Origin of the sequence: Uliginosibacterium sediminicola, from assembly GCF_039631295.1 — a bacterium.
Classification (GTDB): Bacteria; Pseudomonadota; Gammaproteobacteria; order Burkholderiales; family Rhodocyclaceae; genus Viridibacterium; species Viridibacterium sediminicola.
The window spans coordinates 185,116-297,297 of sequence record NZ_JBDIVE010000005.1; the positions used below are offsets into that span (position 1 = coordinate 185,116).

Sequence of the window (112,182 nt, forward strand, 5' to 3'; positions counted from 1 at the left end):
ATTCCGCTGTTCGACTGGGGTGGCCGCCAGGCCGCTTCGGCCGCCAGTCAGGCCGCGCTGCAAAGCGCCCTGCTCGGCTACCGCCAGACCTTGGTCAATGCCGTCGCGCAAACCGAAGTCGCACTCGCCGAACTGGACTTCCAGCGCTTGCAGCTGGCCCAGCAGGAAGCCGAGCAAAACACGCTGCAACAACAGGCGCAGCGACAGGCTGCGCTGCTCAAGCTGGGCTTGGCCAGCCAATACGATGCGCTGCGCTTGCGCAGTGAGCAGCAACAGAGCGCTCAGGCCTTGATCGCCGCACGCGCCAGCCATGCCCTGGCCCTGGTCAGCCTGTTCAAATCGCTCGGCGGCGCCCCGCAGCCGGAAAGCGAGGCGCCGTGATTTCCCTGGCCCGCAAATCGCTGCGTCATGAATGGCGCAAGTTCCTGCCGGCGATCCTGGCGCTGAGCTTTTCCGGACTGCTGCTGATCGCCCAGGCCGCCCTGGTGCTCGGCATCTTCGGCAGCGCCGCCGTGTATGTGACCGCCTCGTCCGCCGATCTGTGGGTCGGCTATCCGGGCACCAAGAGCGTGAGCTTTGGCCGCACGCTATCGCCCGATCTGGCGATGCGCCTGCGCATGGACCCGGACATCCGCGCGGTCGAATCCTATATCTGGGTCGATGGCGACTGGCGCGGCAAGGCGCGCCAGCAGGGCGCCGTTTCAGTCTATGTCTCCGGCATCGACACGCGGGCCGAGGCGATGATGTTCTCGCGCGTGCTGCCGGCAGCGCTGCGCGCACGCCTGCGCGAACCCGGCGCCGTGGTGGTCGATCCGGCCGATCTGGACCAACTCGGCGCCCATGTCGGCGGCAGCGCCTGGATCAACGGCCAGCCGGTACAGGTGGTCGGTGTGATCAGCGGCTTGCGGGCGCTCGGCGGCGTCAATGTGCTGACTTCGCTGGACAACGCCCGCCTGCTCGACAGCACGACCAGCCCCGCCGACAGCGCCACCTACTTCGTCGCCCAGCTGCGCACGCCGGGCAGTCTGGCCAAGGTACGGGCGCGCATCCAGGCCAATCCGGCCTTCGGCGCCTTCGAGCTGTGGTCGGCCAAGGAATTTGCCAGCCGCTCGCAGCACTACTGGCTGTTCGATACCGGCGCCGGGGTGGCGGTGTTCTTCATGGCGATCATCGTCTGCCTGGTCGGCGCCGTGATCACCAGCCAATCCCTGCTCGCGCTGGTGGTCGCCTCGGCGCGCGAATACGCCACGCTCAATGCGCTGGGGGTGAGCTTCCAATCGCTGGCGCGGGTGCTGGTCGAGCAATCGATGTGGGTCGGCGCCATCGGCTTGCTGATCGGCGGCCTGCTCAGCGCCGCCCTGCTCTCGCTGGCGGCGCTGCATGGCGTGCCGGTGAGCATGAGCGTGCCGGTGGCCCTGCTCTGCGCGGTCCTGGTGCTGGCGCTGGCCTTCGTCTCCGGCCTGCTCGCCACCCGTGGTTTGTGGCGCGCCGATCCGGCCATGCTTCTGCGATGAGTTCAATCATGCATCCACCGACACAGCGCAGTGCAGGCCCCAGCATCGTCGCCCAGGGCTTGCGCAAATCCTTTGTCTCCGGCGAAGTGCCGATCAAGGTGCTCGACGGCGTGTCGATCAGCATCGCCGCCGGCGAGCTGACCCTGATCTCCGGCCCCTCGGGTTGCGGCAAGAGTACCCTCTTGTCATTGCTGAGCGGCTTGCAGAAGCCCGATGCCGGCAGCGTCGAAGTGTGGGGCAGCGACATCACGCGCCTGAGCCAGAAAGCGCTGCAGCGCTTCCGCCTCGAACACACCGGCTTCCTGTTCCAGGGCTTCAATCTGTTCGGCGCGCTCAGCTCGCTGGAGCAGGTGCAGCTGCCGCTGGGCTACCTCGGCTTGTCGGACCGCGAAGCGCGCGCACGCGCCGAACAGGCGCTCGAAGAAGTGGCCATGGCACATCGCGCGCATTCGCGGCCGGCGCAGCTCTCCGGTGGCGAGAAGCAGCGCGTGGCCATCGCCCGCGCACTGGCCAAGCGGCCGCAGCTCTTGTTTGCCGACGAGCCAACCAGCGCGCTCGATGGCGAGAACGGCCAGAACATCGTCAATATCCTCCACCGCGTCGCACGCGAGCACGGCACCACGGTGCTCTGCGTCAGCCACGACCCGCGCCTGATCCGCAATGCCGATCGGGTACTGGCCATGGAAGACGGCCAGATTGGCCGCGAATGGCGCCCGGCACATGATATGCAATCGGCTCGCGCAGCCGACTCACAAGGAATCCAGCATGAAGCTTGAAGCCCGCTCTCCCGGCCTGCTCAGTTGCCTAGTCTTTTGCCTGCTCGCCGCCAGCGTGCTGACCGCCTGCCCGGCCAATGACCCAGCGCCCGCCGTCGAAGCGCCGGCCACAGGTGCCCTGGCCGTGGCACGCGGCAAGATCGACACGCAAAAAGGCATCCTCGATCTGCATGCGGCGCTGCCCGGTGAAGTCGCCAGCGTCTTGGTCAACGAGGGCGACGAGGTCAAACGCGGACAGGAACTGGTGCGCCTGCAAGCGACCGCCGCCGAGCTGGATCTCGGCCTGCTGGAGGCCGAGATCAAGCAGGCCGAGACCAGCCGCCAGAGCCAGCAGGACGCGCTGGACACGCTGACGCGGCAGAGCCGTCGCCTGCTCGAAGCGGTCAAGCTCGGCGCCATCGAGATGCAGAAGGCCGACGATGCGCTGGCCGCCCAGCAACAGGCAGCGGCTGCCCTGGCCAGCACGCGCGCCAGCATCGAGGTACTGCAAAAGCGCCGCGCCATTCTGCGCTGGCAGCTGCAGCGCCTGAGCATCAAGGCGCCTGCCAGTGGCCGCATTCTCAAGCTTGAGGCGCAGCCGGGCAGCCTCGCCGGGCCGGACAAGAACTTGCTGAGCCTGTTGCCGGCAAGCCCGCTGATCGTGCGCGCCGAGGTCAATGAGAGCTTTGTCGGCGCGCTCAAGATCGGCATGCAGGCGCAAATCCTGCTCGAATCACAGGCCGGCAGCACGCCGCTGACTGCACGGCTGACGCGCATCGCCCCGGTCTATCGTGCCGCCCGACTCGACGACGAAGCCCAGCTGCGCAGCAATGTCCGCGTGCTCGAATGCGTGCTCGAATTCGCACAGCAGCCCGATCTGCGCGTCGGCCAGAATGTGCGCGTGGAGTTCCGTCCCTGAGCGCCCCCGTTTTGATCGACAAGGAGCACGACATGCCGGCACTTCGCATCCTCACGCCGCAGACCCGCGACATCGGCTTTCCGGTGCGCCGCCTGCTGCCGGCCGCCGCACAGCGCAGCGTCGGGCCCTTCGTGTTCCTTGATCACATGGGGCCAGCGACATTCGCGCCAGACAGCACCGAAGGGGATGTACGCCCGCATCCGCACATCGGCCTGGCCACCATTACCTATCTGTTCAGCGGCGCCATCGTGCATCGCGACAGCCTGGGCGTCGTGCAGCGCATCGAGCCCGGCGCGGTGAACTGGATGTGCGCCGGCCGTGGCGTGGTGCATTCCGAACGCATGCCGGAAGATGTGCGCCGCAATGGCGACCTGGTCGAAGGCATCCAGATGTGGGTCGCCCTGCCCGCCGCGCTGGAAGCCTGCGAACCGCAATTCCTGCACTACCCGGCCGAAAGCTTGCCGCAGTGGGAAGAGGCCGGCGCGCAGTGGCATCTGCTGATCGGTCACTGGGGCAGGCACAGCTCGCCAGTCGAACAGCCTTCGGAAACCTTCTATGCCAGCGGCAAGCTGGCGGCGCAGGCGTGCTTCCGCTTTCCCAGTGAAGTCGCCGAGCGCGCGCTCTACGTCGTCCACGGTGCGCTGCAGATCGGCGATCAGCAGGTGCAGGCCGGCAGCCTGGCCATTCTCGATGCCGACTTCGACGCCGAGATCCTCGCCACAGAAGCCAGCTGCCTCATGCTGCTTGGCGGCGCACCGCTCGATGCACCACGCCAGATGTGGTGGAACTTCGTCTCCACCTCGCGCGAGCGGATTGAAGAAGCCAATGCCGATTGGGTGGCCGAGCGTTTCCCCGTTGTGCCTGGCGAGCATGAGCGCATTCCCGCGCCGCCCTTGTTGAAATCGCACTGAATGACTGCATCCTCCGACTCTTTCGCCACACCCGGTTTCGATCTTCATCGCCCCGCGCCGCGCGCCGCGCGCAAGCCCAAGCGCCTGGTGGCCCATGGTCACCAGCGCGAAGACCCGTATTACTGGCTCAATCGCCGCCAGGACCCGGCCGTGCTCGCCCATCTGCAGGCCGAGAACGCTTATGCCGAAGCCGCCCTGCAGCCGCTGGCCGCGCTGCGCCAGACGCTCTACGAAGAAATGCTCGCCCGCATCGAGGAAGACGATCTCTCGGTGCCGGTGCGCCTCGGCGCCTGGATGTATTACAGCCGCACCGAGAGCGGCAAGGCCTATGCGATCCATGCCCGCAAGCGTATCGACCCGCAGGCACCGGAAACCTGGCAGGACTCGCCCGAAGAGCTGCTGCTCGACGAGAACATCGAAGCGGCGGGCAAGCCTTTCTACGAGGTCGGCGATTTCGAAGTGAGCCAGAGCGGGCGCTTTCTCGCCTGGGCCGAAGACACACGCGGCAATCGTCAGTACCGCCTGAAAATCCGCGACCTGTTCAGCGGCAAGACCCTGCGCCTGCGCAAAACGCCCGAGCGCTGCCGTATCACCAGCCTGGTGTGGGCCAACGACGATCAGACCCTGTTCTACACGGTGGAAGATGCGCAAACGCAGCGCTCCTTCCAGCTGTGGCGCCATCAGCTCGGCGATGCCGAGGATGTGCTGCTGCGCACGGAACATGACGAGCGCTTTTCGCTGTCGCTGATGCGCACGCGCAGCAATGGCTTTCTGGTGCTCAGCGCAGGCAGCCACACCACCAATGAACTGCGCCTGCTGCCGGCCGACCAGCCGCGCGCGCGCTGGCAGCTGTTCGCGCGCCGCCGCGCCGGCATCGAATACGAGATCGACCACCACGGCGAGCGCCTGCTGGTGCGCGTCAATGACACCGGGCCTAACTTCCGCCTCGTCGAGACAGCGCTCGACAACTGGCAGCGCGCAGCCTGGCGCGAGCTGCTGCCGCACGACGAAGAAGTAGTCATCGAAGGCGTGGATCTGTGGCAGCGCTGGCAAGTGCTGTCGCTGCGCGTGCGCGGCCAGCAACGCCTGCGCGTCACGCCGCTGCGCGCCGACGGCAGCGCGGCCGGCGAGAGTCATGACATCGGCTTTGATGAGCCGGCCTGCAGCGTCGAACTCGAAGACCTGCCGGAATGGGATTCCGCCATCCTGCGCTATGAATACGAATCGCTGAGCACGCCCGACTCGGTATTCGACTACGAACCGCTGACGCGCCGCTCGACCCTGCGCAAGCAGAGCAAGGTGCTCGGCGGCTTCGATGCCAGCCACTACCGCAGCGCACGCATCGAGGCGCGTGCCGCCGATAGCACGGCGATTCCGGTCTCCATCGTCTGGCGGCGTGACACCGCGCTCGATGGCAGCGCGCCGCTGTGGCTGGAGGGCTATGGCGCCTACGGCATCGCCACCGACCCCTGGTTTTCCAGCACCCGCTTGTCCCTGCTCGACCGTGGCTGGGTGTTTGCGCTGGCCCATGTGCGCGGCGGTGGCGAACTCGGCCAGCGCTGGCACGACGGCGGCCGCCTCGCCAACAAGGCCAACAGCTTCAGCGACTTCATCGCCTGCGCCGAAGCGCTGGCCGATGCCGGCTACAGCGCACGCGGGCGCATCCTCGCCAGTGGCGGCAGCGCCGGCGGCCTGCTGCTCGGCGCGGTGCTCAATCAGCGGCCCGAACTGTTTGGCGCAGCGATTCTCGAAGTGCCCTTCGTGGACGTCGTCACCACCATGCTCGACCCCGATCTGCCGCTGACCGTAGGGGAATACGAGGAATGGGGAAATCCCCAGCGTCGCCGCGACTACCAGCGCATGCTGGCTTACTCGCCGTATGACCAGATCCGCGCACAAGCCTATCCGCCCATGCTGGTCGAAGCCGGCCTGCACGACAGCCAGGTGATGTACTGGGAACCGGCCAAATATGTCGCCCGCCTGCGCGAGCACAAGACCGACCAGCATCCCCTGCTGTTCATCACCAGCCTCGAAGCCGGCCACGCCGGCGCCTCCGGGCGCTACGAGCAACTGCGCGAACGCGCGCGCCAGCTGGCATTTGCCATCGCCGCCCTGGCCGGCTGAGGCCTGCCTATCATGCAGCCGGGCGGCGGGCGCCGCAGCGGCATAAATACAATCCGCCCCTAAAGAAATCGCCTGCCTCTGCCGTTGCCTGAGTCAGCAGAACATTGAAGAGGCCCTGTCAGCGGCCTCGCATCCGAATCTGTATCCATAATCAGCAGAGAACATGCCACAGGCTTTAGACGAAATTTCCGTGATGATCGTCGATTCGCAACCGAGCATGCGTTCGCAATTGCGCGCCATGCTGGGCATCTGCGGCATCACCAACATCGCGCTCTCGGTGTCGGCGGGGGCCGCCATCCGCAAGCTGCGTGAATCAACCTACGACATCATTCTCTGTGAATACCATTTGGGTGAAGGCCAGGACGGCCAGCACCTGCTGGAGGATTTGCGCAATCACCAGGTGATTCCGCTGTCCACGATCTTCATCATGATCACTGGCGAGAGCGCCTATGAACGCGTGGTCAGCGCCGTCGAGCTGGCGCCCAACGACTACGTGCTCAAACCCTTCTCGGCAGACATCCTGCTCGACCGCCTGGCCAAGGCACTGACCAAGCGCGACGTCTTCCTGCCCACCTACAAGCGTATCGAGGCGGGCAACCTGCTCGATGCGATCGAGGTCTGCAAGCGCGATGAAGTCGAGAACCCGGCTTATCTGATCGACTTCCTGCGCCTGCGCGCCGAGCTCTATCTGGCCACCAGCCAGACCGATCTGTCGCAGGAAATCTACCAGCGCGTGGTCGAAATGCGTGCCGTGCCCTGGGCCAAGCTGGGCCTGGCCAAGACGCAATACCTGCAGAAGCGCTACGACGAGGCACAGGAAGGCTTCAATGGCCTGATTGCCGAAAACGCCAATTACATGGACGCCTACGACTGGCTGGCGCGCACGCGCGAAGCGATGGGCGAGCTCGAAAGCGCGCAGGAAACCCTGCAGGCAGCGATCCGCGTCTCGCCGCACACCACGCGGCGCCTGCGCAAGCTGGGTGAAGTCTCCAACGAGCTGGGCGACCACACCACCGCCGCCAAAACCATGGCTGAAGTGGTGCGCAAGGGCAAATATTCCGACTTCCGCGACCCGGAAGACCACGTCCAGCTGATCAAGGCCCACCTCGGGCAAGGCGATACCAAGTCAGCCAGCGCCGCCATCCACGACCTTGAACGCAGCATGAACGGCCTGCCCAAGACGCCGCTGTGCAAAGCGCTCTCCTCGGCCCTGGTCGCCACCAAGAATGGTGATACGGCAGCCGCTGCGGCGGCACTGGACGAAGCGGCCAAGCACAGCCCCTCGGATCTGGGCACCAGCACCGGACTGAAAAAGGATCTGGCGCGCGTCTGCATCGAACACAAGCGTGACGATCAAGCCGCTGGCGTGATCATGGATATCATGCGCCACGCCGCCGACGACTCGGCGGTCGAAGACATCAAGAACCTGCTGGTCGACCTCGGCCGCCCCGAATTGGGCGAAGAACTCGCCACGCAGATCCGCGGCGAGGTCAAGAACCTGATGTCCGAGGGCGCCCAGCTGGCGGCCAAGGGCGACTACACCGGCGCCGTGATGCAGATGCGCCAGGCCGCCACGCGCCTGCCCGGCAACACCAATGTGCTGTTCAATGCTGCCCTGGCCTTGCTCAAGTACATTGAAAACGTCGAGTGGGAAGCCTCCTACGCCCAGGAGGCGCGCAACTACATCGAACGCGTACGCAAGCAAGACCCCGGCAACGAGCGCCTCAAGCTGCTCACCAACTACTTCCACGCCCTGCTCAAGAAGAACGGCGTGCGCCCCGGCGACCTCTAAAGCCGACAGTCCACCATCGCTGCAAGCCTGCTGTCAGGCAGGCCCGGCATACTGCTGCCTGCCCTGCGGGCGATGCATTGCCCGCGCGGCGCCCTATCCAGCTTGATATACTTGCTGCTTCAACTGCGGCGCGAGTCCGCCTTCCCTGTCTGCCCCGAAAGAAAGCCATGAGCGAAGCAAAAATCATCTACACCCTGACTGACGAAGCACCGGCGCTGGCCACCTACTCTTTCCTGCCCATCGTTCAGGCTTTCACCAAGCCGGCTGGAATCGCTGTCGAAACGCGTGACATCTCGGTCGCCGCACGCATCCTGGCGAACTTCCCCGATGCCCTCAAGCCCGAGCAACAAGTGCCCGACACCCTCGGCGAACTCGGCGAGCTGGCCAAGACGCCGGAAGCCAACATTATCAAGCTGCCCAATGTGAGCGCTTCGGTGCCGCAGCTCAAGGCCGCCATCAAGGAACTGCAGTCGCAAGGCTACGCCGTGCCCGACTTCCCCGAAGTGCCCGCCAATGATGAAGAAAAAGCCATCAAGGCACGCTATGCCAAAGTGCTCGGCAGCGCGGTGAATCCGGTTCTGCGCGAAGGCAATTCCGACCGCCGCGTCGCCAATGCCGTCAAGCAATACGCCAAGAAGCATCCGCACTCGATGGGCGCCTGGAGCGCAGCCTCCAAGTCGCATGTCGCCCACATGAGCGCTGGCGACTTCTACGGCAACGAGCAATCGGCCGTGATCGCCAAGGCCAACACGCTGAAGATTGAATTCACCGATACCACCGGTGCCAGCAAGACGCTCAAGGAAGTCAAGGTCAAGGACGGCGAACTGATTGCCGCCACCTTCATGAGCGCCAAGAGCCTCAAGGCTTTCTACGAAGCGCAGATTGCGGATGCCAAGGCACAGGGCGTGCTGTTCTCGCTGCACCTCAAGGCCACCATGATGAAGATCTCCGATCCCATCCTCTTCGGCCACGCCGTCAACGCCTACTACAAGGATGTCTTCGCCAAGCACGCCGACACCTTCGCCAAGCTCGGCGTCAATGTGCGCAACGGCATCGGCGACGCTTACGCCAAGATCCAGTCCCTGCCGGAAGCCGAAAAGGCCGCTATCGAAGCCGACCTGCGCGCAGCCGAAGCCGCCGTGCCGGTGGCCATGGTCGATTCCGACAAGGGCATCACCAACCTGCACGTGCCCAGCGACGTGATCGTCGACGCCTCGATGCCCGCCGCCATCCGCAGCTCGGGCCAGATGTGGAATCGTGAGGGCAAGCTGCAAGACACCAAGTTCACGATTCCCGACCGCTGCTACGCCGGCGTCTATCAAGCCGTCATCGAAGACTGCAAGGCCCACGGCACCTACGACGTGAAGACCATGGGCACCGTGCCCAATGTCGGCCTGATGGCACAAGCCGCTGAAGAATACGGCTCACACGACAAGACCTTCGAAATCCCCGCCGACGGCGTGGTCAAGGTCATCGCCGAAGACGGCACGGTGCTCACCGAGCACAAGGTCGAAGCCGGCGACATCTGGCGCGCCTGCCAGACCAAGGACATCGCCGTGCGCGACTGGGTCAAGCTCGCCGTCACCCGCGCCCGCGCCAGCAACACGCCGGCCATCTTCTGGCTCGACGACGCCCGCGCCTACGACCGCAACCTGATCAAGCTGGTCAATACCTACCTCAAGGATCACGACACCAGCGGTCTGGACATCCGCGTGCTCTCGCCGGTCGAAGCCACCAAGGAGTCGGTCAAGCGCATCCGCGCCGGCCTCGACACCATCTCGGTCACCGGCAACGTGCTGCGCGACTACAACACCGACCTGTTCCCGATCCTGGAACTGGGCACCAGCGCCAAGATGCTCTCCATCGTCCCGCTGCTGGCCGGTGGCGGCATGTACGAAACCGGCGCCGGCGGCTCGGCACCGAAGCACGTGCAACAGTTCCTCGAAGAGAACTACCTGCGCTGGGACTCGCTCGGCGAATTCCTCGCCCTGCAGGTCTCCATCGAAGAACTCGCCGCCAAGACCGGCAACAAGGCTGGCGCCGTGCTCGCCGAAACCCTGGACGCGGCCAATGCCAAGTTCCTCGACGAAGACAAGTCGCCCGCCCGCAAGGTCGGCCAGATCGACAACCGCGGCAGCCACTTCTACCTCGCCCTGTACTGGGCCCAAGCCCTGGCCGCACAAAGCAAGGACGCCGCACTCGCCGCCGTCTTCAAGCCGGTCGCTGAAAAGCTCACCGCCGCAGAAGCCACCATCGTCGGCGAACTGATCGGCGCCCAAGGCAAGCCGGTGGACATCGGTGGCTACTACCACCCCTCGCCCGCCAAGGCCTCCGAAGCCATGCGCCCCAGCGCCACGCTCAACGCAGCGCTGGCCAGCATCCAGTAAGCGCAACACCCGCCGCAAAAACAAACGCCCCGCTTAGGGCGTTTGTTTTTTAAGGACTGACAACGCACATGACATGATCCGCAGCATGCCAAAGAGTTTGATAGCTCTGGAGGCGATAAAAATTTGACGCTTCCAACGAGCGTACTGCGACGACAAGCTCGTAGGGTAATGACCCTCAGCCATCTTGGAAAAATGGCTTGTAGGCGATTATGAGAGGTTGTCATATTTTCAGGTGACGTGAATTTGGTTTTGCATCAGCCTGCTAGGTGTCAATAAAATACGCGTAGCCTTACAGATCAATAGACACCCGGGCTCATGCCGTCGGGTACGCCTGCTTTTCGCTTGTCTTAGAAGGAGAGTTTGATGATCTTGCGCCACATGCTGGCCGCTTTGCTGTGCATCAGCCTCGTTGGCTGTTCAAGTGTCCCCAGCTATCAGGAACCCAGCTCATCCAGTGAAAACGCCAAAATCAAAGCAACGGGGTCTGGCCGCGGCTTTTGCGGATTACACCCCAACCCTGTGTGTGACGCGAGGGTGCTTTTGGTGGATGGTCTGAGGGCCAGCCTTTTGTCTTCGGCGATTGATGTCACACCTGGAGAACACACTCTACGCTTGTTCTGCACTTCAAAAACCGGCCCATTAGCCAATCAATCAGCCAGTTTTGCCGACAGAACCGTCCGACTGGAACCCGGTGGCACCTACCGTGTTGAAGGCTCAATGGAGGATGAGATCTGTTACTTGAGTCTCCTCGACGACCGGACAAATACACCGGTTAAAGTCAAACCATTGGTCGTCAAAGCTTCTCCGCCGGGAACCTACCCGAATGCAGAGATGATTGCATTGCACGCCTCAGGCGATACGGTCTCAACCTTCACCGAAGTCCCAGCCGGAACCTATTTAGTACCCAATAGCCAGGTTTTTGTACAAGGCAATGCAAGCGGCGGTACGAACACCGGTGCAATGATGGGGGGAGCGTTGGGAGCCCTGATTGGCGCCAGCGTTGATCGTAGCGGAAATGCCAAGGCGGTCAGCGATGTTGCACAGGACCTGACAATCAGCTTCCAGAAGCAGATGGCCGACGCCTTGAGCACATCAATGGGCACACGGCAAAAACCAGCAAGCTATAAACGCGTAGACATTGAAAAAGAGGCGCAGCTCGTGCTGTTGCCCTCAGCATTGCTGGTCGCGATACCCGACGGAAAGTATGCTTTGTCTTTCCGCATGACGGTGCGTATCCAGAAGGACGACAAGAGCCCGGTCGTCACCAAGAATTTTTGGTACGCCGTCAGCAAAATGCGCCCTTTGACCGGGCCAGAAAGCTGGACTGAAAATCATGCTCAGCCAATCAAGGACATCGCCGCCATCGCTTTCACGAAGTTGTCAGCTGCATTGCTGGATGATATTGAGGGCATCGATAAAGTGTGGGAACAGGGCGCCCCAACACCCAACGACGTAACACGCGTGAATTGATACACGATGGGCGCATGGGCGACGTCTCACCGCCACCTATGCGCCACAATCAGTTTCACTCAAGAAAGGAGTTGGCCATGAAAACCCCAGCTCGTAGGGCCCGATAACCTCAGCGCCTTGCACCGAATCACCTTGCGCCATGTCTGGCCGTTGCAGCAAATTCACGGTGAATGAAAACCTGCGGCCGAGGCATCAAGCACGCAGGCAGTTTGGTGTCGGGTAACGAGCCAGATTGCGAAACAGCCGGTGCAATGCCCTTCGGTTATATGCATACATGGACGCCCCCGTTTGCAAAGCCAATCTTTTCATTGACGACGACACACGGAGTCGATAGCAGCCATACATTCGGTCTTTAGTGCAGTTCATCCATAACGCACGCACACGGTGCAGGGCCTGCATCTGTTGGCCCTCAATGCTGCGAATGGCCACCGACGGCACTGAGTGACGGTTCGCCGCTTCGGCAATCGCAGCTACATCGCGTGCATCGGTCTTGTTGCCTTGCACGAACGGCTTCACATGCTGCGGTGCCATCATCTTCACCTGGTGGCCCAGACTGGAAATCCGCCGCGCCCACTCATGAGCACCCCCGCACGCTTCCATTCCGACCAACACGGGGGGCAACTTGGCGAAGTGCTCCATTACCTCGGATCGCTTGAGTTTCTTGCCGTACAGCTTACGTCCCTGACTGTTTATCCCGTGCACCTGAAACACAGTCTTTGCCAGATCCAGCCCGACTACCTTAAGCTCCTCCATGACGCCCCTCCGCTCAGTGGTTTCTAGACAACTCCACTTTGGCACTTCGATGCCGTTGCAGGTAGGGGCGTCCATGTCATTACCCTACGGACCTGCAGAGTCTGGCTGAATCTGCCACACCTTGACGCCTCAAGCTGACAAACTCGCGTGGCTGCGCAGAGCAAGGCGCTCGGCGCCAAAGTTTGAACCCTGATTTTAAGCGGAGAACGTCATGACAACACCCCTGGGCATTGCCTCCGACCATGCCGGCCTGGAACTCAAGCGCGTCCTGATCGCCGAGCTGGAAAAGCGCGGCATCGCGCTACGCGACTTCGGCACGACCACGGGCGAAGCCTGTGATTACCCAGACTTCGCACATGCCGTGGGCGGCGCGATTGCGACGGGTGAGATCGAGCGTGCGATCCTGGTCTGCGGCACCGGCGTAGGCATGTCCATCGCGGCCAACCGGCACGCAGCGGTGCGCGCCGTGGTGTGCAGCGAGGCCTTGAGTGCGCGCATGTCGCGCCAGCACAACGACGCCAATGTGCTGTGCATCGGCGCCCGCATCGTCGACGCGGGGACGGCGCTTGATATCGTGGGTGCCTTTCTGGGCACCGCCTTCGAAGGCGGACGGCACGCCGGGCGCGTGGCGAAGATCAATCTGCGCTGAGAAGCCAGCTGCGGTCTCCTGATCCGCGACCGCAAACTATTGGACGGCCCTCTTTGACGCGAAGTACGCCAAGAAAGGCGAAGGCTCGCAAAGGAAAACCAGTCAAAAAATAGCCTTGTATTCCTTTGCGGGCCTCGGCTCTTCTCTGCGCCCTTCGCGTCAAAATTCAGACCTGAAAATAATCCGCGACCGCAAGGTATTGAACGGCTGTCTTTGACGCGAAGTACGCCAAGAAAAGCGAAGGCTCGCCAAGGAAAGCCAGTCAAAAAATAGCCTTGTATTCCTTTGCGGACCTCGGCTCTTCTCTGCGCCCTTCGCGTCAAAATTCAGACCTGAAAATAATCCGCGACCGCAAGCTATTGGACAGCTGTCTTTGACGCGAAGTACGCCAAGAAAAGCAAAGGCTCGCAAAGGACAGCCAGTCAAAAAAATAGCCTTGTATTCCTTTGCGGGCCTCGGCTCTTCTCTGCGCCCTTCGCGTCAAAATTCAGACCTGAAAATAATCCGCGACCGCAAGGTATTGAACGGCTGTCTTTGACGCGAAGTACGCCAAGAAAAGCGAAGGCTCGCCAAGGAAAGCCAGTCAAAAAATAGCCTTGTATTCCTTTGCGGACCTTGGCTTTTCTCTGCGCCCTTCGCGTCAAAATTCAGACCCGCAAATCATGTACAGCCAGCCGCACCTACTCAAACGCATCCGCTGCCAAAGTATTCGCCGCCGGATCGAGACACACGCGGTAGTGGGCGAAGAAGTCGTAGCCGAGCAGGCCGTCCAGTGTGGGGATGGGGAGTTCCATCACCAGCAAGGGGCCGGGCGCGGTGCGCTGGCCGGCCAGGCTGGCGCCGTCTAGCGAGCGCGTTTTGTCACTCAGCACCGCGCCCGGCCGGCCGGGTTTGATGAGGTTCTGATTCGCGCCGGTGTCCAGGCCCATCAGCAGCGTCTGGCCGCTGTAATCGAACTGCACATAAGGCAAGGAACCGAGGCGGCTGAGCGCTACGGGCGTGGCGCGGCACTCGCCGTGGGCCGCACCACGCGGGTAGAGCCGCGCCTGGCGTTTGGCGTAGTCGAAGACCAGGTTGAAGCGCTGCAGGTAGGCAAAGCCCAGGTAGCCGTCGATCCCCGGCGGAATAGTGGTTTTCTTCCAGACAGTCGCCGGCAGGGTTTCCAGCTCGCCGCCGGGCAAGCGTACGCGCTTGCTGCGGGCATCTGTCTTCGCCTCGTCCGCAGGCCAGTCGGGGCGCAGCGCCAAGGGGGCTGCGCCGCCTAGATCGAGGATCAGTGTGGCCGGGCGATCATCGACCTGCACACTGAGCAGGGGTAATTGCTGGCGTAGTTCGAAGGGGAGTACCCGCTCCGGCTCCAGCGCCCGAGCACCTGCGCTAGCTAACAGGGCGAACAAGGCAACAACAGCAGCTTTCAAAGTGATCTCCTTCACACAGATTTGCGCGCCAAGGCACTACTTTACGCGCGGCCTGCGGCACCGGGATTGCAGCGCGGGCAAAAGCCGGAAAAACGCTGCACAAGCATCATCAAAGCGCTCTCCAGACACCGGAAGACGCGCACCAAACGGAGTCACAAAAGCTGTTTGAAACGCGCTTGAAGCGCTCTTTTGGTGCGCGCAAACGATTGCGCAAACGATTGCTCAAGACCTCAGCGCCTTCAAACCAAGGCTTTTTCCCAGCGCTCCAGGGCCTCCATCGCTGCGCTGCGGGCATCCGCCGGCAGGAAGGAAGCACGCATGGCGTGGCGCATCAGCTGTGCGGCCTCGCTGGCGGACAAGCCTTGCGCGGCGTACAGGCGACGCATTTCCTCACTCAGGGTGACGCCCGACATCAGGCGGTTATCGGTCGACACCGACACCGACAAACCCGCTTGCAGCATGCGCCGCACCGGGTGTTCAGCCAGGCTGGGCACGGCACCTGTATGCACATTGCTGCTCGGGCAGACCTCGAAATGCAGGCCCAGGGTGCGCGCCTGCTGCAGCCAGGGCTCGGCCAGTGCTTCGTCCGGCGGGGTCATGATGCGCACGCCATGGCCGATGCGCGTGGCGCCAATGCCGGCGGCTTCAAACACGCGGCTGCCTTCATCGGCCTCGCCGGCGTGGCAGGTCAGGCCGAGTCCAGCCTTGCGCGCCTGGGCATAGGCGGCGGCCAGCAGCTCAGGCGGGAAGCCGAATTCCGGGCCGGCCTGGTCGAAACCGATGACGCCCTGGTCCTGGTAGCGCACCGCCAGTTCGGCCGAGCGCAGCGCCGCTTGTGGCGTGTCGTTGCGCATGGCGCAGATGATCAGGCCGCAGTTGAGCGTGCTGCGCGCAAAGCCGGCCAGGGTCGCTTCGATCACCGCCTCGGGGCGCATGCCAAAGGGCTCCAGCAGCAAGGGCGCCATGCGGAATTCGGCCAGCACGCAGCCATCCAGGCGGGCGTCTTCAGCGGCCTCGAAAGCCACACGCTCGCAGGCTTCGGGCGTCGCCATGGCTTGCACGGTGAGCGCAAAGCCTTGCAGGTAGCGCACCAGATCGCCGGAATCGGCATTGGCCTGCATCCACGCGGCGAGCGCGTCAGCGTCCTGCACCGGCAGGGCGACGCCGGCCTGCTCGCAGAGTTCGAGCAGGGTTGCCGGGCGCAAGCCACCATCGAGGTGCTCGTGCAAAAGGGCCTTGGGCAGGCGGCGCCAGAAGGCCAGATCGTTCGGTGTGTTCATAGGGGGTTTCCTTTTACTCATCAGTTTTCGCTGTCGTGCGAAAGATCCAGCGTGCCAGCAGGTTTCAGGCCAGGCCTCACACGCTCACATCACAAATCTGTCACCCACACATGGCACACAGCATGCTTAAATAATCGCAGTCAGCAAACGTTTGCACCACTAACAGGCAAAGCAAAAAGGTTCCTATAGCATGTTCACACTGCATTCTCTCCTGCGCACCCTCGCCCTGCTGGGTTTCGGCCTCGGCTGTGGCCTCGCCAGCGCCGATCCGGGCATCGTCTATGAGCTCGGTGGCAAGTTCGACAAATCCTTCAACGAGGCAGCCTACCGCGGCATCGAACGCTGGAAGAAGGAGACCGGCAAGAACGTGCTGGAGTTCGAAATTTCCAACGAAACCCAGCGCGAGCAAGCCATGCGCCGCATGGCCGAGCGTGGCGCCGATCCGATCCTGGCCATCGGCTTCTCGCAGCAGACCGCGCTGACCAAGGTCGCCAAGGAGTTCCCCAAGCTGCGCTTCGTGCTGGTCGATGAAAACGTGCAGCTGCCCAATGTGCAGTCGATCCTGTTCAAGGAGCAGGAAGGCGGCTTCCTGGTCGGCATCCTCGCGGCGATGGCCAGCAAGAGCGGCAAGGTCGGTTTCGTCGGCGGCATGGATGTGCCGCTGATCCGCAAGTTTCAGTGCGGCTATGAACACGGTGCGCGCTACGCCAATCCGAAAATTGAACTGTTCGGCAACATGACCGGCACCACCGGCGCGGCCTGGAATGACCCGGCACGCGGCGGCGAACTGGCCCGTGCGCAGTTCTCGCGTGGTGTCGATGTGGTGTTTGCCGCTGCTGGCGGCACCGGCGTGGGCGTTTATCAAGCCGCCAAGGATGCCGGCAAGCTCGCCATCGGCGTCGATAGCAATCAGAACCATCTGCAGCCGGGCACCATGCTCACATCGATGCTCAAGCGCGTCGATGTGGCGGTGTACGAAGCCCTCAAGAGCAAGCAAACCGGCCTGACCGTGCTGGGCCTGCGTGAATCGGGCGTCGATTACGCGCTCGACCAGTACAACGACAAGCTGGTCACGCCGGCGATGCGCGCCAAGGTCGAAGAAGCGCGCAAGGCGATCATCGACGGCAAACTCAAGGTCGCCGATTACACCGGCGGCAGCTGCAAATAAGCGATGAGTACGATCAAGGACGTCGCCGCACGGGCGGGCGTGTCATTCACGACCGTCTCGCACGTGCTCAACGGCACCCGGCGGGTCAGCGAGGAGGCGCGTGCGCGCGTCGAGCAGGCTGTCGCCGAGATGGGCTATTCGCCCAGCGCCGTGGCACGCGCTCTGAAGACCAGCGAGACCTTCATCTTCGGTGTGCTGGTGCCGGACATCACCAACCCCTTTTTCGCCGAACTGACGCGTGGCATCGAGGACCGCTGCTGGCAGACCGATTACTCGGTCTTCCTCTGCAATTGTGACGATGACGGCGGCCGCCAGGACCGCTATCTGCAAACCCTGATCGAACGCCGTGTCGATGGCCTGGTGCTGGCCGCCGCCGCCGGTGAAGCAGCAGAAGTCGCCAAGCGTCTGGCGCGTAGCAATAACGTGCCGACCGTGGTGGTCGAACGCCGCATTCCGGGGCTGGATGCCGACCTAGTGCGCATCGACCACGATGCCGGCGCACGCCTGGCTGCCGGCCACTTGCTGGAAAAAGGCCATCGCGCGATTGCCTGCCTGTCCGGCCCCAGCGATTTCGACATCAGCCGCGAGCGCACGGCCGGCTGGTTGGCGGCGCTGCGCGAAGCCGGCGTCGAGCCGCGCCCGGAATGGATGCTGACCGGCGACTTCTCGGCGTCAGCCGGTTACGAGATGGCGCGCAGCCTGCTCGCTCGCGGCGAAGTGACGGCCATCCTCGCCGGTAATGACGTGATGGCCATCGGTGTGCTGCGCGCAGCCGCCGAGCTGGGCATCAGCGTGCCCGAGCAACTCTCGGTGATCGGCTTCGACGGCATCGATCTGGGCGGCTATGTGCATCCGGGGCTGACCTCGGTCGGCTGCCCGATTCATGAAATGGGCGGCACCACCGCCTCCCTGCTGCTCGAACGCCTGACCAATCGCGAAGGCTCGCGCCGCGAAGTGATCATCAAGCCGCGCATCATCGAACGCCAGAGCGTTGCTGCGCCTCCACGAACCTGAACCCTGAACATGAACCAGCCTCCCCTGGCCGTACGCATGCGCGGCATCCACAAACAATTCGGCAGCGTCCGCGCCAATGACGGCGTGGACCTGGCGGTGCGCGCCGGCAGCATCCATGCCCTGGTCGGCGAGAACGGCGCCGGCAAGAGCACCCTGATGTCGGTGCTCTACGGCTTCTACCAGGCCGAAGCCGGCGATATCGAGATCGACGGCAAGGCGGTCAGCATCCGCAATGCCCAGGACGCCATCGCCCTCGGCCTGGGCATGGTGCACCAGCACTTCATGCTGATCGACACCCTGAGCGCGCTCGACAATCTGATGCTCGGCTGCGAGCAAGGCCTGCTGCTGCGCGGCGCACGCGCCAAAGCGCGCGAGCGTCTGGCAGCGCTGATGACCCGCAGCGGCCTGCAAGTGCGCCTCGATGCGCTGGTCGGCGATCTGTCGGTCGGCGACCGCCAGCGCCTGGAAATCCTCAAGGCGCTGTATCGCGGCGCGCGCATCCTGATCCTCGACGAGCCGACCGCCGTGCTCACGCCGCAGGAAACCGAACAGCTCTTCGGCGTACTCGAACGCCTGCGCGCACAAGGCAGCACGATCCTGCTGATCACCCACAAGCTCAAGGAAGTGATGCGCATCTGTGACCAGGTGACGGTGATGCGTGCCGGTCGCGTGGTACATGAATGCGCGATTGCCGAAACCTCGATCAATGCGCTGGCCGAGGCCATGGTTGGCCGCAAGGTGCAGCTCGGTCGTCAGGGCATGGCAGCAAGCGCGGCACAGGAAGTGCGCCTTGAGGCCCGCCAGCTCAGCTGCGCCGATGCCATGGGCGTGCCGCGCCTGCGCGAGGTGAGCCTCAGCCTGCGCGCGGGCGAGATCGTCGGCATCGCAGGCGTGGCCGGCAATGGCCAGAGCGAACTGCTGGATCTGCTCTCCGGCCTCGCACGGCCCAGCGCCGGCGTTTTGCGGATCGGCGAGCAAACGTTTGGCTCCAACCGTGGCGAACACTGGCTGGACCCGCTGACGGCGCGCAAGCTGGGGCTCGCCCACGTGCCGGAAGACCGCCACGCACGCGCCATGGTGATGGCTTTCCCGGCCTGGGAGTCCGCCGTGCTGGGCTACGAAGGTTTGCCGGCGAACAGCCAGCGCGGCTTTCTGCGCGGGACGGCAATCCGTGCTGCAACGGCCGCGATGATGGCGCAATTCGATGTGCGCCCGCCGCTGCCCGAACTGGGCAGCGCCAAGTTCTCCGGCGGCAATCAGCAAAAGATCGTGCTCGCCCGCGAGATCGGCCAGGCGCCGCGCGTGCTGCTGGTCGGCCAGCCGACGCGTGGCGTCGATATCGGCGCCATCGAATTCATCCACGCCCAGCTGCGTGCGCTGCGCGATGCCGGCTGCGCGATCCTGCTGGTCTCCAGCGAGCTGGACGAGATCCTCGCGCTGGCTGATCGCGTGCTGGTCATGAACGAAGGCCGCATCACCGGCGAGCTGCCGATCGAAGACTGTGACGAGACCCGTCTGGGCCTCTTGATGTGCGCCACGAGCGCCATGGAAACAAAGGAAACACTGCAATGAGCGCCTCCCCAGGCTCGGCCACCCGCTTACCACGCTGGGCCGATATCTTCCTGCTGCCACTGGTCAATCTGTGCATTGCCCTGGCCGTGGCCGCCGTCGTGGTGGCCCTGGTCGGCCAGCAGCCGCTGACGGTGATGCACAGCCTCATCGAGGGCGCCTTTGGCAGCGCGCGCGGCCTCTCCTACACCCTCTACTACACCACCAGCTTCATCTTCACCGGCCTGGCCGTGGCGGTGGCCGCGCATGCCGGGCTGTTCAACATCGGCGCCGAAGGCCAGGCCACCATCGGTGGTCTGGGCACGGGTTTGCTGGCGCTGTGGCTGGCCCCGCATCTACCCAGCGTGCTGCTGTGGCCGCTGATGCTCCTCGCCGGGATGTGCGGCGGCGCGCTGTGGGCGGCGGTGCCGGGTTATCTGCAGGCGCGGCGCGGCAGCCATGTGGTGATCACCACGATCATGTTCAACTTTCTCTCCAGCGCGCTGATGAGTTATCTGCTGGTGCACCCGCTCAAAGTCAATGACGGCATGGCGGTCGAAAGCGCGCCCTTTGCGCCCAGCGCCCACCTCACCGGCATTCACGAGCTGCTGGGCGCGCTCGGCATCGACTGGCCCAGCTCGCCGCTCAACCTCAGCTTCCTGCTCGCCTTGCTGGCCGCAGCCGGCGTGCAGCTGCTGCTCTGGCATACGCGTCTGGGCTACCGCCTGCGCGCCGCCGGCTCCTCGCCCGGCGCGGCCGAATACGCCGGCATCGAACCGGGGCGGCAGATCATCATCGCCATGGCCATCTCCGGCGCGCTGGCGGGCATGCTCGGCATGAACGAGATCGCCGGCGTCAATGACAAGCTGCTGCTGGACTTCGTCGCCGGCGCCGGCTTCACCGGCATCGCGGTAGCCGTGATGGGGCGCAATCACCCCTTTGGCGTGATCATGGCCAGCCTGCTGTTCGGCGCGCTGTTCCAGGGTGGTGCTGAAGTTGCTTTTGAAATCCCCGGCTTCAGCCGCGACATGGTGGTCATGCTGCAAGGCTTGATCGTCCTCGTCTCGGGCGCCATGGCCCAGGCCGTCGCCCAGCCGCTGTCGCGCCTTGTCCATGCTCTCAGCGGACTGAGCGGCCACCGCAAGGAGCTGCAACATGGATGAAATCCTCATCGGCACCCTGCTCGCCTCCACCCTGCGCGTGGCCACGCCACTGATCTTCTGCGCATTGGCTGGCGTCATCTCGGAGCGCTCGGGCGTGATCGACATCGGCCTCGAAGGCAAGATGCTCGCCGCCGCCTTTGCGGCCGGCGCAGTCGGCGCGCTGTCCGGTTCAACAGCGCTGGCACTCACTGCCGCACTCGGCGCCAGCGTGTTGCTGTCGATGCTGCATGGCTATGCCTGCGTCAGCCATCGCGGCGATCAGGTGGTGGCCGGCATGGCGATCAATATCTTCATCGCCGGCATCACCGTGGTGCTGGGCATCGCCTGGTTCTCGCAAGGCGGCCAGACACCGGCGCTGCCCGACAGCGTGCGCCTGCACCCGCTGATCGAGCATGCCGGCGAGCGCTTCGGCCCCCTGCTGGGCAGTGCCGTGCTCGGCCACAACATCCTGGTCTATCTGAGCCTGGCGCTGGTCGTCGCGGTGTGGTGGTTCCTGCAGCACAGCACGCCGGGCCTGCGCCTGCGCGCGGTCGGCGAGAATCCGCACATGATCGATGCCGCCGGCATCTCGGTCAAAGCTCTGCGCTATCAGGCGCTGGCCCTCAACGGCATCCTTTGCGGTCTGGCCGGCAGCTATCTGGTGCTGGCCATGAACGCCGCCTTCTCGCCGCACATGACCGCCGGGCGCGGTTACATGGCGCTGGCCGCAATGATTTTCGGCAAGTGGCGGCCGCTGCCGGCACTGGCCGCCTGCCTGCTGTTCGGCTTTCTCGATGCGATCGCCATCCGCCTGCAAGGCGTCGTGCTGCCCGGTATCGGTGAAGTGCCGGTGCAGCTGATCCAGGCCCTGCCCTATCTGCTGACGGTAATCCTGCTGGCCGGCTTCATGGGCCGCGCGATTGCACCGCGTGCGCTCGGCACCCCTTACGTCAAGGAACGTTGAAATGAGTTTGATTCTGCCCGCGCCGGACATCATCGCCGCCCTGCATCAGGCGGCGCGTGAGGCGCAGCTCAAGGCCTATGCCCCGTATTCGAAGTTTCTCGTCGGCGCCGCGCTGCTCGACGAGCAAGGCCGCATCCACGCCGGCTGCAATGTCGAAAACGCTGCCTATCCGCAAGGCGCCTGCGCCGAAGCTGGCGCGTTGAGCGCCATGGTGCTGGCCGGCGGTCTTGCCCTGCGCGCCGTGCTGGTGCTCGGCGATGGCGAAGGCCTGGTGACGCCCTGTGGTGGCTGCCGCCAGCGCATCCGTGAATTCGCCGCCGCCGACACCCCCATCCTGATTGCTGATCGTCATGCAGTGCGTGCGCATTTTTCGCTCGCGCAACTCCTCCCTGAAAGTTTCGGACCCCAACACCTGAAGTCATGAGCCTAAATAATCTTGCCGCCCAACAGGTACTCCAGCACGCACCGGCCGCCAAGCCGCGCGTGGCCATCGTTCTCGGTTCCGGCTGGGGAGGCCTGACCGGCCTCATCAGCGAGCCGGTACGCATTCCCTACCATGCCCTCAACGGCTTCCCGCACGCCACCGTGCAAGGTCACAGCGGCGAGCTGTGGCTGGGACGCATCGGTGAGCATGAAGTCGCCGTGATGAGCGGGCGCAAGCACGCTTACGAGACCGGCGACGTCACCGGCATGAAGCTGCCGCTGGAAACCCTGCAGGCCCTCGGCTGCACCACCCTGATCCTCACCAATGCCGCCGGCAGCCTGCGTCGCGACATGCCGCCGGGCAGCCTGATGGTGCTCAACGATCACATCAACCTCGCGCAACGCACGCCGCTGATCGGCGCGGCCGCCAGCACCCGCTTCGTGAACATGACCAATGCCTACGACGCGGAGCTGCGTGACAAGGCGCTGCAAGCGGCACGCACCGTCGGCTGCACGCTGCACGAGGGCGTGTACATGTGGTACTTCGGCCCGCAATTCGAGACGCCGGCCGAGATCCGCATGTTCCGCATCCTCGGCGCGGATGCCGTGGGCATGAGCACGGTGCCGGAGACGATCATCGCGCGTCACATCGGCATGAAGGTGCTGGCCTTCTCGCTGATCACCAATATGGGCGCCGGCATGTCCAGCGAAGCGCTGAGCCACGCCCATACCCTCGAACAAGCCAATGCGGTGAGCGACACCGCCAACCGCTTGCTGGCCAGCGTCATCGCCAGCCTGTAACAACATGGAGTCCCGCATGTCATCACCCTCCCTGCAGGACAGTGCCCGCCTGGCGCTGGCCTGTCTCGATCTGACCAGCCTCAACGACACCGATGGCGAAGCCGAAGTGGCACGCCTCTGCGCCCGTGCGCAAGGCCCCTTCGGCGCGGTGGCCGCGGTCTGCGTGTGGCCGCGCCTGGCCGCCTTTGCGCGCCGCGAGCTACCGGCGAATATCCGCGTCGCGGCCGTCGCCAATTTCCCCGATGGCAGCACCGATGTCGAACGTGCGGTGCGCGACACGCACGCCATCCTTGATGCCGGCGCACAGGAAGTCGATCTGGTGCTGCCCTGGCAAGCCCTGCAGGCGGGCGACGAGAAAAGCGTGGCGCAGCTGCTCGGTGCCGTGCGGCGCGCCAGCAAAGGCCTCAGCCTGAAGGTGATCCTCGAGAGTGGCATGCTCGGCAGCGCTGCGCTGATCAGCCGTGCCGCCCAGCTAAGCCTCGCAGCAGGCGCTGACTTCCTCAAGACCAGCACCGGCAAGACGCCGGTGAGCGCTACCCACGAGGCAGCACAGCTGATGCTTGCCGCCATCGCGGCGGACGCCGGTGCACGGCAAAGCGTGGGCTTCAAGCCTTCCGGCGGTATCCGCACGGTGGGTGACGCGGCCGAATACATTGCGCTGACGCGCAGCCAGCTCGGTGACGAGGCGATCACTCCGATCCGCTTTCGCATCGGTGCCAGCAGCGTGCTCGACGACATCGAGCGCGTCCTCGCCGGCCAGGCCTCGCAGAGCACGGCCGCAGCGGGGACCTACTGAGATGAGCCTGCTGCCGCAAGAAATCATCCGCCACAAGCGCGACGGCCAAACCCTCAGCGCAGAAGAAATCCAGCACTTCGTGCGCGGTCTGGTCGATCAGTCCTGGAGCGATGCGCAGGCTGCGGCGATGGCCATGGCCTGCTTCCTGCGCGGCCTCGCGCAAGACGAAAAGGTGGCGCTGACGCGTGCCATGATGCATTCGGGCGAAGTGTTGTCGTGGGCGCAAAGTGCGCTGCCCGGCCCGATCCTCGACAAGCATTCAACCGGCGGCGTCGGTGACAAGGTCAGCTTGCCGCTGGCGCCCATCCTCGCCGCCTGTGGTGCCTTCGTGCCGATGATTTCGGGACGCGGCCTCGGCCACACCGGCGGCACCCTCGACAAGTTCGACAGCATTCCCGGCTACCAGACCGCGCCTTCGCTCGACACCTTGCGCCAGGCCTTGCGCACCGCCGGCTGCGCGATCATCGGCCAGACCGCCGAGCTGGCGCCGGCCGACCGCCGCCTGTATGCCATTCGCGATGTCACCGCCTGTGTCGAATCGATCCCGCTGATCACCGCCAGCATTCTCTCCAAGAAGCTGGCCGCCGGCCTGCAAGGCCTGGTGATGGACGTCAAGACCGGCAACGGCGCGTTTGCCGCCGATCTGGGCATGGCCCAGGAACTGGCCCGTTCTTTGGTTGAAGTGGCTGAAGGCGCGGGCCTGCCGACGCGCGCCTGGATCACCGACATGAACCAGGTGCTCGGTCGCAGCTGCGGCAACGCACTCGAAATGCATGAAGCGCTGGCCCTGCTCAAGAACGAGGCGGCGGAACCGCGCCTGCTCGAAGTGACGCGCACGCTCAGCGCCGAGCTGCTGTGCATCGGCGGTCTGGCGGATGATCTGGCCGACGGCCTGTTGCAGGTCGACCGCGTGCTTGCCAATGGCAGCGCGCTGGAACACTTCGCACGCATGATCGCCGCCCTCGGCGGCCCGCACGACTTCGTCGAAAAGCCGGATCACTACCTCGCCGCCGCGCCCGTGCGCAAGGTGCTGCGCGCCGAACAAAGCGGCTGGATCAGCGAGATGGCGACCCGCGACATCGGCCTGCTGCTGATCGAGATGGGCGGTGGCCGTCGCCAGGTCACTGATCGCATCGATCACCGCGTCGGCCTCAGCGATCTGCATGCCATTGGCACGCGTGTCGAGGCTGGCGAAGCGCTGGCGGTCATTCACGCCGCCGACGAGGCCTCAGCCGAGCTGGCAGCCAAACGTTTGCAGCAACTCATCCGCCTGAGCCCAAGCCTGGTCAGCGCGCAAGCCGTGCTCCTGCAGCGTCTGGGCGGGGAGCGCTGAGATGCCGCGCGCGATTCTCGTCGTCCTCGACTCCTTCGGCCTCGGTGCCACGCCGGACGCCGAGCACTACGGCGATGCCGGCGCCAACACGCTGGGCAGCATCGCCCGCTGGTGCGCCCAAAATGGCCAGCCCTTGCAGCTGCCCAATCTGGCGCGTCTGGGTCTGAGCCAGGCCGCGCAGGCTGCCAGTGGTAGCTGGCCGCTGGGTTTGAATCAGGACCCGGCGCCGATTGGCGCCTGGGGCGCGGCGCGCGAACTGAGCCGCGGCAAGGACACGCCAAGCGGCCATTGGGAATTGATGGGCTGTCCGGTGCCTTTTGACTGGGGCTATTTCCCGCGTCTGGAATCGACCGAAGGTCTGCCCTTCGGCGTCTTCCCGGCCGAGCCGATGCAGCGCTGGCTGGATGTATGCGATCTGGATGGCAGCCTCGGCAATTGTCACGCCTCCGGCACCGAGATCATCGAAGAGTTCGGTGACGCGCACATCCACAGCGGTATGCCGATCTGCTACACCAGCAGTGACAGCGTGTTCCAGATCGCCGCCCACGAAACGCATTTCGGGCTCGATCGCCTGTACGCGATCTGCGAGGCGGCGAAAACGATTTTCGACGCGCTCAATATCGCCCGCGTCATCGCCCGCCCCTTTGTCGATGCCGCGCCGGGCAGCGCGCAGCGCTATCGGCGTACCGGCAATCGCCACGACTACACCACGCCGCCACCGCAAGACACGCTGCTCGATGTGCTCAGCCGCGCGGGTCGCGAGGTGCACGGCGTCGGCAAGATCCGCGATATTTTCGCGGCACGCGGCATCAGTCATCACCACGCCGCCGACGGCAATGCCGCACTCTGCGCCGCCACGCTGAAAGCGCTCGAACACTGTGCCGACGGTGGTCTGGTGTTCAGCAATCTGGTCGATTTCGACATGCTCTACGGCCATCGCCGCGACCCCGCCGGTTATGCCCAGGCGCTGCGTGATTTCGATGCCTTCCTGCCGCAGCTGCTCGATAGTCTGCAGCCCGGCGATCTGCTCGCACTCAGCGCCGACCATGGCTGCGATCCGTGCTGGCCGGGCAGCGATCACACCCGCGAACATGTACCCGTGCTGTTTGCCGGCCCGGCCTGCCCGGCCGCGCGGGCGCTGGGTGTGCGCAACAGCTTTGCCGACATCGGCCAGACCTTTGCGCGCCACCTCGGCATGCCCGCTCTGGCGCACGGCGAAGCCGTTTGGTGAGTGAAGGGAATGTCGGCAATGCACCAAAAGATGACGCCCTGCACCACGCTGAAACCAGACATCCACCCTGTCTCGATGGGCGAACAGCACAAGACAGGATTCGCAACACATTTCCGCTCTGCTTTCACTCTGCTGCAACACAGGCCAGGCACACTTCGCAATAGACCTGAAGGGCATATAAATCGATGTTTGCTAAGCATTTTTCGCAAACGTTTGCTGAACGAGCGTGCAGAACAAGGATATGTGTGGATGGCGGCACTTATTACGGATGAGGCATTTCGAAAATTTGATGCACAGCAAGAGATTGTGGCAAGCATATTGCTAAATGAAACAAAACGTTTCCACAGCCTGCCTGTCGCGCAAACGTTTGCTTAACTTTATGGAACGGTAAGCACCATGTTGCACTTTGAAGAATCGCCTCCGCGCAAAGCCCGTATCGAAATCATCCCGATGATCGATGTGATGATGTTCCTGCTGATCTTCTTCGTACTGATCAGCCTCAACGTCATCCCCGCCTTCGGCCTCAAAACCAATCTGCCGGACAGCAAGACCGCCGCCCGTGCAACGCAGGACGAACCTCCCATCGTCGTCACCCTGCTCGCCGACGGTGATGTCGCCGTCGACGCGCAGCGCATGAAGATCGACGACCTGGCCGGCGCCGCCCGTGCCGCGCACCAGAAGGATCCCGCCAAGCGCTTCATCGTCAGCGCTGATCAGACCGTGCAGTGGCAGAACATCGTCACCGCCATGGACGCCCTGCGCGCCCAGGGCATCGAATCCATCACCTTCGCCACCAAGCGGGTGAACTGATGCTGCTCGACAACATCTTCCGGCATCGCGACCAGGCGTCGGTGGGCGGCACTGTGCTGTTCATGCTGACGCTGTGGTGTGCCTGGCAGTACATGCCGCCACCTCCCCTGCTGGTGCATCACAAGGAGGAAGTGACGATCAACATGGAAGAGCTGCCGCCGCTGCCGCGTCCGCCCGAGCCGCCGCGCCCGGAAACGCCGCCGCCGCCCAAGCCCCAGGCACAACCGACGCCAAGCCCGACGCCCGCGCCCACGGCCCCGATGCAAAAGGCCGAAGCGCCGACGCCGCAACCGCAACCCGTCGCGCAGCCGGCGCCCGCGCAACCGGTGGCCAAGACTGAACCGCAACCGGCTCCGCCGCCACCGCCGGCCCCCGCGCCAGCGCCCAAGGCCGTGCCACCGGCGGCGGCCAATGAGCGCTACATCGCCGAGCTGCGTGGCTACCTGAACAGCATCAAGCGCTACCCGACCAGTCGCGAGGCACGCCAGCAGCGTCCGACCGGCACGGTCAAGGTCTGGGTGCTGCTCGACCGCGCCGGCCAGGTTGTCGACGCCGGTGTCGAGAATTCATCCGAAGCCATGCTGCTCGACCGTGAAGCACTGCGTACCGTGCGCACGGCACGCTTCAACGCTTTCCCGGCCGACGCCTTTGCCGGCGAGAGCACGCACCGCTTTGTCGTATCCCTTGAATATGTGCTGGAAGGCACATGAACAACATCACCCCACCCCCCTCGTTCCTTACCCGACTTCAATTTGGAAGGCAGCTCACCATGCGGACTCACACTCTGAAACCCCTGACCCTCGCCGTTCTGACCGTTCTGGCCACCGGTTTTGCCCATGCACAGCAAAGCTCGGATGTCGGCAAGATCACCGTCACCGGCGAAGGCGACAAGCTCGGCGCCGGCTTGATCATCGATGAAGACACGCCCAAGGCCAAGAGCACGGTGACCCGTGCTCAGCTCGAAAAGACCCGACCGACCAGCAATGCCTTCCAGGCACTGAACATGCAGGCCGGCGTCAATGCCATGTCTGTCGATGCAACCGGCTTGTGGGGCGGCGCCCTGCGGGTGCGTGGTTTCGACAGCGACCAGATGGGTTTCACCGTCGATGGTGCACCGGTCAATGACTCGGGCAGCTTCGCGGTCTATCCGATGGAGCTGACCGACCAGGAAAATCTCTGTGAGATTTTCGTCACCCAGGGCGGCACCGATACCGAAGCGCCGCACGTCGGCGCCTCGGGCGGCAACATCGGCATGCAGAGCTGCGGCCCGGAAGCCAAGCGTCGCTTCCGCGTCTCGCAATCGATCGGTCAGCACGACTTCCTGCGCACCTTCCTGCGCTATGACACGGGCAAGATCGGCAATTTCTCTGGCTTCATTTCCTACTCCAAGACCTCGACCGACAAGTGGCGCGGTGAGGGTGAAGCGCAGCGCGAACACGTCGACGGCAAGATGGAGTACGACCTCGGCAAAGGCTCCAAGGCCAGCATGGGCCTGCTCTACAACTGGATGATGAACCACAACTTCATGCGCACCACGCCGGCCACCTACGGCCTGGTCGGCAACGGCTACACCTACGACTACAGCGCACGCCAGTTCAGTAGCGGCACCACGCCCAACTCGAACTACTACGACTACAACCGCAATCCGTTCAAGAACTTCCTCATCACGCCCAAGCTCGCGCTGCAGCTGAACACCAGCACGCGCCTGGATATCGAGCCCTACTACTGGTACGGCTACGGCGGCTCGACGGGCCAGTACTCGCTGAAGGAAGGCACCAGCAGCACCTCGACCAGCGCCAGCGCCAGCACCCTGGTGCACGGCGGCATTCCGGACATGAACAAGGACGGTGACAAGTCCGACACCTTCTACGCCATCCGCGAGAGCCTGACCGAGACCAATCGTCCCGGTATCACCACCAAGATCACCAAGATCTACGACAACCACAAGATCATGGCCGGCATCTGGGCCGAGCGCGCCAAGCATCGTCAGACCCAGCCCTACACCTACCTGGGTACCGATGGTTCGTTCAATGCCTGGATGCATCAAGACATCCTGCAGATGGCCGATGGTTCGCCGATCCAGGGCCGTGACTGGCTGACCTACACCAATGCGCACAGCGTCTTTGCGCAAGACACCATCGACCTGCTCGACAGCCGCCTGCAAGTGACTCCGGCATTGGCCTGGAAGGAAGTGCGTCGTGACTTCCAGAACTTCCCCAACATCGGCTCCTCGGGCTCCTACTCGGGCAACTACTACTACCGCATCCAGCAGAGCTATCGCCAGTTCCAGCCTTCGCTGACCAGCTCCTACACGCTCAATGACCGCACCCAGGTGTTCGGTGGTGTCACGCGTAACTTCAAGACGCCGGGCAACTTCTCCTTCGGCAACCTGGCCATCAACGCGACGAGCACTGCACCGGTCACCGTCAAGCAGGAAACGGCCTGGAACTACGAACTGGGTACGCGCTACCGTGGCGACTGGTACAAGGCTTCGATCACGGCCTTCTACGTCAACTTCAAGAACCGCATCGCATCGAGCTTTGACCCGGATGCCGGCATCACCCACGACTGGAACGTTGGCGATTCCACCATCAAGGGTCTGGAGCTGGAAGCCGGTACCAACCCCTGGCGTGGTCTGAGCTTCTTTGGCTCCCTGAGCTACACGAAGTCGACCATCGACACCAACATGCTGGCCAGCGCGACGACCTACTACGCCACCGCCGGCAAGCAAATGCCGGATACGCCCAAGCACATGATGTCCGCCTCGGCGCAGTACGCCACCGGCCCGATGCTGTTCAACCTGGCCGCCAAGTACACCGGCAAGCGCTACATGTCGATGGTTAATGACACCGAGCTCAAGGGCTACACCCTGCTCGATTTCAATGCCGCCTGGAAGATTGCCGAGAACATCAACGGCACCTTCAAGAACCCGACCCTGCGTCTGAACGTCAGCAACCTGACCAATCAGAAGTACTACATCAGCAGCCTGGGCAGCGGTTCGAACATCTCCATCTCGGGCGCAGCCAGTGTCTACACCGGCGAACCGCGCTTCACCAGCATGACCTTCCAGGTCGACTACTGAGCACCCTTAACAGGAATACAGCATCATGAACTTCAATCTCTTACACGAAATCGTGCTCGTCATCATGGTGGCCTTGCTGGCCGTCGCGGTGGGCGTCATCATCGAGCGCTTCATCTATTTCGGCTACATCGAGCGCAACCGCAAGCTGCTCGCCGACCTGGTCAGCAAGTCTGACAAGGCCGGCCTGCAGGCTGCGGCCAAGAGCTCCAGCTCGCCCTTTGGCCAACTGCTCGCTGGCGTGATCAGCATGCAAGGCGGCGACAAGGACGCGCTGGACAACAACGTGCAGGCCCTCTATCTGACGCAGCAGGCAGGCATCAAGCGCCTGCTGTGGCTGATCGATACGACCATCACGCTGTCGCCCCTGCTCGGTCTGCTGGGAACCATTCTGGGTATCATCGACACCTTCAATGCCCTGGCCTCGCAAGGCGTCTCCGATCCGCAAGCGGTCAGCCGCGGCATCGGTACGGCGCTCTTCGCAACCGCTGCGGGTATCGGTATCGCTGCCTTCTGCCTGGTGTTCCACAACTACTTCATGGAACGTGTGGAGCGCGTCAATGAGCAGCTCAAGGTACTGGCCCTGCGTCAAGCAGCGGCCGGCGCCACCGAGATCGCGCGCAACGAGCAACCGAAACTGAAGTCTCTGGAGCAGGCAGCCGCCTGAGGGATGTACTGAACATGAAAAACCGCTGCATACGTATCGCCAGCTTGCTGCTGCTGTCCGCGCTGAGTCCTCTTGCCCAGGCCTGGCATGCGCCGGGACACCATACGATTGGCGCTATCGCTGATCGCATGCTCGAAGGCACCTATGCCGGCAAGATGGTCCGCCAGACCCTTGGTGACCTCAGCCTGGAACAGGTCTCGGTGTGGGCAGACTGTGTCAAGACGGTGACGTCTGCAGACGGTGTCAATTTCAGTTTCAAACCCAACTCGCAACGGCCTGAGTGCGCGCCCTTTGCCTCGCCTGCCGAGCAGGCGCGCATGATCGCCTACGTCAAGGCCAACTGGACCCAGTGTGGCACCGCTCATGGCAATGAGTGGTGTCACAGCCAGTACCACTACAGTGATGTGTCGCCGCTGCGCGAGCAATACGATGTGCGCTACGCAGGCGCCAAGCCCTACGACGTGGTGCAGGCAGTCCGCGTGATGATCGGCGTGCTGCAAGGCCAGAGCGCGCCGGCGCCCTTCCAGATCGCCGACAAGCGCGAAGCGCTGATGCTGCTCAGCCACTTCGTTGGCGACCTGCATCAACCGCTGCATGTTGAATCGATCTACCTCGACGCCGACGGCAAACCCGTCGACCCCGACAAACAAGGCTTTGATCCGAAGACCAGCAGTGAAGGTGGCAACAACACCTTGATCAAAGACCAGCGTCTGCATGCCTTCTGGGACGCCGTACCGAGCGCCTATGAAGTGAGCGGCAGCGCCTTTGCCGACACCCTCTCCCGCGCCCGCCTGGTCGCCAAGAGCCCCGGCAATCCGCTCGACTGGTCCACGCAGTGGGCCAGCGAAGTGGTGCAAAGCGCCAAAGCCGCCTACAGCCCGCTGCGCTTCGGCCCGCGAACGGAAGACAAGTACGGCAACCCCAACTGGCAGATCGTCGCCGGCTTTGACGATGCCTACAAGACCCGTGCCGAGCGTTACAAACAAGCCGAGCTGGCGCTGGCTGGCGCCCGCCTGGCGCAAGCCCTGCAAGCCGTGTGGCCCGAACCTACGGTCGCCAAGACGAGCAGCCCGCGCGGCAAAATTCCGCTACGCCTGATCGCCTTCAACGACTTCCACGGCAATCTGGAACCGGCCGAGCTCAACCTCCCCTGGAGCGATCCGCTGGAGCCACAGGCGCAGCGCCAGCGCATTCCGGCGGGTGGCCTGCCGGCGCTCAGCGGCCTGGTCAAGAGCCTGCGCAAGGATGCCCCGAACAGCCTGCTGCTCTCATCGGGCGACCTGTTCGGCGCTTCGCCGCTGATCTCCACCCTGTTCCGTCACGAGAGCACCATTACGCTGATGAACGAACTGGGTGTCGATGTCGGCATCCTCGGCAATCACGAATTCGATGCCGGCCTTGAAGAACTCAAGCGCCTCGAAAAAGGCGGTTGCGCCACCAACCCGCCGGGCGCCGTCACCCAGTCCTGTGCGATGCAAAAATTCGCCGGCATGCGCTTCCCCCTACTGGGTGCCAATGTGCTCAAAGCCGGCAGCAAGAAACCGATCTTCGCGCCCTATGCAATCCGTCGTGTGGGCGGTGTGCCGGTGGGCTTCATCGGCGTGGTCACCCGCGAAACACCGAGCATCGTGATTCCCACCTCGGTCCAGGGCCTGGAGTTTGCCGAGGAAGCCGAAACCATCAACCGCACCGCCAAGCTGCTGCAAAAGCGCGGCGTGCATGCCATCGTCGCGATGATCCATGAAGGTGGCGAGATCGGCAGCGCCGATCAACCCGCTGACTGGAACGACAGCAGCTGCCCGCAAGCGCGTGGCGCGGTGTTCGACATCGTCAAGAAGATTGGTCCGGCGGTGGATCTGATCCTCACCGCGCACACCCACCAGGGCTATCGCTGCCTGATCGATGGCCGCATGGTGATGCAGGCCACCAGCTATGGCCGTGGCCTCTCGGTGGTCGACCTGCAACTCGATCGCAAGAGCGGCCGCATCGACCGCGCGCACCTCATCTCCGCCAATCTGCCGGTGCTCAACGAGCGCAGCAATCGCCTGCAACGCCTGCAAATGGCCCGCCTGCTGCCGCCGGCCTACAGCGCAGCCGTGCTCGACAATCAGTCCGACAGCCAGGTCGCCAAGGAAATCGCCGCCTATGCCGCCCAGGTGGCGGGTACCACGCAGCGCCCGATTGGCCGCATCGCCGGGCCCTTCGTCCGCTCCAGCCCCACGCGCACCGACAGCACCGCCGGCCGCCTGATTGCCGACGCCATGCTGGCCGCCACCCGCGACCCCGCCAAGGGCGGCGCCGAACTGGCGATGATGAATGAAGGTGGCGTGCGCAGCGATCTGCTCTGCGCAGCACCGCCCTGCACCGTCAATTTCGGTCAGGTCTTCTCCATGCAGCCTTTCGGCAATGATCTGGTGGTGCTCAAGCTCTCCGGCAGCCAGCTGATCGCCCTGCTCGAACAGCAGCAAACGCCGAACCTGGTCTCGCCGCGCTTCCTGCAACCCTCGCAAGGCTTCAGCTACGTCTGGCATGCCGACGCAGCCTACGGCCAGCGCGTCAGCGATGCGCGCCTGAACGGCCAGCCGATCGAGCCGAGCCGCGATTACCGCGTCGTCACCAACAATTTCCTCGCCGCCGGTGGCGACGGCTTCACGATCTTCCGCGAAGGTCGCCAGCCGCAAACCATCGGGCAGGATCTGGACGCCCTGCTCAGCTACATGCTGCCCAGCCTCAAGGACGACAGCCAGATCCTGCAACCTGAACCGCAAGCCCGCGCAACGCGCTCCCCCTGAGCGTCGCCGGCCCAGCGGGCCACACAGCACACGGGCCGCCCTGGCGGCGGCCCGCAACCACCTTCCCCCTGCCCCGTCCGTAGATTTCAGCGTTCCGCGCTGGAAAGGAGAGCGTTCGTCTCTTGAAAACCATACCGCCCGCGCCTGATCGCGCCATCTGAACCACCAGCGCCGCCGGCCAACACGCCGTCAGCACGATAGCAACGCATTCAGCAGCAGAGAGAATCATGCTTAGCAGATCGCACCCCCAGACACCGCAATTCAAGCTGTACCTGTTAGCCCTGGCCCTGAGCACGCTCAGCGCCTGCAGTGGCAGCAGTGACTCCTCCACCTCCACCACAGCCAGCGCAGCAAGCGGCAGCGCAAGCTCCAGCAGCGTCAGCCTGCCCAGCTGCAGCGCGCCGACCAATACCCTCTATGACATCACCGCCGTTCAAGGCACGACCGACACCAGCCCGCTCTCCGGCCAGACCGTCGCCGTGCGCGGCGTGGTCACCGGCGACTTCCGTGCCGACAACCAGCTCAAGGGCTTTTTCATCCAGCAGCCGGTGGCCGACAGCAATGCGCTGACCTCGGAAGGCCTGTTCGTCTATTCGCCCAGCAATACCGCCAGCATCGCCGTCGGTGATTACGTGCAGGTCGAAGGCACCATTGCCGAGTACAAACCCAGTGGCGAAACGCGCAGCCTGACCGAGCTGACCACCCTCACCGCCACCACGCGTTGCGGCGTCGGCCCGAGCATCACGCCGACCACGCTGAGCCTGCCGCTGGCCAGTGCCGACGCGCTGGAAGCCTACGAAGGCATGCTGGTGAACTTCAGCCAGACCCTCACCGTCACCTCGGTGACCGATCTGGGTCACTACGGCAATCTCACCCTGTCGGCCAATGGCCGCCTCTACGAGCCCTACAACCACCCGACGGCCAGCGCCTCATCCGCCAGTTCGACCAAGGCGGCCAATGCCCTCAACCAGATCATCCTCGACGACGGCAGCACCAGCAGCTACCCGAACCCGATTCCCTACATGAGCGCCAGCGATAGCAGCGGCACGCGCCGCGTCGGCGATACGGTCAGCAATGTCGCCGGCCCGCTGACCTGGAGCTCGGCCGCCTGGCGCGTGCACCCGACCAGCACGCCCAGCTTCACCGCCAGCAATCCGCGTACGACGGCGCCGACCGATGTCGGCGGCACGCTGCGCGTCGGGCATTTCAACGTCGAGAACTTCTTTGTCACCCTGGGCAGCCGTGGTGCCACCAGCGCAACGGAATTCACCCGTCAGCGCGCCAAGCTGGTCGCCGCCATCAGCGGCATCAATGCCGATGTGCTGGCCTTGATGGAAGTACAGAACGACGGCGGCACCAGCATCGCCAACCTGGTGAGCGCGCTCAATGACAGCGTCGGCGCGGGCACCTACAGCTATGTCGATGTCGGCACCCCGGGCGACGATGAAATCATCGAAGGCTTCATCTACAAACCCGCCAAGGTCAAAGCCATCGGCAATGTGCAGGTGATCAGCGACAGCCGCTTCACCGTCAGCAGCGGTCTGCGTCCCTCGCTGGCACAGCGCTTCCAGGCGGTCAGCAACAACGGCGGCTTCTGGATGGTGGCCAACCACTTGAAGAGCAAGGGCTCCTGCCCGAGCAGCAGCACCAGCACCGATGCCGACTACGGCCAGGGCTGCTGGAACGCCTCGCGCACCCTGCAGGCACAAGCCCTGCGCGACTGGGTCAATACGCTCACCAGCAGTTCCGGCGAGTCGGATGCGATCATGGTCGGCGACTTCAACGCCTACCTCAACGAAGACCCGCTGGCCGTGCTCGAAGCCGCCGGTTTCGAGGCCCTGCACCGCCGCCTGGCGGGAACGGCGCGCTACAGCTACGTCTTCAGCGGCCAGACCGGTGCGCTGGACCACGCCTTCGTGACCCCCTCGCTGAGCAGCCAGGTCAATGCGATGACGGTCTGGCACATCAACGCCGAAGAGCCGGAGATCATCGATTACACGGTCAGCACCAGCAAGACCGATGATCGCTACGCCGCCACGCCGTATCGCTCCTCGGACCACGACCCGGTGATCGTAGGCCTCAACCTCAGCGCCGATAGCGCCGCCAACGTGACCACCCTGAGCGCCACCCTGCCCAGCACGGCCACCTCCGGCACCGCCGTCAGCATCACCAACCTGTCGGCCAGCAATGGCACGGCACTGTCGGTGAACTGGGGCGATGGCACGACCGAAAGCCTCGCCCTGACCGCCACCAGCGCCAGCCACACCTACACCACGGTCGGCACCTACACGATCACGCTGAGCCTCACCGGCAGCGGCACCTCGGCCACCCGGAGCGGCAGCATCAAGGTCTCGGCCCCGGCCAGCGGCGGTACCACCACGACGCAAGACCTGTTCTTCAGCGAGTACGTCGAAGGCACCAGCAACAACAAGGCGATCGAGATCTACAACCCGACCAGCGCCGCCGCCGACCTCTCGCTGTACACCGTGCGCATCTATGCCAACGGCGCCAGCACCTCCACCGGCAGCCTCACCCTCACGGGCACCCTGGCCGCCGGCGGCACGCTGGTGATCCGCCACACCAGTGGCACCTTCACCGGCTTCACCTTCCCGACCGGCACGATCAGCACGACGACCGTGACCGCCTTCAATGGTGACGATGCCCTCACGCTGGAGAAGAGCGGCAATATCATCGACGGTATCGGCGTGGTCGGCACCGATCCGGGCACCGCCTGGACCAGTGGCAGTGTCACCACGCTGGACAAAACCCTGCGCCGCAAGAGCAGCGTCACCAAGGGTTCGATCCCCGGCTCGTCCTGGGATGTCGCCACCGAGTGGGACGTCTATGACGTCGACACCTTCAGCGGACTGGGAAGCCGCTGAAATATTGCCGCGCCTGATCGGCGAGTGGGGCTCCCGATCCGGCACGGCATGCACGAAGAACCGACCCCGGTCGTCCCCACATCAAGCTTTCAACGCCAGCGCAAGCTGGCGTTTTTTTTGTCCGCTCCCCAGCCAACAAGGCTGCGGCCGGCCGGTACCTCATCGCCGTGCTGTAACAATTCTGTATTAGGGTGTGTTCACATTCACCCGTCACCGCCGCAGGTCTCGCCCATGCACCCGCTCGCCCAAGCCCTCTCCCGCCCGTCCCGGCTCAGCCTGATCCTCCTGCCCTGGCTCCTGGCCAGCTGCGCCACGACGCCGACACCGTATGCACCGCCGGTCTTCAGCGAAGGCGATGTGGTGTTTCTCGGCGCGGCGGCGATTCCCGGCGGCTCGCGCGCGGTGGCGGACAAATCCGGCCTGCCGCACACCTTGCTCGAAGACGGCAAGAGCTATCGCGATGCCTTCGACGGCTTCGGCTCCGGCATCGCCTACACCGGCTTCGGCCAGCGCTACCTGGCGATGGAAGACCGCGGCCCCAACAAATATCAGTACGCTGGTGGCAATGCCTTTGACTTCACCACCAGCTACCCGAACCGCTTCCAGATCGTCGATATCGACGTCGCCCCCGCCGGCAACCGCTGGCGGGTCGAAGCCAAGCTGGTCGGCACCGCGCTGCTGAAGAACGAAGCCGGGCAGAACTTTGTCGGCATCTCCTCCGCCTTCACCCAGGCCGACCCGAACCAGAACCTGCGTCTGGACCCCGAAGGCATCCGCGTCGCGCCCGACGGCACGGTGTGGATCTCCGACGAATACGGCCCGGTCGTCTACCATTTCGACCAGCGCGGCAAGCGCATCGGCAAGCTCGATCTTCCGCCCGCCTTCCTGCTCGCCAAACCCGCACAAACCCTGGCCGAAGAAATGAAGCCGGACAACAACCGCAGCGGGCGCTACACCAATCGCGGCGCCGAAGGCCTGGCCATCAGCCCGGACGGCAAAACCCTGCTGGTCGCCCTGCAAAGCGCCCTCGTGCAAGACGGCGGCATGAGCAGCCGCAAGACGCGCTTCCTGGTCTACGACCTCAGCCAGCCGAACAAAGCGCCGCGCCAGTTCATCTACGTCTGCGACTCCACCAAGCTCGCCATCAGCGAAGTGCTGGCCATCAACGATCACCAGTTCCTCGTCAATGAACGCGACGGCACGCCCGGCGCCAAGGGCAGCAAGCTGCTCTACTTCATCGACCTCCAGCAGAACCCCGCGCCCAGCGACATCAGCCAGATCGACAAACTGCCCGCCGATGGCGCCGCCAGCGAACTCGTGCCGCTGCAGAAAACCCTGTTTGCCGACATCGGCAAGCTGCTCAACGCCGCCAATCCCTACACCACGGCCGAGGGCCTGCCCGACAAGATCGAAGGCTACGCCTTCGGCCCCGACCTGCCCGACGGCCGCCACCTGCTGCTCGCCACCAACGACAACGACTTCGCCGACAGCTTCCCCAACTACATCTTCGCCTTCGCCATCAAACCCGGCGCCCTACCCAAATTCCAACCCTTCAAGCTGCGCCAAGGCCTCAGCTTCCAACCCTGAGCGCCCCAGCCCCCCAAAAGCAAACGCCCCGAATGGGGCGTTTGCTTTTTGTGCTGTCCGCGTGCGTCATGGATATGGCATGATCATTCCAATTATGGGTGCAATAAGCGAAGCGCATTGCACCGAATGTTTGTGGAAAGCTCGCTCGCAGGTAAGCGCACAATATACGGTGCAATGCGCTTACGCTTACGCTTATTACATTACCCTACGTGCAACGAACAAAAGGAATGAAATGGCGACCCTTCACGTAGGAAAAAGCTTGAAAGACACAGATGTTCTATGGAGATATCTATCGCTGGAAAAATTTATTGACTTAGTTGACTCTAAAACTCTCTTCTTTTCCCCACTCGCGTGGTACGAAAAGACAGATCCATTCGAAGGATATGTGCCCCGAGTGGCTATGGATGCGTTCGCAGCTTTATCCAATAATTGGCGCGAGCAGCAAATACTATCGATCCGAGCAGCAACAAACTTACCAGAACAGACACGCCAAAACCTCCTGCGGGCGATGGAGAACGCAGAGTCCTCAATCCCATCAATGAAGAGCCTCTATAAAAATATTGCACTTACATTAATGGTCAACTGCTGGTACAAAAGCGAGCATGAATCGGAAGGCATGTGGAGCCTCTACTCACGGAACGGGCTTGCAATAAAGACAACTGTAGGCGCTATAAAAACTGCACTTATCAGCAACACTCAAAGCCATACGGTCCATATAGGCGCTGTTAAATACATCGATTTTTCAAAAAATGATCTAAAACCGGCAGACTGTGTAACAGAAGATGGACACATTATTGGAATGTTAAAGCGAACTGCTTATTCTCATGAAAACGAGGTCAGAATGTACATTACCCGTGAGCGTAAGCCCCTGGAGTTGCATGAGCCCGCACCTACAAATTTGGAAATCAATGTAGGTAGTCTTTTGGGGGCAATTGTGATTTCACCATTCGCTGACAAAACAACAGAGCGGAGCATCCATACAATTTGTCGGTGGAGCAACATTAACGAAAGCATAGTGTCAAGATCTAACCTCTTAAACAACTGCGAAGATCTGCTTGATGCGTACAAGTTTTAGCAAGTAGCCCGGAATACGCCCCAAAATCGTAGGTCGGAAAAGCGAAGCGCCTTCCGACGTTCGGGGTTTATTTGTGGCGATGGCGTGAATTGAACGACACCAACGTCGGAAGGCGCCTGCGGCTTTTCCGACCTACTGGCGCTGCTTGCTGTCCGAGCAGCGTAGCGACATCGCAATACCATGCAAAGATTGAGTGATATTTGTATTAGTGTTGGCGGCCAGCGAAAGCCCCTCACATCGCAAAGCCAAAGCGGACGTCCAGGTAATTTCGCGCCTTACCCATCCGTCCGTACTATTAGTCATGAAAACGTAGAACATGGAGTACAAAATGGATGACGAGTATCGACAAAAAGTAATATCACGCCTCGATAAAATAATAGCCAACCAAGAACTCTCGCTTCAACGACAGCAAGAATCACTTGAACGACAAAACGCACATATTGAGAGGGCAAACAACTTACAAGAGCGAGCAGAAATATTTCAAGCCAATGCCGAAAAATCGCAAAAGTCTGCTCGTAGAACTTTACTCGCCCTAGCATTCATATTATCTACATTCATTATTGTTATAAGTTTTATTTAAAACCACTTGCACCTGGCAAGCAAGTACCGCATACCCCGGAACACCGCTCCACAAGGGCGGAATGCAAAGCGGTTCCGCCAATCCAGCCTCGCGTAGTCTGATGCCGATGGCCGCCCTATGGGCGGCTGGCGGAACCTCCTGCGGAGTTCCGCCCTACAAATCCGAACCTTCGCTTAAACATAAACCTTCGCGGCCCTTCGCTTTTCCTTTGCGCCTTTGCGGTGAAGCTTTTTTTCTTGAAAGCACACCAGCAACCAAGCTCGTAAGCCTTGTCGAGTACGCACGCAAAGCCTGACCCTCCGCAAACCATCGCTCTCGCAAACATCGAATAATCGAAGACAAGCACACAATCGACGCACACACATAGGGAAAAGCCATGGCTAGCTTGCTTATTGATACCTTTGAGGACGACAAACCCGAAACCACGGTCAGAATTCCGCTGGTGGTGCTGACGATTGCAGCGAAGCTGATTCCCCGGAGCGCTTTCCAGGCCATGGAGGCGCAAGGCATCAATCTCCAGGAAGTGATCCAGGCCGCCAAGTCGGGCGAGATTTCGGGGCAGATTCTGGAAGTTGTCGATCACCAGAAGAAGGAACGCGTGCTCATCTCGGTGGTTTGAGCTTGTGCTGTCATGGCGGCATGAGCCGCAAGCACCCGCCCGGCCTGAATTAATCGCCTTCGGCCAGCGGCGGGATGTGGAGCCACGGCGTGCCGGGCTCCCGCTCAACGACGATGCCGTCCTCGCTACTGATGTAACTGAGGTAGCACAGCTGGCGCGGCGCTGAGAGTACCTGCCGGTTGAGAATCACGAAGACATCTCCCGCGCAGCGCGCAGACTGCGTGATGAGGCCGGGGTGGCCCTCTCGGTGCAGCTTGCTGCCCAGTTGCTGGCACAGGGAATAGTCGCTGGGATGAACCAGGCTGCTGAAGCTGCTGACCAGCTGTCGCAGGTCAATCAGCGCAGCCTCGCAGTGCACGGCGTAGACCTTGCGTTCAATGCGCGCGCCGGCTTGCAGATTGTCCGCATCGGCAAGGAAGTTGCGCCAATGATGGACGGTTTCCCAGACCGTGGTTTCCATCGAATCCGCGCCATACCAGACGCCGAAGCGCCCATCGGAATAGCGGCTCGTGGACCAATTCTGGAACGGGAAGTCGATGGCGTTGAAATACGCGCCTTCCTCGAAGGGGCGGTCGATGATGGGCAGATGCGACTCGAAAGCGCTCGGCTTGACCTGCAGCTCCAGGCGCTCCGCTGCGGCGCGCGCGGCGGGGTCGGCGGACAGATCGTCAAACAGATCCTGCGAAACACGCAGCGAGACGATGTTGCGCAGGGTCTCAGCGGCCACATTGCTCAGCTGCGCCTGGCTGATCAGCGCTTCGATCATTGACCGCGCGCCCGGTCCAGATAGCTCCGCACCATGAGCAGACCGACGAAACCGTAGCCGCGAATGACATCGATCGGGGACAGGTTCTCGAAAGCGCGATTGCGACGCTTCATCCACGCATACGCCAAATCGCGATTGTGCGGGAACATCAGGCGCAGATTCTTGTGGATGCCCAGCAGGTGGCCGGCGCGCTCCAGCGTGTCGCGGCTATTGGCCAGCGGCTCACCCTTGCGGTAGCGCGTGAGCGCGGCACGATTGGTCGGCGACATGCCCAGCGCGTCAAGCTGCTCCTCGGTGCTCAGCTGCCAATGCTCGAACAGCGTCATCAGCATCTTGGCCAGCGAGCTGCGATCTTCTTCAGGCGATTCACGAACAGGCGTCGGGACGGCAAACATGGCAAGCTCCTTTTGTTTTTATTGTAACAAACAAAGCTGTAATTACAACTCAAAGCATTACCAGACAGTCAGGTGCTGCGCAAGAAACCGGATGCCCGCCCGCGCCAAATCGCCGAAAATGCGCGCATGCCAAAGTCAGCCCGCCCTGCCGAAGCCGCCGCAGCCCGCGCCCAGCCGGGCATTCTGGCCGCTTGCCGTCTGATCGAATCAGCCGCTACACCGCCTGCGCTGCAGGTGCTGGCCGACCTAGCGGCGCTGAGCCCCCATCATTTTCATCGTCAGTTCAAAGCGGTGCTGGGCATCACGCCGCGTGAGTATGGCGAGGCGATCCGCAGCCTGCGTGTGCGCCAGCTCTTGCCGGCAAGCGCCAGCGTGACCGAGGCGCTGTTTGCGGCGGGTTTCAATTCCAGCAGCGCGTTTTACGACAAGGTGCGCGAGCTGCTGGGCATGCGGCCGGAGCGCTTTCGCCAGGGCGGCGATGGCGAGACGATCCGCTTCGCGCTGGGCCAGTGCACGCTGGGCGCGATTCTCGTCGCGGCGACGGCGCAGGGCATTTGCAGCATTGCGCTGGGCGACGACGCGCAAGCCTTGCTCGACGACCTGCAAGCGCGCTTTGCCCGCGCCCAGCTGATCGGTGGCGATGCGGCGTTTGACGCCTGGGTGGCGCAGATTGTCGGCTGGGTCGAGCAGCCCACGCAGGCGCTCGATCTGCCGCTGGATATTCGCGGCACGGCTTTTCAGCAGCGCGTGTGGCAGGCTCTGCGCGCAATACCGCCGGGCAGCACACTCAGCTACAGCGAACTTGCCGCGCAACTCGGCATGCCTCAGGGCGCACGCGCCGTGGCCGCCGCCTGCGCGGCCAATGCCATCGCACTGGCGATTCCCTGCCATCGCGTGGTGCGCAACGACGGCGCGCTGGCCGGCTACCGTTGGGGACTCGAACGCAAACGCGCCTTGCTCGACCGTGAGCAGGCAAGCTGACGTGGCGAACTGACACGGTAAATTAACGTGGTGATTTGACGTGGACCTTTTCGACGCACTGGACGATACCGCGCCCTGCAGCGAGGCGATCTGCCCCGGCGCCGTGCTGCTGCACGGCTTCGCCCGCGCTCAGGCCGACGCGCTGTGGTCCATCACGCAAACAGTGCTGGCGACTGCGCCCCTGCGCCAGATGCAGACACCCGGCGGGCACTGGATGTCGGTGCAAACCAGCAGCTGCGGCACCGCCGGCTGGGTCAGCGATGAGCTGGGTTATCGCTACAGCACGCATGACCCGCTGAGCGGCCAGCGCTGGCCAGCGATACCCGCCGAATTCCTGCAACTGGCGCGGGACGCGGCGGCGGCCGGCGGCTTTGCCGACTTCGTGCCCGACGCCTGCCTGATCAACCGCTACACGCCGGGCGCGCGCATGTCCCTGCACCAGGATCGCAACGAGCGCGATTTTGGCGCGCCGATTGTCTCGCTCTCACTCGGCGTGCCGGCGATCTTCCTGTTCGGCGGTCAGCAGCGCAGCGACAAGCCCCGCCGCTACCGCCTGCTGCACGGCGATGTGGTGGTCTGGGGCGGCCCGGCGCGCCTGGCCTTCCACGGCGTCGCACCGCTGGCTTTGGGCGATCACCCGCTCAGCGGAGACGCGCGCATCAACCTGACCTTTCGCAAGGCGCTCTAAGCGCTGCCGAAAAACTCAGGTATCGGTGCTGATGTCATCCCACGCTTCGCCCATGTGGCCAATCAGCCAGTTCAGGGCTTGGTGACGCTCAAGGATCACATCGGGGTTCAGCCCTGCCGGGATCGGTCTGGCATTGACTCTGGCGTCCACAACAGCCCAGTGATAGCGGTAGATTTTGTCGGCTTGATCGAGGATGTCAGAGAGCGGGCGCAGCTTTGCATCGGCCATAAATTGCCCAGCGCTGCGCTCCTTCATGAAGCGGACTGCACGCGCCACATCTGCAATGGCGGCAGGCTTATCCAGACTATCGACGTAGCCCAGCGCCCAGAGCAATACCCAGGCGGCCTCATAACGCCACACAAATTGCTGGCGGTCGTAAAGGGAAGGCTCGGCATCCCCGACAAAAGCCTTTTCCTTGGGGCTTAGAGATGTCTCAAGCTCATAATTCTTGAGGATTCTTTCAAGCAGCGCTTGCGGCATGCCCTCTGCCTTGCCCGCGACGCTCAGCAAGACCAAGGCACGCCGGGCAATTTCGTCTTTCGATCTGTGCTGGGCGCTCTGCTCAATTTCAATGACGGGCAGGAAGCTGTTGATGGGTACGCCTTCGGCTGCCAAAGCATGCTCTGATCGCGCCTTCCGCTCAGCCGCTTCGGGCGGCACATTCATATCCATGGCCTTGATCAGCGCTCGCCGCTCCCCCAGCGACGGAGCCACTTGAGCCAACACCGGAGAAGACAGCAGCACAGCCAACAGAGCGACGAGAACGTAAGGCATAGTCAGGACTCAAGACGAATGAAAGGTTTTCGGTTCAGCCTCTGTGCTCCCCGCGCGTGCAGGCGGCACAGACGCCAAGGCTGCGAGTTCATCACATCGACCGAGGAAATTCCATGCGCATCATCATCAAGGTCGGCACACTCGCAAAAAAAGCGGGCGACTGATGACGCCAAGCGCGGCTCAAGAATATTGCCGAGCGCCCAAAATAAAAAACCCCGCATCGGCGGGGTTTTTCATCGGCTCGATCAACAATCGATCAGAGCGGCTTCTTTTGCTTGGAGTGGCATTCAGCTTGGTACACCGAGCGCAGCACCGAACGGGGCATGCCCTTGAAGAGGCGCTTGGCGAACTTGCTGAGGCAGCGGCGCTCGATCGAGGAGCGGCGGGTACGGGTCGTGGTCGAAGCCATGAAGGTTTCTCCTGAAAATCGGTTTTGGGTTCAAGGCTTGGACTCTTCTGGAAGAGTCACGCCGGTAGCCCGCCATTCTAACGTTTTTATCAGCAAGATCAAAGGCTGTGTCAGCTCAGCGCTTCATACAGCGGCAGGGTGAGGAATTCCGGGTAGTCCTCGGCCAGCGACATGGTCTCGAAAATCTCCGCCGCCTGCTCGTAAGTGGCGACCGCCTCGCCCTGCTTCTGCACCGCCGCCTTGACCAACGCCAGCTCCTCGCCGATGAGGCCGCGCACCAGCTCCGGCGTGACCTTGCGGCCGTCGTCGAGCACGCCCTTGGGCGAGCGCACCCATTGCCACACTTGCGAGCGGCTGATTTCGGCGGTGGCGGCGTCTTCCATCAGGTTGTGGATCGGTACACAGCCATTGCCGGCCAGCCAGGAGCCGAGGTAGTGGATGCCGACATTGATGTTGTTGCGCAGGCCGGCTTCGGTGATCGGCGTCTCGGGCAGGAAGTTGAGCAGGTCGGCGGCGCCGAAGCTCACATCGTCGCGCTGCTTGTCCCACTGATTGGGTTTGTCGCCGAGCACCTTGACGAACTCTTCCATGGCAATCGGCACCAGACCCGGATGGGCGACCCAGCCGCCGTCAAAGCCATCGGCTGCGTCACGCGTCTTGTCGGCACGGATGCCGGCCAGCGCCTTTTCGTTGGCGACCGGATCGCTCTTGATCGGAATCAGCGCGCTCATGCCGCCAATGGCCGGCGCGCCGCGCTTGTGGCAGGCCTTGACCAGGCTCAGCGCGTAGGCGCGCATGAAGGGCGACGTCATGGTGATGCTGCTGCGGTTGGCGAGGCAGAAATTGCTGTCGGTCTTGAACTTCTTGATGCAGGAAAAGATGTAGTCCCAGCGCCCGGCGTTCAGACCCGCACTGTGCTCGCGCAGCTCGTAGAGGATCTCTTCCATCTCGAAAGCGGCGAGGATGGTCTCGATCAGCACAGTGGCCTTGATCGTGCCACGCGGCAGGCCCAGCGCGTCCTGGGTGGCGATGAACACATCGTTCCACAGGCGCGCTTCGAGGTGGCTTTCCATCTTCGGCAGGTAGAAGAAGGGGCCGGCGCCGCGCGCGATCTGCTCTTTGGCGTTGTGGTACATGAACAGCGCGAAGTCGAAGATGCCGCCGGAGACGCGCTGGCCATCGACCAGCACATGCTTCTCATCGAGATGCCAGCCACGCGGCCGCACGATCAGGGTCGCGACCTTGTCGTTGAGCTTGTAGGACTTGCCGTTCTGCTCAAGCGCAATGGTGCCGCGCACCGCGTCGATGAGGTTGATCTGGCCCTGGATCTGGTTGAACCAGTTGGGCGTGTTGGAATCCTCAAAGTCGGTCATGTAGGAATCCGCCCCCGAGTTGAGCGCATTGATGATCATCTTGCGCTCGACCGGCCCAGTGATCTCGACGCGGCGGCATTGCAGCGCAGCCGGCAGCGGCGCGATGCGCCAGTCGCCTTCGCGGATCGCCCGCGTGCTGGCGAGGAAGTCCGGCCGCTCGCCAGCGTCAAGCGCCTTCTGGCGCGCCACGCGGGCGGCCAGCAAGTCCTGACGCCGCGATTCGAAAGCGCGATGCAGGCTGGCGACCAGTTCCAGCGCCGGCGTACAGAGGATCTTTTCAAAGCCGGCCGGCTGTGCGGCGAGAATGCTGACTCCGGCGGGAAGTTGCGCTGTGCTCATATTGCCTGTCTCCTGAAAACGTCCGCTGCGAGCGCTGCAATATAGCAAAGCGCATCGGCGCACCGTGGCCATTGAATGCGGCCGCCAGTGATAGTGTTCATCACTGGCCAGCCCTTGCGGGGCTCAGCGCCCGCTCTTGCGTACCTGCTCGACGCCTTGCCGTGCCAGCGCGTCAGCGCGCTCGTTCTCCGGATGGCCGGCGTGGCCCTTGACCCAGAGCCATTCGATGCGGTGCGCAGCGGTCAGCGCATCGAGCGCGCGCCACAGGTCTTCGTTCTTCACCGGCTGCTTGTCGGCGGTTTTCCAGCCGCGCTTCTTCCAGCCGTGAATCCACTCCGAAATGCCCTTCTGCACATATTGCGAGTCGGTATAGACGCGCGCCGACACCGGCCGCTTGAGCGCTTCGAGGCCGCGGATCACAGCGGTCAGCTCCATGCGATTATTGGTCGTGTTCGGTTCGCCGCCGAACAGCTCTTTTTCCTTGTCGCCGGCGCGCAAGATGGTGCCCCAGCCGCCGGGGCCGGGGTTTCCGCTGCAGGCGCCGTCAGTAAAGATATCGACGGTTTCGCCTGTTGTTGCAACTGTCATGGGGTTTCCTGTTGTTTGCGTTGTGGGGCGGCGGCAATCGCCTTGCGCGAGCGCTTCGCCGTGCGCCATTGCGGGCGGATCAGGCGCATGCCGCGCACGCGCTTGACCGCATGGATGATGTAAGCGCCGCCGGCAATCGGCCAACAGCGCTCGCCCAGTGCGTCCATGAACGACATGCGATGCAGCCAGGCTTGCGAGCTCAAGGGCGGCGCGTAACAGCCAAAAGCGCTGTCATGCGTCTCGCAACCGAGCAGGGTCAGCCAGTCCTTGAGCCGCGAGACGGGCAGATACTGCCCTTGCCAGGGGATTTTGCCAAGATTGCCGGAGAAGGCGCGGCGCAGCCCCCACAAGCTCAGCGGATTGAAGCCGGCAATCACCACGCGGCCCTCGGGCACCAGCACGCGCTCGACCTCGCGCAAGAGCTGGTGCGGATGCGGCGCGAACTCCAGCACGTGCGGCAGCACCACCAGATCGATGCTTTGCGAGGCAAAGGGCAGTTCTTCGGCGTCGCAGCGCACATCCACGCCGGGCGCGCTGTCACAACAGTGCAGGCGATAAGGCATGCGGTTGGCGCGCAGGAAATCGGTTTGCGGCAGGCCGATCTGCATGGCGTTGTAGCCGAAGATGTCAGCCACGATCTGGTCGAGCTTGCGTTGCTCCCACGCCAGCAGATATTGTCCGCGCGGCGTTTCCAGCCATTCGGCGAAACCGGGAATTGACATGTAGGCTCAGGCGCCGAGAATGAAGACCATGCAGATTGTTCCGCTTTCCGCCTTCCGCGACAACTATATCTGGGCCCTGGTGGCAAACGGCGCCGCCGTTGTCGTCGACCCCGGCGAAGCCGCGCCGGTGCAGCGCTTCCTGGCTGATCAGGCTTTGCGTCTGGCCGCCATCCTGATCACTCATCGCCATAACGACCATATCGGCGGCGTTGCCGAGCTCAATGCAGACGGGAACGTGCCGGTCTTCGGCCCGCCCAGCATCGCCTGCGTGACGCAGCCGGTGCAGGACGCGGATCGCTTCACGCTGCCGGGCGTCGCAGCAGAAATCAGTGTGCTGGCCGTCCCCGGCCATACCGAAGAACACCTCGCCTACCTGCTGGGCGAACATCTGTTCTGCGGTGACACCTTGTTTGCTGGCGGCTGCGGGCGCCTGCTGGGCAGCAGCTCGGCGGCCGAGTTGTATGCGTCCTTGCAGCGTCTGGCGCACTTGCCGCCGCAGACCCGCGTGCATTGCGCCCATGAATACACGCTGTCGAACCTGCGCTTCGCGCTGCAGGTAGAGCCCGACAATGCGGCCTTGCAAGCGCGCCTGGCGGCGTGCAGCGCCTTGCGCGAAGCGAATCAGCCAAGCCTGCCCTCGCTGCTGGCGGACGAGCTGGCGAGCAATCCCTTCTTGCGCGTCGATCAGGCGGCCGTGCGCAGCGCAGTGAGCCGCTACACAGGAAAAGTGCTGGCCGCGCCTGACGAGGTTTTTGCCGCGCTGCGGCGCTGGAAAGATGTAGCCTGAGTTGTGGCCTGAGCTCGCTTCAGCTGCTGGCGGTGTCGCCCGCCGCACTGTCTTCAGCGGCCTCGTCTTCAGCCGCTGGGCTGGCTTCGGTCGCAGCGCTGGCCGCAGCAGAAGCCGGCTGAACCGGCGCTGGCGCACGTGAAAAAGCTTGCTGTACGGCGGCAATCACGCGTGCGGCGTTGAAGGGTTTGACCACATAGCCGCTCGCACCGCCTTCGATCGAGGCCTGCACCACCTGACGCTCGGTCGAGCCGGTCACCATCAGCACACGGGTCTCCGGCATTTCGGTGCGGATGTCGCGCAAGACATCGACACCGCTGACGCCGGGCATCATCACATCGAGACAGACCAGACGCGGCGTCAGCTTGCGGCAGATCGCCAGAGCGGTTAAGCCGTCTTTAGCCTCGCCGACGACCTCGGCGCCTTCCTGCCGCAGGATGCCGCGCAGCATGGCCCGCGTGGTGTCATTGTCGTCCACCACGACGACCGAGATGCCATAAAGGGACGGATTGCCTCGCATTGCTATTGCGCCTCACTCAATTCAACCTGCGCCACCACGCGGTTACGCCCGCGTGCCTTGGCTTCGTACAAAGCACCATCGGCCGCGCGCACCAGGGCCAGCGGGCCCGGCGCACTGCGTGCCGCCATCACCGTTGCCACGCCCATGCTCAGCGTGACCACGCCGATGCCAGCGCGGTGCTCAATGGCCAGTTGCTGGATATCCTGACGCATCGCCTCGGCCAGGCGACAGGCGCCCTCACGATCAGTGTCCGGCAGGATCACCGCAAACTCCTCACCACCATAGCGCGCGACAAGGTCAGTCGGGCGTTTGACGCGATTAGCCAGCGCCTGGGCCACCGCGCGCAGACACTCGTCGCCCGCCTGGTGACCGTAAAAATCGTTGTACTGCTTGAAGAAATCCACATCACACATCAGCAGCGAGAGCTTGGACTCATGGCGCACACCACGCGACCACTCGCGCTGCAGGAATTCGTCGAACTGGCGACGGTTGGCAATGCCGGTCAGGCCGTCAACCGAAGACAGGCGCGTCAGCTCGCGATTGGCTTCGTCCAGGCGCCGCGTCAGCACCACCAGCGAGTAACGCATCTGGGCAATGCGCTGCATGGCGCGCACCTTGGCGGTCAGCACGATCTCCGACACCGGCTTGACCAGGTAATCGTCCCCCCCGACCGCGATGCCGCGCTCCAGATCTTCGTCACTGGTGCGCGCCGTCAGGAAGATGATCGGCGTCCATTCGCCGTCGCGTTCGAGCTGGCGAATGCGCTTGGCCACCTCGTAACCATTGAGCCCCGGCATGATCACGTCGAGCAGGATCAAGTCCGGCCGGTGCTGCTTGAAGAGTTCGATTCCCTCGGCACCATCACGTGCCACAAAGGTTTCGATGCCGATTTTGCGCAGCTGGTGACTCACCAGCGTGGCACTTGTCAGCGTGTCATCGACTACCAGCGCCTTCATTGAGCTTCCTGAACAAACATCCCGCTACATAAAAGAGCTGGCGTACCAGCACGAAACCGCTAAAATCCCCACAGTCACTTGTACGGCAAAAAACCATGAAGGCTTTAGCGTTCCTTTCTGCCGCATTGGGTCTAGGCTGTTGGAGCCTCGGACACGCTGCCGAATCAAATTTCACGCTGCAGGTTGCCACCAGCCTGTCGCTCCCCGTCACTCCCCCGCAAAACCAGACTTCCGCACAAAACAGCTTCGTGCTGGCCACACCTGCGGCTGTCGTTCCGGCGCAAGCCCCAGCTCCCGCCGCCGCGCCGGTGGCCGATGCCGCCTCATCGAGCAGCGCGCGTATCGCCAGTGTGGACCATACCGCACAAACGGCCGATATCTGGGAACGTATGCGCCACGGTTTTGCCATGCAAAACCTCGCAAGCCCGCTGGTCGATGACCGCATGCGCTACTACCTGGCACGCCCGGCCGCACTCAAGACCATGCTCGAGCGCAGTCGCAAGTACATGTACTACATCGTCGGCGAGCTCGAAAAGCGTGGCATGCCGACCGAGCTGGCCCTGCTGCCGGTGGTCGAGAGTGCCTTCAATCCGCTGGCGCTGTCTTCGGCCAAAGCCGCCGGCCTGTGGCAATTCATCCCCTCGACCGGCAAGACCTACGCCTTGCAGCAGAACTGGTGGGTCGATGAGCGCCGCGACATCGTCGCCTCGACCGATGCCGCCCTCACCTACCTGCAATCGATCTACGAGATGCATGGCGACTGGCAGCTAGCCCTGGCCTCCTACAACTGGGGCGAAAACGCCGTCGCGCGCGCCATCGCCAACAACAAAGCGGCCGGCAAACCCACCGATTTCGCCAGCCTGCGCATGCCCGAGGAAACCCGTTACTACGTGCCCAAGCTGCAGGCCATCAAGAACATCATCGCTCGACCCGAGCAATACGGCATCAGCTTGCCCAATATCGCCAACGAGCCCTACTTCAGCACCATCGACAAGATGCCCGGCATGGACGTCGCCCTGGCCGCCAAGCTGGCCGAGATGCCGACCTCTGAATTCCTGATGCTCAACCCCGGTTACAACCGCCCGGTGATGCCCGGTAGCGACGACGCCGGCGTGGTACTGCCGGTCGAGAATGCGCGCAAGTTCAAAGACAATCTGGCCAAGCATCTGGCCAACGGCGATGCGCCGCTGGTGACCTGGAAAACCTATCTGGTGCCGCAAACGGCACGTGTCGAACAGATCGCCCGCAATCTGGGCCTGGCGGTGCAGGCGCTGTGCAACGCCAATGGTCTGAGCGCCCGTGCGCTGCTGGCTGCCGGTTACAAGCTGCTGGTGCCCTCGCAGAACTCCGAGCCGGTCCCCGCGGCCATCGCCCAGGCCGGCAAGCTGCAACCGGTCAGCCAAAAGCGCAGCACGCGCAGCGTGCGGCCGAGCAAGCGTCGTCACGGCTAAGCAGGGCTCGATGCAGGGGCTGTTCGCGCCGGGCGCGCACGCGCAGGAAGCCTTCGCGCTGTTCGAAGACCAGCTTGCCACCCCCGGCAGCGCCCTGCTGCTGCACGAGCCTCTGCACAACATCGACTGCCTGTCCGCCGATCAGGCCGGCAGCTTTTTCAGCCGCATCGAGGCCCAGCAGCGTGCTGGCCACTGGATCGCGCTGATCGCCCATTACGAACTGGGCTCTGCCTTCGAAGCCCGCGCACCGCAAGCCCCGGCGGCAACGCGGCTGGCGCGCGCCATGGTTTTCCGCCAGGCCACCCGACTGCAAGGCGAAGCGCTGGCTGCCTGGTGGGCGCAGCAACTGGCCCACCTGTCAGCACAGGCCCGCGAGGCAGGCGTACTGTCCCTGCACACCGCGCCCGATGCAGCGGATCACTACCTGCAGCAAGTGCAGCGCGTACTCGACTACATCCGCGCCGGCGACTGCTACCAGGTCAATCTGAGTCTGCCGCTGCACGGCCAGAGCTTCGGCCACCCCGCCGCGCTGTATGCGCAACTGCGCAGCGCACAGCCGGTGCGCCATGGCGGCCTGCTCTTCGATGGCGACAGCTGGCTGCTTTCGCATTCGCCCGAACTGTTCTTTGCCCGTCAGGGCTCGCGCATCGATTGCCGGCCGATGAAAGGCACCGCCGCACGGACGGGCTCAGCCGAGGCCGACGCACAGATTGCCGCCAGGCTGCAGGCCTCGGAGAAGAATCGCGCCGAGAACCTGATGATCGTCGACCTGATCCGCAATGACCTGGGTCGTCTGGCACCCGCCGGTCAGGTGCGGGTGGAGCGCCTGTTCGAGCTGGAGCCCTACCCCAGCGTGTTCCAGCTCACCTCCAGCATCTGCGCAGAAGGTGTCGAGGCCAGCCTCGCCGAGCTGTTCCAGGCGCTGTTTCCCTGCGGTTCGATCACCGGGGCGCCCAAGCTGCGCGCCATGCAGATCATCGACGAACTCGAAGCGCGCCCGCGCGGCGTGTACTGCGGCGCCATCGGCCACCTCGCGCCTGATGGCGACTGCCACTTCAACGTGCCGATCCGCACCCTGCGCGTGGCGCGCGACGGACAATGCCATCTGGATGTCGGCAGCGGCATCGTTGCCGACTCAGTGCCTGAGGAAGAGCTGGCCGAATGCCTCGCCAAGGCGCGTTTCGTCCGCGAGGATGGTCTGCAGCTGATCGAAACCTTGCGTTGCGAAGCCGGCCAGCCATCGCCCTGGCCGCTGCTGGCCTATCACCTGCAGCGCTTGCGTGACTCCGCCCGGGCTCTGCATTTCGCTTATCGCGAAGCAGACATCCTCAGCGCGATCAGCCAGCACATCCAGACGCTCACCGCAGGCACGCATCGCCTGCGCCTGCTGCTGTCACGCGATGGCCGCGTCAGCCTCAGCAGCGCGCCACTGGAAGCCCTGCCCGCCCAGCCGCGCATCCGCCTGGCGGCACAAAGTCTCGACGCCGCCGATCCGCGCCTGCAACACAAGACGAGCGCCCGCAGCTTCTACGACGCGGCGCTGCGGGCCGCCATCGCCGAGGGCTTTTTTGACGAGATTTTCTGCAATACGCGTGGCGAGCTGTGCGAGGGCGCGCGCAGCAATCTGTTCATCGAGCGCGCTGGCCAGCTGCTCACGCCGGCACGTCACTGCGGCCTGCTACCGGGGGTGATGCGTGCCAGCCTGCTGGCCGAACACGGCGCACGCGAAGCCGTGCTCTACCCGCAAGACCTTGAGCAAGCTGATCGCATCTTCGTCAGCAATGCCTTGCGAGGCTTGGTCGAAGTCAGCCTGCAGCGCGCCTGAAACGCCCGCCCGACTCAAGCCCAAATCAGTGATCAGCCAACCTTGGCAAACCATGCCGGGCACGCGCCTGGTTGCAGGCTTCGTTCTGGATGCCGTGCACGCCGTGGGCGGCAAAATCACGACAGGGATCGGGGCGGAATTCGTAGATCGCGCAGCTGACACGCTCGCCAATCTCGCCCTGCAAAGCAACACAGCGCGGCGGGCTGCGATCGGTACCGCGCATGCGGCAAGTGCTGGCCGTTTCCTCGTCCGCCAGCATCGCCGGCACATAGCCGCCGACTTCGCTATCGAGCTGGCTGTGATGGAAACTCACGCGAAAACTGGCGCAACAGGCGCCACAGGTCTGACAGGGCATGATCCGGGAACTCGATGAAACTGCCGCGCCCGCAGAGCTCGGGGCGCGGCAGCGCGCATCATACCTTCAGGCGCTGGCGCCCTGGACTCAGAAGCTGTACTTGAGCCCGGCAGTATAGGTATTGAGCTTGCCGTAGCCGGTCTCAGGATTCCCCAGACCGCTGTAATGATTCCATTCGACCGTGGCGGCCACCGCCTTGCTCAGGTCATAGCTGAGGCCGGCGCCACTGAGCATGCCCGTGGAGTCGTGCGAGGTATTGCTAGTCGCTACGCCCGGGCTGCCCACGGCGCTCAGTTTGGTATGTGCCTGGATCAGACCCAGCTTGCCGTAGAGCGACACACCATGCGACAGCGGCAGGATCCCGACGCCAGCCAAGGTAGCGCCCTGCGCCTCGAACTCACCGGTCACCGCCTGGTTGGCAGCGGAGGCGAGATTGGACTGATAGCCGTATTTGCCCAGATTCACATAACCCAGCTCGACCGCCGCATAGCGATTCACGCGATAACCCAGGTTAAAACCATAGGTGGTGTTCTGCGTATCCGAGCTACCCGAGGAGACCTGCAGCCCTTGCGCGCCGACCGCGCTATCAATGCCGCCCTTTTTCAGCGCGCTCACACCAGCGCCCAGCGAAGCGCCAACATAAGGCCCCGTCTCGGCGGCGAACGCGCTGCTCATCAGGCATGCGCCAATACCGAGGCTGAACAGGATGGAACGGCAGGATTTGATGGGGGTGTTCATTGCTAACTCCTTTTCTTTCCGAAAACCGGAGTAGTCATTGAACAACTTTGCTGTCAGCGCCCTGTTTCAAACGCTTTTCGGCTTGCGACAATGCGTAAGCAAAGATGTCAGCCAGTGCCAAACGCAGGCAATCCAGGCAAATCACATTTTTGTTCGCCGATATATGGACGCGAAGGACGCGAAGGACGCGAAGAAAAAGCAAAGGTCCGCAAAGAAAGCAACTCTTGCTTCCCTTGGCGGACCTTCTGTCTTGCTCTGCGGCCTTTGCGCTGACAGTCCATCGCCTAAAAACTGAATACGCCTTCACTGAACTGCAGACGGGCCAACTCCGGTCTTCACAATTGCGTCTGCAGGCGATAGAGGGTCTGGCCGGAATCGAGATACTTGCGCTCAAAGGGCGTCAGCGGATCCTGCGTCGCAAAGACTTCAACGGCAGGCGTGCTGCCCGTGATGAAGCCGATGGCAAGCGCCAGTTCCTGCACATAGATCGACCAGTTGCTGCGGCATTCAAGCGTGCCGCCAAGCGCCAGCAGGCTGGGGAACACCGGGCTGCCGTGCCAGCGCCGTGCCAACTGGCCGATTTTCGGCCAGGGATTGGGGTAGAGCAGGAAGTGCTTGTCCAGACGAATCCCGGCCTGCAGCAGCAGGCGCCAGAAATCGACCAGATCAGCGCGCACGAACTGCAGATTGTCCGGCATCTCACCGGGCTTGCCGCGCGCCAGACGGTCAGCCGACTGATCGACTCCGAGCACGAAATGCTGCGGATGGGCGCGGGCCAGGCGCAAGCTGCTCCAGCCCACGCCACAGCCGGCATCGAGCAGAATCGGCGCGCGGCCGTCCCAGCACGGCATCACCTGGTCGAAAGCCGCCTGGCTGTGCGCGCTGATCGGCTTGCGGAAAGGATGATCGCGGTGGCGGGCGAGCAGCTCGCCGAGCTTCTCGTGCGGCGCGTCCTGCGCACTGTCGATATCGCGTGAATTAGCGTACATGCGCGGCGCTCCAGCCCGTGTCCAGTTGGCGGTCGATCTCCGCCGCAACACGCAGGGGCTTGATCTGCTGATACAGCTGCTCGGCCTGCGGATAGCGGCGGCGCAGCAGGTTGAGCCATTGCTTCAGGCGCCCCGGCGCGTGCCGCGCTTCGACCTTGATCTGCACCGCCTGCCAGTAATCGCGCAGCAAGGGCTGCAAAGCCTCCCAGTCCTCACCCGCGCACTCGGCCGGCGCCTCACCACGCAGATGACGACGGATGCGACTGGCCAGATAAGGATCGGCCACCGCGCCACGACCGAGCATCACATCTTGCAGACCACTCTCGGCGCGGCAGCGCAGATAGTCTTCGACCGTCCAGATCTCGCCATTGGCCACCACCGGCACCTTCACTGCTTCGGCGATGCGTGCAATCCATGGCCAGTGCGCCGGTGGGCGATAGCCTTCCTCCTTGGTCCGCGCATGCACCACCAGCATCTGCGCGCCGCCATCAACCAGCGCCTGTGCAGCCTCGATGGCGCGTGATTTGTCCTGCACGCCCAGGCGCATCTTGGCCGTGAAGGGCATGCGCCCAGCCACCGCAGCACTGACTTCGCGGCAGATGCGATGCAGCAGCTCCGGCTCATCGAGCAAGATTGCGCCGCCGCGATGTTTGTTGACGGTGGGTGCCGGACAGCCGAAGTTCAGATCGATGCCCGCCGGTTTCAGGCTGGCCAGACGGTCGGCATTGTCGGCCATGCAGGCCGGATCCGAACCGAGCAGCTGCACGCGCACCACGGTGCCCGCCGCCGTGCGTGAGGCATGGCGCAGCTCCGGCACGGTGCGCAGGAATACACGCGCTGGCAGCAGGCTGCCCGACACGCGCACGAATTCCGTCACGCACCAGTCATAGGGCGTAGCGCGTGTCAGAACGTCGCGCATCAGCTCGTCGACCATGCCCTCCATGGGCGCCAACAACAAATGCGGGACTGATAGTTTCGAGGGGGACAACATAGGCGCGCCATGCTATCGTTGCCCCCCTTGCAGGTAAAGGACTGATTTGTCCACTACCCGCGTATTCCGGCAGTTAGACCGGAAATCAAGCTGATCGTGCGCACGGACACGCCCATCCAGCCAGCCCTTTGCAGACCTGTTCCTTGTCCGGAAGTTGTGCCGGGCAACCGGCAAGTGTGACCAATCGTGATCGTCGTCAATCTGATCTGTGACCTCAAGCACAGCTTCGAAGGCTGGTTCGCCTCCGCCGAAGCCCTGCAGGCACAGCAAGCCAATGGGCAGCTCTGCTGTCCGATCTGTGAATCCCCGCAAGTCGACGTCCTGGCCAGTGTGTCGCACACGCGCCGGGCGAGCGACCGGCAGCCAGAGCACGCGCTTGAGATCACCGCCGATGTCGATAACAGCGCACGCGCCAGCGCCCTGCTCGCCGCTGCAGGCTTGCCCGACACGCTCAACGCTCAGGAACTGCTGCAGGCCCTGATGCAGAAGCTGCAAGAAGCCGGCGCCCGCCCCGGCCAGCCGGAAGCTTTTGCGATTGAAGTACACCGCCTGCAGGACGGCGAAACCGAGCTGCGCGCAATTCGCGGCATCAGCTCGCTGCAGGAGATCGAAAGCCTGCTCGAAGAGAGCATCAGCCTGATCCCCATCGCCAAGGAAAACCTGCACTGAGCTGCAGGCACTGCCGGCTCAGACCGAACGCTGGCGGCTACTCGACTCCGGCACGAAACTCAGCGGGAACATCCCTTCGAGCTTGACAGGCGCCTTGCGCGCCCATTTGCGCGCCAGACGCTCGCGCCACCGCCACTTACCCCAGCTGACTGCTTTGAATTTCATGGTTCTGCTCCGTGGTTTTACGGAGCATAGACAGTCAAGATGACTGCGATCTGACAAGCGTGTTTCAGCCCTGTGACGCGGCCATGATCAGCGGCACGCGCATCTCGCCACGCGACAAGCCGCCATGCACACCGAGCATCGGCAGGCCGCCCTCGCCGGGCAAACGGTCAATCACGGTCCAGTCATCACGCGGAATCAGCAACCAGTCACCGCAGCGACGCTGCGCCACCGCATTGTCGCCCGGCCCGAACAGACCGCTGGCAATCGCCCGCTGTGCCGGCATGGCGTACAGCACATCGCCCAGGCGCTCGCTGACGCGTGCGCCAAAGCTCTGCTGGTAAGCCGGCTTGACGTGGCAGTAGGCAACACGCCGCTCGCCGCTCAAAGGCGAGCTGAGCATCGCGTAGAGATCGGCATGCGCCGAGAGCACGATCTGCCGCTGCGGCGGATTGTCGATGAAGCCGTGATCAGCCGAAACGACGAACTGCGCCTCGGGCAGCAGGCTGCGCATCTTTGCATAGGTGTGATCGAGCATCGCCAGCACGCTGCGCGACTGGGGCGACTCCATGCCGAAGTCGTGCCCCGAGGCATCGAGCATCGGCGTGTAGGCATACACGAACTTCTGCCGGCGGCCCGCAGCATCAAGCTCGCGGGCGGCGCGAAAAACGCTCCACGCGAGGCTGTCCAGCGTCTCGTAGGGATGTACCACCGCATCGCGGCGATGATGGTTGCTGTAGGGGCCGCTGGCCAGCTCCGGCAAGGTGACGAAGCGGGCCGCGCGCTGCGCGGTCTGCAGCATCGGCGGCGTCTGCAGCAGGCGCGCCAGCAAGGCCTCGTCACGCACGGCACAGCCGGCGCGATGGCGCATCGGCAAAGGCGCGACGATGGCATCGCTCTGCGCATCATGCACATACCAGCCCAGCAGGCCATGAATGGCCGCAGGCTGGGCCGTCATCAGGGTGGTGATGGCAGTCGCCGTGGTCGAGGGAAAGACCGAGCTCAGCGCGCCGACGCGGTCGTGCCAAAGGGTCGGTGCGATATCCCGATTGCGCGACAGGAAATCGTCGCCGAGGCCATCGATCAGGAAGAACACCAGGGTGTCGCTGCCCTGCCAGCGCGAGGACGCGGCGCTGCCATCGGGCAGCAGCAGATCGGCATAATCTTCTCGCACCGTGGCACCGCAGCTGCGCGCCAGGGCGACAGCCAGATTGAACAGCCCCTGCCCGGCATAATCCGGCCAGCTCACGCCATCGGCATACCAGTCCGCCGGCAGGCCTGTCTGTTCTGACAGGCCGGAGTTATTCGTGCACATCAACATTCAAGACACCAGGCTGGCCTACGGAGACAGAGGCAGCCGCGACCTTAACGAGCACGACAGGGCAATACAAGCTGCGCTGCGGCAAGTAGAAAAAAACAAGGGGAAGACCACGATCGTGGCTTCCCCTTTTTATTTGGAGCGGGAGACGAGTCTCGAACTCGCGACCTCAACCTTGGCAAGGTTGCGCTCTACCAACTGAGCTACTCCCGCAAAACCTTTGCAGCCAGACTACGCTGCCAAACCTGTACAGCAAAACCCCTGGAGGCGCGGGCCGGAGTCGAACCGACCTACACGGATTTGCAATCCGGTGCATAACCGCTTTGCTACCGCGCCACGACTTGTACAACTAAAAAGGGAAAGCCGGGCTTTCCCTTTGCGAATCTGGAGCGGGAGACGAGTCTCGAACTCGCGACCTCAACCTTGGCAAGGTTGCGCTCTACCAACTGAGCTACTCCCGCAATGGAGGTGCGCATTGTAATGCACTTGGCGCCAATGTCAAGCACCACTTGCAATATTTCACGCACCGCGACGTAAATCGGGCGCCGCACGGCGCAGGTAATAGACCATCGACCAGACCGTCAGCACGGCCGCAATGAACAACAGCACCTGTCCGCTACGCAGAATGGGCAAGCCGAACAGGTCATCCGCAAACAGCAGCATCGGGATCGCCGTCATCTGCGCAGCCGTCTTCAGCTTGCCGATGAAGGACACCGCCACACTCTTGGCAGCGCCCATCTTGGCCATCCATTCGCGCAGCGCGGAGATGGTGATCTCGCGGCCGATGATGACAAAGGCAAACAGCGCATCGCAGCGCTCCAGCTGCACCAGGGCGACCAGCGCGGCCGACACCATCAGCTTGTCGGCCACCGGGTCGAGAAAGGCGCCGAAGGCGGACGTCTGCTGCCAGCTGCGTGCCAGATAACCATCCAGCCAGTCGGTGATTGCCGCGATGACGAAGACCACACAGGCGATGATGTTCTGGTGATGCAGACTCAGTACGCTCTCCGGCAGATAAAACACGCCGATGACGACCGGAATCAGCACGATGCGCGCCCAGGTGAGCAGGATGGGAACATTATTGAACATAGGGGGCTAACGCAGCGCGTTGTAGATTTGTTCCGCGATTTTACGATTGATCCCTTCAACGCGGCATAAATCTTCGACCGTCGCTTCTTTGACGCCGGCCAGACCGCCGAAGGTCTCGATGAGTTTCTTGCGCCGCGTCGGCCCGATGCCGGGAATATCCTCCAGCTTGGAGGTCAGGCGCGTCTTGCTGCGCCGTGCGCGCATGCCGGTAATCGCGAAGCGGTGCGCCTCGTCACGCACGATCTGGATCAGGTGCAGCGCCGGATGCTCGCCGCCGAGCAGCTGCGGTTCGCGCCCGTCCGGATGGATCAGCTGCTCCAGGCCGGCCTTGCGCGCCTCGCCCTTGGCCACGCCGATCATGTTGATGCTGGTCAGGCCCAGCTCGCTGAGCACTTCCCAGGCCACACCGATCTGGCCCTTGCCGCCGTCGATGAGGATCAGGTCCGGCCGCACGCCCTCGCCCGCCGCCACCTTTTCGTAACGCCGCGTCAGCGCCTGGCGCATCGCCGCGTAATCGTCGCCGGGTTCGATGCCGCTGATGTTGAAGCGCCGGTATTCCGACTTCTTCATGCCCTCGCCCTCCCACACCACGCAGGAGGCCACAGTGGCCTCGCCCTGGGTGTGGCTGATGTCGAAGCACTCGATGCGCCGTGGCGCCTCGGCAAGGCCCAGCGCCTGGCGCAGGGCTTCGAGCTGATGGGTGGCGCGGCCCGACTCGCGCAGCCGCGTCTCGATGGCCAGGCCGGCGTTGAGCTGCGCCATCTCGACCCAGGCTCGCTCGTTCTGAAAGCGCGCCGCAATCACGATGGGCGTGCGCTCCACGACCTCGGCGAGGACCGCCTGCACGGTGTCGCTCTCCGCGCCGTCGACGACCAGCTTGGCTGGCGCGGGATGATCCAGATAATGTTGCTCGACGAAGGCCAGCAGCGCATCGGCCGGCGACAGCCCTTCGCCGCCGGCTTGCGGAAACTGCGGCCGATCACCGAGGTGACGGCCGCCGCGCACCATGGCCAGATTGACGCAGACCAGACCGCCCTGCTGCACGGCGACGATGACATCGACGTCCTCGTCCTTGCCCGAGTCGACATGCTGCTTGTGCAGCACGGTCTGCAAGGCGCGGATCTGGTCGCGGAATACCGCCGCTTCCTCGAAGGCAAAGCGATCCGCGGCCTCCTGCATGCGCACGCCCAGATTGTCGATCACATCCGAATGGCGACCATCGAGGAACAGCGTCGCCAGGCGCACATCATTAGCGTACTGCGCCTTGTCGATCAGGCCCACGCAGGGCGCGGTACAGCGCTTGATCTGGTGCAGCAAGCAGGGCCGCGAGCGATTGCGATAGACCGATTCCTCGCAGGTGCGCAGCATGAACAGGCGCTGCAGGAGCTGCACGCTCTCGCGCGCCGCCCAACCCGAGGGATACGGCCCGAAGTAGCGCACGCCCTTCTCGAAGGCGCCGCGGTAGTAGAACAGGCGCGGCGCTTCGTCGCCCGAGATGGCGATGTAGGGATAGCTCTTGTCGTCGCGGAACAGGATGTTGAAGCGCGGCTTGAGCGATTTGATGAGATTGTTTTCGAGAATCAGCGCCTCGGCCTCGGAGCGCACGGCGGTGATGTCCACGCGCTCGATGCGCGCCACCATCATGGCGATGCGCGGGCTGGGGTGATTCTTCTGGAAATAGCTCGATACGCGGCGCTTGAGGTTCTTCGCCTTGCCGACGTAGAGCACCTCTTCATTGGCCCCGATCATGCGATACACGCCGGGGCTCTCGGTCAGACCGGGCAGGAAGGATTTTGCGTCGAAACTCATGGCCGGCAGTGTAGCGCCTTTGCGGCAGCGCTCAGCCCAGCGACTGCACGCCGGCCCAGGCCGCCTGGAAGCGCGGGCTCAGTGCCAGCTGCTCGGGGCTGGGGCGGCCGGCAGGCCGCAGCGCTTCGATGCGCTGGCTGCTGCGCGCGGCGAAGTCAGGCTGCCAGCGCGTGAGCAGATCAGCGGTGAGATCGGGGCGATTGCACACCAGCACCATGTCGCAACCGGCGCTGAGTGCCGCATCGGCGCGCGCGACGATGTCGCCGGCCACGGTCGCTCCTTCCATGGTCAGGTCGTCGCTGAAAATCACGCCATCGAAACCCAGGCGCGTGCGCAGCACATCCTGCAGCCAGAAGCGCGAGAACCCGGCCGGTTGCGGATCAATCGCGGAATAGATCACGTGCGCCGGCATCACGCCACTCATCACCGTCTTGAGTACGTGGCGGTAAGGCACGATGTCGGCATGCCAGAGCTGCTCGAATTCGCGCTCATCGACCGGCATCGCAACATGCGAATCGGCGGCTGCGAAACCATGCCCCGGAAAGTGCTTGCCGACCGCGCCCATGCCCGACTCGCGCAGGCCCAGCATCAGCGCATAGGCCAGCTCGGCAGTGATGTCCGGATCGCTGTGAAAGGCGCGGTCGCCGATCACCGAGCTATGGCCGTAGTCCAGATCGAGCACCGGCGTGAAGGAGAGATCGACGCCTGCCGCGAGCAGCTCGGACGCCAGCACAAAGCCCGTATCCTGCGCCAGGCGCCGCGCCAGATGCGCGTCCTGCGCCCACACCTCGCCGAGGCGGCGCATCGCCGGCAGGCGCGTGAAACCGCTGCGGAAGCGCTGCACGCGACCACCTTCGTGATCGACCGTGATGATCAGCGCTGGCGAGCGCAGGGCATGGATCTCGGCACACAAGGCGGCGAGCTGGTCCGGGTCGGCATAGTTGCGCGTGAACAGGATCACCCCGCCGACCAGCGGATGCTGCAGGACGGCGCGCTCGGCATCGCTCAGCGCCAGACCGGCGACATCGCACATCACCGGGCCGAGAGGCATTTGTAGGGCCATGATTACTTGCTCTGTTGTTCAATGATGGCAAAGGCGACGACGTATTCCTTTTCGTCGCTGATCGACAGCTGGGCCGACAGGCCGCGCTGCTGCATGAGGGCATCGAGCTCGGTATTGAGGGCGTACAGCGGCTTGCCCAGATCATCGTGGGCGACCGCTACCGTCTGCAGGCTGACGATGCCGCGCAGGCCCGTGCCAAAGGCCTTGGAGAAGGCTTCCTTGGCGGCAAAGCGCTTGGCGATGAAGCGCGCCGGATCCTGCGCACGCGCAAGCTCCTCCCGCTCGGCCGGGGTCAGCAACATCTCGCCGTAGCGCTCGCCGTGGCGAGCGAGGCCTGCACGGATACGCTCGACCGCGACGATGTCGGTGCCGATGCCGTAAATCACTACGCAGTTCCGCTGCTGGCTTCGCGCATCAGGCGCTTCATTTCAGCGACCGCTTCGCGCAAACCAACGAACACCGCACGACTGACGATGGCGTGACCGATATGCAGTTCGCGAATTTCCGGCAAGGCCGCCACCGGCTGCACATTGAAGTAGTTGAGCGCGTGGCCGGCATTGAAGCGCATGTCCAGCTCGACAATGGCGTGACCGGCGGCGCGGATCTTGTCCAGCTCGGCCAGCACGGCCGGGCTGCGCGCATCGCGGCCGCGCGAGAAGAAGGCATGGGCATACGGGCCGGTGTGGATTTCACAGACGCGCGCGCCAATGCGGGCGGCGGCCTCGACCTGAGCGATCTCCGGGTCGATGAACACACTGGTCATGATGCCGGCATCGGCGAGGCGGGCAATCACGTCTTTCAGGCGCGCTTCCTGCGCAACGATGTCGAGGCCGCCCTCGGTGGTCACTTCCTGGCGCCCCTCGGGCACCAGCATGGCCATTTCCGGCTTGATCTCGCAGGCGATGCCGACCATCTCGTCGGTGGCCGCCATTTCGAGATTGAGCTTGATGTGGGTGAGCTCGCGCAGGCGGCGCACGTCCTTGTCCTGGATATGCCGACGGTCTTCACGCAGGTGCACGGTGATGCCATCGGCGCCGCCCAGATGCGCTTCGACAGCGGCCCACACGGGGTCTGGTTCATAGGTACGGCGCGCCTGACGGATGGTCGCGACGTGATCGATATTGACGCCTAGTTCAATCATTACAGTTCCTGTAAGTCCATCAAGATCCGGCGCGACTCCAGCGGCTGCGCGCCCAGGTAGTGCTGCAAGAGGCGACGCATCAGGCTCTTGGCTTGCGCCAGGGTTTCAGCGTCGGAGAAATCATCGCGGGCCATGGCCAGCAGGCAGCGGCCGCTCATCAGCGGCAGATCGCTCATCTTATCGTCAATCAGCCCCTGCGCCGCAAGCACGCCATGCTCAAGCATGAAAACGTAGCGCCCCTCCGGCTGCACCGCTTCGCCCGTATCGGCGAGCACATCGAGCGTCAGGCCGTAACCGAGTTCCTGCAGCAAGGCCAGCTCGAAACTGCGCAGCAAGGGTGCCGTCGCACTGCCTGCCGCCAGGGCACGCATGGTTTGCGCGTAGCGCTCGAAGAGCTGCGGATGCGGATCTTCGCGCGGCAAAAGGCGCAGCATCAATTCGTTGAGGTAGTAACCGCAGAGCAAGGCCAGGCCGACCAGCAAGGCCTGGCCGCCCTGCCAGTAGGCGCCGGTGAGGGTTTTGACCTCGCTCTTGCCAGTCCAGCTCACGGCCAGCGGCTGGAAGGCCATCAGCACGCCACGCAGCGCCGAACCGGGCCGCCGCGCGCCCTTGGCCACCAGCGGCAAGCGGCCATGATCGCGCGTGAAGACTTCGACGATCAGGCTGGTTTCACGCCAGGGATAGGTGTGCAGGACAAAGGAATGAGCGTCTTCGACGCGCAGGCGAGTCACCATGAAACTGATTCACCGCAAAGGCGCAAAGAGAACGCGAAGGGCCGCTAAGAAGCTCAAAGTCTTGTTCATCCGATCAAAGCTTGCCTGAAAGATACCGCAATTCACTTCGCGCAGCCTTGGCAGCCCTTTGCATGGCCTTTGCGCCTGTGCGCTGCGGACAAGGATTACTCGTAGCCCAAAGACTTCAATGCGCGCTCGTCGTCGGCCCAGCCACTCTTCACCTTGACCCAGACTTCGAGATAGACCTTGCCGTCGAAGAGCTTTTCCATGTCGATGCGCGCCTCGGTCGAGATACGCTTGAGATGCTGGCCGCCCTTGCCGATGACCATCGCCTTGTGGGCGGCCTTGTCGACGATCACGGCGGCGAAGATCTTGCGCAGATTGCCTTCGACCTCGAACTTCTCGATTTCCACCGCCATGCCATACGGCAGCTCTTCACCGAGCAGGCGGAACAGTTTCTCGCGGATGAATTCGGCCGCCAGGAAGCGCTCGGAACGATCAGTGATGTCGTCCTCGCCGAACACCGGTTCGCCTTCCGGCAAATACTTGGCGAAGGTGCGCAGCAGCTCTTCGGCATTGTTGCCGCGCTGGGCGCTGATCGGCACCATGTCGGCGAAGGGATACTCGGCGGCCATCTTCTCAAGGAAGGGCAGCACCTCGTTCTTCTCTTCGAGCAGGTCGATCTTGTTGATCACCAGCACGACCTTGCTGCCCTCGGGCATCAGGTCGAGCACCTGTTTGTCCTCGGGGCCGAAACGCCCGGCCTCGATGACCATCGCCACCACGTCGACATCGACCAGGGCCGAGGTCACGGTGCGGTTCATGGTGCGGTTGAGGGCGTTCTTGTGACGCGTCTGGAAACCCGGCGTGTCGACGAAGATGTACTGCACCTGATCCTCGGTCAGCACGCCGGTGACGCGATGGCGCGTGGTTTGCGCCTTGCGCGAGACGATGCTGACCTTCTGCCCGACCAGGCGATTGAGCAAGGTGGATTTGCCCACATTGGGGCGCCCGACAATGGCAATGTAGCCGGTATGAAAAGCCGTCTGCGGCTGCGTATCGCTCATGATTTTCCGATCTGTTCCAGCGCCAGTTGTGCAGCGGCCTGTTCTGCTGCGCGGCGGCTGTTGCCGCTGGCGCGCACATTCACACCCAGTGTTTCGACGACGCAGGCAATCACGAATTCCTGCTCGTGCGCTGCGCCGCGCGTCTCGACCAGATCATAACGGGGAAGATTCAGGCGCCGCGCCTGCAGCAGTTCCTGCAGCGCCGTCTTCGGGTCCTTGAGACTGCGCTGCGGGTCGAAATCGGCCAGTAAGGGCGCATAGAGCGCTTCGATCACCGCACGCACGGCATCAAAGCCGGCGTCGAGAAAGATCGCACCAAACAGCGCTTCGGTCGCATCGGCGAGGATCGAGGGACGGCGCGGGCCGCCGCTCTTGAGTTCGCCCTCGCCCAGGCGCAACTCGGCCCCCACAGCGAGGCTTTCGGCAATGCGCTGCAAGGCGTCCTGGCGCACCAGCTGGGCGCGCAAGCGTGACAGCTCGCCCTCGCGCAGCTGGCCAAAGCGCTCGAACAGCAACATGGCGACCACCATGTTGAGAATGGAGTCGCCGAGAAACTCGAAACGCTCGTTGTGATCGGCGCTGAAGCTGCGATGCGTCAGCGCCTGTTGCAGGAGACGCAACTGACGGAAGCGATAATTCAGCCCTTGCTGCAGGGAATCAAGACTCACTTGAACTCACTTTGAGCTCATTTGCCGGCGCCGGTCGTACCGTCCGAAGCCACCGAGAACTCGAACACCAGACTGACATTGGCAAACAGCGCCACACGACGCTCGTAATCGACGGAGAGTACGACATGGCCATTTTCCTTGGTCACGACGATGCTCTGGGCATCCACCGAGGAGATGTCATCGATCTGCGCGTACTTGTAGAAGGCAGCGCGAAAGGCCGCAGCCGGCTGCTGCGCATCGACACGTTCGATGATGCCGCTGAAGGCCTTCTTGATCGCCAGGTATTCCGTGAACACGGGCACCAGCTTGAGCGCGAGGATCAGCGCGGCGGCAATGAACGCGCCGACGATCAGCGTGGAAATGATGCTCAAGCCATGTTGTCGATGACGCGCACGCATGGAAAAACCTCCTCGTTGCCGAATCACTTACTTGAACCCGCCGATCCGATCAAAGCTCACGCCCTTGGGGAAAGGCAGGATGTTGTCGATGTGGAACCAGATGAAAAACGCCTTGCCCACTATATTCTCATCCGGCACAAAACCCCATACACGCGAGTCGGCACTATTGTCCCGATTATCGCCCATGGCGAAGTAATGCCCCGCCGGCACCGTGCAGATCAGGCCCTTGGCCGAGCGCACGCAGTTCTCGCTGAAAGGATGCGGAATGCTGCCCGGCTCATCGCTGCGATCCGGGTTATTGAGAATGTCATGGGTGACATCGCCGAGCTTCTCGGTCAGGCGCGTCTCGGCATCGATGCCCTGCACGTATTCGCCAACCGGCGTCACCGGCACGTCGACCCCATTCACGGTCAGGCGCTTGTTGATGTACTCGATCTTGTCGCCGGGCAAGCCCACCACGCGCTTGATGTAGTCCTGGCTAGGGTCCTGCGGATAGCGGAAGACGAAGACATCGCCGCGCTGCGGGCTGCCGACCTCGATGATCTTCTTGTTGATCACCGGCAGACGCACCCCGTACTGGTACTTGTTCACGAGGATGAAGTCACCAATCTGCAGGGTCGGGATCATCGAGCCCGAGGGAATGCGGAAAGGCTCGACGAGGAAGGAGCGCAGCAGGAAGATCGGCAGGATCACCGTGAAGAAACTGGCACCGTACTCGACCCACCAGGGATCAGGCGCGCCCTTGGGGCGCAGCTTGCGTGCCTTGAAGACATCGTAAAACCACAGCACGCCGGTCACCACCGACAGCACAAACAGGATCAGAGCAAAATCCACGCAGACCTCGAATATAGGGGTTGGGCTTGTTCAGCCACGCTGATGGCCAGGGTTTGGGCGCCCTGACCTACTTGCCATCCGTCACGCGCAGAACCGCCAGGAAGGCTTCTTGCGGGATCTCCACATTGCCCACCTGCTTCATGCGCTTCTTGCCTTCTTTCTGCTTTTCCAGCAGCTTCTTCTTGCGCGAGATGTCGCCGCCATAACACTTGGCCAGCACGTTCTTGCGCAGCGCCTTGATCGTCTCGCGCGAGATGATGTTGGCACCGATTGCTGCCTGAATCGCCACGTCGAACATCTGCCGCGGGATCAGTTCGCGCAGCTTGGAGGCCAGTTCGCGACCACGGTACACCGCATTCTCACGGTGCACGATGACAGACAAGGCATCGACCTTTTCACCGCTGACCAGCAGATCGAGCTTGACCACATCGGCCGCGCGGTACTCCTTGAATTCGTAATCGAGCGAGGCGTAGCCGCGTGACACCGACTTGAGACGGTCGAAGAAGTCCATCACCACTTCGGCCATCGGCATCTCGTAGATCAGCTTCACCTGACGGCCGTGGTAATGCATGTCGACCTGGTTGCCGCGCTTTTGATTACAGAGGGTGATGACAGTTCCCACGTAGTCCTGCGGCACGAAAATCGTGGCGGTGATGATCGGCTCGCGGATCTCGGCGATCTTGCCCAGGTCCGGCAGCTTGGAGGGATTCTCGATCTGGATCACATCGCCGTTGTTCATCACCACTTCATACACCACGGTCGGTGCCGTAGTGATGAGATCCATGTCGAATTCGCGCTCCAGGCGCTCCTGCACGATCTCCATGTGCAACAGGCCAAGGAAGCCGCAGCGGAAACCGAAGCCCAGCGCTTGTGAGACTTCCGGCTCGTATTGCAGCGAGGCGTCATTGAGGCGCAGCTTTTCCAGCGAATCGCGCAGCTGGTCGTATTCGCTGGACTCCACCGGGTAGAGACCGGCGAACACCTGCGGCTTGATTTCCTTGAAGCCATCGAGCGCGGCCGCAGCCGGCTTGCCGGCCAGGGTGATGGTATCGCCCACCTTGGCGGCCTTGAGTTCCTTGATGCCGGCAATCACGAAGCCGACCTGACCGGCCGACAGCGATTCACGCGAAATCGACTTCGGCGTGAACACGCCAACCTGCTCGCACAAATACTGCGAACCGGTGCTCATGAAGAGGATCTTGTCCTTGGGGCGCAGCACGCCGTCGACGACGCGCACCAGCATCACCACGCCGACATAGTTATCGAACCAGGAATCGATGATCAGCGCCTTCAGCGGCGCCGTCGGATCGCCCTTGGGCGGCGGCATGCGCGTGATCACCGCTTCGAGGATCTCGTCGATGCCCATGCCGGTCTTGGCCGAACAGGGAATCGCGTCGGTCGCGTCGATGCCGATCACGTCCTCGATCTCCTGCCGGGCGGTGTCCGGATCGGCCGAAGGCAGGTCCATCTTGTTGAGCACCGGCACCACTTCGACGTTCTGTTCGAGCGCGGTGTAGCAATTGGCCACCGTCTGCGCTTCCACGCCTTGCGAAGCATCAACGACCAGCAGCGCGCCCTCGCAGGCGGCCAGCGAACGGCTCACTTCGTACGAGAAGTCGACGTGTCCGGGCGTGTCGATGAGGTTGAAGTTGTACTTCTGCCCATCCTTGGCGATGTAGGTCAGGGCTGCGGTCTGCGCCTTGATGGTGATGCCGCGCTCGCGCTCCAGATCCATGGAGTCAAGCACCTGCGCTTCCATCTCGCGGTCGGAGAGGCCGCCACAACGCTGGATGATGCGATCAGCCAGCGTGGATTTGCCGTGATCGATGTGGGCGATGATCGAGAAATTGCGTATGAGCTGCATGCGAACATGACGAAGGGCGCCGCAGCACCCTTCTGATTTGCCTGTAAATTGCGCGACCGGCGATTATAGCCGAGTCCGGCGACTGTCCCTAATGTCAGCGGATCGGCAGTTTCCAGAGGCCGTTGATGAGCTTTACGCGCAACGCGGTCAATAAAAGCTGAGCCCTGCGGGCGCTGACGCAAAGGGCGCGAAGAACAGCAAAACAAGGTCCGCGAAGGACAATCGAACCAGGGAAGCGTGGAACAAGTTATCAGCTTTCCTTTGCGGACCTTCGTCTTTCTCCGCGTCCTTTGCGTCCCAAAGCGATGGCAATTGACATTTCATGCGCGAAAAACACTGCGAGCATGCCCTCAGCTCATCAAGCGATAGCCCACGCCGGTCTCGGTGAGCAGGTGGCGCGGCTGCGAGGGGTCTTGTTCGAGCTTGTCACGCAGCTGCTTCATGTAGATGCGCAGGTAGTGGCTGCGCTCGGCGTAGCCCGGCCCCCAGGCATCGAGCAGCAGCTGACGGTGGGTCAGCACGCGGCCGTGGCTGCGGATCAGCGCCGTCAGCAGGCGGTATTCGATCGGCGTCAGGTGCACCACCTGCCCGGCCCGGCTGACCAGGCGCTGCGCCACATCGACTTCAACTTCGCCGAAGCGGAACACCGGCTCCGCCTCCAGCCCGGCACGTGCGGCGCGGCGCAGCTGGGCGCGCACACGCGCCAGCAGCTCGGGCACGCCAAAGGGTTTGACCAGATAATCATCCGCGCCAGCATCCAGCGCGGCGACTTTCTCTTCCTCGCGGCTGCGCGCCGAGAGCACGATGATCGGCAGCTGCGACCAGGTGCGCACTTCGCTGATCAGGCTGCGGCCATCGCCATCGGGCAGACCCAGATCGAGGATCAGCAGATTCGGCTGTCGCGTGCCGGCCTCGATCAGCCCGCGCGCGACCGTATCGGCTTCGAAGACTTCGCAGCCCTCGTCTTCGAGCGCGCTGCGCACGAAGCGGCGGATCAGCGGATCGTCTTCAACCATCAATACGCGTGGTTTGTTCATGCGAGTTCGGCCGGATCAGTGAAAGGCGCCTGCCCCAGCGGCAGGCTGAAGACGAAACGCGCGCCGCCGCTGGCGGCGCGCTCGGCGTGGATATGGCCACCATGAGCTTGCACGATGGCGCGGCAGATCGCCAGCCCCAGGCCGGCGCCGGGCTGCGCCGATTCGCTGTGGCCGCGTTCGAACTTGGCAAACAGGCGCTCTTCCGCGCCCGCCGGCAGGCCCGGCCCATTGTCTTCAAGGCTCACCTGCAGCGCAGCGCCCACGCAGGCGGCGCGCAGCGTGATCTGCGTGCCCGGCGGCGTGTGGCGGGCCGCATTGTCGAGCAGATTGACGAGCACGCGCTCGATCAGCACCGGGTCGAATTCGCACAGCGGCAAGTCGGCCGCCAGCTCGGTGCGCACGACATGGCCCGCCAGCGCTTCGCCCAGCTGGCGCAAGGCGGTGCCGACCACTTCCTCGATCGCGCACCAGTCGCGGCGCAGGCTCACGCGGCCGCTCTGCAGGCGCGCCATGTCGAGCAGATTGGTGACCAGTTCGACGAGGCGCCGCGCCGTATCGCGGATCGACAGAATCTGGCTGCGCGCATCCAAAGGCCAGTCGGGCTTGGCGGCCAGGGTTTCAGCGCTGCCGATGAGGCCGGTCAGCGGCGTGCGCAGATCGTGCGAAATCGCCGACAGCAGCGAATTGCGCAGACGCTCCGATTCCATGTCGAGCAAGGCGTCCTGCGCCACCTCGATGTAATGCACACGTTCGAGCGCCTGGGCGATCTGCGCGGCGCAGCTTTCCAGCTGGCGCAGCTGTTCGGGCTCATCGAGCCAGACTGCCTGCCCTTCAGCAGGCAAAACGCCGAGCACGCCGCGCGTGCGCATCGGTGCGCGCAAGGGCTGGTAATGCGCGCGCGCTGCAGGCAAGGTCGCGGTGCCCAGACCGGCAGCCTGATCGTGGTCGAACACCCACTGCGCCACCGCCAGATCGGCAAAGCCGCCGGCCTGCGTGCTGTCCACCGGCACATGCGGATCACGCACGCAGCCCTGGCTGTCCGGCAACAGGAGCACCACGCTGGCGCCGAACATGCCGGACAGGCGCTGCTGGGCGATGTCGATGATCTGCTCGCTGGATAAGGCCGCCGACAGCGCCTGCAACAACTCGGACTGCGCCCGCGAACGCTGCTCGCGGGCCGCCGCGCTGATCGCCTCGAACTTGAGCTTGGCGGCGAGCTGGCCGATCAGCAAGGCGACCGCCAGCATCAGCGCGAAGGTGAATAGATACTGCGTGTCGCCCACCGAGAAACTCAGGCGCGGCGGCACGAAGAAAAAGTCGAAGGCGAGCACCGACACAAAGGCGGCGAAAGCGCCGGGTCCGCGCCCGAAGCGCAGCGCCACGGCAACCACGGCGAGCAGGAACAGCATCACCACGTTGGCCAGATCGAAGACCGACAGCAGCAAGGCCGCCAGCGCCGTGGTCAGCGCGCAGGCCAGCAGCGCCCAGACATAGCTCTGCCAGACCAGGCTTGGGCGGCGCACGGCGGGCTCGGCGACCGGCGCCTCTTCCTCGGGCAGGCCGACCACCACCACTTCGAGTTCGTGCGGCAAGCTGCTCACGCGATCGAGCAGCGAGGGTCGCCACAGGCGCTGCAGGGCATTGCGCCGCGCCCGGCCGAGCACCAGCTTGCCGGCGTTGCGATCCCGCGCGAAGCGGATCAGCGCTGCGCCGGCCTCCGGCGCCGCCAGGGTGCAGGTTTCGGCGCCCAGCGACGCGGCCAGCTTGAGCGCGCGCTGCCGGCGTGCGCGGCGCATCGCCGATTCCGCGCTCATCTCCGGCGTCTCGACGCTCAGCGCGATCCACTCCGCCTGCAAGCGGCTGGCCATGCGCGCCGCCACCCGCACCAGGGTTTCGTTGCCGGCGCCCGGCCCGATGCAGACGATCAGCCGCTCCTGCGTCTGCCAGACCGCGTCGATCGAACGGTCCGCCCGGTAGGCGCGCATCTGCGCATCGACGCGGTCCGCCGTGCGCCGCAAGGCCAGCTCGCGCAAGGCAATCAGGTTGCCGGTGCGGAAGAAGTTGCGGGCGGCGCGCTCGGCCGCTTCCGGCATATACACCTTGCCGGCCTTGAGCCGCGCCTGCAGCTCGGCCGGCGGCAAATCGACCAGGGCGACTTCGTCGGCGGCCTCGAATACCTGATCCGGCAGCGTCTCCTGGACACGGATGCCGGTGATGCCGCCGACCACGTCGTTGAGGCTTTCGAGGTGCTGCACATTGAGCGCCGAATACACATCGATGCCCGCCGCGAGCAGTTCTTCGACGTCTTGCCAGCGTTTGCGATGGCGACTGCCATCAAGATTGGTATGCGCCAGTTCATCGACGACGATCAGCTGCGGCCGCGCCGCCAGCGCCGCATCGAGGTCGAATTCGCCGAGCAGCTTGCCGTGGTAAGGGATCTGCCGGCGCGGCAGCACCGGCAAGCCGTCGAGCAAGGCCGCCGTCTCGGCGCGCCCGTGCGTCTCGACCAGGCCGATCAGCACGCGAACGCCCTCGCCCTGCGCCTGCCGTGCGGCGCTGAGCATGGCGTAGGTCTTGCCGACGCCAGCACAGGCGCCGAAGAAGATCTTCAGGCGGCCGCGTGCGGACTGCTCGCGCGCCAGCTCGGCGAGCAGCTTGTCCGGATCGGGACGTTCAAGGGGGCCAGCCATGCTATCTGTGGCGCCCGTTGGCGTAGCGGTCGATGCCACGCCGCAGCACCACCCACATCAGCCAGCCAAGGAAAGCCATGCCCAGCGTAAAGCCCGAATAGGCCAGCGCCGGAGGAATGCCCTGGGTCCAGTTGCTGTATTCCGACATGCCGCCAATGCTGGCGATGAGGTTGAGCGGCAGGAAGATCACGCTGATCAGGGTCAGGTTCTTGAGCAGGACGCTGATGTTGTTGTTGATGATGTTGCCGCGTGCATCCATCAGGCCCGACAACACCTCGCTGTAAATGCTGGCCTGGCGTGCGCACTGCTGCATGTCCAGGCTGATGTCGTGCAGCGCATCGAGCTGCTCGGCGCTCAGCCTCAGGCGCTGCGCCGAGGCCTTGAGCTTGTTGATGACAGCGGCGTTGGCTTCGATGCCGTCGATGTAGAAGATCAGGCTCTCGGAGAGTGCAATCATCTGCAGGTAGTAACGGTTCTCCATCGCCACGCTGATCTTGCCACCCAGCTCGGTGGTGATCTGCTTGATCACCTTGAGGTGGCCCAGGTAGTGATGCACGGTGTGCAGGAGCAGCTTGAGCAGGAGATCGCTGAGCCCGCCCAGCCCGCGGAATTCACGGTCGGCAAAGCTGATTTCGTCCTCCGCGGTGACCAGGATCAGCATGTTTTCACGCAGGAAAATGCCCATCGAGGCGACATCAAAACGCAGTTGCTGATCGAAAGAGACATTCTTCGGCCGCTTCCAGATGATGCAGGTGGTGGAGCCGCTCGTCTCCAAACGCGGAATCTCGTCGGGGTCCAGCGCGGCATCGATATCGTAGGCGTCCAGCCCGAGCACGGCCACCAGTTCGTCACGCTCTTCAGCGCTGGGTCGTGCATAAACGTGGATCAGCGCCTCATGCTCAGCCGGTAGCGGCTGGCCAGCCGTCGCCGGTGTGAGCAGGCGGACTTCGCCATCAATCAGCGCGTAGGCTGCTTTCATTCTGTTTTTCTCCTTTTTCTTCCTGCGCCGCCTGCATCTGGGCCAGGATGCGTGCGCGGACAATCTGCCGGTAGCGCTGCTTGCAAGCGGGACTGCAGCATAAAGGATGTCCGTAGGCAAAGGGCTGTTGCCCGGCGCTGATCAGGTGCGCCGTGCCACACACCGGACAAATGTGCAGCGGCATTGCTCAGAGCAGACGCTCGGCAAAACGCGCCAGGCTGGGGGCGCCTTCGGCCGCCGCGGGCGACACCAGCACGATCTCGCGGCCCGGCACGCTGCCCAGCGACAGCGCCAGACGCAACGCGCCGCCGGCCACCGCCAGGCGCACCGGCAAGGCGCCACGGCTGACGAAATGCCGCAAAGCATCGAGACCCTTGCCATCGCCGGCCACATCCAGCGCTTCGAGCAAATGCCCGGCCTGTCGCGCTACCGCCTTGATCTGGCCCTGCTCGCGGCTGATGCCGATACACACCACAGATTGATTCATTGCTGCCACCTGTCTTTCGGGAGTTTGTTCAGTGCGCGGCCTGCATCTGGTCCAGCGCCAGATTGAGCGCCAGCACATTGACCCGCGCCTCGCCCAGCACGCCAAACTGGCGCGGCTGGGTGTAGCGCTCAACCAGGGCGGCCAGCTGCGCAGGCGACAGTGTGCGCGCTTTGGCCACCCGGGCCAGTTGATATGCCGCAGCTGCCGGGCTGATCTCGGGGTCCAGGCCGCTGGCCGAGGCCGTCACCAGCTCGACGGGGACCGGCAAGCGGTTCTCCGGGTCCGCCGCCTTGAGTGCAGCGATGCGCGCGCTCACCGCATCGATCAGGGCCGGATTGTTCGGCCCGAGATTCGAGCCACCGGAAGCGCTGGCATTGTTCGGCTGCGGCCCGGTCGCCGAGGGGCGGCCCCAGAAGTACTTGGGATCGCTGAAGTTCTGGCCAATCAGCAGCGAGCCGACCGGCTTGCCGTCGCGCTCGACAAGGCTGCCGGAAGCCTGCTGCGGAAAGGCGCTGCCGGCAATCGCGGTCACCAGCAGCGGATAGAGCAAGCCGGTCACCAGGCTGAGCAGCACGAAGAGCGACAGCGCCGGGCGGATGAGTGTCTTGAGGCGGATGTTCATGATCAGTATTCCTTTCAAACCAGACCGGCAAACGCCAGGCCCATATCGATCAGCTTGATGCCGATGAAGGGCAGCAGCAGACCGCCCAGGCCGTAGATCAGCAGATTGCGCCGCAGCAGGCTTGCCGCGCCGACGGCGCGATACTTGACGCCCTTCAAGGCCAGCGGGATGAGGACGATGATGATCAGCGCATTGAAGATCACCGCCGAGAGCACCGCCGAAGCGGGGCTGGCCAGCTGCATCACATTGAGTGCGGAGAGTTGCGGATAGGTCGTCACGAAGGCCGCCGGAATGATCGCGAAGTACTTGGCGACATCGTTGGCAATCGAAAAGGTGGTCAGCGAGCCGCGCGTCATCAGCATCTGCTTGCCGGTCTCGACAATCTCGATGAGCTTGGTCGGATTGGAATCGAGGTCGACCATATTGCCTGCCTCCTTCGCCGCCTGCGTGCCGGTGTTCATCGCCACCGCCACATCGGCCTGCGCCAGCGCCGGCGCGTCATTGGTGCCGTCGCCGGTCATCGCCACCAGACGGCCCTCCTCCTGATGCGCGCGGATCAGCTTGAGCTTGGCTTCCGGCGTAGCCTCGGCGAGGAAATCGTCGACGCCGGCTTCGGCAGCAATCGCGGCGGCGGTGAGGCGGTTGTCGCCGGTGATCATCACCGTCTTGATGCCCATCCGGCGCAGCTCGGCAAAGCGCTCCTTGATGCCGGCCTTGACGATGTCCTTGAGCTCGACCACGCCCAGCACATGCGCATTGTCGGCCACCACCAGGGGCGTACTGCCGCGCCGTGCGACTTCTTCGGCATCGCGCGTCACCGACTCCGGGAAGTTGCCGCCCAAGGCCGTGATGTGCGCACGCACGGCATCAACCGCGCCCTTGCGGATCTGGCGCGTGCCCAGATCGACGCCGCTCATGCGCGTCTGCGCCGTGAAAGGCACGAACTGCGCACCGTCCACATGCGGATGACGCAGGTCGAACTTCTGTTTGGCCAGCACCACGATGCTGCGCCCTTCCGGTGTTTCATCGGCCAGCGAAGCAAGCTGGGCGGTCTCGGCCAGCGCAGCCTCGCTGATGCCTTGCGCGGGCAGGAAGCTCGCTGCCTGACGATTGCCGAGGGTGATGGTGCCGGTCTTGTCGAGCAGCAACACGTCCACATCGCCCGCCGCTTCAACCGCACGCCCGGAAGTGGCAATGACATTGGCCTGCATCATGCGGCTCATGCCGGCCACGCCGATCGCCGACAAAAGCCCCGCAATCGTCGTCGGAATCAGGCACACCAGCAGTGCGATCAGCACGGTGATCGACACCGGGCTGCCGGCACCATTGGCTTGTACGCTGAACAGCGAGAACGGCAGCAAGGTGACGGTGACGCCAAGGAAGACAATGCTGAGCGCGATGAGCAGGATGTTCAGCGCGATCTCGTTGGGCGTCTTCTGGCGCTTGGCCGATTCGACCATGGCGATCATGCGGTCAAGGAAGGACTCGCCGGGATTGGCCGTCACGCGCACCACCAGCCAGTCGGAGAGAATCCGCGTGCCGCCGGTGACGGCGGAGAAATCGCCGCCGGCCTCGCGGATCACCGGCGCCGACTCGCCGGTGATGGCGCTCTCATCGACCGAGGCAACGCCCTCGACAATTTCGCCATCGGCCGGAATCGTCTCACCGGCTTCGACCAGGAAGAACTGGCCTTTGACGAGATCCTTGCCCGACACCGGCAGAATCCGCGCATCACGTTTGGGCTCGAGCAGACGACGCGCCGCCACACCTTTCTGCATGCCGCGCAAGGACGCTGCCTGCGCCTTGCTGCGACCCTCGGCAATCGCTTCGGCAAAGTTGGCGAACAGCACGGTGAACCACAGCCACAGGGCAATCGCCAGGATGAATCCCGCCGGCGCTTCACCCTGGCCGACAAAGGCTTGCACACATAGCAGCGTGGTGATGATGCTGCCGACAAAAACGACGAACATCACCGGGTTGCGCAGCTGCACGCGTGGGTCCAGCTTGCGGAACGATTCGATGATCGCGGGCTTGACCAGCGCCGGGTCGAACATCGAGAGAGATTGAGTCTTCATGATTTTCCTTTCGCCTCGACTCAGTGCGCAGCAAACATCATCAGGTGCTCGACCACCGGCCCCAGGGCCAGCGCCGGCACATAGTTGAGCAAGCCCACCAGCACCACGGTGCCGATCAGCAGCACGATGAACAGCGGGCCATGGGTGGGCATGGTGCCGCCGGTCACCGCCAGGCGCTTCTTGGCCGCAAAGGAGCCGGCCATCGCCAGCACCGGCACGATCACCGCAAAACGCCCCAGCCAGGCCGCCACGCCCAGCATCGCGTTGTAGAAAGGCGTATTGGCTGACAAGCCGGCGAAAGCGCTGCCGTTGTTGTTCGCCGCCGAGGTGAAGGCGTAGAGCACTTCGGAGAAACCGTGCGCGCCAGGATTGAGGATGCCGGCCTTGCCCGCTTCACACATCAGCGCGATGGCCGTGCCGGCGAGCACCAGCAAGGGCGTGACGAGAATGGCGATGGAAGTCATCTTCATCTCGTAGGCCTCGATCTTCTTGCCCAGGTATTCCGGCGTGCGGCCGATCATCAAGCCGGCGACGAACACTGCCAGGATCGCGAAAATCAACATGCCGTAGAGGCCGGAACCGACGCCGCCGAAAACCACCTCACCAAGCTGCATATTGACCAGCGGCACCAGTCCGCCGATCGGCATGAAGCTGTCATGCATGGCATTGACGGCGCCACACGAAGCGGCGGTGGTGATGGCGGCAAACAGCGCGGAATCGCCGATGCCAAAGCGCGTCTCCTTGCCTTCCATATTGCCGCCGGGCTGCGCGGCACTGCTCGATTGATCCACGCCCAGCTTGGCAATCATCGGATTGCCACCCTGCTCCGAGACCGTCGCCGGAACCACCAGGGCAACGAACATGATCGTCATCGCCGCCAGCACCGCCCAGCCCTGGCGCGTATCGCCGACCATGCGCCCGAAGGCATAGCAGAGCGCCGCGGGGATCAGGAAGATCGCCAGCATCTGCAGGAAGTTTGTGAACGGCGTCGGGTTCTCGAAAGGGTGTGCCGAATTGGCATTGAAGAAGCCGCCACCATTGGTGCCGAGCATCTTGATCGCCTCTTGCGAAGCCACCGGGCCCATCGCCAGGGTCTGCACCTTGGTCTGCTGATCGACCATCACCGGTTTGCCTTGCGCATCGATCACCGGCTGACCGGCCGCATCCACTTTGGGTATCTGGAACTGCGTCACTTCCAGTGTCTGCACGTCCTTGTAGGCGTCGAAATTCTGGATCACGCCCTGACTCACGAACAGCAGTGCCAGCACGGTCGACAGCGGCAGCAGGATGTACAGCGTGCAGCGCGTCAGATCGACCCAGGCATTACCGATGCTCTGCGCGCTGTGACGCGCAAAGCCACGGATCAGCGCAATGACGACGACAATGCCGGTTGCCGCCGAAAAGAAGTTCTGCACGCTCAAAGCCGCCATCTGCGTGAGGTAAGACATGGTCGCCTCGCCCACATAGCCCTGCCAGTTGGTATTGGTGACGAAGGACAGCGCGGTGTTGAATGCAGAATCCGCGCTCACATTCGCCATGCCCGCAGGATTCAGCGGCAGCCAGGCCTGCACGCGCTGCACGGCATACACGACAAAAACACCGATGGCATTGAAGAGGATGATCGCCAGCGCGTACTGCAGCCAGTGCATGCCTTCTGCGGCCCGCACACCGCAGAGCCGGTAAAGCAGGGTTTCGATGCGCCCCGCAGCGCGGCCCGCCGGCGGCTCCATGACGCGAACAATGTACAGCCCCAGCGGCTTGGTCAGCAGCAACAGGGCGAGAAGGAAAATGGCGAGGGTCGTCCAGGCATGTGTGCTCATGATCAGAGATCCTCCGCACGCAGCAGGGCCGCAACCAGATAGATCAGCAAACCCAGCGAGACCAGGGCGCCCAAAACGTAAAAGCCGCTCATGCCCGCCTCCCTTGCCCGCGCCCCGCCAGACGCTGACAGCCGCGCGCCAGGGCAAGGATCAAAGCGACGCAGACGAGCATCGCCAAACCATAGACCAGATCCATCGTGTTTCTCCCGTGTTTCAGACACGTTCGAAGCTTAGGAGCGGGCCTATCAAGTTCGGGTAAAGACTCGGGACGGGGCGTAAAGATCGCGTAAAGACGTGCTTACGCAAGGGCTCAGTTAGCTGGCCAGATCATTCCTGAAAATCTGTTTCGATCTGAGAACGCGCGCTGCCACACACGCAAGATCCAGCCAGTTCGGCACTGCCCTTCGGCTAAGACATATTCATTTTTTGGCGACGGATTTTCGACGCAAAGGACGCAAAGAAAGACAGCAGTTCCGCAAAGTAAACCAAAATCGTTTTCCTTTGCGGGCCTTTGCTTTTCCTTTGCGTCCTGCGGTTCAAAACCCAGCGCGTCAAACATGCGCATAGCCTGACTGAACGGAATTGCAGCCAGGGCGAGCATTTCCCCTCTCCCGGCCCTGCGGGCCACCCTCCCCCTGGGGGGAGGGAAGGCAATCGGCATTGCAGACTATCGAGCAGGACCAAGCCTGCCGTTCCCTCCCCCTCGGGGGAGGGTGGCCGAAGGCCGGGAGAGGGGCAGCGCATCCATCACGTACAAGCCCTGCGCGGCACGCGGCGCGGCAGAGGAGCCCAGCCTCAAGACACCTTCAGCCGCTTGCGTTCCACCGCGAACTTCATCAACGCCGCCGTGCCTTCGAGGTCAAACTTGCGCTTGATGTTGATGCGATGGGATTCGACCGTGCGCACCGAAAGGTCCAGGCGCTGGGCGATCTCCTTGTTGGAGCGGCCATCGGCAATCAGTGCCAGCACCTCGCATTCGCGCTGGGTGAGCACGGGTTCAGGCAAGCTGGCGGTGGCCAGGGCTTCGGCGACGCTGGCCGTGAAGTAGCGGCGACCGGCCATCACCGCATCGATGGCGGCAACGATTTCCTGCGCCGGACTATCCTTGAGCACGTAACCACGCGCACCGGCGCGGAAAGCTTCGATGACGTACTGCGGCTCGTCGTGCATGGTGAGCATGATGATGCGCAATGCAGGCCACTCGGCCAGCAGCTGGCGAGTGAGTTCGACGCCGTGCACGCCGCGCATCGAGATATCCATCAGCACGCAGTCCGGCGCTGCGCTGCGCGCTGCCAGCACGGCCGAAGCCGCATCACCGGCTTCGGCGACAACGACGAAATGCCCCACGGTTTCAAGCCGTGCGCGCAGGCCATCGCGTACCAGCGGATGGTCATCGACAAGCAGCAGGCGGATCGGCTCAGTCACGTACAGTCCTTCAGGTTTTCAAAGCGCTGGCCGGCAAGCGTGCGCACAATTCGGTTCCTTGCACACCCGAGCTGATGGAGAACTCACCACCGAAAGTCTCGATGCGCTCGCGCATGCTCGACAAGCCCAGGCCGCTGCCTTCGAGCTCGCGGCTACGCTCTGGGTCAAAGCCCTGACCATTATCGCTGATGCGCAGCAGCAGTGCGCCCGCGTCTTCTCGCAAACTGACGCGCACTTCGCTGGCACTGGCATGCCGCTCGACATTGTTGAGCGCTTCCTGCACCACGCGGAACAAGGCGGTACCGAGCTCATCAGGCATTTTCAGATCGGGCCCCGCTTCGATCTGTGCATCGATGCCGGTACGCAATGCGAAGTCGCGCAAGACTTGCGACAGCGCTGCGGCCAGGCCCAGATTATCGAGCAAGGCCGGGCGCAAACCATGCGAGATGCGGCGCACATCGCGCAGCACGACATTGACGCCCTCGATGCAACGCGCCATCACCGGCTGGGCGGCCGAATCGCCCACGGCTTCGAGCTGGGCTTGCGCCGACTCGAGCAGGAACTTCACCGACACCAGACTCTGGCTGACACCATCATGCAGCTCGCGCGCCACACGACTACGCTCGGTCTCCTGCGAGCGCACTACCTGGCGCGCCAGCGCACGCAGCTTGGATTCAGCATCGCGTCGATCAGAGATGTTGAGCGCCAGCGCGCCCATCGCCACCAGCAAGGTCGCGATCACCGCGATGCCGACGATCACCCCCATGGTGTTGCGGATCGCCTGCGTCGCCTCGCGGTCGATGCGCGCACGCGTCTCGGCAATATCGTCGAGGTAGATGCCGGTGCCGATCATCCAGCCCCATTCGGGAATGCCGATCACATAACCCAGCTTGTGTTCGAGGCGATGTGTTGAAGGACGCTGCCAGAGGAACTCCTCGAAGCCACCGCCTGCCCTGGCGCGTGCAATCAGGCGCTGGATGGTTGGCGTGCCCTGCGGATCACGCAGGTTCCATAGATCCTTGCCGACCAGCTCGGGCTGGCGCGGGTGCATCAGGCTGCGACCGCTGAAGTCATAGACGAAGAAGTAGCCGTCGTCCCCGAAGTCGAGCTGACGCAGGATGTGCAGTGCTTCCAGCCGCGCCGCTTCATCCTTGCGGGCGGTGAGGTGAATGATCGAAGTGCGCGCCAGTTCAACATAGTGGCGCAGCTCGTTCTGGCGGGCGCCGAGAATCACCGGCTGCATGGCGGCCAGTTCGGCCTCGGCCAGGGCACGCGCCTCCAGCCGCACCACGGCAGCAATCGCGGCAATGGCTACCAGCAGTGGCACAACGGCAAGCAGGATGAATTTGAGTCGTAGCTGCATGGCATCGGAAAGCGATCAATTGCTTGCGATGATACGTCGGTCGCACGGCAGGCTGCGTGCCGACTGCGCAGATCATGGAAATCCCTTACGTGCTGGCACGGTACAGCGCTCGGTAATGGCACCGATGCGCGGCGCTGGACGAGCGTCGATACTGCGGGCAAGCCGGTACATAAGTCCGGCTCCGTAGAAGACCATAAACACAAGGAGGAGACTCATGAAAAGCGTCCTGCCCAAACTGGGCTGGGTGGCACTGGCCGTACTCGGTGCCATCTCGCTCGCCGTCGTCGCGCTGTCGCGCGGCGAATCAATCAGCGCGCTGTGGATCGTCACAGCCGCCATCTCGGTCTATCTGATCGCCTATCGCTACTACGCGCTGTTCATCGCCAAACGGGTGCTCAGCGTCGACGCCAAGCGCCTGACCCCGGCGGTGAAGTACAACGATGGTCTGGACTACGTGCCGACCAACAAGTACATCCTGTTCGGTCACCACTTCGCGGCCATCGCTGGCGCCGGTCCCCTGGTCGGCCCGGTGCTCGCCGCGCAAATGGGCTACCTGCCCGGTGTGCTGTGGATTCTGGCGGGCGTCGTCTTTGCCGGCGCAGTGCAGGATTTCATGGTGCTGTTCATCTCCACGCGCCGTGATGGCCGCTCGCTGGGCGACCTGATCAAGAGCGAGCTGGGCCCCATCCCCGGCGTGATCGCCCTGTTCGGCGCCTTCATGATCATGGTGATCATCCTCGCCGTGCTCGCGCTGATCGTCGTCAAGGCACTCACCGACTCGCCCTGGGGCGCTTTCACCGTCGCTGCGACGATTCCCATCGCGATCCTGATGGGTATCTACATGCGCTTCATCCGTCCGGGCCACATTGGTGAAATCTCCATCGTCGGCTTCGTGCTGCTGATGGGCGCGATCCTGCTCGGCGGTCAGGTTGCCGCCAGCCCGACCTGGGCGCCCTACTTCACCTTCGACGGCAAACAGCTGACCTGGATGCTGATCGGCTACGGCTTCGTCGCCTCGGTGCTGCCGGTGTGGCTGCTGCTGGCGCCGCGCGACTATCTGTCGACCTTCCTGAAGATCGGCACCATCCTCGGTCTGGCGGTCGGTATCTTCATCGTCTCGCCGCAGCTGCAGATGCCCGCGCTGACCAAGTTCGTCGACGGCACCGGCCCGGTGTGGTCGGGCAGCCTGTTCCCCTTCCTGTTCATCACCATCGCCTGCGGCGCGGTCTCCGGCTTCCATGCGCTGATCTCCTCAGGCACCACGCCGAAGCTGCTGGAGAACGAAACCCACGCACCGCTGATCGGTTATGGCGGCATGCTGATGGAATCTTTCGTCGCCATCATGGCCCTGGTCGCCGCCTCGTGCATCGACCCCGGCGTCTATTTCGCGATGAACAGCCCGGCTGCGGTGATCGGCAAGACCGCGGTGGAAGCCTCACAAGTCATCTCGCAATGGGGCTTCGTGGTCACACCCGATGTGCTGACGCAGACGGCCGCAGATGTCGGCGAGAAAACCATCATCTCGCGCGCCGGTGGCGCACCGACCCTGGCTGTGGGCATGGCGCACATCCTGCACCAGGTCGTCGGTGGCAAGGCAATGATGGCTTTCTGGTATCACTTCGCGATTCTCTTTGAAGCGCTGTTCATCCTCACCGCCGTTGATGCCGGTACGCGTGCAGGCCGCTTCATGCTGCAGGATCTGCTCGGCACCTTCGTGCCGCACTTCAAGCGCACCGAAGCGCTGGTGCCCAATCTGGTGGCAACGGGTCTGTGCGTCACCGCCTGGGGTTACTTCCTGTACCAAGGCGTGATCGATCCGCTCGGTGGCATCAATACCTTGTGGCCGCTGTTCGGGGTCGCCAACCAGATGCTGGCTGCCGTCGCCCTGGTCCTCGCCACCGTGGTGCTGGTCAAGATGAAACGCCAGCGCTACGCCTGGGTCACCGTGGTGCCAACGGTCTGGCTGCTCGCCTGCACGCTCACCGCGGGCTGGATGAAGGTGTTCGACGCCAGCCCCAAGGTCGGCTTCCTCTCGCACGCCGCCAAGTTCAGCGCCGCTGCTGCACGCGGCGAAGTGCTGGCTCCGGCCAAGAGCGTCGAACAGATGCAGCAGGTGATCTTCAACGACTACGTAGACGCCACGCTGTGCGCGATCTTCATCTTCGTCGTCGTGTCGATCACGCTCTTCGGCATCCGCGCCATCGTGCTCGCCCTGCGCAGTGACAAGCCCACGGCGAAAGAAGTGGACTACGGCAGCGGCGTTGCCACGCAGGTGTTCTGATGTTCAAAGACCTCGCCCGCATGGGTGAGTACCTCGGGCAGGCCGCCCGCATGATGGTCGGCCAGCCCGATTACGACACCTATGTGCAGCACATCCGCACCACCCACCCGGAGCGGCGTCCGATGAGCTACGAAGAATTCTTTCGCGAGCGTCAGGAAGCCCGCTTCGGCGGTGCGACAGGCAAGTGCTGTTGAGATAAAGTGTGAAGCGAGAGGGGCGCAGCAAAGCCCCCTCTCGCTTCACGCCTGACGCTTCACTCTTAACTCAGCACACCCCAGACCCAAGATGTCCATTCCCGTTACCCTGCTCACCGGCTTTCTCGGTGCCGGCAAAACCACCCTGCTCAACCGCTTGCTCGCTGGCGCGCACGGCGAGCGCATCGCGGTGATTGAAAACGAATTCGGCGCAGTCGGTATCGACGGCGACCTGCTCGACCCGGCTGCTGTAGGCGTGGTCGAACTTTCCAATGGCTGCATCTGCTGCAGCGTGCGCGGCGCGCTCAGTGAAGCGCTGGCCGATCTGCTGGCACGGCGCGAAGCCGGCAGCCTGCAATTTGACCGCCTGATCATCGAAGGTACTGGCTTGGCCGACCCGGTGCCCATCGCGCAAGTGTTCTTCACCGACCCGATGCTGCGTGACCGCTTCGAGCTGGACGGCGTGATCACCCTGGTCGACGCCATCCACTTTGCCGAACAGCTGCGCCGTGAACGCGTCTGCGCCTCACAGATTGCCTTTGCCGACCGTCTGCTGGTCAGCCGCTGTGATCTTGTCGATGAAGCCGCACTCGAGACGCTGCACGCACAGCTGCGCACGATCAATGCACGCGCCCCGATGGGCGACGCCCGCAAGCTCGCCGAAGACTGGCAGGACCTGCTGCACATCGGCGGTTTCCGGCTGGATGAACGCGGCCTGCCGAGCAGCGGCTGGCAGGTATCGAGCAGCAAGCAGAACGTGTTCGGCGCGCGCCGCAGCAGCGAGGTGCCGGTGAGTTCGATGATCCTCGAACACAGCCAAGCGCTGGACCTCGACGCCATCTCGGCCTTCGTCGACACCCTGCTCGCCGATTACGCCCACGATCTGCTGCGTTACAAAGGCATCCTCTCGCTCGCCGAGGAACCGCGGCGCCTCATCTTTCAAGGCGTGCATCGCATTGCCGGCTTCGACTTCGGCCGCGAATGGCAAGCCGATGAACAACGCCTGAGCCGCATCGTGCTGATCGGGCGCGAGTTACCCGAGGAAAAACTGCGCGCAGCCTTCCTGGCCTGCGTCAGCCCGCAGCACGCCAACTGAGCGCACGCAAGAATGCCAAAAGCATTCCTGCTTCAACTGGCGATGATGTCCCGATTGGTCCACGCCACGACGCGATTGCGCCCGGCCGCCTTGGCCTGGTAGAGCGCTTCATCGGCACAGCTGAGCAAGTACTCGATGGAGTAGCCCTCGCTCGCCACGCCGATGCTGACCGTGCTGAGTACGGCTTCACCTTCAACCGACATGGGCAGCGTCGCACAGGCCTGACACAGGCGCTCGGCCAGCAACATGGCTTCGCCCAGTGAGGTATCGGGCAACAGCATGGCGAATTCCTCCCCCCCCAGGCGACCACAGATGTCGGACTTCCGCCGCCGTGCCTTCATGTGCCCGGCCAGGTGGCGCAGTACCGCATCGCCGACAGCGTGACCAAAGCGGTCATTGATCTGCTTGAAGTTGTCGGCATCGATCATCACCACACTGAGCGGCCGACGATTGCGCTCGCAATAGCTGGCCAGCGCCTGGCCCTGATCGAAAAACGCGCGCCGGTTCTCCAGCCCGGTCAGCTCGTCGGTATGCGCCATCTGCTCCGCCTTGTGACGGGCCGCTTCAAGGTAATAGGTGAGCTTGAGATTTTCCGCCTGCGCCGCCGACATCGCATTGCCCGCCTGGATCAGCACACAGACGAAGAGCAGCGCAGCAATGCTCAGACTGACTTCCATGGACTGGCCACAGAATAAGAACCAGATGGTTGTCGGCAACAAGACGCTGGTCATCGCCCCCATGACCATGTAGCGCCGCGCCGAGTAATGCGAGAACGCACCCGCCGACATGCCGAGCAGGAAGAGGAATTCGACCAGGCGGTAAAGCGGCGTACTTTCGCTGACAAACCACAGAATGCCCAGCCCCCAGATCAGCGAAGTCGCAAACAGGGTTAGCGCATAGGGTTTTTCCCAGGCAAGGATCTGCATGCCCTGTGGCTTGCGCTGCCAGTACAGGCGGAACAAGGTGTAGCGCACAAGACTGCACAGGCACAGCAGGAACAGCCAGCCGAGCAACAACTCGTGGCGGACCTCGGTCCACAGAGTCTGACAAACGACCAGCGCGACGACGACGCTGATATAGACAGCCGGAAAGGACTGACGAAACAGCAAGCGGAGTTGATCGGCCTGAACACGCAGCGCGAAATCGGGTGCTGCGTCGTCGGACAAAACGTGCTCAAGCGGATGCATGTCAAAGCTCAGGGAGAAGTCGCTCGCTGGTTTCAGAAAAAAGCGGGCGGATGCGCATTTGAGCTGATTCCCGCAGCGCTGTAAACCGCCCTGCGCAACATCATGCGACAGAACCGCCGCCCCCCTACCGCAATATGCAGTTTTTGTGCGCTCGCGTGCCAAGTTGAGCCCTGTTGGGGGCTTGGCCTGCTGCGCTGATAAACTGTTTGCACACCCATTCAGCACACTACCGACCGGACCCCAGCCATGAGCAGCCCGCACAACAATGATCCTCTGCACGGTCTTACCCTTGAGCAGCTTGTCGTGCGCCTGGTGGATCACTACGGCTGGGAAGTGCTGGCTGGCAAGATCAACATCAACTGCTTCAAGAGCGATCCGTCCATCAAGTCCAGCCTGAAATTCCTGCGCAGGACGCCCTGGGCGCGCACCCAGGTAGAGCAGCTTTATCTCGCAAGTTTCGCCTGATGAGGCATGCCAGCACCCGCCGGGCCCTGCTTTTACATGGCAGCAACATTCCCCGTCTCCCGCTTGTGTAACACTTCCTGGCGTATATCCGGCGCTTGCCCGCCGGGCATGCGAATACCCCAGCTTTCCCGGACTGCATGAAGTTTCCGTATGAACCCCTCACGTATTCTTTTCCCCTTGCTGAGCCTGCTGCTGGGCGCCTGCGCAGTCGGCCCGGATTACCGCCGGCCTGAACTGGCAACGCCCACCCAATGGCAGGCGCCCCTGCCCCATGCCGGCAAGCTCGACGCGCTGAGCGACTGGTGGGCGCAATTCAATGATCCGGCGCTCGACGCCTTGCTGCGCGCGGCGCAGGCCGACAGCCCGACGCTGGACAAGGCCAGTGCCGCCATCCGCTCGGCACGCGCCAATCTGCGCAGCGCGGGCGCCAGCCTGCAACCGAGTCTGAGTGCTGCGATCACGCAGACCCAGGCCGGCAGCAAGCAAGGCAATGGCGCGATGCCGGTCAATACAACGGCCAGCGCGCTGGACGCCAGCTGGGAGATCGATCTGTTCGGCGGCACCCGTCGGGGAATCGAATCTGCCCGTGCGCTGAACGATGCGCGCGAGGCCGACTGGCATGACGCACGCATCTCGCTGGCCGCTGAAGTCGCTACCAATTACGTCGACTATCGTGCCTGTCAGCTGCAGCTGGCGGCCTACCAGGATGCACTGCGCTCGCAACGCGCCACTGCCGAGCTGACCGCGCTGGCCGTCAAGGCCGGCTTCAGCGCCGCCGCCGATGGCGCGCTGGCCGAGGCCAGCCTGGCCAGTGCATCGGCCAGCGCAACGGCACAAGCGGCCTCCTGCGATGTCACCCGCAAGGCGCTGGTCGCCCTCAGCGGTCTGGACGAAACACGTGTGGGTGCCCTGCTCGACAGCCAACCGGTGCGCATCCCGCAACCGGCAGCGCGGCAGATCGACAGCGTACCGGCGCAATTGCTCACCCAGCGGCCCGACCTGGTTTCGGCCGAACGCAGCCTGGCCTCGGCCAGTGCACAGATCGGCGTGGCCGATGCGGCGCGCTACCCCAGCCTGACGCTCAACGGCAGCATCAGCCTGTCGGCCAGCAATGCGGCCAGCAGCGTGCCATGGTCATTCGGCCCGACGCTGGCGATTCCGCTGCTCAACGGCGGCGCACTGTCGGCCAAGCTGGAAAGCGCGCGCGCCGCCTATGACTCGGCACTGGCCAGTTACAAATCCGCCGTACGCACGGCGGTAAAAGAAGTCGAACAAGCGCTGGTGCGGCTCGATGGCGCGCGGCGCCGTGAAGACGATGCACGAACCAGCGCGGCCGGCTATCGCGCCTACTTCATCGCCAGCGAGGCGAACTGGCGCGCCGGTGGCACCAGCTTGCTCAACCTCGAAACGGCCAGACGCAATGCCATCACTGCCGAACTCAATCTGATCAGCCTGGAGCAGACGCGCGTCGAAAACTGGATCGCGCTCTACAAGGCCCTGGGCGGCGGCTGGAATGCCGAAGCATCCAGCGCAGCCAGCAGCACTGTCTCAACCCCCCGGAATTGAACGCATCATGAACAAGACCTTACGCTACGGGCTGATTGCCCTCGCCCTGCTGGCCGTATTCGGCACAGGCGCCCTGATCCTCGGCCGCAAGCCGGCTGCCAGCAACGAGAGCAAAGCCGGAGCCAATCCAGTGATGGCGGTGACCCTGGTCAAGCCCGAACTGCAGAACTGGCCGCAAACCTTGCAGGCCAACGGCCCGATTGCGGCCTGGCAGGAAGGCATCGTCAGTGCGGAAACCGGCGGTCTGCGCATCATGGCCCTGCACGCCGACGTAGGCGACGTGGTCAAGCGCGGCCAGCTGCTTGCCGAGCTGGCGCAGGACAGCGTCAATGCCGATCTGCGCAAGTACGAAGCCGCGCTGGCCTCGGCCCGCGCCAGCCTGGCCCAGGCACGTGCCGACGCCGAGCGCGCACGCCTGGTCAAGGGCAGTGGTGCGATCTCCGAACAGCAGATCAGCTCTTACCTGATCACCGAACAGACGGCGCAAGCCAATGTCGATTCGGCTCAAGCCCAGCTCGATGCGCAGCGTGTCGTCCTGGCACGCACACGGGTTACCGCCGTTGATGACGGAGTCATCTCGTCGCGCAGCGCGACGCTGGGCAAGGTGGTCTCCTCCGGCGAGGAGCTCTATCGCCTAGTGCGCCAGAACCGCTTCGAGTGGCGTGCCGAGCTGGACGCACAACAACTGCCGCGCGTGCGCCCGGGCCAGTCAGCGCTGATCACCACGCCGGGCGGTGAACAGATTCGTGGCAAGGTGCGCATTGCCGCGCCGACACTGGCTACCGACACCAGCCGCGCCGTCGTCTATGTGAGTCTGCCCGTCGGCAGCAGTGCGCGCGCCGGCATGTACGCCAGCGGCCGCATCGAGCTCGGTGAGCAGCCCGCACTGAGCGTGCCGCAAAGCACCGTGGTGCTGCGCGATGGCTTCAGCTACGCCTTCGAGCTGGGCGCTGACATGCATGTCACGCGGCGCAAGCTCAGCATCGGCCGCCGCCAGGCTGATCGCATCGAAGTGCTTGCCGGGCTGAGCCCGCAGGCACAGCTGGTCGCCAACGGCGCCGCCTTCCTCGCCGATGGTGATCTGGTGAGTGTGAAGAGTGCTGCCAAGGAGAAACCATGAACTTCTCCTCATGGTCGATCCGTAACCCGGTTCCGGCCGTCCTGCTGTTCGTCCTGCTGACGATTCTGGGCATCATCGGCTGGCGTGGCTTGCCGATCCAGGACTTCCCCGACATGGATCTGCCTGCCGTCGTGGTCAGCGCCAGTCTCGAAGGCGCTGCGCCGGCTCAGCTGGAAACCGAGGTTGCACGCAAGATCGAAGACAAGCTCGCTTCGCTGAGCAATGTCGACCACATCGTCACCAGCATCACCGATGGCTCGGTGTCGATCACCATATCCTTCGCGCTCGAAAAGAACGGTGAGGAAGCACTCAACGAAGTGCGCAATGCCGTCGACAGTGCCCGCGCTGACCTGCCAACAAGCATGAACGCGCCGACAGTGTCCAAGGTCACCACGACGGGCAGTCCCATCGTCACCTACACCGTCGCCTCCGACAAGTATGACGAACAGGAACTCTCCTGGCTGGTCGACAACGATCTCACCAAGCAACTGCTGGCCGTCAAAGGCGTCGGCAAGGTCTCGCGCATCGGCGGCGTGGATCGCGAAGTGCACGTCGACCTCGACCCGGCGCTGATGGCCGGCCTGGGCGTCACCGCCGCACAGGTATCGAGCCAGCTCAAGCTGACCCAGCAGGATGCATCAGGCGGGCGCGGCGATATCGGCGGCGCCCAGCAATCGCTGCGCACCCTCGGCGCGGTCGGCACGGTTGCCGAGATCGCCGCGCTCAACATCCCGCTCAGCGATGGGCGCCACCTGCGCCTGGACCAGATCGCCAAGGTGAGCGACAACATCGCCGAACGCGGCAGCCTCGCCTATCTGGACGGCAAGCAAGTCATTGCCTTCCAGATCACGCGCAACAAGGGCACCAGCCAGGTCAGCGTGGCCCGCCTGGTCAAGGAGGCCGTCGATACATTCTCGGCCAGCCATCCACAGGTGCAGATCAAGGAAGCCTTCAACACCGTCGACAGCATCAATGACAACTACCTGGGCTCCATGCATCTGCTGCTCGAAGGCGCACTACTGGCCGTCGTAGTGGTGTGGTGGTTCCTGCGTGACTGGCGCGCCACCATCGTGTCGGCCACCGCCTTGCCGCTGTCCATCATTCCGACCTTCGCCGCGATGTACTTCCTCGGCTTCAGTCTCAATGTGCTGAGTCTGCTGTCGCTGGCCCTGGTGGTCGGCATCCTCGTCGACGATGCCATCGTCGAGATCGAGAACATCGTGCGCCACATCCGCATGGGCAAATCGCCCTACGAGGCGGCGATGGAGGCGGCGGACGAAATCGGCCTCGCGGTGATCGCCACCACCTTCACCCTGGTGGCGGTGTTCCTGCCAACGGCCTTCATGGGCGGCATTCCCGGCCTGTTCTTCCGCCAGTTCGGCATCACCGCCGCCGTCGCCGTGCTGGCCTCGCTGATCGTCGCACGCCTGCTCACGCCGATGATGGCGGCCTACTTCCTGCGCCCGCATCCGCCGCTCGAACGTCAAAGCGCACTGATGACGCACTACCTGGGCTGGGTCAGGGCCTGCATGAAACATCGCTTCGCCACCGTGGCGGCTGCGGTGCTGTTCCTGCTGCTGTCGCTGACCATGATCCCGCTGCTGCCCACCGGCTTCGTGCCGCCGCCCGATGACAGCCAGTCGCGCGTGAGCATCGAGCTGGCGCCCGGCAGCACGCTGGAGGAGACCCGCCAGGTTGCCGAACAGGCTCGCCAGCTGCTGATGAGCATGCCTGATGTGAAGCAGGTATTCACCCTGGTGGGCGCCTCCACCAGTGGTGGTGGCTTCAACGCATCGGTCAGCAGCGACGTGCGCAAGGCCACGCTGACCCTCACCCTGACTCCGCGCAGCGAACGCAGCCGCAAGCAGTCGGAGATCGAGGCTGAAATGCGCACCGTGATGAAGGCCCTGCCCGGCGCGCGCGTCAACGTCGGCCGTGGCGGCAGCGGTGAGAAGCTGGAACTGACCCTCGCCAGCGACGACGGCAACGCCTTGCTGGCCACGGCGGCCGATGTCGAACGCGATCTGCGCACGCTCAAAGGCGTTGGCAACATCACCTCAAGCGCCGCCCTGCAGCGCCCGGAAGTGCAGTTCAAGCCCGATTACGCCCGCGCCTCGGCGCTGGGCATCACCGCCAATGCACTGGCCGACACCATGCGCGTGGCCACCTCGGGCGACTTTGCCTCCAGCCTCTCCAAGCTCAATCTGCCGCAACGTCAGATTGCCGTGCGGGTGCGTCTGGACCCGGCTGCACGCGCCGATCTGGACACGCTCTCGCAGCTGCGCGTCAAAGGCAACAACGGCTATGTGGCGCTCGCCGCGCTGGCCGACATCCAGCTTGGCAGCGGGCCCTCGCAGATCAATCGTCTGGATCGCGAGCGCAACATCACCCTGTCGGTGGAGCTCTCCGGCCGCACCTTGGGCGATGTGATGAAGGAGGTGCGCCAGCTGCCCTCGATGAAGACCTTGCCGCCCGGCGTGCATGAAGTGCAACAAGGCGAACTGCAGCGCATGACCGAGCTGTTCGGCAGCTTCGCCTCGGCCATGGCGATCGGCATTTTCTGCATCTACGCGGTGCTGGTGCTGCTGTTCCACGACTTCCTGCAGCCGGCGACGATTCTCGCCGCACTGCCGCTGTCGGTGGGCGGCGCACTGTTCGCGCTGCTGGTCACGCACAGCAGCTTCTCGATGCCCTCGGTGATCGGTCTGCTGATGTTGATGGGCGTCGTCACCAAGAACTCGATCCTGCTTGTCGAGTACGCCGTCATGGCGCGTCGCGAGCATGGCATGAGCCGCTTCGAGGCGCTGATGGATGCCTGCCACAAGCGCGCCCAGCCCATCCTCATGACCACCATCGCCATGGCGGCCGGCATGATGCCGATTGCGCTGGGGCTGGGCGCTGACCCGAGCTTCCGCCAGCCGATGGCCATCGTGGTGATCGGCGGCCTGCTCACTTCAACAGTTCTGAGCCTGCTGGTGGTCCCGGTGATGTTCACCTACGTCGATGATCTGCTCAATGCCCTGCGCAAGCTGTTTGCGCGCAAAGCCACGGCAAACTGAACGCAGAACAATGCAAAAGGGCCGTCAGCCAGCGCATCCAAGCGCTGCCTGACGGCCCTTCTCTTGCCTGACTCAGCGTTTCGCCGCTGTCGCCGGAGCCTGGGTCAGACGCATGCCGACAAAATTGATTACATCACCGCGCTGCACACGCAGCGTCACCGCACTGCCCGCTTCCAGCGCATTGACCAGGCTGTTGAAATGCTCGGCCGAACGGATCTCTTCGGTCTTGCCGCGTGCCACCAGTGCGGTCACCACATCGCCGGCACGCAATTCGGCGCGCGCTGCGACACCAAAGGACTGGCGGATCGAGGCGCCTGCACTGAGCTTGAGCTCGCGCTTTTGCTGACTGCTCAGATCCTGCGTCACCAGACCCAGACGATTGGCATTGCGCGGCGGCAGCGGCGGCGCGCTGGCCACTGGAACCGGATCGGGCTCGTCCGAGGGGAATTCACCGACCACCACCGGAATATCGCGCACCGCGCCATTACGGAACACCTGCATGCTGACGCGGGTACCGGGACGGACCACGCCGACGATGCGCGGCAGCTCGACCGAATCAGCCACCGGCTTGCCACCGAAGGCAAGAATGATGTCGCCGAGCTTGAGACCGATCTGCGCGGCCGGACCGTCACCGTCAATCGCACTGATCAGCGCGCCCGATGGCTTGCTCAAGCCGAAGCTGTCCGCCAGATCACGCGTGACATCCTGGATCGCCACCCCGATGCGCCCGCGCCGCACGCGACCGTATTGGCGCAGCTGCTGCTGCACATCCATCGCCACATCGATGGGAATCGAGAACGAGATGCCCATGAAGCCGCCCGAGCGCGAATAGATCTGCGAATTGATGCCGACCACTTCGCCCTTGAGGTTGAACAGCGGCCCGCCGGAATTGCCGGGATTGATCGCCACATCGGTCTGGATGAAGGGCACCAGGGTTTCATCGGGCAAGGCACGCCCCTTGGCGCTGACGATGCCAGCCGTCACCGTGCTCTCGAAGCCAAACGGCGAACCGATGGCCAGCACCCAGTCGCCCACGTGCAGATCGGCCATATTGCCGAAGCGGGCCACCGGCAAGCCGCTCGCCTCGACCTTCAGCAAGGCGATGTCGCTGCGCTTGTCGCGCCCGACCACGCGGGCAGCCAGCTCGCGGCGATCAGACAGGCGTACGAGGATTTCGTCGGCCCCCTCGACCACGTGGGTGTTGGTCAGAATGTAACCATCGGCACTGATGATGAAGCCCGAGCCGGTCGCCTGATCCTGCTCTTCCGGGCCAGCCTGATCGCGCTTGGGAGCAAAGCGGCGCAGCCAGTCGGGCAGCTGGGCGTCATCGCCCAGGCTCTGCAGCGGCGAGCTGGGCGGGCGCGATTGGGTAGCGGTGATATTGACCACCACCGGCGCCTGCTTGGCCACCAGGGGCACAAAATCGGGCAGATCGCGCGCCAGCACTGGCGTGCTGATCCACAAGCCCAGAACAAGAATCAGGACTTGCGGCGCAGCGGATAAACGGGGGGAAAAGCAGCGAAGGGAAAAACGCGGTGATGTCCAGCGGGACAAACTCATTTCGGTTCCAGTATTTCGACCAGCCTGGGTCGCATGCGGCCAGCAGAAAGCCTGCGGCGCATACCCCACAGCAAAAGGATCGAACATACCAGACCGAGCACACTACCCACAATCACAGATGACTCTGAACCGGACACACTCCAGCCAAGTGTTGCGCCGGCGAAGAGCAGCGATAGCGGCAGCACATAGGCCAACAGGGCCGCGCGCAAAGCGGCACCATCAGCGATCTCGACGATCACCTCGTGACCGGGCTTGGCATCGGCAAGGTTTTCGACTTCGTACTCGCGGCAGCGCGAGCCGAAAATCTGCCCCAGCATGTCGCTACGGCAACCACCGGCCTCATCGCAGCGTCCGCAACCGGCCTGCGGCCCGACGCGCACAAAGGTCTGCTGGGCATGAATACGGATCACACGGGCTTCTACACGCATGGCAGAACCTCAGGGCTTGCGCGCCGGCAGCGCTTCAACGCCTTCAGCCACGCGACGCAGCGCCGCTGGCGGCACTTCTCCCAAGGCGGTGATCACCACATCGTTACGCACCGTGCGATACATCGACACCGGACCGACATGGCTCTGCATCGGTGCGACGCTCATATTGCGCTTGGCGTCACGCTCGATGAACACCGAAACCGTTGCCAGTCCGTCAGAGAAAACGGCATGCAGCGCATCCGGCCGATCCGCCCGCAAGGGACGTCTGGCCAGCGAAACCTGATGAAAGCCCGGCGGCAGACCGCGGAAGGCCCAGCCGGCCTCTTCCTGATGCAGGTCTACGCCGCGTGCGTTGATCACTTTCCAGTCTGAAGAACGGCTGTAGCGCGGTTTGACGCGTTCGCGGTCAACCTGCGGCCCCACCGTGATTTCACTGAACGAGAACTGTTCGACCACATCATTGGGCGCACGCAGCATGCGCGCCTTGAGCAGCAGACCTGTTTGCATATCGGCCCACAACTCGTGCCCGAAGCGCATGTCGTCGCGCGGCTCCAGGCGGATCGATTGCGCTTCGCGCCCGGCGACCTTGCCCACCTCACCCAGACGCAACACGTAATAATCAGACAGCCCACTCACCACCGTCGCCACGCGACCAGGGAAGCTGCCGGTGACCGCACGGTCGATGATGATCAGATGCTCGCGCGGAAAGAAGGTCTGTACCTCGTCATTGCTACGAATGACTTCACGCGCCATGCCATCGAGGTTCTCCAGCCGCTCCTGCTGGCCGGAGCCATCCACGACGTGAGTAAAGCGAGAACTCTGGCTGACCCCACCGCTCTCATAGACAAACATGCCACTGTAATTGAGCGTACGCGGCGCCAGACTCATGCGGTGCAACCAATTGGCTGCATCCGCGGTGCCCACCTGGGCGCAAGCCACCCCGGCAAACAGCGCCAGGCTCGCCAGCAAAGATGGACGCAGCAACAACTTGATCATCAGCGCGCAGCCACCAGAGGTTCATACGCCACCGGGCGCACATAGCCCGATACGCCCGCCATCTGCACGCCCGGACCATAGGCTTGATGAGCGACCAGATAGGGACGCTCATCCTCTTCAGCCGACGTTGCATTGCTGACCAGCGCCTGCGGGCGCTGCACTTGCGGAGCGGCAGCGATCGCCGAATTCTGCGCCACTTGCTGCGCCGCCTGCCCGCCCAGCACCGTCCAGGCCACCACGGCAACACCTGACACAGCGGCCGCCAGCGCCATCCAGCGTGGCAGCGGCTGCTGCACCACCGGCTCGGCAGGGCGTGAGCGCGGCGCCAGCACAGTCGGCTCATCATCGAGTACGGCCATCACGCGGGCAGTGAAATCCTGCGACAGGGCCGACTCCTGACGCAAGATGTCACCAATCAGCCACCAGGTTCCACAGGCCTTGCGCACCTGGAGCTGCTGCACATCAATCGGGTCGCGAGCGGGATGCTCACCATCGAGCCATGCCGAGATGTTTTCATTCGTCATAATCAGACCTCTTGCCTGTGCTTGCCTTGCCTGTTGTACCACCGCGCATTGCCATTGCGCGCCTACCAACGCTTGTCCGGCGCAATGTCGAGCATTGGCCGCAAACGTTCCGAGATTGCTTCGCGTGCGCGGAAGATGCGTGAGCGCACCGTACCGATCGGACAGTCCATCACACTGGCAATCTCGTCATAACTCAAACCCTCGATTTCGCGCAGCACGATGGCCGTGCGCAATTCCTCGGGCAATGCATCCATCGCGGCATTGACCGTCTCGCCAATCTGGCGCGTCATCATCAAGCGCTCTGGCGTGTCGTTGTCACGCAAAGCGTCGCCGTCTTCCATCGTCTCGGCATCTTCCGCATCGGTCGATGTCGAAGTCGGCGCGCGTCGCCCTTGCGACACCAGGTAGTTCTTCGCCGTATTGATACCGATGCGGTATAGCCAGGTGTAGAACGCACTATCTCCACGGAACGAGGGCAATGCGCGATACGCCTTGATGAAGGCTTCCTGCGTCACATCTTCGACCTCGGCCGGATCACGGATCATGCGCGACAACAAGCGGGCGAGCTTGCGCTGGTACTTGGACACAAGCAAGCCAAAGGCCTGCTTGTCGCCGCGTTGCACCCGCTCCACCAGTTGCTGGTCTAATTCCTTGTCGCTCATCAATCCCGCTACGCTCCCCCGGCCCGTCTCGCTTATTGCCAGATGTTCTGGCAAGCCATTTGCCGAATTCCGGGGGCGAGTATATCTGATGCCGACACTCTGCTTCCTCCGACAAGTCACAGCGCGATAAGTTCATGGCTGATATAGTCACGACGCTTGTCCGTGAGGAAACACTCTTGAAGCAATTCGACGTACTGATTCTCGGCACCGGCCTGGCCGGACAATCGCTGGCACTGCGCCTGGCTGACACACTCAAGGTTGCGCTGGTGACCAAGCGCGAAATCGCCGATGGCGCCAGTGGCTGGGCGCAAGGCGGCATCGCTGCGGTGGTGGATCCAGCTGATTCGATCAACGCGCATTACGAAGATACGCTCGTCGCCGGTGCGCAACTCAACGACCCGGCAGCCACGCGCTTCGTTGTCGAGCATGGTCGTGAAGCCATCGACTGGCTGCGTGCCCAGGGCGTGCCCTTCACGCCCGATGACGACACCGCCTGGGGCATGCACCTGACGCGCGAAGGCGGTCACAGCCATCGTCGCATCGTGCACGTCGCCGACGCCACCGGCGCTGCGGTGCAGGAGACGCTGATCGATCGCGTGCGCCGCCATCCGAACATCAGCATCCTCGAGCACTGCATCGCCGTCGACCTGATCGTCGGCCACAAGATCGGCAAATCGACGGCGGGCTGTCTGGGCGCCTACCTGATGGACCTCAAGAGCGGCCACATCGAAGCCTGTGCGGCGGGCCATACCGTGCTCGCCACTGGCGGCGCCGGCAAGGTCTATCTCTACACCACCAATCCCGATACCGCGACAGGCGATGGCATCGCGATGGCCTGGCGCGCCGGCTGTCGCGTCTCGAACATGGAGTTCATCCAGTTCCACCCGACCTGCCTGTATCACCCGCAAGCCAAGTCCTTCCTGATTTCCGAAGCCGTGCGCGGCGAAGGCGGCCTGCTCAAGCTGCCCGACGGCACGCGCTTCATGCCTGCGCACGACGAACGCGCCGAGCTTGCGCCGCGTGACGTCGTCGCGCGCGCCATCGACTTCGAGATGAAGAAACGCGGCATCGACAGCGTCTTCCTCGACATCAGTCACAAGAGCCCGGAATTCCTCCACGAGCACTTCCCGAACATCCTCGCGCGCTGTGCCGAGCTGGGCATCGACATCACCCAGCAGCCGATTCCCGTCGTGCCCGCCGCGCACTACACCTGTGGTGGCGTGGTCATCGATCTGCGCGCACGCACCGACCTGCCCGGCCTCTACGCCGTCGGTGAAACCTCCTGCTCCGGCCTGCATGGCGCCAATCGCCTGGCCAGCAATTCGCTGCTCGAATGCGTGGTGTTTGCCGAAGCGGCTGCACGCGACATTCTCGCCAATCCGCGCAAAGCAGTCAGCGCGCTGCCGCAGTGGGACGAAAGCCGCGTCACCGATGCCGACGAAGAAGTCGTCATCTCGCATAACTGGGATGAGCTGCGCCGCTTCATGTGGGACTACGTCGGCATCGTGCGCACCACCAAGCGCCTGCAACGCGCCCAGCACCGCATCCGCCTGCTCGAACGCGAGATCGACGAGTACTACGCCAACTTCCGCGTCAGCAACGACTTGATCGAGCTACGCAATCTCGTCACCACGGCCGACCTCATCGTGCGCAGCGCCCTGCGCCGCAAGGAGACACGCGGCCTGCACTTCTCGCGCGACTACCCGGCAACATCGAAGAAAGCCAAGCCCACCGTGCTCGGCAATCACCGCTTCCCGCTGCGCCTAAAACGCTGGAACAACATCTAAACAGCGCCGGTCTGGATGCGCCAGCGCAACCAGACCTGCAGCTGCCGCCACGCCTGCGCAGAAAATGCATCGCGCATCAGCACGAAATGCTGCGCGGAGGCGCCGCTTTCAGGTTGCCAGTGCAAGACAAGGAATGGCCCCATGCCATGACTACCGGGCAGCACAAGACCGCGCTGGCGTAGCGCGCCACGCATGAAAAGTGCGCCCGACTCATCGGGCAGCAACACAGCTCCACGCAAACGACGCAGACGCAACACACAACGGATGGCCGAGATGCTGCACAGCAGCCCGACCAGCGCACGGCACCAGGCCGGCACGCTCTCCGGAACGCTGCACACGAGTGGTAACAGGTGAACGAAAATGGTCGCCAGCTTGAGGGCGGGCGACCATTCGAGGGGGATGCTGCGCGGCGCCTCGATCACGACGACGCCCGCGGCTTAGAGCTTGCTGAAGACCAGGGTGCTGTTGGTACCACCAAAACCGAAGGAATTGGAGATCGCCACATTGATCGGCATCGGCCGCGCCACCAGCGGCACGTAATCCAGATCGCATTGCGGATCGGGGTCGTGCAGATTGGCCGTCGGCGGAGCAACCTGGTTGTGAATCGCCAGACACGAGAACACCGCCTCGATACCGGCAGCGCCACCGAGCAGATGACCCGTCATCGACTTGGTCGAGCTCACCGCCAGCTTGCGTGCGTGATCGCCAAAGGCCAGCTTGACCGCCAGGGTTTCGGCGATGTCACCAAGGCCCGTCGAGGTGCCATGTGCATTGACGTAATCGACCGCGTCAGCATTGATGCGCGAATTGCGCAGCGCATTGCGGATCGAGCGCGCAGCGCCCTCGCCGCCCTCGCTGGGCGCAGTGATGTGGTAAGCGTCGGAGCTCATGCCATAGCCAGCCACTTCGCAGTAGATCTTGGCGCCACGCGCCTTGGCGTGTTCGTACTCTTCGAGCACCAGCACGCCGGCACCTTCGCCAAGCACGAAACCATCACGGCCCAGATCCCAGGGACGGCTGGCCGAGGCCGGATCGTCGTTGCGCGTCGACAGCGCCTTGGCCGAGCAGAAGCCGCCCAGACCGAGGAAGGACACTGTCGATTCAGCGCCACCAGCAATCATGACATCGGCGTCACCGTATTCGATCAGGCGCTGTGCTTCGCCGATCGAGTGATTGCCCGTCGCGCACGCGCTGACGGTCGCAAAATTCGGGCCCTTGAAGCCATAGTTGATCGACAGGATGCCGGAGATCATGTTGATGATCGAACCGGGCACGAAGAAGGGCGAAACCTTCTTGACGCCTGCTTCACGCGAAGCTTCGTGCGTCTCTTCGATCATCGGCAGACCGCCGATGCCCGAGCCGATGCACACGCCGACTTGTTCGGCGTAGGACGGATTGGCTTCGATACCCGCGTCTTTCAGCGCATCGATTGCGGCCGCCAGGCCGTAATGGATGAAGGTATCGAAACGCCGTGCTTCCTTGGGCGACAGATAATTGGCGACATCAAAGTTCTTGACCTCGCCTGCGATGCGCGTGGGCAGGCCCGACGCATCGAAACGCGTGATCGCAGTAATGCCTGAACGGGCGTTGGTGATGTTGTCCCAAGCTTCGGCAAGCGAATTGCCCACAGGGGAAATGATTCCCAGCCCGGTAACGACGACTCGGCGGCGCGACAAGGAAGACTCCTTCAATCAAGCTCCGTCAGGCTGATGCGATTCATCGCATTTGCATAACGGGGCGCAAAAATACTTGCGGCGGGGCGCTTTTGCAAACGCACCCGCCGCCTTGTTCGAAACCAGATCAGCCCTTGATGTTGGCGCTGACGTAGTCGATAGCTTGCTGAACGGTCGTGATCTTCTCGGCTTCTTCGTCGGGAATCTCGCACTCGAATTCTTCTTCGAGCGCCATCACCAGTTCAACGGTGTCCAGCGAGTCCGCACCCAGATCATCAACAAACGAAGATTCGTTCTTGATGTCGGCATCGTTGACGCCCAGTTGTTCGGCGACGATCTTGCGAACGCGCTGTTCAATATTCTCCATGAATCGCTCCTTGCGAGTTAAAGCTTATGATCAGACAAACCCGGGCATTTTAGCAGAAAGCGGCGAGAACTTTCGCCAACTTTCCGTAACGCCCGGACAAGTTCGGCAGCGCACGGCCATCAGGCCATGTACATGCCGCCATTGACGTGCAACGTGACGCCAGAAACGTAACTGGCCTCATTCGATGCAAGAAACACGACTGCTGCTGCAATTTCATCCGGATTACCCAGACGCCCCACGGCGATCTGCGTTTGCAGCGCATCGCGCTGCGCATCCGGCAGGTCACGCGTCATGTCGGTATCGATGAAACCCGGCGCGACGCAATTGACGGTAATGTTACGGCTGCCCAGCTCGCGCGCCAGAGCACGCGTCATGCCCGCCACGCCGGCCTTGGCCGCCGCGTAGTTGGCTTGACCGGGATTGCCGGCACTGCCCACCACCGAGGTGATATTGACGATGCGGCCGGTGCGCGCCTTCATCATGCCACGCATGACCAGACGCGACATGCGGAAGACGGCCTTGAGATTGGTGTCCATCACCGCATCCCACTCGTCGTCCTTCATGCGCAGCGCGATATTGTCACGCGTGATGCCGGCGTTGTTGACGAGAATCGCGATGGTGCCGAATTCCGCTTCGATCTGCGCCACAGCTGCTTCGGCAGCGGCCGCATCGGTGACATTCAGCGCCAGGCCACGGCCCTTGACGCCGGCCTCGGCCAGGGCGGCGGAAATCGCCGCAGCGCCGGCTTCGGAGGTTGCCGTGCCGATCACCGTTGCGCCGGCCTTGCCCAGCTGCTGGGCGATGGCATTACCAATGCCGCGACTGGCACCGGTGACGAGGGCGACTTTTCCTTCAAGACTGAACATTCGTTTTTCCTCCGGAAATCAGGCTGTGAGCAGCTGTTGCAGGCTCGCGGCATCGACCACGGCCTCGACCGGCAGCGTGCTTTCGATGCGCTTGACCAGGCCGGCCAGCACCTTGCCGGGGCCGAATTCATAGACTGCCTCGATGCCGTCTGCCTGCAGCTGACGCACGGTTTCGATCCAGCGCACCGGGCTATACGCCTGACGCACCAGCGCATCGCGAATTGCCGCCGGCTCGCTCAGGCAGGCCACGTCGACGTTATTGAGTACGGGAATCTGCGGCGCCGCCAGCGTCACCGTGGCCAGGCGTTCAGCCAGCTTGTCGGCGGCCGGCTTCATCAGTGCGCAATGGAACGGCGCGCTGACCGGCAGCGGCACGGCGCGCTTGGCGCCACGCGCCAGACAGCCCGCCATGGCGCGCTCGACAGCACCCTTGTGACCGGCAATCACGATCTGCACCGGCGAATTCAGATTGGCGGCGCTGACCACTTCGCCCTGCGCAGCTTCTTCACAGGCGGCGAGCACGGATTGCGGATCCAGATTGAGGATCGCCGCCATGCCACCCACGCCAGCAGGCACCGCTTCCTGCATCACCTCAGCGCGGTAACGCACCAGCTTCACCGCGTCGCTGAACTGCAGCACGCCCGCAGCCACCAGGGCCGAATACTCGCCCAGGCTGTGACCGGCAACGACGGCAGCCTGCGCGCCACCCAGCGCCTGCCAGGCACGCCACACGGCGACCCCGGCGGTGAGCATCAGGGGCTGGGTGTTGACGGTCTGGTTGATCGCCTCGGCCGGACCTTCGGCAAGCATCTGCCACAGATCCTGCCCCAGCGCTTCACTGGCCTCGGCAAAGGTTTCACGAATCGCCGGCAGATCGCCGTAAGCGGCCATCATGCCGACCGATTGCGAACCCTGACCGGGAAATACCACTGCAATTTTTTTCAAGACAAACTCCGGACTATCAGAATTTGAGGAGCGCTGCGCCCCAGGTAAAGCCGCCGCCGACACCTTGCAGCAGCACGCTCTGGCCACGCTGAATGCGGCCCTCGCGCACCGCCTTGTCCAGCGCCAGCGGCACCGAAGCCGCCGAGGTATTGCCGTGCTGCGAGACGGTCACGATGACCTTCTCGTCCGGCACGCCCAGACGCTTGGCGGTGGCGTTCATGATGCGGATATTGGCCTGGTGCGGAATCAGCCAGTCAAGCTCGGCGACGCTCATATTGGCAGCGGCGAGCACTTCCTGCGCCACATCGCCCAGCACGCGGACCGCCAGTTTGAACACCGCCTGACCATCCATGCGCAGGAAGGGCGAACCGATGATGGCGCCGGCTGTAATCGTGCCCGAGGCATTGAGAATCGGTTGCTGCGAGCCATCGGCATGCAAGGCGGTGGCGAGGATGCCCGGCTGGTTATCGGCCACCAGCACCACGGCGCCGGCGCCATCACCAAACAGCACACAGGTGCCGCGATCCTGCCAATCAACGATGCGCGACAGGGTTTCGGCGCCAATCACCAGGGCGCGCTTGTGGCTGCCGCTCTTGATGAATTTGTCGGCAATCGTCAGCGCGTAAGCAAAGCCGCTGCACACTGCCTGCACATCGAAGGCCACCGCACCAGCGGCAACGCCCAGCGCGTTCTGCACGATGCAGGCCGTGCTCGGGAAAATCATGTCCGGCGTCGTCGTCGCAACGATCAGCAGATCGATGTCAGCCGCCGCAACACCCGCCATATCCAGTGCATTGCGCGCCGCCGCCACAGCCAGATCGCTGGTCTTGAGGCCTTCCTCGGAGAGATGACGCGCGCGGATGCCGGTACGCTCGGCAATCCACTCGTCAGAGGTGTCGATGCCACGGGCAATGAGATCGTGATTCGTGACGGGCGCGCCGGGCAAATAGCCGCCGGTGCCCGCAATACGGGAAAAAATCATGCTGTACGAAGTGCCTGAGTGGCGGCCTGGAGCACTTGTGGCTCAGGCGCGTGGGTCTTGGTGTATTCGATCATGCGCCGCTCGATGCGCTCGATGAGGCGATTACGCGCCGCCTCGGCACTGCGGCGCAGCGCCTGACCGAAAGCGAAGATATCAGCCGAACCGTGACTCTTGACGACCACGCCGCGCAGCCCCAACAGCACCGCGCCATTGTATCGACGGTGGTCAGCACGGCGACGGAAGCGCTTGATGATCGGCAGCGCCGGCAAGGCGCACAGACGGGTCAGCCAGTTGCGCTGGAATTCTTCTTTAAGGAAGCTGGCCAGCATGGTGCCCAGCCCTTCGGAAGCCTTGAGCGCCACATTGCCGACGAAGCCATCGCAGACGATGACATCGCAAACACCCTTGTAGATGCTGTTGCCCTCGATATTGCCAATGAAGTTCAAGCCGCTGCCGCGCAAGAGTTCAGCAGCCTGCTTGACGATCTCGTTGCCCTTGATCTCTTCTTCACCGATATTGAGCAGACCCACTTCGGGCCGCTCGCGGTGTTCCAGAGCCTCGACCAGCATGGCACCCATGATGCCGAACTGCAGCAGATGTTCGGGCGTGCAATCGACATTGGCGCCCAGGTCCAGCATATAGGTCGAATTCTTGGCGGTCGGCAGGCTCTGCACGATGGCCGGCCGGTCGATGCCGGGCAAGGTCTTGAGCACGAAGCGCGACACCGCCATCAGCGCGCCGGTATTGCCGGCCGAGATACAGGCTTGCGCCTCGCCACGCTTGACGAGATCAATCGCCACGCGCATCGAAGAATCTTTTTTCACGCGCATGGCGATGGCTGGCGCCTCGTCCATGCTGATCACTTCACTGGCATGCTGGATTCTGACGCGCGCACCGAAGCTTGCCAGCTCGCTCGCGATGGCGCCCGTGAAAATCTCGGGCAGGCCAACGAGCACCAGCTTGACATCGGGGTCCGCGCGCAGAAACTCGCAGGCAGCCGGTAGCGTCACCGACGGGCCATGATCACCGCCCATGCAGTCAATTGCGATTGTGACGTCCATTACGCCCCGCGGCGGATCGCTGAATCAGGAAGAAGCAGAATGCGTCCGGCAGCCAGCGGCTGCCAGACAATAGCGGAGCGGATTACTCGCCCTTGGCCTTGAGGACCTTCTTGCCCTTGTAGTAGCCCGAGGGCGAAATGTGGTGACGCAGGTGGGCTTCACCCGTGGTCGGCTCGACAGCCAGTGCCGGCGCGGTCAGGAAGTCGTGTGCGCGATGCATGCCACGCTTGGACGGGGATTTCTTGTTCTGTTGGACAGCCATTTTCTACTCCTGAAAACTCATGCGCCGATCAGTACGGACGCATCAATGATGTGACAACCGGTATGTAAAACTGTTCGGGCGCTCGGCGCCTTGACAGACACCAAGCCGTCCTCAACTTTTCTGCAACTTGCCCAGCGCCGCAAAAGGCGAAGCCGGACCTTCCAGCCATTCCCCCGTCGGCACACTGCATTCCTCGTGCATCGGAGACAGCGGCAGGGAGAGCAAGAGCTCATCTTCCACCAACTCCAGTACATCCAGATTACGGCTGGCGTGAATCGGGTCGAAATCATCCTCTTCCCGATAATCCTCGTCATAGACCGTCAGCTCATCGTCCGGCAGGTCTTCACCTTCCGGCACCAACAGCAGACGGCTTTGCGAATCCAGCTGGCAAGCCACATCGCCCAGGCAGCGCTGACACGTCAGCACAACTTCGCCCGAGAGCTGCAGGACGATGAAGGCCTTGCCGCCCTGCATGCGTCCTTCCAGACGATAATACAAAGGCAAGTCACGTCCAGCGGGGCGAAGATCCTTCTCCAGCCGGGCAAAACTTGCTGCGGGCAACTCACCGTCAAGCGTATCGCCCCGACGCGCAAATTCGAACGGGTCGGAAATTCTGAGGTCAGGACGAGGCTTGTGGTGCGGCATAAACGGTCAATGATATTATCTTGGCCCTTCCCTGTCAAAGCCCGTTGCGCTTGCCCTTGATGTCACGGCTCGTTCTCGCCTCAACTTCCGCCTACCGCAAGCAGCTCCTGGAGCGCCTCGGCCTGCCTTTTGCCACCGCACGTCCCGACGTGGACGAAAGCCCACTGGGCGACGAGAGCCCGACGGCCACCGCCGAACGCCTCGCCTACGCCAAGGCCCGCGCGGTGTCGGTACGCTACCCGGGCGCGCTGATCATCGGCAGCGATCAAGTCGCCTATTGCGATACCGAGCGCGGCCAGGAACGCTTCGGCAAACCCGGCACGGTCGAACGCGCCATCGCCCAGCTGCAAGCCATGCGCGGACGCTCGGTGTTCTTCCACACCGCGCTGTGCCTCTACGACACCCGCGACGGCAGCCACCAGCTTGAAGCGGTGAGCACCGAAGCGCGCTTCCGCGAACTGAGCGATGCTGAAATCAGCCGCTACGTGATGCGCGAGATGCCGCTCGATTGCGCCGGCAGCGCCAAGTCCGAGGGGCTGGGCATCAGCCTGCTCGAATACATGCGCGGCGACGACCCCAACGCCCTGATCGGCCTGCCGCTGATCGCCCTGTGCCGCATGCTGCGTCAAGCTGGCGTGAACGTCCTGTGAGCGGCGGAAAAATGGCGAGCGGCACTTTATACCTGATTCCGGTCGGGCTCGGCCCCGGCGATCACGCCGTGACGCATCCGCCCGAGGTGCTGCGCATCCTGCACGGCATCAACAGCTTCATCGTCGAGCGCGCCAAAACCGCACGCGCCGACATCAAGCGCCTGGGCCACCCGGCAGCGATCCAGAGCCTGGACATCCATGAGCTGCCCGAGAATCCCGACACGCGCTGGCTCGACGAGCGCCTCAAACCGATGCTCGACGGCCTCTCCATCGGCCTGATGTCGGAGGCCGGCTGTCCAGCCGTCGCCGACCCCGGCGCCCTGGTCGTGCGGCGTGCGCATCAGCTGGGGATTCGCGTCGCGCCCCTGGTCGGCCCCTCCTCGCTGCTGCTGGCGCTGATGGGCTCGGGCCTCAATGGCCAGAGTTTCGCCTTCCACGGCTATCTGCCGGTGCATTCAAATGAGCGTACCCAGGCCATCCAAAACCTGGAAGCCGAATCGACGCGCCAGCAGCGCACCCAGCTATTCATCGAAACGCCCTATCGCAACAGTGCCATGTTTGACAGCCTGCTTGCCCAGTGCGGGCCGGAGACCCTGCTCTGCGTGGCGCGCGCGCTGAGCACGGCAGACGAGCTGATCGCCACACGCAGCATTGCACAATGGCGCAGCGCCCCGCGCCCCGATCTGGAGCGCCAGCCAACGATCTTCCTGCTGCTGGCTGCTGGCGCCGCCCCCCGCCCGACACAGCAGTCACGCCGCCGCTGAGTCGCCAAGCGGGCAGCTTGCCCGGGGGCGCCACACAGGCGCACACTGGTGCAGTTTTCGCTTGATCCGGCTACGCACATGTCACACGCGAAGAGGTGCTGCGATGGCTTTGCCTGACTCACTTGAAGCAGTCCTGATCGACCTTGCCGGCGTCCTGCACATTGGCGACGAGGCGATCCCCGGCGCTGTGGCGGCCCTGCAGCGCCTGCGCGACAGCGGCCTGGCGCTGCGCTTTCTGACCAACACCACGCGCACGCCACGTGGCCGCATCGTCGAATCCCTCCAGCAGATGGGTTTTGCCATCGAGGCGCATGAAGTGCTCACCGCCGCGCTGGCCACGCGCGCCCTGGTCGAAGCGCGTGGCTTGCGCCCGCACTATCTGATTCATCCGGACATCCGCATCGACATGGGCCTCGACGCCGCCACGCCGAACGCTGTGGTGCTCGGCGATGCCGGCCCCTGCTTCGATTTTGCCTCGCTCAACCACGCGTTCCGCCTGCTAATGCAAGGCCTGCCGCTGATCGCCATGGCGCGCAATCGCTATTTCAAGGAGAGCGACGGCATGAGTCTGGACATGGGCGCCTTTGTCAGCGCGCTCGAATACAGCGCCGGCGTTAAGGCCGAGATCGTCGGCAAACCCGCACGCAGCTATTTCGATGCCGCACTGCAGGACATTGGCATCGGCGCCGACAAGGCCGTGATGATCGGCGATGATCTGCTCGACGACCTCGGTGGCGCGAAGAATGCGGGCATTGCCGGCATCCTGGTACGCACCGGCAAATACCGGCCGAGCGATGAGACGCACCCCGAGTTCGCGCCCGATCTGATCTGCGCCGACTTCGCGGCGGCCGTCGAGCAGCTGCTGGCCTGAACAAAGCGCACGCAAAGCTCAAGAAAGCGGGCTTTGCAGTCGATAACAGCAAAGCCTACGTTTAATTGAGCTCGCCCATGCGCACCATGCTTTACCTCGTTGTCGCCCTCAGTTTGTCGAGCATTGCTGCGCTGTGCGGCTTCTTTGATTTGCCACTCGCCGCTGCCGGCCTCAGTATCGCCGCCGCCGTCGCTTGGCTGCTCGCCCTGCAACAACAACACGGTGCCAAGCGCCGCGCCGAAGCCGAGCTGGAACAGGCACGCAACACGCTCGAACAGCACAGCGCCAATCGCAGCAAGAATGCCGAGATCCTCAACAAGCTGGTTGCCGAACACTTCCAGGCCACCGACAGCGATCTCGAACAACTGCGCGGCGTGATCGCCAACGCAGCCGAGAACCTCGGCGGCAGCGTCACCGGCCTGCAATGCGAATCGAGCAATCAGCAAGCCCTGCTGCAACACCTGGTCGAAGAACTGCTGACGCGCACCCACGACACCGCGCCGCAGGAACAGGCCGCCAGCATCCAGCGCTATGCGCAGGAGACGCGCGACATCGTTGACCGCCTGATCGATACGATCAGCGCCGTGCGCAGCTCCAGCATCAGCATGAACAGCGACTTCAAGACGATTGCCGAGCGCGTCGGCGAAGTCGCCAAGATGCTCGACGACATCGCCGAGATCACTTCGCAGACCAATCTGCTGGCGCTCAATGCCGCTATCGAGGCCGCGCGCGCAGGCGAAGCCGGCCGTGGTTTTGCGGTCGTCGCCGACGAGGTACGCAAGCTCTCGCAGCGCACCGACCACTTCAGCGACAACATCCGCCAGCGCATTGCCGAGATCGAACAAGCCGTTGCCCAGCTTGGCAATGGAGTCAGCGGTCTGGTCAGTGCCGACAGCTCGCAGGCCGACCATTCGCGTCAATCGATGGCCAGCATCTGGCAGACCATGCAGGAACTCAACACCCGCATCATGAGGCGCTCGACCGATATCGACGACATCTCCGAGCGCATCCAGGCGCACGTACATACCGGCGTGGTGTCACTGCAGTTTGAAGACATCTCGCGCCAACTGATCGAACACATCCGCAAACGCGCTGAACTGCTGCGCAGCGCCACCGACAAGATCGGCCAGGCCTGGTCGGCCGACATCGCGCTCGACGCTGAAGACATCCGCCGCAGCTTTGAAGCCGTGGCGCACAAGTCGGTCAAGCAGGAGAGCCTGAACAGCGGTACGGTCGATCTGTTTTGAGCCGTAGTGCGCTCGCCCCCAGCGCGAGCGCACACATCCTGTTACACAAATCCTTGCAACCTCTCCCCACGCAAACAAGCCAAAGCAGTCTCCCACCCGCTGCCTGACGCCTCCCGGCGCCACCCGAAGTTTGAACACCATGCTGCTGAAAAACACCGCCCTGCCCTTGCTGCTGACGCTCGCGCTCGCTTCCTTTTCCACTCACGCCGCGAATACCTGCAGCCTGCCCAAGGAGCAGGGCACGCAGGACGACACCGCCCTGCTGCAACAGAGCATCGACGCCTGCGCCAAACAGGGCGGCGGTACGCTGGCGCTGGCCGGCCGCACCTACACCATCGGCCCGATCCAGCTGCGCAGCCACGTCTATCTGGTGCTGGCCCCCGAGACCTTGATCCTGGGCACGACGGACAAGAGCCGTTATCAGCCGGCCTTCATCGGCTGGCCTTATCGCAGCAACGAGGCGCTGATCTCGGGCTACCAGATCAGCGACAGCGGCATCATCGGCAGCGGCCGTATCGACGGCCAGGGCAGCGCCTGGTGGGACGAAGCACGCACCCAGCGCAAAGACCGCCTCTACCCCGACGTGCCGGATGCGAACGGCATGCCGCGCCCGTGGCTGGTCGAGTTCTACGACAGCAGCAATATCAGCATCGACGGCCCGACCCTCCAGAACTCACCGATGTGGAACCTGGCCCTGCGTTACAGCAAGGATGTGACGATCAAGAACCTGCGCATCCACAACCCGAAGGAAGCCGCCAACACCGACGGTATCGACATCGTCTCCAGCCAGAACGTCAGCGTTCAACACGCCGAGATCTCGACCGGCGACGACAACATCACCATCAAGTCCGGCCTGGCGCCTTACGCCATGCCACGCCAGGCCGCTGCGAACATCAGCATCCGCGACGTGAAATTCGGCGATGGCCATGGCTTCTCGATCGGCAGCGAAACCTTCAACGGCATCCATCACGTGAGTCTGGACGGTGCCAGCTTCGAGGGCACGACCAATGGCATCCGCATCAAAACCGGCCGTGACCGCGGTGCCGAGATCGCCTACATCGACCTCAAGAACATCCACATGCAGCATGTCGGCATGCCCTTGTCGATCACCGCCTACTATCCCAATGTGCCGGCCGAACGCGGCGCGCCGCAAGCGCTCAGCGCCACCACGCCGCACATCCACGATGTGACGATCAGCCAGCTACAGGCTGAGGACAGCAAGAGCGCTGGCCGCTTCATCGGCCTGCCCGAAGCCGCACTGCAAGGCATCCACCTGCAGGACGTGAGCATCAGCGCCAAGACCGGGCTCAGCCTGCGCGATGCCAGCATCGACGCGAGCAAGCTCCAGCTGCACGTCAGCCAGGGCGAAGCGCTGATCAAGAACGAGCAAGGCATCCTCAACCAGCACTGAGCGCGTCAGTCCACAAAAAGAGGCCGACCAGGCCCATCATGCAGTTCAGTTAAGACACATTCAGCTTTGGGGCGAAGGATTTTCGACGCAAAGGGCGCAAAGGAAAAACAAAGGTCCACAAAGGAAAACGATTTTTTGGATTTCCTTTGTGGACCTTCTGTCTTTCTTCGCGACCTTTGCGTCAAAAGCCAGCGCATCAAACATGCAATCGCCTAACTGGACGGTATTGCGAGCAAACCCCGGGCATTTTTGTGCGCGCTGAACGGGCGAATCAGGCCGGAGCACCGGCCTCGGCGGGCGGCACAATCGGCGCGTAATCGCCATAACCATCCGGCCACGGCGTCAGCACTTCAAAACCGCTGTCCGTCACCACCACGGTGTGCTCCCACTGCGCGGAGAGCGAACGGTCCTTGGTCACCACCGTCCAGCCATCATTGAGATTCGAGATCGCCGCCTTACCGGCATTGATCATCGGCTCGATGGTGAAGATCATCCCCGGCTCCAGGCGCAGCCCCTTGCCCGGCTGGCCAACGTGCATCACCTGCGGCGCATCGTGGTAGATGGTGCCGATGCCGTGCCCGCAGTACTCACGCACCACGCTGAAACCCTCGCGATGCGCCACGCGCTGGATCGCATAACCCACGTCGCCCAGGGTCGCGCCGGGGCGCACCTGCTGGATGCCCGCGCACATCGCCTCGTAAGTCGTCAGCACCAGACGCCGCGCCAGAATGCTCGGCTTGCCGACAAAGAACATGCGGCTGGTGTCACCAAACCAGCCGTCCTTGATGACCGCCACATCGATATTGACGATGTCGCCATCCTTGAGCTTCTTGTCCGAGGGAATACCGTGGCAGACCACATGATTCACCGAGGCACAAATCGTCTTCGGGTAACCGTGGTAGCCCACATTCGCCGCAATCGCACCCTGCACATTGACGATGTAATCGTGGCAGATACGGTCCAGCTCATCGGTCGTCACGCCCGCTTTGACGTGCGGCGCAATCATCTGCAAGACCTCCGCCGCCAGCTGCCCCGAACGCCGCGCCAGGGCAATCTCCTCGGCGCTCCTGATTGTCACCTTGCGATCTTCACTCATGCTGCACTCACCGCCAGCGAAGCATCCTTGACCGCCGCCGACTGCTGCTCCGCCGCGATCAGCAACTGGCAGATCTCCGCATAACGCAGCCCCGGATTGAGCTCCAGCAACATGCCAATGCGCATCCAGTGCTCCGCCTGGGCATTGATGGAGCGACTCAAAGCACTACTCGTAAGGCGCAGATTCTCATGCATCTGCTCCGAAATCTTGACGATTCCCATGGGGCTTCCGTATATGGTTTGTATATGGAACGTATATTAGCAGATGTGGCGGGGCTGCATCTGGGATGCATCCGAGAGTTGATGTGAAAAACACTTAGCCTGTGAGACAAGCTTTTTGGCTCTTATCGCGTAAGTCGCTGCGCGATGTACTTTGCGGAACTCTCTATATTTGGGAATACAGTACTCTCGTTGATATTGAGCAAGTCAAGCTCTTTTAGAATTTTATTTTTATTTGCAACCGCCAGCCGTATAAGTTCAATACCTAGCTCTGGCATCCCTCCTTCACGAAATTGAGCATCCTGTCCAAACAGCAAAAAAGAACCTGACTGAGACGAAATTCTATCGTTGGAACGCTTACTTTTAACGCAAATAACGGACTTCAAATCCTCCTTAATAATTCGCGGCTCAAAATACGGCTTTTCCTCTTTAATAAAATGGTGGAGTCGATGCAAAACCTCTTGCTCGTTGAACTCTCTCATATCAACAATACTGTAATCAATCAACTCCTTCTCCACCTGCGGCAAACGAGCAAGATTAGCCAAACAACTCGCCGTATCAGAGTCAAAGTACTTTATTTGCTTAGGATCTATTTTAAAAATTATCACCTCCCCAGGCACCTCTGACACAAGCCCACCACCTTCCTCCCTCCCAAACAATTCGCAGCAGGCAAAATAGTGAATCGCCCCGGGTTTTCTAGACACCCTGAAGCCTTAAACTTTCAGGCTGATGGAGGTGTTTATGAGCAACAAGCG

Annotated in this window: 108 protein-coding genes and 3 tRNA genes; 50 read left to right on the forward strand and 61 right to left on the reverse strand. The window is 63.3% G+C overall.

Translation table 11 applies throughout. From position 1 onward, the window contains the following. The 9 genes from ABDB84_RS11370 to ABDB84_RS11410 all read left to right on the forward strand — a co-directional run. Nucleotides 1-381: TolC family protein (locus tag ABDB84_RS11370; protein WP_345919846.1), on the forward strand; the 381-nt coding region annotated here is incomplete at its 5' end. Then, complete coding sequence (locus tag ABDB84_RS11375; RefSeq protein ID WP_345919847.1) at nt 378-1,514, forward strand: ABC transporter permease; 1,137 nt, start codon at nt 378-380, stop codon at nt 1,512-1,514. The genes ABDB84_RS11370 and ABDB84_RS11375, both read left to right, overlap by 4 nt. 8 nt (nt 1,515-1,522) lie before the next feature. Then, a complete protein-coding gene (locus tag ABDB84_RS11380) occupies nt 1,523-2,290 on the forward strand; it encodes an ABC transporter ATP-binding protein (protein ID WP_345919848.1) in 768 nt (255 codons plus the stop codon). Continuing rightward, complete coding sequence (locus ABDB84_RS11385; protein ID WP_345919849.1) at nt 2,280-3,188, forward strand: HlyD family secretion protein; 909 nt, start codon at nt 2,280-2,282, stop codon at nt 3,186-3,188. Before ABDB84_RS11380 ends, ABDB84_RS11385 begins: the two co-directional genes overlap by 11 nt. A 32-nt stretch (nt 3,189-3,220) precedes the next feature. Further along, nucleotides 3,221-4,099 (forward strand): pirin family protein, encoded by an 879-nt coding sequence (locus ABDB84_RS11390; protein ID WP_345919850.1) that lies wholly within the window; start codon nt 3,221-3,223, stop codon nt 4,097-4,099. After that, the gene (locus ABDB84_RS11395; protein ID WP_345919851.1) at nt 4,100-6,223 is read left to right on the forward strand and encodes a S9 family peptidase; all 2,124 of its coding nucleotides are present in this window, start codon (nt 4,100-4,102) and stop codon (nt 6,221-6,223) included. Between the two features lie 163 nt (nt 6,224-6,386). Further along, a complete protein-coding gene (locus ABDB84_RS11400) occupies nt 6,387-8,015 on the forward strand; it encodes a tetratricopeptide repeat protein (RefSeq protein WP_345919852.1) in 1,629 nt (542 codons plus the stop codon). Between the two features lie 167 nt (nt 8,016-8,182). Further along, complete coding sequence (locus ABDB84_RS11405; protein WP_345919853.1) at nt 8,183-10,402, forward strand: NADP-dependent isocitrate dehydrogenase; 2,220 nt, start codon at nt 8,183-8,185, stop codon at nt 10,400-10,402. Nucleotides 10,403-10,765: 363 nt separating this feature from the next. Further along, nucleotides 10,766-11,872 carry a hypothetical protein gene (locus tag ABDB84_RS11410; RefSeq protein ID WP_345919854.1) on the forward strand — a complete coding sequence of 369 codons (1,107 nt, stop codon included), beginning with the start codon at nt 10,766-10,768 and terminating at the stop codon, nt 11,870-11,872. Nucleotides 11,873-12,064: 192 nt separating this feature from the next. Here the strand turns inward: ABDB84_RS11410 and ABDB84_RS11415 are convergent, their stop codons facing one another. Continuing rightward, nucleotides 12,065-12,625 (reverse strand): IS110 family transposase, encoded by a 561-nt coding sequence (locus ABDB84_RS11415; protein WP_345919855.1) that lies wholly within the window; start codon nt 12,623-12,625, stop codon nt 12,065-12,067. Between the two features lie 211 nt (nt 12,626-12,836). Between ABDB84_RS11415 and rpiB the strand changes: the two genes are divergently transcribed. Further along, the gene (gene rpiB, locus ABDB84_RS11420; protein ID WP_345919856.1) at nt 12,837-13,274 is read left to right on the forward strand and encodes a ribose 5-phosphate isomerase B; all 438 of its coding nucleotides are present in this window, start codon (nt 12,837-12,839) and stop codon (nt 13,272-13,274) included. A gap of 680 nt (nt 13,275-13,954) precedes the next feature. On the opposite strand, the gene ABDB84_RS11425 is transcribed toward rpiB, so the two are convergent. Both ABDB84_RS11425 and add read right to left on the reverse strand, forming a co-directional pair. Next, nucleotides 13,955-14,692, reverse strand: a complete 738-nt coding sequence (locus tag ABDB84_RS11425) for a hypothetical protein (protein ID WP_345919857.1) — start codon at nt 14,690-14,692, stop codon at nt 13,955-13,957. 239 nt (nt 14,693-14,931) lie between these two features. Then, a complete protein-coding gene (add, locus tag ABDB84_RS11430) occupies nt 14,932-15,972 on the reverse strand; it encodes an adenosine deaminase (protein ID WP_345919858.1) in 1,041 nt (346 codons plus the stop codon). A gap of 190 nt (nt 15,973-16,162) precedes the next feature. On the opposite strand from add, the gene ABDB84_RS11435 reads away from it, so the two are divergent. The 21 genes from ABDB84_RS11435 to ABDB84_RS11535 all read left to right on the forward strand — a co-directional run bounded on the left by ABDB84_RS11435 (nt 16,163) and on the right by ABDB84_RS11535 (nt 40,483). Further along, nucleotides 16,163-17,140, forward strand: a complete 978-nt coding sequence (locus ABDB84_RS11435) for a BMP family lipoprotein (RefSeq protein ID WP_345919859.1) — start codon at nt 16,163-16,165, stop codon at nt 17,138-17,140. A 3-nt stretch (nt 17,141-17,143) separates the two neighbouring features. Beyond that, a complete protein-coding gene (locus ABDB84_RS11440) occupies nt 17,144-18,154 on the forward strand; it encodes a LacI family DNA-binding transcriptional regulator (protein WP_345919860.1) in 1,011 nt (336 codons plus the stop codon). A gap of 9 nt (nt 18,155-18,163) precedes the next feature. Then, nucleotides 18,164-19,726: an ABC transporter ATP-binding protein gene (locus tag ABDB84_RS11445; RefSeq protein WP_345919861.1), complete on the forward strand. Its 1,563-nt coding sequence runs from the start codon at nt 18,164-18,166 to the stop codon at nt 19,724-19,726. After that, entirely contained in the window at nt 19,723-20,865 is a 1,143-nt protein-coding gene (locus ABDB84_RS11450) for an ABC transporter permease (protein ID WP_345919862.1), read from the forward strand. Before ABDB84_RS11445 ends, ABDB84_RS11450 begins: the two co-directional genes overlap by 4 nt. Beyond that, nucleotides 20,858-21,808, forward strand: a complete 951-nt coding sequence (locus tag ABDB84_RS11455) for an ABC transporter permease (RefSeq protein ID WP_345919863.1) — start codon at nt 20,858-20,860, stop codon at nt 21,806-21,808. Before ABDB84_RS11450 ends, ABDB84_RS11455 begins: the two co-directional genes overlap by 8 nt. Nucleotide 21,809: 1 nt before the next feature. Beyond that, a complete protein-coding gene (cdd, locus tag ABDB84_RS11460) occupies nt 21,810-22,232 on the forward strand; it encodes a cytidine deaminase (RefSeq protein ID WP_345919864.1) in 423 nt (140 codons plus the stop codon). Continuing rightward, the gene (locus tag ABDB84_RS11465; protein ID WP_345919865.1) at nt 22,229-23,032 is read left to right on the forward strand and encodes a purine-nucleoside phosphorylase; all 804 of its coding nucleotides are present in this window, start codon (nt 22,229-22,231) and stop codon (nt 23,030-23,032) included. The genes cdd and ABDB84_RS11465 overlap by 4 nt, the downstream gene beginning before the upstream one ends. Nucleotides 23,033-23,048: 16 nt before the next feature. Beyond that, on the forward strand, nt 23,049-23,828 hold the full coding sequence (gene deoC / locus ABDB84_RS11470; RefSeq protein WP_345919866.1) for a deoxyribose-phosphate aldolase: 780 nt from the start codon (nt 23,049-23,051) through the stop codon (nt 23,826-23,828). Between the two features lies 1 nt (nt 23,829). Further along, a complete protein-coding gene (gene deoA, locus ABDB84_RS11475; RefSeq protein ID WP_345919867.1) occupies nt 23,830-25,161 on the forward strand; it encodes a thymidine phosphorylase in 1,332 nt (443 codons plus the stop codon). A gap of 1 nt (nt 25,162) precedes the next feature. Beyond that, nucleotides 25,163-26,392 carry a phosphopentomutase gene (locus tag ABDB84_RS11480; RefSeq protein ID WP_345919868.1) on the forward strand — a complete coding sequence of 410 codons (1,230 nt, stop codon included), beginning with the start codon at nt 25,163-25,165 and terminating at the stop codon, nt 26,390-26,392. An 18-nt stretch (nt 26,393-26,410) separates the two neighbouring features. Beyond that, nucleotides 26,411-26,767: a hypothetical protein gene (locus ABDB84_RS11485; protein ID WP_345919869.1), complete on the forward strand. Its 357-nt coding sequence runs from the start codon at nt 26,411-26,413 to the stop codon at nt 26,765-26,767. Nucleotides 26,768-26,788: 21 nt separating this feature from the next. Then, entirely contained in the window at nt 26,789-27,202 is a 414-nt protein-coding gene (locus ABDB84_RS11490; RefSeq protein ID WP_345919870.1) for an ExbD/TolR family protein, read from the forward strand. Beyond that, nucleotides 27,202-27,912, forward strand: coding sequence for an energy transducer TonB (locus tag ABDB84_RS11495; protein ID WP_345919871.1), 711 nt, complete (start codon nt 27,202-27,204; stop codon nt 27,910-27,912). The genes ABDB84_RS11490 and ABDB84_RS11495 overlap by 1 nt, the downstream gene beginning before the upstream one ends. Nucleotides 27,913-27,971: 59 nt before the next feature. Then, nucleotides 27,972-30,284 carry a TonB-dependent receptor gene (locus ABDB84_RS11500; protein ID WP_345919872.1) on the forward strand — a complete coding sequence of 771 codons (2,313 nt, stop codon included), beginning with the start codon at nt 27,972-27,974 and terminating at the stop codon, nt 30,282-30,284. A gap of 25 nt (nt 30,285-30,309) precedes the next feature. Then, nucleotides 30,310-30,948, forward strand: a complete 639-nt coding sequence (locus ABDB84_RS11505; RefSeq protein ID WP_345919873.1) for a MotA/TolQ/ExbB proton channel family protein — start codon at nt 30,310-30,312, stop codon at nt 30,946-30,948. A gap of 14 nt (nt 30,949-30,962) precedes the next feature. After that, nucleotides 30,963-33,740, forward strand: a complete 2,778-nt coding sequence (locus ABDB84_RS11510) for a S1/P1 nuclease (protein ID WP_345919874.1) — start codon at nt 30,963-30,965, stop codon at nt 33,738-33,740. Nucleotides 33,741-33,967: 227 nt separating this feature from the next. Then, nucleotides 33,968-36,622, forward strand: a complete 2,655-nt coding sequence (locus ABDB84_RS11515) for an ExeM/NucH family extracellular endonuclease (protein ID WP_345919875.1) — start codon at nt 33,968-33,970, stop codon at nt 36,620-36,622. Nucleotides 36,623-36,853: 231 nt separating this feature from the next. Further along, nucleotides 36,854-38,209, forward strand: a complete 1,356-nt coding sequence (locus tag ABDB84_RS11520) for an esterase-like activity of phytase family protein (RefSeq protein WP_345919876.1) — start codon at nt 36,854-36,856, stop codon at nt 38,207-38,209. A gap of 79 nt (nt 38,210-38,288) precedes the next feature. Further along, nucleotides 38,289-39,284 carry a DUF2971 domain-containing protein gene (locus tag ABDB84_RS11525; RefSeq protein ID WP_345919877.1) on the forward strand — a complete coding sequence of 332 codons (996 nt, stop codon included), beginning with the start codon at nt 38,289-38,291 and terminating at the stop codon, nt 39,282-39,284. A 328-nt stretch (nt 39,285-39,612) separates the two neighbouring features. Beyond that, complete coding sequence (locus tag ABDB84_RS11530; RefSeq protein WP_345919878.1) at nt 39,613-39,864, forward strand: hypothetical protein; 252 nt, start codon at nt 39,613-39,615, stop codon at nt 39,862-39,864. A gap of 376 nt (nt 39,865-40,240) precedes the next feature. After that, complete coding sequence (locus ABDB84_RS11535; RefSeq protein WP_345919879.1) at nt 40,241-40,483, forward strand: hypothetical protein; 243 nt, start codon at nt 40,241-40,243, stop codon at nt 40,481-40,483. Nucleotides 40,484-40,532: 49 nt separating this feature from the next. Here ABDB84_RS11535 and ABDB84_RS11540 read toward each other — a convergent pair whose 3' ends face one another. Next, nucleotides 40,533-41,249 (reverse strand): RES family NAD+ phosphorylase, encoded by a 717-nt coding sequence (locus ABDB84_RS11540; RefSeq protein ID WP_345919880.1) that lies wholly within the window; start codon nt 41,247-41,249, stop codon nt 40,533-40,535. Continuing rightward, a complete protein-coding gene (locus ABDB84_RS11545; protein ID WP_345919881.1) occupies nt 41,246-41,644 on the reverse strand; it encodes an antitoxin Xre/MbcA/ParS toxin-binding domain-containing protein in 399 nt (132 codons plus the stop codon). Before ABDB84_RS11545 ends, ABDB84_RS11540 begins: the two co-directional genes overlap by 4 nt. Nucleotides 41,645-41,770: 126 nt before the next feature. On the opposite strand from ABDB84_RS11545, the gene ABDB84_RS11550 reads away from it, so the two are divergent. Both ABDB84_RS11550 and alkB read left to right on the forward strand, forming a co-directional pair. Further along, on the forward strand, nt 41,771-42,625 hold the full coding sequence (locus tag ABDB84_RS11550) for a methylated-DNA--[protein]-cysteine S-methyltransferase (protein WP_345919882.1): 855 nt from the start codon (nt 41,771-41,773) through the stop codon (nt 42,623-42,625). Nucleotides 42,626-42,665: 40 nt separating this feature from the next. Next, nucleotides 42,666-43,313: a DNA oxidative demethylase AlkB gene (alkB, locus tag ABDB84_RS11555; protein ID WP_345919883.1), complete on the forward strand. Its 648-nt coding sequence runs from the start codon at nt 42,666-42,668 to the stop codon at nt 43,311-43,313. A 15-nt stretch (nt 43,314-43,328) separates the two neighbouring features. Here the strand turns inward: alkB and ABDB84_RS11560 are convergent, their stop codons facing one another. The 5 genes from ABDB84_RS11560 to ABDB84_RS11580 all read right to left on the reverse strand — a co-directional run bounded on the left by ABDB84_RS11560 (nt 43,329) and on the right by ABDB84_RS11580 (nt 47,518). After that, a complete protein-coding gene (locus ABDB84_RS11560; RefSeq protein ID WP_345919884.1) occupies nt 43,329-44,087 on the reverse strand; it encodes a DUF4272 domain-containing protein in 759 nt (252 codons plus the stop codon). Nucleotides 44,088-44,343: 256 nt separating this feature from the next. After that, complete coding sequence (locus ABDB84_RS11565) at nt 44,344-44,496, reverse strand: hypothetical protein (RefSeq protein ID WP_345919885.1); 153 nt, start codon at nt 44,494-44,496, stop codon at nt 44,344-44,346. Between the two features lie 110 nt (nt 44,497-44,606). Beyond that, entirely contained in the window at nt 44,607-46,208 is a 1,602-nt protein-coding gene (gene aceB, locus ABDB84_RS11570) for a malate synthase A (RefSeq protein WP_345919886.1), read from the reverse strand. A gap of 123 nt (nt 46,209-46,331) precedes the next feature. Beyond that, nucleotides 46,332-46,796 (reverse strand): ribonuclease HI, encoded by a 465-nt coding sequence (gene rnhA / locus ABDB84_RS11575; RefSeq protein ID WP_345919887.1) that lies wholly within the window; start codon nt 46,794-46,796, stop codon nt 46,332-46,334. Beyond that, a complete protein-coding gene (locus ABDB84_RS11580; RefSeq protein ID WP_345919888.1) occupies nt 46,793-47,518 on the reverse strand; it encodes a class I SAM-dependent methyltransferase in 726 nt (241 codons plus the stop codon). The genes rnhA and ABDB84_RS11580 overlap by 4 nt, the downstream gene beginning before the upstream one ends. Before the next feature lie 19 nt (nt 47,519-47,537). Between ABDB84_RS11580 and gloB the strand changes: the two genes are divergently transcribed. After that, on the forward strand, nt 47,538-48,305 hold the full coding sequence (gene gloB / locus ABDB84_RS11585) for a hydroxyacylglutathione hydrolase (RefSeq protein WP_345919889.1): 768 nt from the start codon (nt 47,538-47,540) through the stop codon (nt 48,303-48,305). Nucleotides 48,306-48,324: 19 nt separating this feature from the next. On the opposite strand, the gene ABDB84_RS11590 is transcribed toward gloB, so the two are convergent. Then, nucleotides 48,325-48,825, reverse strand: coding sequence for a response regulator (locus ABDB84_RS11590; RefSeq protein ID WP_345919890.1), 501 nt, complete (start codon nt 48,823-48,825; stop codon nt 48,325-48,327). A gap of 2 nt (nt 48,826-48,827) precedes the next feature. Next, nucleotides 48,828-49,781: a diguanylate cyclase gene (locus ABDB84_RS11595; protein ID WP_345919891.1), complete on the reverse strand. Its 954-nt coding sequence runs from the start codon at nt 49,779-49,781 to the stop codon at nt 48,828-48,830. Between the two features lie 248 nt (nt 49,782-50,029). Between ABDB84_RS11595 and ABDB84_RS11600 the strand changes: the two genes are divergently transcribed. Together ABDB84_RS11600 and pabB are read left to right on the forward strand one after the other, a co-directional pair. Further along, nucleotides 50,030-51,232, forward strand: coding sequence for a transglycosylase SLT domain-containing protein (locus ABDB84_RS11600; RefSeq protein ID WP_345919892.1), 1,203 nt, complete (start codon nt 50,030-50,032; stop codon nt 51,230-51,232). Between the two features lie 10 nt (nt 51,233-51,242). Next, a complete protein-coding gene (pabB, locus tag ABDB84_RS11605; protein WP_345919893.1) occupies nt 51,243-53,057 on the forward strand; it encodes an aminodeoxychorismate synthase component I in 1,815 nt (604 codons plus the stop codon). Nucleotides 53,058-53,082: 25 nt separating this feature from the next. On the opposite strand, the gene ABDB84_RS11610 is transcribed toward pabB, so the two are convergent. From ABDB84_RS11610 to ABDB84_RS11625, 4 genes are all read right to left on the reverse strand, one after another. After that, a complete protein-coding gene (locus ABDB84_RS11610) occupies nt 53,083-53,412 on the reverse strand; it encodes a YkgJ family cysteine cluster protein (protein ID WP_345919894.1) in 330 nt (109 codons plus the stop codon). 87 nt (nt 53,413-53,499) lie between these two features. Next, entirely contained in the window at nt 53,500-54,150 is a 651-nt protein-coding gene (locus ABDB84_RS11615) for an outer membrane beta-barrel protein (RefSeq protein WP_345919895.1), read from the reverse strand. 335 nt (nt 54,151-54,485) lie between these two features. Next, nucleotides 54,486-55,139, reverse strand: coding sequence for a tRNA (guanine(46)-N(7))-methyltransferase TrmB (gene trmB, locus ABDB84_RS11620; RefSeq protein WP_345919896.1), 654 nt, complete (start codon nt 55,137-55,139; stop codon nt 54,486-54,488). Continuing rightward, entirely contained in the window at nt 55,129-56,130 is a 1,002-nt protein-coding gene (locus tag ABDB84_RS11625) for a tRNA dihydrouridine synthase (protein ID WP_345919897.1), read from the reverse strand. The genes trmB and ABDB84_RS11625 overlap by 11 nt, the downstream gene beginning before the upstream one ends. 186 nt (nt 56,131-56,316) lie before the next feature. On the opposite strand from ABDB84_RS11625, the gene ABDB84_RS11630 reads away from it, so the two are divergent. Beyond that, entirely contained in the window at nt 56,317-56,799 is a 483-nt protein-coding gene (locus ABDB84_RS11630) for a DUF1178 family protein (protein WP_345919898.1), read from the forward strand. Nucleotides 56,800-56,817: 18 nt separating this feature from the next. On the opposite strand, the gene ABDB84_RS11635 is transcribed toward ABDB84_RS11630, so the two are convergent. The 27 genes from ABDB84_RS11635 to ABDB84_RS11765 form a co-directional block, all read right to left on the reverse strand. Continuing rightward, nucleotides 56,818-56,964 carry a hypothetical protein gene (locus ABDB84_RS11635; protein ID WP_345919899.1) on the reverse strand — a complete coding sequence of 49 codons (147 nt, stop codon included), beginning with the start codon at nt 56,962-56,964 and terminating at the stop codon, nt 56,818-56,820. A gap of 64 nt (nt 56,965-57,028) precedes the next feature. Then, a complete protein-coding gene (locus ABDB84_RS11640; RefSeq protein WP_345919900.1) occupies nt 57,029-58,276 on the reverse strand; it encodes an alkaline phosphatase family protein in 1,248 nt (415 codons plus the stop codon). A 140-nt stretch (nt 58,277-58,416) separates the two neighbouring features. Continuing rightward, nucleotides 58,417-58,492: transfer RNA gene (locus ABDB84_RS11645), tRNA-Gly, on the reverse strand. Between the two features lie 49 nt (nt 58,493-58,541). Continuing rightward, nucleotides 58,542-58,615 (reverse strand) — tRNA-Cys (locus ABDB84_RS11650). Nucleotides 58,616-58,664: 49 nt separating this feature from the next. Beyond that, nucleotides 58,665-58,740 (reverse strand) — tRNA-Gly (locus ABDB84_RS11655). Nucleotides 58,741-58,798: 58 nt separating this feature from the next. Then, nucleotides 58,799-59,368 carry a CDP-diacylglycerol--glycerol-3-phosphate 3-phosphatidyltransferase gene (gene pgsA, locus ABDB84_RS11660; protein ID WP_345919901.1) on the reverse strand — a complete coding sequence of 190 codons (570 nt, stop codon included), beginning with the start codon at nt 59,366-59,368 and terminating at the stop codon, nt 58,799-58,801. Nucleotides 59,369-59,374: 6 nt separating this feature from the next. Continuing rightward, entirely contained in the window at nt 59,375-61,177 is a 1,803-nt protein-coding gene (gene uvrC, locus ABDB84_RS11665; protein WP_345919902.1) for an excinuclease ABC subunit UvrC, read from the reverse strand. 31 nt (nt 61,178-61,208) lie between these two features. Next, nucleotides 61,209-62,240: a beta-N-acetylhexosaminidase gene (gene nagZ / locus ABDB84_RS11670; RefSeq protein ID WP_345919903.1), complete on the reverse strand. Its 1,032-nt coding sequence runs from the start codon at nt 62,238-62,240 to the stop codon at nt 61,209-61,211. 2 nt (nt 62,241-62,242) lie between these two features. Continuing rightward, nucleotides 62,243-62,626, reverse strand: a complete 384-nt coding sequence (acpS, locus tag ABDB84_RS11675; RefSeq protein ID WP_345919904.1) for a holo-ACP synthase — start codon at nt 62,624-62,626, stop codon at nt 62,243-62,245. Next, nucleotides 62,626-63,381: a pyridoxine 5'-phosphate synthase gene (locus ABDB84_RS11680; RefSeq protein ID WP_345919905.1), complete on the reverse strand. Its 756-nt coding sequence runs from the start codon at nt 63,379-63,381 to the stop codon at nt 62,626-62,628. Before ABDB84_RS11680 ends, acpS begins: the two co-directional genes overlap by 1 nt. Next, nucleotides 63,381-64,115: a DNA repair protein RecO gene (recO, locus tag ABDB84_RS11685; RefSeq protein ID WP_345919906.1), complete on the reverse strand. Its 735-nt coding sequence runs from the start codon at nt 64,113-64,115 to the stop codon at nt 63,381-63,383. Before recO ends, ABDB84_RS11680 begins: the two co-directional genes overlap by 1 nt. Nucleotides 64,116-64,279: 164 nt before the next feature. Beyond that, nucleotides 64,280-65,182, reverse strand: coding sequence for a GTPase Era (era, locus tag ABDB84_RS11690; protein WP_345919907.1), 903 nt, complete (start codon nt 65,180-65,182; stop codon nt 64,280-64,282). After that, entirely contained in the window at nt 65,179-65,850 is a 672-nt protein-coding gene (gene rnc / locus ABDB84_RS11695; protein ID WP_345919908.1) for a ribonuclease III, read from the reverse strand. Before rnc ends, era begins: the two co-directional genes overlap by 4 nt. A 17-nt stretch (nt 65,851-65,867) precedes the next feature. After that, nucleotides 65,868-66,248: a DUF4845 domain-containing protein gene (locus ABDB84_RS11700; RefSeq protein WP_345919909.1), complete on the reverse strand. Its 381-nt coding sequence runs from the start codon at nt 66,246-66,248 to the stop codon at nt 65,868-65,870. 27 nt (nt 66,249-66,275) lie between these two features. Beyond that, the gene (gene lepB, locus ABDB84_RS11705) at nt 66,276-67,082 is read right to left on the reverse strand and encodes a signal peptidase I (protein ID WP_345919910.1); all 807 of its coding nucleotides are present in this window, start codon (nt 67,080-67,082) and stop codon (nt 66,276-66,278) included. A gap of 67 nt (nt 67,083-67,149) precedes the next feature. Further along, nucleotides 67,150-68,946: a translation elongation factor 4 gene (gene lepA / locus ABDB84_RS11710; RefSeq protein WP_345919911.1), complete on the reverse strand. Its 1,797-nt coding sequence runs from the start codon at nt 68,944-68,946 to the stop codon at nt 67,150-67,152. Between the two features lie 350 nt (nt 68,947-69,296). Continuing rightward, on the reverse strand, nt 69,297-69,983 hold the full coding sequence (kdpE, locus tag ABDB84_RS11715; RefSeq protein ID WP_345919912.1) for a two-component system response regulator KdpE: 687 nt from the start codon (nt 69,981-69,983) through the stop codon (nt 69,297-69,299). After that, nucleotides 69,980-72,673, reverse strand: coding sequence for a DUF4118 domain-containing protein (locus ABDB84_RS11720; protein ID WP_345919913.1), 2,694 nt, complete (start codon nt 72,671-72,673; stop codon nt 69,980-69,982). The genes kdpE and ABDB84_RS11720 overlap by 4 nt, the downstream gene beginning before the upstream one ends. A 1-nt stretch (nt 72,674) precedes the next feature. Continuing rightward, nucleotides 72,675-73,652, reverse strand: coding sequence for a magnesium transporter CorA family protein (locus tag ABDB84_RS11725; protein ID WP_345919914.1), 978 nt, complete (start codon nt 73,650-73,652; stop codon nt 72,675-72,677). A 187-nt stretch (nt 73,653-73,839) separates the two neighbouring features. Then, a complete protein-coding gene (locus tag ABDB84_RS11730) occupies nt 73,840-74,139 on the reverse strand; it encodes a hypothetical protein (RefSeq protein ID WP_345919915.1) in 300 nt (99 codons plus the stop codon). A 28-nt stretch (nt 74,140-74,167) separates the two neighbouring features. Continuing rightward, complete coding sequence (gene kdpC, locus ABDB84_RS11735; RefSeq protein WP_345919916.1) at nt 74,168-74,761, reverse strand: potassium-transporting ATPase subunit KdpC; 594 nt, start codon at nt 74,759-74,761, stop codon at nt 74,168-74,170. Between the two features lie 14 nt (nt 74,762-74,775). Beyond that, nucleotides 74,776-76,836: a potassium-transporting ATPase subunit KdpB gene (gene kdpB / locus ABDB84_RS11740; protein WP_345919917.1), complete on the reverse strand. Its 2,061-nt coding sequence runs from the start codon at nt 76,834-76,836 to the stop codon at nt 74,776-74,778. Nucleotides 76,837-76,856: 20 nt separating this feature from the next. Further along, a complete protein-coding gene (gene kdpA, locus ABDB84_RS11745; RefSeq protein ID WP_345919918.1) occupies nt 76,857-78,656 on the reverse strand; it encodes a potassium-transporting ATPase subunit KdpA in 1,800 nt (599 codons plus the stop codon). A gap of 2 nt (nt 78,657-78,658) precedes the next feature. Continuing rightward, entirely contained in the window at nt 78,659-78,748 is a 90-nt protein-coding gene (gene kdpF / locus ABDB84_RS11750) for a K(+)-transporting ATPase subunit F (protein ID WP_345919919.1), read from the reverse strand. Nucleotides 78,749-78,966: 218 nt separating this feature from the next. Next, entirely contained in the window at nt 78,967-79,257 is a 291-nt protein-coding gene (locus ABDB84_RS11755) for a hypothetical protein (protein WP_345919920.1), read from the reverse strand. Between the two features lie 194 nt (nt 79,258-79,451). Beyond that, on the reverse strand, nt 79,452-80,081 hold the full coding sequence (locus ABDB84_RS11760) for a response regulator (RefSeq protein ID WP_345919921.1): 630 nt from the start codon (nt 80,079-80,081) through the stop codon (nt 79,452-79,454). Nucleotides 80,082-80,091: 10 nt separating this feature from the next. Next, a complete protein-coding gene (locus tag ABDB84_RS11765; protein ID WP_345919922.1) occupies nt 80,092-81,444 on the reverse strand; it encodes a cache domain-containing protein in 1,353 nt (450 codons plus the stop codon). A 214-nt stretch (nt 81,445-81,658) separates the two neighbouring features. Between ABDB84_RS11765 and ABDB84_RS11770 the strand changes: the two genes are divergently transcribed. From ABDB84_RS11770 to ABDB84_RS11780, 3 genes are all read left to right on the forward strand, one after another. Beyond that, the gene (locus ABDB84_RS11770) at nt 81,659-83,725 is read left to right on the forward strand and encodes a carbon starvation CstA family protein (RefSeq protein WP_428715089.1); all 2,067 of its coding nucleotides are present in this window, start codon (nt 81,659-81,661) and stop codon (nt 83,723-83,725) included. Continuing rightward, nucleotides 83,725-83,919: a YbdD/YjiX family protein gene (locus ABDB84_RS11775; RefSeq protein WP_345919923.1), complete on the forward strand. Its 195-nt coding sequence runs from the start codon at nt 83,725-83,727 to the stop codon at nt 83,917-83,919. Before ABDB84_RS11770 ends, ABDB84_RS11775 begins: the two co-directional genes overlap by 1 nt. 91 nt (nt 83,920-84,010) lie before the next feature. Next, complete coding sequence (locus ABDB84_RS11780; protein WP_345919924.1) at nt 84,011-85,015, forward strand: CobW family GTP-binding protein; 1,005 nt, start codon at nt 84,011-84,013, stop codon at nt 85,013-85,015. 32 nt (nt 85,016-85,047) lie between these two features. On the opposite strand, the gene ABDB84_RS11785 is transcribed toward ABDB84_RS11780, so the two are convergent. Beyond that, complete coding sequence (locus ABDB84_RS11785) at nt 85,048-86,202, reverse strand: GGDEF domain-containing protein (protein WP_345919925.1); 1,155 nt, start codon at nt 86,200-86,202, stop codon at nt 85,048-85,050. Between the two features lie 246 nt (nt 86,203-86,448). Between ABDB84_RS11785 and ABDB84_RS11790 the strand changes: the two genes are divergently transcribed. The 4 genes from ABDB84_RS11790 to ABDB84_RS11805 all read left to right on the forward strand — a co-directional run bounded on the left by ABDB84_RS11790 (nt 86,449) and on the right by ABDB84_RS11805 (nt 92,412). Next, entirely contained in the window at nt 86,449-86,667 is a 219-nt protein-coding gene (locus ABDB84_RS11790) for a VF530 family protein (protein WP_345919926.1), read from the forward strand. A 150-nt stretch (nt 86,668-86,817) separates the two neighbouring features. Further along, entirely contained in the window at nt 86,818-88,233 is a 1,416-nt protein-coding gene (locus tag ABDB84_RS11795; RefSeq protein WP_345919928.1) for an efflux transporter outer membrane subunit, read from the forward strand. 7 nt (nt 88,234-88,240) lie between these two features. Further along, nucleotides 88,241-89,353: an efflux RND transporter periplasmic adaptor subunit gene (locus ABDB84_RS11800; RefSeq protein WP_345919929.1), complete on the forward strand. Its 1,113-nt coding sequence runs from the start codon at nt 88,241-88,243 to the stop codon at nt 89,351-89,353. After that, the gene (locus tag ABDB84_RS11805) at nt 89,350-92,412 is read left to right on the forward strand and encodes an efflux RND transporter permease subunit (RefSeq protein WP_345919930.1); all 3,063 of its coding nucleotides are present in this window, start codon (nt 89,350-89,352) and stop codon (nt 92,410-92,412) included. The genes ABDB84_RS11800 and ABDB84_RS11805 overlap by 4 nt, the downstream gene beginning before the upstream one ends. Nucleotides 92,413-92,484: 72 nt before the next feature. On the opposite strand, the gene ABDB84_RS11810 is transcribed toward ABDB84_RS11805, so the two are convergent. The 5 genes from ABDB84_RS11810 to rpoE all read right to left on the reverse strand — a co-directional run bounded on the left by ABDB84_RS11810 (nt 92,485) and on the right by rpoE (nt 96,582). Beyond that, the gene (locus ABDB84_RS11810; RefSeq protein ID WP_345919931.1) at nt 92,485-93,972 is read right to left on the reverse strand and encodes a Do family serine endopeptidase; all 1,488 of its coding nucleotides are present in this window, start codon (nt 93,970-93,972) and stop codon (nt 92,485-92,487) included. Then, nucleotides 93,969-94,400: a SoxR reducing system RseC family protein gene (locus ABDB84_RS11815; protein WP_345919932.1), complete on the reverse strand. Its 432-nt coding sequence runs from the start codon at nt 94,398-94,400 to the stop codon at nt 93,969-93,971. The genes ABDB84_RS11810 and ABDB84_RS11815 overlap by 4 nt, the downstream gene beginning before the upstream one ends. A gap of 9 nt (nt 94,401-94,409) precedes the next feature. Continuing rightward, nucleotides 94,410-95,396: a MucB/RseB C-terminal domain-containing protein gene (locus tag ABDB84_RS11820; RefSeq protein WP_345919934.1), complete on the reverse strand. Its 987-nt coding sequence runs from the start codon at nt 95,394-95,396 to the stop codon at nt 94,410-94,412. Continuing rightward, nucleotides 95,396-95,920, reverse strand: coding sequence for a sigma-E factor negative regulatory protein (locus ABDB84_RS11825; protein ID WP_345919935.1), 525 nt, complete (start codon nt 95,918-95,920; stop codon nt 95,396-95,398). Before ABDB84_RS11825 ends, ABDB84_RS11820 begins: the two co-directional genes overlap by 1 nt. Before the next feature lie 62 nt (nt 95,921-95,982). After that, entirely contained in the window at nt 95,983-96,582 is a 600-nt protein-coding gene (gene rpoE, locus ABDB84_RS11830) for an RNA polymerase sigma factor RpoE (RefSeq protein WP_345919936.1), read from the reverse strand. A 134-nt stretch (nt 96,583-96,716) separates the two neighbouring features. Between rpoE and nadB the strand changes: the two genes are divergently transcribed. After that, nucleotides 96,717-98,369: an L-aspartate oxidase gene (gene nadB, locus ABDB84_RS11835; protein WP_345919938.1), complete on the forward strand. Its 1,653-nt coding sequence runs from the start codon at nt 96,717-96,719 to the stop codon at nt 98,367-98,369. Here the strand turns inward: nadB and ABDB84_RS11840 are convergent. The 9 genes from ABDB84_RS11840 to ABDB84_RS11880 all read right to left on the reverse strand — a co-directional run bounded on the left by ABDB84_RS11840 (nt 98,366) and on the right by ABDB84_RS11880 (nt 105,029). Then, the gene (locus tag ABDB84_RS11840; RefSeq protein ID WP_345919939.1) at nt 98,366-98,791 is read right to left on the reverse strand and encodes a protein YgfX; all 426 of its coding nucleotides are present in this window, start codon (nt 98,789-98,791) and stop codon (nt 98,366-98,368) included. The two genes, nadB and ABDB84_RS11840, sit on opposite strands and share 4 nt — an antisense overlap. Before the next feature lie 15 nt (nt 98,792-98,806). Beyond that, nucleotides 98,807-100,045 carry a beta-ketoacyl-ACP synthase II gene (fabF, locus tag ABDB84_RS11845; RefSeq protein ID WP_345919940.1) on the reverse strand — a complete coding sequence of 413 codons (1,239 nt, stop codon included), beginning with the start codon at nt 100,043-100,045 and terminating at the stop codon, nt 98,807-98,809. A 124-nt stretch (nt 100,046-100,169) separates the two neighbouring features. Continuing rightward, nucleotides 100,170-100,409 carry an acyl carrier protein gene (acpP, locus tag ABDB84_RS11850; protein WP_345919941.1) on the reverse strand — a complete coding sequence of 80 codons (240 nt, stop codon included), beginning with the start codon at nt 100,407-100,409 and terminating at the stop codon, nt 100,170-100,172. A 119-nt stretch (nt 100,410-100,528) separates the two neighbouring features. After that, on the reverse strand, nt 100,529-101,275 hold the full coding sequence (gene fabG, locus ABDB84_RS11855; RefSeq protein WP_345919942.1) for a 3-oxoacyl-ACP reductase FabG: 747 nt from the start codon (nt 101,273-101,275) through the stop codon (nt 100,529-100,531). A gap of 18 nt (nt 101,276-101,293) precedes the next feature. Continuing rightward, complete coding sequence (fabD, locus tag ABDB84_RS11860) at nt 101,294-102,220, reverse strand: ACP S-malonyltransferase (RefSeq protein ID WP_345919943.1); 927 nt, start codon at nt 102,218-102,220, stop codon at nt 101,294-101,296. 16 nt (nt 102,221-102,236) lie between these two features. Continuing rightward, a complete protein-coding gene (locus tag ABDB84_RS11865; RefSeq protein WP_345919944.1) occupies nt 102,237-103,202 on the reverse strand; it encodes a beta-ketoacyl-ACP synthase III in 966 nt (321 codons plus the stop codon). Further along, nucleotides 103,199-104,263 carry a phosphate acyltransferase PlsX gene (gene plsX, locus ABDB84_RS11870; protein ID WP_345919945.1) on the reverse strand — a complete coding sequence of 355 codons (1,065 nt, stop codon included), beginning with the start codon at nt 104,261-104,263 and terminating at the stop codon, nt 103,199-103,201. The genes ABDB84_RS11865 and plsX overlap by 4 nt, the downstream gene beginning before the upstream one ends. Before the next feature lie 82 nt (nt 104,264-104,345). Beyond that, on the reverse strand, nt 104,346-104,525 hold the full coding sequence (gene rpmF / locus ABDB84_RS11875) for a 50S ribosomal protein L32 (RefSeq protein ID WP_345919946.1): 180 nt from the start codon (nt 104,523-104,525) through the stop codon (nt 104,346-104,348). A gap of 111 nt (nt 104,526-104,636) precedes the next feature. Next, nucleotides 104,637-105,029 (reverse strand): YceD family protein, encoded by a 393-nt coding sequence (locus tag ABDB84_RS11880; protein WP_345919947.1) that lies wholly within the window; start codon nt 105,027-105,029, stop codon nt 104,637-104,639. 200 nt (nt 105,030-105,229) lie between these two features. Here ABDB84_RS11880 and ABDB84_RS11885 point away from each other — a divergent pair, with 200 nt between their 5' ends. From ABDB84_RS11885 to ABDB84_RS11905, 5 genes are all read left to right on the forward strand, one after another. Further along, nucleotides 105,230-105,820 carry a Maf family nucleotide pyrophosphatase gene (locus tag ABDB84_RS11885; RefSeq protein WP_345919948.1) on the forward strand — a complete coding sequence of 197 codons (591 nt, stop codon included), beginning with the start codon at nt 105,230-105,232 and terminating at the stop codon, nt 105,818-105,820. Nucleotides 105,821-105,831: 11 nt separating this feature from the next. Next, nucleotides 105,832-106,584 carry an SAM-dependent methyltransferase gene (locus ABDB84_RS11890; RefSeq protein ID WP_345919949.1) on the forward strand — a complete coding sequence of 251 codons (753 nt, stop codon included), beginning with the start codon at nt 105,832-105,834 and terminating at the stop codon, nt 106,582-106,584. 103 nt (nt 106,585-106,687) lie between these two features. Next, nucleotides 106,688-107,455, forward strand: coding sequence for a TIGR01458 family HAD-type hydrolase (locus ABDB84_RS11895; protein ID WP_345919950.1), 768 nt, complete (start codon nt 106,688-106,690; stop codon nt 107,453-107,455). Nucleotides 107,456-107,532: 77 nt separating this feature from the next. Beyond that, nucleotides 107,533-108,702 (forward strand): methyl-accepting chemotaxis protein, encoded by a 1,170-nt coding sequence (locus ABDB84_RS11900; RefSeq protein WP_345919951.1) that lies wholly within the window; start codon nt 107,533-107,535, stop codon nt 108,700-108,702. A 139-nt stretch (nt 108,703-108,841) separates the two neighbouring features. Continuing rightward, a complete protein-coding gene (locus tag ABDB84_RS11905) occupies nt 108,842-110,113 on the forward strand; it encodes a glycoside hydrolase family 28 protein (RefSeq protein WP_345919952.1) in 1,272 nt (423 codons plus the stop codon). Nucleotides 110,114-110,384: 271 nt separating this feature from the next. On the opposite strand, the gene map is transcribed toward ABDB84_RS11905, so the two are convergent. The 3 genes from map to ABDB84_RS11920 all read right to left on the reverse strand — a co-directional run bounded on the left by map (nt 110,385) and on the right by ABDB84_RS11920 (nt 112,131). After that, complete coding sequence (gene map / locus ABDB84_RS11910) at nt 110,385-111,209, reverse strand: type I methionyl aminopeptidase (RefSeq protein ID WP_345919953.1); 825 nt, start codon at nt 111,207-111,209, stop codon at nt 110,385-110,387. After that, nucleotides 111,206-111,430 carry a ParD-like family protein gene (locus ABDB84_RS11915; RefSeq protein ID WP_345919954.1) on the reverse strand — a complete coding sequence of 75 codons (225 nt, stop codon included), beginning with the start codon at nt 111,428-111,430 and terminating at the stop codon, nt 111,206-111,208. The genes map and ABDB84_RS11915 overlap by 4 nt, the downstream gene beginning before the upstream one ends. Before the next feature lie 122 nt (nt 111,431-111,552). Beyond that, nucleotides 111,553-112,131, reverse strand: coding sequence for a hypothetical protein (locus ABDB84_RS11920; RefSeq protein ID WP_345919955.1), 579 nt, complete (start codon nt 112,129-112,131; stop codon nt 111,553-111,555). Nucleotides 112,132-112,182: the final 51 nt, after the last annotated feature.

Bases quoted from the DNA above. Each gene is read 5' to 3' on its own strand.
- ABDB84_RS11395 (WP_345919851.1), top strand. From the start codon at position 4,100: ATGACTGCATCCTCCGACTCTTTCGCCACACCCGGTTTCGATCTTCAT.
- ABDB84_RS11390 (WP_345919850.1), top strand. From the start codon at position 3,221: ATGCCGGCACTTCGCATCCTCACGCCGCAGACCCGCGACATCGGCTTT.
- ABDB84_RS11455 (WP_345919863.1), top strand. From the start codon at position 20,858: ATGGATGAAATCCTCATCGGCACCCTGCTCGCCTCCACCCTGCGCGTG.
- ABDB84_RS11680 (WP_345919905.1), bottom strand. From the start codon at position 63,381: ATGATTGAACTAGGCGTCAATATCGATCACGTCGCGACCATCCGTCAG.
- ABDB84_RS11865 (WP_345919944.1), bottom strand. From the start codon at position 103,202: ATGATTTTTTCCCGTATTGCGGGCACCGGCGGCTATTTGCCCGGCGCG.
- rnhA (WP_345919887.1), bottom strand. From the start codon at position 46,796: ATGACAGTTGCAACAACAGGCGAAACCGTCGATATCTTTACTGACGGC.
- lepA (WP_345919911.1), bottom strand. From the start codon at position 68,946: ATGCAGCTCATACGCAATTTCTCGATCATCGCCCACATCGATCACGGC.
- ABDB84_RS11590 (WP_345919890.1), bottom strand. From the start codon at position 48,825: ATGCGAGGCAATCCGTCCCTTTATGGCATCTCGGTCGTCGTGGTGGAC.
- gloB (WP_345919889.1), top strand. From the start codon at position 47,538: ATGAAGACCATGCAGATTGTTCCGCTTTCCGCCTTCCGCGACAACTAT.
- ABDB84_RS11410 (WP_345919854.1), top strand. From the start codon at position 10,766: ATGATCTTGCGCCACATGCTGGCCGCTTTGCTGTGCATCAGCCTCGTT.
- deoA (WP_345919867.1), top strand. From the start codon at position 23,830: ATGAGCCTGCTGCCGCAAGAAATCATCCGCCACAAGCGCGACGGCCAA.
- pabB (WP_345919893.1), top strand. From the start codon at position 51,243: ATGCAGGGGCTGTTCGCGCCGGGCGCGCACGCGCAGGAAGCCTTCGCG.
- kdpA (WP_345919918.1), bottom strand. From the start codon at position 78,656: ATGAGCACACATGCCTGGACGACCCTCGCCATTTTCCTTCTCGCCCTG.
- kdpF (WP_345919919.1), bottom strand. From the start codon at position 78,748: ATGAGCGGCTTTTACGTTTTGGGCGCCCTGGTCTCGCTGGGTTTGCTG.
- ABDB84_RS11545 (WP_345919881.1), bottom strand. From the start codon at position 41,644: ATGTTTGCCGTCCCGACGCCTGTTCGTGAATCGCCTGAAGAAGATCGC.
- fabG (WP_345919942.1), bottom strand. From the start codon at position 101,275: ATGTTCAGTCTTGAAGGAAAAGTCGCCCTCGTCACCGGTGCCAGTCGC.
- ABDB84_RS11610 (WP_345919894.1), bottom strand. From the start codon at position 53,412: ATGCCCTGTCAGACCTGTGGCGCCTGTTGCGCCAGTTTTCGCGTGAGT.
- ABDB84_RS11915 (WP_345919954.1), bottom strand. From the start codon at position 111,430: ATGGGAATCGTCAAGATTTCGGAGCAGATGCATGAGAATCTGCGCCTT.
- plsX (WP_345919945.1), bottom strand. From the start codon at position 104,263: ATGGACGTCACAATCGCAATTGACTGCATGGGCGGTGATCATGGCCCG.
- ABDB84_RS11795 (WP_345919928.1), top strand. From the start codon at position 86,818: ATGAACCCCTCACGTATTCTTTTCCCCTTGCTGAGCCTGCTGCTGGGC.
- ABDB84_RS11560 (WP_345919884.1), bottom strand. From the start codon at position 44,087: ATGCCTTACGTTCTCGTCGCTCTGTTGGCTGTGCTGCTGTCTTCTCCG.
- ABDB84_RS11415 (WP_345919855.1), bottom strand. From the start codon at position 12,625: ATGGAGGAGCTTAAGGTAGTCGGGCTGGATCTGGCAAAGACTGTGTTT.
- ABDB84_RS11905 (WP_345919952.1), top strand. From the start codon at position 108,842: ATGCTGCTGAAAAACACCGCCCTGCCCTTGCTGCTGACGCTCGCGCTC.
- ABDB84_RS11580 (WP_345919888.1), bottom strand. From the start codon at position 47,518: ATGTCAATTCCCGGTTTCGCCGAATGGCTGGAAACGCCGCGCGGACAA.
- ABDB84_RS11465 (WP_345919865.1), top strand. From the start codon at position 22,229: ATGAGCCTAAATAATCTTGCCGCCCAACAGGTACTCCAGCACGCACCG.
- ABDB84_RS11765 (WP_345919922.1), bottom strand. From the start codon at position 81,444: ATGCAGCTACGACTCAAATTCATCCTGCTTGCCGTTGTGCCACTGCTG.
- ABDB84_RS11505 (WP_345919873.1), top strand. From the start codon at position 30,310: ATGAACTTCAATCTCTTACACGAAATCGTGCTCGTCATCATGGTGGCC.
- ABDB84_RS11770 (WP_428715089.1), top strand. From the start codon at position 81,659: ATGAAAAGCGTCCTGCCCAAACTGGGCTGGGTGGCACTGGCCGTACTC.
- ABDB84_RS11525 (WP_345919877.1), top strand. From the start codon at position 38,289: ATGATCATTCCAATTATGGGTGCAATAAGCGAAGCGCATTGCACCGAA.
- ABDB84_RS11895 (WP_345919950.1), top strand. From the start codon at position 106,688: ATGGCTTTGCCTGACTCACTTGAAGCAGTCCTGATCGACCTTGCCGGC.
- rpmF (WP_345919946.1), bottom strand. From the start codon at position 104,525: ATGGCTGTCCAACAGAACAAGAAATCCCCGTCCAAGCGTGGCATGCAT.
- ABDB84_RS11440 (WP_345919860.1), top strand. From the start codon at position 17,144: ATGAGTACGATCAAGGACGTCGCCGCACGGGCGGGCGTGTCATTCACG.
- ABDB84_RS11565 (WP_345919885.1), bottom strand. From the start codon at position 44,496: ATGGCTTCGACCACGACCCGTACCCGCCGCTCCTCGATCGAGCGCCGC.
- cdd (WP_345919864.1), top strand. From the start codon at position 21,810: ATGAGTTTGATTCTGCCCGCGCCGGACATCATCGCCGCCCTGCATCAG.
- ABDB84_RS11780 (WP_345919924.1), top strand. From the start codon at position 84,011: ATGTCCATTCCCGTTACCCTGCTCACCGGCTTTCTCGGTGCCGGCAAA.
- ABDB84_RS11495 (WP_345919871.1), top strand. From the start codon at position 27,202: ATGCTGCTCGACAACATCTTCCGGCATCGCGACCAGGCGTCGGTGGGC.
- ABDB84_RS11890 (WP_345919949.1), top strand. From the start codon at position 105,832: ATGGCGAGCGGCACTTTATACCTGATTCCGGTCGGGCTCGGCCCCGGC.
- ABDB84_RS11625 (WP_345919897.1), bottom strand. From the start codon at position 56,130: ATGTTGTCCCCCTCGAAACTATCAGTCCCGCATTTGTTGTTGGCGCCC.
- ABDB84_RS11540 (WP_345919880.1), bottom strand. From the start codon at position 41,249: ATGATCGAAGCGCTGATCAGCCAGGCGCAGCTGAGCAATGTGGCCGCT.
- ABDB84_RS11635 (WP_345919899.1), bottom strand. From the start codon at position 56,964: ATGAAATTCAAAGCAGTCAGCTGGGGTAAGTGGCGGTGGCGCGAGCGT.
- ABDB84_RS11380 (WP_345919848.1), top strand. From the start codon at position 1,523: ATGCATCCACCGACACAGCGCAGTGCAGGCCCCAGCATCGTCGCCCAG.
- ABDB84_RS11485 (WP_345919869.1), top strand. From the start codon at position 26,411: ATGCACCAAAAGATGACGCCCTGCACCACGCTGAAACCAGACATCCAC.
- ABDB84_RS11490 (WP_345919870.1), top strand. From the start codon at position 26,789: ATGTTGCACTTTGAAGAATCGCCTCCGCGCAAAGCCCGTATCGAAATC.
- ABDB84_RS11815 (WP_345919932.1), bottom strand. From the start codon at position 94,400: ATGCGTGTAGAAGCCCGTGTGATCCGTATTCATGCCCAGCAGACCTTT.
- ABDB84_RS11510 (WP_345919874.1), top strand. From the start codon at position 30,963: ATGAAAAACCGCTGCATACGTATCGCCAGCTTGCTGCTGCTGTCCGCG.
- deoC (WP_345919866.1), top strand. From the start codon at position 23,049: ATGTCATCACCCTCCCTGCAGGACAGTGCCCGCCTGGCGCTGGCCTGT.
- ABDB84_RS11810 (WP_345919931.1), bottom strand. From the start codon at position 93,972: ATGAGTTTGTCCCGCTGGACATCACCGCGTTTTTCCCTTCGCTGCTTT.
- ABDB84_RS11400 (WP_345919852.1), top strand. From the start codon at position 6,387: ATGCCACAGGCTTTAGACGAAATTTCCGTGATGATCGTCGATTCGCAA.
- ABDB84_RS11700 (WP_345919909.1), bottom strand. From the start codon at position 66,248: ATGCGTGCGCGTCATCGACAACATGGCTTGAGCATCATTTCCACGCTG.
- era (WP_345919907.1), bottom strand. From the start codon at position 65,182: ATGAGCGATACGCAGCCGCAGACGGCTTTTCATACCGGCTACATTGCC.
- rpoE (WP_345919936.1), bottom strand. From the start codon at position 96,582: ATGAGCGACAAGGAATTAGACCAGCAACTGGTGGAGCGGGTGCAACGC.
- add (WP_345919858.1), bottom strand. From the start codon at position 15,972: ATGAACACACCGAACGATCTGGCCTTCTGGCGCCGCCTGCCCAAGGCC.
- ABDB84_RS11530 (WP_345919878.1), top strand. From the start codon at position 39,613: ATGGATGACGAGTATCGACAAAAAGTAATATCACGCCTCGATAAAATA.
- ABDB84_RS11515 (WP_345919875.1), top strand. From the start codon at position 33,968: ATGCTTAGCAGATCGCACCCCCAGACACCGCAATTCAAGCTGTACCTG.
- ABDB84_RS11790 (WP_345919926.1), top strand. From the start codon at position 86,449: ATGAGCAGCCCGCACAACAATGATCCTCTGCACGGTCTTACCCTTGAG.
- ABDB84_RS11445 (WP_345919861.1), top strand. From the start codon at position 18,164: ATGAACCAGCCTCCCCTGGCCGTACGCATGCGCGGCATCCACAAACAA.
- ABDB84_RS11725 (WP_345919914.1), bottom strand. From the start codon at position 73,652: ATGAAAGCAGCCTACGCGCTGATTGATGGCGAAGTCCGCCTGCTCACA.
- pgsA (WP_345919901.1), bottom strand. From the start codon at position 59,368: ATGTTCAATAATGTTCCCATCCTGCTCACCTGGGCGCGCATCGTGCTG.
- ABDB84_RS11800 (WP_345919929.1), top strand. From the start codon at position 88,241: ATGAACAAGACCTTACGCTACGGGCTGATTGCCCTCGCCCTGCTGGCC.
- ABDB84_RS11720 (WP_345919913.1), bottom strand. From the start codon at position 72,673: ATGGCTGGCCCCCTTGAACGTCCCGATCCGGACAAGCTGCTCGCCGAG.
- map (WP_345919953.1), bottom strand. From the start codon at position 111,209: ATGAGTGAAGATCGCAAGGTGACAATCAGGAGCGCCGAGGAGATTGCC.
- ABDB84_RS11520 (WP_345919876.1), top strand. From the start codon at position 36,854: ATGCACCCGCTCGCCCAAGCCCTCTCCCGCCCGTCCCGGCTCAGCCTG.
- kdpC (WP_345919916.1), bottom strand. From the start codon at position 74,761: ATGAACATCCGCCTCAAGACACTCATCCGCCCGGCGCTGTCGCTCTTC.
- ABDB84_RS11595 (WP_345919891.1), bottom strand. From the start codon at position 49,781: ATGAAGGCGCTGGTAGTCGATGACACGCTGACAAGTGCCACGCTGGTG.
- ABDB84_RS11450 (WP_345919862.1), top strand. From the start codon at position 19,723: ATGAGCGCCTCCCCAGGCTCGGCCACCCGCTTACCACGCTGGGCCGAT.
- ABDB84_RS11385 (WP_345919849.1), top strand. From the start codon at position 2,280: ATGAAGCTTGAAGCCCGCTCTCCCGGCCTGCTCAGTTGCCTAGTCTTT.
- ABDB84_RS11550 (WP_345919882.1), top strand. From the start codon at position 41,771: ATGCCAAAGTCAGCCCGCCCTGCCGAAGCCGCCGCAGCCCGCGCCCAG.
- trmB (WP_345919896.1), bottom strand. From the start codon at position 55,139: ATGTACGCTAATTCACGCGATATCGACAGTGCGCAGGACGCGCCGCAC.
- ABDB84_RS11820 (WP_345919934.1), bottom strand. From the start codon at position 95,396: ATGATCAAGTTGTTGCTGCGTCCATCTTTGCTGGCGAGCCTGGCGCTG.
- ABDB84_RS11535 (WP_345919879.1), top strand. From the start codon at position 40,241: ATGGCTAGCTTGCTTATTGATACCTTTGAGGACGACAAACCCGAAACC.
- ABDB84_RS11480 (WP_345919868.1), top strand. From the start codon at position 25,163: ATGCCGCGCGCGATTCTCGTCGTCCTCGACTCCTTCGGCCTCGGTGCC.
- ABDB84_RS11885 (WP_345919948.1), top strand. From the start codon at position 105,230: ATGTCACGGCTCGTTCTCGCCTCAACTTCCGCCTACCGCAAGCAGCTC.
- ABDB84_RS11640 (WP_345919900.1), bottom strand. From the start codon at position 58,276: ATGTGCACGAATAACTCCGGCCTGTCAGAACAGACAGGCCTGCCGGCG.
- recO (WP_345919906.1), bottom strand. From the start codon at position 64,115: ATGGTGACTCGCCTGCGCGTCGAAGACGCTCATTCCTTTGTCCTGCAC.
- rpiB (WP_345919856.1), top strand. From the start codon at position 12,837: ATGACAACACCCCTGGGCATTGCCTCCGACCATGCCGGCCTGGAACTC.
- ABDB84_RS11775 (WP_345919923.1), top strand. From the start codon at position 83,725: ATGTTCAAAGACCTCGCCCGCATGGGTGAGTACCTCGGGCAGGCCGCC.
- kdpE (WP_345919912.1), bottom strand. From the start codon at position 69,983: ATGAACAAACCACGCGTATTGATGGTTGAAGACGATCCGCTGATCCGC.
- uvrC (WP_345919902.1), bottom strand. From the start codon at position 61,177: ATGAGTTTCGACGCAAAATCCTTCCTGCCCGGTCTGACCGAGAGCCCC.
- nadB (WP_345919938.1), top strand. From the start codon at position 96,717: ATGGCTGATATAGTCACGACGCTTGTCCGTGAGGAAACACTCTTGAAG.
- ABDB84_RS11435 (WP_345919859.1), top strand. From the start codon at position 16,163: ATGTTCACACTGCATTCTCTCCTGCGCACCCTCGCCCTGCTGGGTTTC.
- ABDB84_RS11405 (WP_345919853.1), top strand. From the start codon at position 8,183: ATGAGCGAAGCAAAAATCATCTACACCCTGACTGACGAAGCACCGGCG.
- acpP (WP_345919941.1), bottom strand. From the start codon at position 100,409: ATGGAGAATATTGAACAGCGCGTTCGCAAGATCGTCGCCGAACAACTG.
- kdpB (WP_345919917.1), bottom strand. From the start codon at position 76,836: ATGAAGACTCAATCTCTCTCGATGTTCGACCCGGCGCTGGTCAAGCCC.
- ABDB84_RS11900 (WP_345919951.1), top strand. From the start codon at position 107,533: ATGCGCACCATGCTTTACCTCGTTGTCGCCCTCAGTTTGTCGAGCATT.
- ABDB84_RS11500 (WP_345919872.1), top strand. From the start codon at position 27,972: ATGCGGACTCACACTCTGAAACCCCTGACCCTCGCCGTTCTGACCGTT.
- aceB (WP_345919886.1), bottom strand. From the start codon at position 46,208: ATGAGCACAGCGCAACTTCCCGCCGGAGTCAGCATTCTCGCCGCACAG.
- ABDB84_RS11755 (WP_345919920.1), bottom strand. From the start codon at position 79,257: ATGCTCGCCCTGGCTGCAATTCCGTTCAGTCAGGCTATGCGCATGTTT.
- ABDB84_RS11615 (WP_345919895.1), bottom strand. From the start codon at position 54,150: ATGAACACCCCCATCAAATCCTGCCGTTCCATCCTGTTCAGCCTCGGT.
- ABDB84_RS11825 (WP_345919935.1), bottom strand. From the start codon at position 95,920: ATGACGAATGAAAACATCTCGGCATGGCTCGATGGTGAGCATCCCGCT.
- ABDB84_RS11730 (WP_345919915.1), bottom strand. From the start codon at position 74,139: ATGAATCAATCTGTGGTGTGTATCGGCATCAGCCGCGAGCAGGGCCAG.
- ABDB84_RS11785 (WP_345919925.1), bottom strand. From the start codon at position 86,202: ATGCATCCGCTTGAGCACGTTTTGTCCGACGACGCAGCACCCGATTTC.
- nagZ (WP_345919903.1), bottom strand. From the start codon at position 62,240: ATGGCCCTACAAATGCCTCTCGGCCCGGTGATGTGCGATGTCGCCGGT.
- ABDB84_RS11805 (WP_345919930.1), top strand. From the start codon at position 89,350: ATGAACTTCTCCTCATGGTCGATCCGTAACCCGGTTCCGGCCGTCCTG.